The organism is Faecalicatena contorta, assembly GCF_022835095.1.
Taxonomy (GTDB): domain Bacteria; phylum Bacillota; class Clostridia; order Lachnospirales; family Lachnospiraceae; genus Faecalicatena; species Faecalicatena contorta.
The window spans coordinates 4,611,324-4,726,666 of the sequence record NZ_BQNQ01000001.1; the positions used below are offsets into that span (position 1 = coordinate 4,611,324).

General features: G+C 47.1%; 113 protein-coding genes, 3 tRNA genes and 1 riboswitch (2 of these 117 cut by a window edge). Of the genes, 31 read left to right on the forward strand and 85 right to left on the reverse strand.

Annotation, left to right across the window (positions count from 1 at the left end; translation table 11 throughout):
• The 4 genes from MWG26_RS20575 to MWG26_RS20590 all read right to left on the reverse strand — a co-directional run.
• Positions 1–398, reverse strand: the start of a protein-coding gene (locus MWG26_RS20575; RefSeq protein ID WP_240285555.1) for a uroporphyrinogen decarboxylase family protein. Its footprint begins 859 nt before the window's first position; the window shows 398 of its 1,257 coding nt (coding positions 1–398); it begins with the start codon at positions 396–398; its stop codon lies off the left edge, out of view.
• 74 nt (positions 399–472) lie between these two features.
• Entirely contained in the window at positions 473–1,414 is a 942-nt protein-coding gene (locus MWG26_RS20580; protein ID WP_244062772.1) for an ABC transporter permease, read from the reverse strand.
• Positions 1,415–1,452: 38 nt separating this feature from the next.
• Positions 1,453–2,976, reverse strand: a complete 1,524-nt coding sequence (locus MWG26_RS20585) for a sugar ABC transporter ATP-binding protein (protein ID WP_025655765.1) — start codon at positions 2,974–2,976, stop codon at positions 1,453–1,455.
• Positions 2,977–3,111: 135 nt separating this feature from the next.
• Complete coding sequence (locus MWG26_RS20590) at positions 3,112–4,146, reverse strand: substrate-binding domain-containing protein (RefSeq protein ID WP_025655764.1); 1,035 nt, start codon at positions 4,144–4,146, stop codon at positions 3,112–3,114.
• Between the two features lie 284 nt (positions 4,147–4,430).
• On the opposite strand from MWG26_RS20590, the gene MWG26_RS20595 reads away from it, so the two are divergent.
• Genes MWG26_RS20595 through MWG26_RS20605 form a run of 3 tightly spaced genes read left to right on the forward strand, consistent with a single transcriptional unit; the run spans position 4,431 to position 7,997 of the window.
• Positions 4,431–4,892: a hypothetical protein gene (locus MWG26_RS20595; protein WP_244062773.1), complete on the forward strand. Its 462-nt coding sequence runs from the start codon at positions 4,431–4,433 to the stop codon at positions 4,890–4,892.
• An 8-nt stretch (positions 4,893–4,900) separates the two neighbouring features.
• Positions 4,901–6,490, forward strand: a complete 1,590-nt coding sequence (locus tag MWG26_RS20600; protein WP_117440815.1) for a response regulator — start codon at positions 4,901–4,903, stop codon at positions 6,488–6,490.
• The gene (locus tag MWG26_RS20605; protein ID WP_025655761.1) at positions 6,474–7,997 is read left to right on the forward strand and encodes a sensor histidine kinase; all 1,524 of its coding nucleotides are present in this window, start codon (positions 6,474–6,476) and stop codon (positions 7,995–7,997) included. Before MWG26_RS20600 ends, MWG26_RS20605 begins: the two co-directional genes overlap by 17 nt.
• Before the next feature lie 44 nt (positions 7,998–8,041).
• On the opposite strand, the gene rpsR is transcribed toward MWG26_RS20605, so the two are convergent.
• The 5 genes from rpsR to srtB form a co-directional block, all read right to left on the reverse strand.
• Positions 8,042–8,308 carry a 30S ribosomal protein S18 gene (rpsR, locus tag MWG26_RS20610; protein ID WP_025655760.1) on the reverse strand — a complete coding sequence of 89 codons (267 nt, stop codon included), beginning with the start codon at positions 8,306–8,308 and terminating at the stop codon, positions 8,042–8,044.
• Between the two features lie 45 nt (positions 8,309–8,353).
• Entirely contained in the window at positions 8,354–8,800 is a 447-nt protein-coding gene (locus tag MWG26_RS20615) for a single-stranded DNA-binding protein (RefSeq protein WP_025655759.1), read from the reverse strand.
• Between the two features lie 14 nt (positions 8,801–8,814).
• The gene (gene rpsF / locus MWG26_RS20620) at positions 8,815–9,102 is read right to left on the reverse strand and encodes a 30S ribosomal protein S6 (RefSeq protein ID WP_025655758.1); all 288 of its coding nucleotides are present in this window, start codon (positions 9,100–9,102) and stop codon (positions 8,815–8,817) included.
• Positions 9,103–9,229: 127 nt separating this feature from the next.
• Entirely contained in the window at positions 9,230–9,418 is a 189-nt protein-coding gene (locus tag MWG26_RS20625) for a DUF951 domain-containing protein (RefSeq protein ID WP_025655757.1), read from the reverse strand.
• Between the two features lie 68 nt (positions 9,419–9,486).
• On the reverse strand, positions 9,487–10,263 hold the full coding sequence (gene srtB / locus MWG26_RS20630) for a class B sortase (protein ID WP_025655756.1): 777 nt from the start codon (positions 10,261–10,263) through the stop codon (positions 9,487–9,489).
• Positions 10,264–10,456: 193 nt separating this feature from the next.
• On the opposite strand from srtB, the gene MWG26_RS20635 reads away from it, so the two are divergent.
• Entirely contained in the window at positions 10,457–11,173 is a 717-nt protein-coding gene (locus tag MWG26_RS20635) for a LytR/AlgR family response regulator transcription factor (RefSeq protein ID WP_025655755.1), read from the forward strand.
• A gap of 28 nt (positions 11,174–11,201) precedes the next feature.
• Positions 11,202–12,830: an ATP-binding protein gene (locus MWG26_RS20640; protein ID WP_025655754.1), complete on the forward strand. Its 1,629-nt coding sequence runs from the start codon at positions 11,202–11,204 to the stop codon at positions 12,828–12,830.
• Between the two features lie 4 nt (positions 12,831–12,834).
• Here the strand turns inward: MWG26_RS20640 and MWG26_RS20645 are convergent, their stop codons facing one another.
• The 4 genes from MWG26_RS20645 to MWG26_RS20660 form a co-directional block, all read right to left on the reverse strand.
• Entirely contained in the window at positions 12,835–13,719 is an 885-nt protein-coding gene (locus MWG26_RS20645) for a Cof-type HAD-IIB family hydrolase (RefSeq protein WP_025655753.1), read from the reverse strand.
• Between the two features lie 64 nt (positions 13,720–13,783).
• Positions 13,784–15,280, reverse strand: coding sequence for an AAA family ATPase (locus MWG26_RS20650; protein ID WP_025655752.1), 1,497 nt, complete (start codon positions 15,278–15,280; stop codon positions 13,784–13,786).
• A gap of 20 nt (positions 15,281–15,300) precedes the next feature.
• Complete coding sequence (locus MWG26_RS20655) at positions 15,301–16,623, reverse strand: vWA domain-containing protein (protein ID WP_025655751.1); 1,323 nt, start codon at positions 16,621–16,623, stop codon at positions 15,301–15,303.
• Positions 16,624–16,685: 62 nt separating this feature from the next.
• A complete protein-coding gene (locus tag MWG26_RS20660; protein WP_025655750.1) occupies positions 16,686–17,645 on the reverse strand; it encodes a leucine-rich repeat protein in 960 nt (319 codons plus the stop codon).
• Between the two features lie 366 nt (positions 17,646–18,011).
• Here MWG26_RS20660 and MWG26_RS20665 point away from each other — a divergent pair, with 366 nt between their 5' ends.
• Positions 18,012–19,001 (forward strand): glycosyltransferase family 2 protein, encoded by a 990-nt coding sequence (locus MWG26_RS20665; protein ID WP_117440816.1) that lies wholly within the window; start codon positions 18,012–18,014, stop codon positions 18,999–19,001.
• Between the two features lie 82 nt (positions 19,002–19,083).
• On the opposite strand, the gene MWG26_RS20670 is transcribed toward MWG26_RS20665, so the two are convergent.
• Positions 19,084–21,051, reverse strand: a complete 1,968-nt coding sequence (locus MWG26_RS20670) for a DUF7657 domain-containing protein (RefSeq protein WP_025655749.1) — start codon at positions 21,049–21,051, stop codon at positions 19,084–19,086.
• A gap of 186 nt (positions 21,052–21,237) precedes the next feature.
• On the opposite strand from MWG26_RS20670, the gene MWG26_RS20675 reads away from it, so the two are divergent.
• The 6 genes from MWG26_RS20675 (at position 21,238) to MWG26_RS20700 (ending at position 26,900) form a co-directional block, all read left to right on the forward strand.
• Complete coding sequence (locus MWG26_RS20675; RefSeq protein WP_025655748.1) at positions 21,238–21,708, forward strand: YbaK/EbsC family protein; 471 nt, start codon at positions 21,238–21,240, stop codon at positions 21,706–21,708.
• Between the two features lie 31 nt (positions 21,709–21,739).
• Complete coding sequence (locus MWG26_RS20680) at positions 21,740–22,414, forward strand: response regulator transcription factor (protein ID WP_025655747.1); 675 nt, start codon at positions 21,740–21,742, stop codon at positions 22,412–22,414.
• Positions 22,411–23,445 carry a sensor histidine kinase gene (locus MWG26_RS20685; protein ID WP_025655746.1) on the forward strand — a complete coding sequence of 345 codons (1,035 nt, stop codon included), beginning with the start codon at positions 22,411–22,413 and terminating at the stop codon, positions 23,443–23,445. Before MWG26_RS20680 ends, MWG26_RS20685 begins: the two co-directional genes overlap by 4 nt.
• Before the next feature lie 326 nt (positions 23,446–23,771).
• Entirely contained in the window at positions 23,772–24,536 is a 765-nt protein-coding gene (locus tag MWG26_RS20690) for an ABC transporter ATP-binding protein (protein ID WP_025655745.1), read from the forward strand.
• A complete protein-coding gene (locus MWG26_RS20695) occupies positions 24,526–26,544 on the forward strand; it encodes an FtsX-like permease family protein (RefSeq protein WP_025655744.1) in 2,019 nt (672 codons plus the stop codon). The genes MWG26_RS20690 and MWG26_RS20695 overlap by 11 nt, the downstream gene beginning before the upstream one ends.
• 285 nt (positions 26,545–26,829) lie before the next feature.
• A tRNA-Cys gene (locus MWG26_RS20700) sits at positions 26,830–26,900 on the forward strand.
• A 44-nt stretch (positions 26,901–26,944) separates the two neighbouring features.
• On the opposite strand, the gene MWG26_RS20705 is transcribed toward MWG26_RS20700, so the two are convergent.
• Positions 26,945–27,295, reverse strand: coding sequence for a helix-turn-helix domain-containing protein (locus MWG26_RS20705; protein ID WP_025655743.1), 351 nt, complete (start codon positions 27,293–27,295; stop codon positions 26,945–26,947).
• Positions 27,296–27,628: 333 nt separating this feature from the next.
• Here MWG26_RS20705 and MWG26_RS20710 point away from each other — a divergent pair, with 333 nt between their 5' ends.
• From MWG26_RS20710 to MWG26_RS20730, 5 genes are read left to right on the forward strand one after another with little or no spacing between them, the layout of a single operon-like run.
• Positions 27,629–28,330 (forward strand): lantibiotic protection ABC transporter ATP-binding protein, encoded by a 702-nt coding sequence (locus MWG26_RS20710; protein WP_025655742.1) that lies wholly within the window; start codon positions 27,629–27,631, stop codon positions 28,328–28,330.
• On the forward strand, positions 28,330–29,103 hold the full coding sequence (locus MWG26_RS20715) for a lantibiotic immunity ABC transporter MutE/EpiE family permease subunit (RefSeq protein WP_025655741.1): 774 nt from the start codon (positions 28,330–28,332) through the stop codon (positions 29,101–29,103). The genes MWG26_RS20710 and MWG26_RS20715 overlap by 1 nt, the downstream gene beginning before the upstream one ends.
• Positions 29,097–29,870, forward strand: a complete 774-nt coding sequence (locus MWG26_RS20720) for a lantibiotic immunity ABC transporter MutG family permease subunit (protein ID WP_044926790.1) — start codon at positions 29,097–29,099, stop codon at positions 29,868–29,870. Before MWG26_RS20715 ends, MWG26_RS20720 begins: the two co-directional genes overlap by 7 nt.
• A 53-nt stretch (positions 29,871–29,923) precedes the next feature.
• Positions 29,924–30,613 carry a response regulator transcription factor gene (locus MWG26_RS20725; RefSeq protein ID WP_025655740.1) on the forward strand — a complete coding sequence of 230 codons (690 nt, stop codon included), beginning with the start codon at positions 29,924–29,926 and terminating at the stop codon, positions 30,611–30,613.
• A gap of 18 nt (positions 30,614–30,631) precedes the next feature.
• Complete coding sequence (locus tag MWG26_RS20730; protein WP_117440817.1) at positions 30,632–32,062, forward strand: HAMP domain-containing sensor histidine kinase; 1,431 nt, start codon at positions 30,632–30,634, stop codon at positions 32,060–32,062.
• Between the two features lie 72 nt (positions 32,063–32,134).
• On the opposite strand, the gene MWG26_RS20735 is transcribed toward MWG26_RS20730, so the two are convergent.
• The 6 genes from MWG26_RS20735 to MWG26_RS20760 form a co-directional block, all read right to left on the reverse strand.
• Positions 32,135–32,773, reverse strand: a complete 639-nt coding sequence (locus tag MWG26_RS20735; RefSeq protein ID WP_025655739.1) for a lactate utilization protein — start codon at positions 32,771–32,773, stop codon at positions 32,135–32,137.
• A gap of 329 nt (positions 32,774–33,102) precedes the next feature.
• Positions 33,103–34,575: a xylulokinase gene (gene xylB / locus MWG26_RS20740; protein ID WP_025655738.1), complete on the reverse strand. Its 1,473-nt coding sequence runs from the start codon at positions 34,573–34,575 to the stop codon at positions 33,103–33,105.
• Positions 34,576–34,672: 97 nt separating this feature from the next.
• On the reverse strand, positions 34,673–36,157 hold the full coding sequence (locus tag MWG26_RS20745) for an L-fucose/L-arabinose isomerase family protein (protein WP_025655737.1): 1,485 nt from the start codon (positions 36,155–36,157) through the stop codon (positions 34,673–34,675).
• 65 nt (positions 36,158–36,222) lie between these two features.
• Entirely contained in the window at positions 36,223–36,840 is a 618-nt protein-coding gene (locus tag MWG26_RS20750; RefSeq protein WP_025655736.1) for a DUF4867 family protein, read from the reverse strand.
• Between the two features lie 96 nt (positions 36,841–36,936).
• The gene (locus MWG26_RS20755) at positions 36,937–37,767 is read right to left on the reverse strand and encodes an AraC family transcriptional regulator (RefSeq protein ID WP_025655735.1); all 831 of its coding nucleotides are present in this window, start codon (positions 37,765–37,767) and stop codon (positions 36,937–36,939) included.
• A 185-nt stretch (positions 37,768–37,952) separates the two neighbouring features.
• Positions 37,953–38,105: a hypothetical protein gene (locus MWG26_RS20760; protein WP_153919934.1), complete on the reverse strand. Its 153-nt coding sequence runs from the start codon at positions 38,103–38,105 to the stop codon at positions 37,953–37,955.
• A 326-nt stretch (positions 38,106–38,431) separates the two neighbouring features.
• Between MWG26_RS20760 and MWG26_RS20765 the strand changes: the two genes are divergently transcribed.
• Both MWG26_RS20765 and MWG26_RS20770 read left to right on the forward strand, forming a co-directional pair.
• Positions 38,432–38,818, forward strand: coding sequence for a BlaI/MecI/CopY family transcriptional regulator (locus MWG26_RS20765; RefSeq protein WP_025655733.1), 387 nt, complete (start codon positions 38,432–38,434; stop codon positions 38,816–38,818).
• Position 38,819: 1 nt separating this feature from the next.
• Positions 38,820–40,625: a BlaR1 family beta-lactam sensor/signal transducer gene (locus MWG26_RS20770; RefSeq protein WP_025655732.1), complete on the forward strand. Its 1,806-nt coding sequence runs from the start codon at positions 38,820–38,822 to the stop codon at positions 40,623–40,625.
• A 168-nt stretch (positions 40,626–40,793) separates the two neighbouring features.
• On the opposite strand, the gene MWG26_RS20775 is transcribed toward MWG26_RS20770, so the two are convergent.
• Positions 40,794–41,354, reverse strand: a complete 561-nt coding sequence (locus MWG26_RS20775) for a YdeI/OmpD-associated family protein (protein WP_117440818.1) — start codon at positions 41,352–41,354, stop codon at positions 40,794–40,796.
• 267 nt (positions 41,355–41,621) lie between these two features.
• Between MWG26_RS20775 and MWG26_RS20780 the strand changes: the two genes are divergently transcribed.
• A complete protein-coding gene (locus MWG26_RS20780; RefSeq protein ID WP_153919936.1) occupies positions 41,622–41,783 on the forward strand; it encodes a hypothetical protein in 162 nt (53 codons plus the stop codon).
• An 86-nt stretch (positions 41,784–41,869) separates the two neighbouring features.
• On the opposite strand, the gene MWG26_RS20785 is transcribed toward MWG26_RS20780, so the two are convergent.
• The 6 genes from MWG26_RS20785 to MWG26_RS20810 form a co-directional block, all read right to left on the reverse strand.
• A complete protein-coding gene (locus tag MWG26_RS20785; protein ID WP_025655730.1) occupies positions 41,870–42,580 on the reverse strand; it encodes an HAD family hydrolase in 711 nt (236 codons plus the stop codon).
• Between the two features lie 276 nt (positions 42,581–42,856).
• Complete coding sequence (locus tag MWG26_RS20790; RefSeq protein WP_025655729.1) at positions 42,857–44,149, reverse strand: amidohydrolase; 1,293 nt, start codon at positions 44,147–44,149, stop codon at positions 42,857–42,859.
• Between the two features lie 170 nt (positions 44,150–44,319).
• Positions 44,320–44,679, reverse strand: coding sequence for a prenylated flavin chaperone LpdD (gene lpdD / locus MWG26_RS20795; RefSeq protein WP_025655728.1), 360 nt, complete (start codon positions 44,677–44,679; stop codon positions 44,320–44,322).
• Positions 44,680–44,783: 104 nt separating this feature from the next.
• On the reverse strand, positions 44,784–45,515 hold the full coding sequence (locus tag MWG26_RS20800; protein WP_025655727.1) for a DUF554 domain-containing protein: 732 nt from the start codon (positions 45,513–45,515) through the stop codon (positions 44,784–44,786).
• A gap of 89 nt (positions 45,516–45,604) precedes the next feature.
• Positions 45,605–46,177: a UbiX family flavin prenyltransferase gene (locus MWG26_RS20805; protein ID WP_025655726.1), complete on the reverse strand. Its 573-nt coding sequence runs from the start codon at positions 46,175–46,177 to the stop codon at positions 45,605–45,607.
• A gap of 11 nt (positions 46,178–46,188) precedes the next feature.
• Entirely contained in the window at positions 46,189–47,655 is a 1,467-nt protein-coding gene (locus MWG26_RS20810; protein WP_025655725.1) for a UbiD family decarboxylase, read from the reverse strand.
• Between the two features lie 126 nt (positions 47,656–47,781).
• Between MWG26_RS20810 and MWG26_RS20815 the strand changes: the two genes are divergently transcribed.
• Positions 47,782–48,657, forward strand: coding sequence for a LysR family transcriptional regulator (locus tag MWG26_RS20815; protein ID WP_025655724.1), 876 nt, complete (start codon positions 47,782–47,784; stop codon positions 48,655–48,657).
• Between the two features lie 135 nt (positions 48,658–48,792).
• Here MWG26_RS20815 and MWG26_RS20820 read toward each other — a convergent pair whose 3' ends face one another.
• The 4 genes from MWG26_RS20820 to MWG26_RS20835 form a co-directional block, all read right to left on the reverse strand.
• A complete protein-coding gene (locus tag MWG26_RS20820; protein ID WP_025655723.1) occupies positions 48,793–49,095 on the reverse strand; it encodes a DUF6506 family protein in 303 nt (100 codons plus the stop codon).
• A 284-nt stretch (positions 49,096–49,379) separates the two neighbouring features.
• Positions 49,380–49,450: transfer RNA gene (locus tag MWG26_RS20825), tRNA-Cys, on the reverse strand.
• A 6-nt stretch (positions 49,451–49,456) separates the two neighbouring features.
• Positions 49,457–49,528, reverse strand: a tRNA-Glu gene (locus MWG26_RS20830).
• Positions 49,529–49,712: 184 nt separating this feature from the next.
• Positions 49,713–50,813 carry a DUF3810 domain-containing protein gene (locus MWG26_RS20835; protein WP_025655722.1) on the reverse strand — a complete coding sequence of 367 codons (1,101 nt, stop codon included), beginning with the start codon at positions 50,811–50,813 and terminating at the stop codon, positions 49,713–49,715.
• A 293-nt stretch (positions 50,814–51,106) separates the two neighbouring features.
• Between MWG26_RS20835 and MWG26_RS20840 the strand changes: the two genes are divergently transcribed.
• On the forward strand, positions 51,107–51,736 hold the full coding sequence (locus MWG26_RS20840; protein WP_025655721.1) for a cytidylate kinase-like family protein: 630 nt from the start codon (positions 51,107–51,109) through the stop codon (positions 51,734–51,736).
• A gap of 102 nt (positions 51,737–51,838) precedes the next feature.
• Positions 51,839–52,387: a DUF2284 domain-containing protein gene (locus MWG26_RS20845; protein ID WP_025655720.1), complete on the forward strand. Its 549-nt coding sequence runs from the start codon at positions 51,839–51,841 to the stop codon at positions 52,385–52,387.
• A gap of 416 nt (positions 52,388–52,803) precedes the next feature.
• On the opposite strand, the gene MWG26_RS20850 is transcribed toward MWG26_RS20845, so the two are convergent.
• The 3 genes from MWG26_RS20850 to MWG26_RS20860 form a co-directional block, all read right to left on the reverse strand.
• On the reverse strand, positions 52,804–53,847 hold the full coding sequence (locus tag MWG26_RS20850) for a ribonucleotide-diphosphate reductase subunit beta (protein WP_025655719.1): 1,044 nt from the start codon (positions 53,845–53,847) through the stop codon (positions 52,804–52,806).
• Between the two features lie 26 nt (positions 53,848–53,873).
• Complete coding sequence (locus MWG26_RS20855; protein WP_117440819.1) at positions 53,874–56,408, reverse strand: ribonucleoside-diphosphate reductase subunit alpha; 2,535 nt, start codon at positions 56,406–56,408, stop codon at positions 53,874–53,876.
• A gap of 414 nt (positions 56,409–56,822) precedes the next feature.
• A complete protein-coding gene (locus MWG26_RS20860) occupies positions 56,823–59,024 on the reverse strand; it encodes an NlpC/P60 family protein (RefSeq protein ID WP_025655718.1) in 2,202 nt (733 codons plus the stop codon).
• Positions 59,025–59,417: 393 nt separating this feature from the next.
• A riboswitch (FMN riboswitch) is annotated at positions 59,418–59,532 on the forward strand.
• 134 nt (positions 59,533–59,666) lie between these two features.
• Between MWG26_RS20860 and ribD the strand changes: the two genes are divergently transcribed.
• Genes ribD through ribH form a run of 4 tightly spaced genes read left to right on the forward strand, consistent with a single transcriptional unit; the run spans position 59,667 to position 63,090 of the window.
• Positions 59,667–60,770 (forward strand): bifunctional diaminohydroxyphosphoribosylaminopyrimidine deaminase/5-amino-6-(5-phosphoribosylamino)uracil reductase RibD, encoded by a 1,104-nt coding sequence (gene ribD / locus MWG26_RS20865; protein ID WP_055152666.1) that lies wholly within the window; start codon positions 59,667–59,669, stop codon positions 60,768–60,770.
• Positions 60,752–61,387, forward strand: a complete 636-nt coding sequence (locus tag MWG26_RS20870) for a riboflavin synthase (protein WP_025655717.1) — start codon at positions 60,752–60,754, stop codon at positions 61,385–61,387. The genes ribD and MWG26_RS20870 overlap by 19 nt, the downstream gene beginning before the upstream one ends.
• A gap of 13 nt (positions 61,388–61,400) precedes the next feature.
• Positions 61,401–62,624 (forward strand): bifunctional 3,4-dihydroxy-2-butanone-4-phosphate synthase/GTP cyclohydrolase II, encoded by a 1,224-nt coding sequence (locus MWG26_RS20875; RefSeq protein WP_025655716.1) that lies wholly within the window; start codon positions 61,401–61,403, stop codon positions 62,622–62,624.
• A 1-nt stretch (position 62,625) separates the two neighbouring features.
• A complete protein-coding gene (gene ribH / locus MWG26_RS20880; RefSeq protein WP_055152712.1) occupies positions 62,626–63,090 on the forward strand; it encodes a 6,7-dimethyl-8-ribityllumazine synthase in 465 nt (154 codons plus the stop codon).
• Positions 63,091–63,197: 107 nt separating this feature from the next.
• Here the strand turns inward: ribH and MWG26_RS20885 are convergent, their stop codons facing one another.
• The 34 genes from MWG26_RS20885 to MWG26_RS21050 all read right to left on the reverse strand — a co-directional run bounded on the left by MWG26_RS20885 (position 63,198) and on the right by MWG26_RS21050 (position 95,734).
• Positions 63,198–63,857: a Crp/Fnr family transcriptional regulator gene (locus tag MWG26_RS20885; RefSeq protein ID WP_025655715.1), complete on the reverse strand. Its 660-nt coding sequence runs from the start codon at positions 63,855–63,857 to the stop codon at positions 63,198–63,200.
• A 32-nt stretch (positions 63,858–63,889) separates the two neighbouring features.
• Positions 63,890–64,540, reverse strand: a complete 651-nt coding sequence (locus MWG26_RS20890) for a Crp/Fnr family transcriptional regulator (protein ID WP_025655714.1) — start codon at positions 64,538–64,540, stop codon at positions 63,890–63,892.
• A 93-nt stretch (positions 64,541–64,633) separates the two neighbouring features.
• The gene (locus MWG26_RS20895) at positions 64,634–65,281 is read right to left on the reverse strand and encodes a DUF4125 family protein (protein ID WP_025655713.1); all 648 of its coding nucleotides are present in this window, start codon (positions 65,279–65,281) and stop codon (positions 64,634–64,636) included.
• 14 nt (positions 65,282–65,295) lie between these two features.
• On the reverse strand, positions 65,296–66,306 hold the full coding sequence (locus MWG26_RS20900; RefSeq protein WP_025655712.1) for a DUF4037 domain-containing protein: 1,011 nt from the start codon (positions 66,304–66,306) through the stop codon (positions 65,296–65,298).
• Positions 66,293–67,105, reverse strand: coding sequence for a tetratricopeptide repeat protein (locus tag MWG26_RS20905; protein WP_162149262.1), 813 nt, complete (start codon positions 67,103–67,105; stop codon positions 66,293–66,295). Before MWG26_RS20905 ends, MWG26_RS20900 begins: the two co-directional genes overlap by 14 nt.
• An 87-nt stretch (positions 67,106–67,192) precedes the next feature.
• The gene (locus MWG26_RS20910; RefSeq protein WP_025655710.1) at positions 67,193–67,615 is read right to left on the reverse strand and encodes a bacteriohemerythrin; all 423 of its coding nucleotides are present in this window, start codon (positions 67,613–67,615) and stop codon (positions 67,193–67,195) included.
• Positions 67,616–67,659: 44 nt separating this feature from the next.
• Entirely contained in the window at positions 67,660–68,376 is a 717-nt protein-coding gene (locus tag MWG26_RS20915) for a YczE/YyaS/YitT family protein (protein ID WP_117440820.1), read from the reverse strand.
• Positions 68,377–68,414: 38 nt separating this feature from the next.
• Positions 68,415–69,353, reverse strand: coding sequence for a 4-hydroxyphenylacetate decarboxylase activase (hpdA, locus tag MWG26_RS20920; protein ID WP_117440821.1), 939 nt, complete (start codon positions 69,351–69,353; stop codon positions 68,415–68,417).
• A 26-nt stretch (positions 69,354–69,379) separates the two neighbouring features.
• Positions 69,380–69,637, reverse strand: coding sequence for a 4-hydroxyphenylacetate decarboxylase small subunit (hpdC, locus tag MWG26_RS20925; RefSeq protein WP_117440822.1), 258 nt, complete (start codon positions 69,635–69,637; stop codon positions 69,380–69,382).
• Between the two features lie 27 nt (positions 69,638–69,664).
• Positions 69,665–72,361: a 4-hydroxyphenylacetate decarboxylase large subunit gene (gene hpdB, locus MWG26_RS20930; protein ID WP_025655707.1), complete on the reverse strand. Its 2,697-nt coding sequence runs from the start codon at positions 72,359–72,361 to the stop codon at positions 69,665–69,667.
• Positions 72,362–72,744: 383 nt separating this feature from the next.
• Positions 72,745–75,168: an ATP-dependent Clp protease ATP-binding subunit gene (locus MWG26_RS20935; RefSeq protein ID WP_153919948.1), complete on the reverse strand. Its 2,424-nt coding sequence runs from the start codon at positions 75,166–75,168 to the stop codon at positions 72,745–72,747.
• Positions 75,169–75,192: 24 nt separating this feature from the next.
• The gene (locus tag MWG26_RS20940; RefSeq protein WP_025655706.1) at positions 75,193–75,696 is read right to left on the reverse strand and encodes a trigger factor; all 504 of its coding nucleotides are present in this window, start codon (positions 75,694–75,696) and stop codon (positions 75,193–75,195) included.
• 6 nt (positions 75,697–75,702) lie between these two features.
• On the reverse strand, positions 75,703–76,095 hold the full coding sequence (locus MWG26_RS20945; protein WP_025655705.1) for a hypothetical protein: 393 nt from the start codon (positions 76,093–76,095) through the stop codon (positions 75,703–75,705).
• A gap of 235 nt (positions 76,096–76,330) precedes the next feature.
• The gene (locus tag MWG26_RS20950; RefSeq protein ID WP_240285557.1) at positions 76,331–77,476 is read right to left on the reverse strand and encodes a DDE-type integrase/transposase/recombinase; all 1,146 of its coding nucleotides are present in this window, start codon (positions 77,474–77,476) and stop codon (positions 76,331–76,333) included.
• Positions 77,477–78,229: 753 nt separating this feature from the next.
• The gene (locus MWG26_RS20955; RefSeq protein WP_025657877.1) at positions 78,230–79,054 is read right to left on the reverse strand and encodes an arylamine N-acetyltransferase family protein; all 825 of its coding nucleotides are present in this window, start codon (positions 79,052–79,054) and stop codon (positions 78,230–78,232) included.
• A 460-nt stretch (positions 79,055–79,514) separates the two neighbouring features.
• Positions 79,515–81,545, reverse strand: a complete 2,031-nt coding sequence (locus tag MWG26_RS20960) for a complex I subunit 5 family protein (protein ID WP_240285558.1) — start codon at positions 81,543–81,545, stop codon at positions 79,515–79,517.
• Between the two features lie 129 nt (positions 81,546–81,674).
• Positions 81,675–83,147 (reverse strand): complex I subunit 5 family protein, encoded by a 1,473-nt coding sequence (locus tag MWG26_RS20965; protein WP_055152690.1) that lies wholly within the window; start codon positions 83,145–83,147, stop codon positions 81,675–81,677.
• 12 nt (positions 83,148–83,159) lie between these two features.
• Positions 83,160–84,653, reverse strand: coding sequence for a complex I subunit 5 family protein (locus MWG26_RS20970; protein ID WP_025657859.1), 1,494 nt, complete (start codon positions 84,651–84,653; stop codon positions 83,160–83,162).
• Positions 84,654–84,684: 31 nt separating this feature from the next.
• Positions 84,685–86,061 carry a complex I subunit 5 family protein gene (locus tag MWG26_RS20975; protein ID WP_081733221.1) on the reverse strand — a complete coding sequence of 459 codons (1,377 nt, stop codon included), beginning with the start codon at positions 86,059–86,061 and terminating at the stop codon, positions 84,685–84,687.
• 125 nt (positions 86,062–86,186) lie between these two features.
• Positions 86,187–86,561 carry a sodium:proton antiporter gene (locus tag MWG26_RS20980; RefSeq protein WP_025657861.1) on the reverse strand — a complete coding sequence of 125 codons (375 nt, stop codon included), beginning with the start codon at positions 86,559–86,561 and terminating at the stop codon, positions 86,187–86,189.
• Between the two features lies 1 nt (position 86,562).
• Entirely contained in the window at positions 86,563–87,519 is a 957-nt protein-coding gene (mbhE, locus tag MWG26_RS20985; RefSeq protein WP_025657862.1) for a hydrogen gas-evolving membrane-bound hydrogenase subunit E, read from the reverse strand.
• On the reverse strand, positions 87,516–87,785 hold the full coding sequence (locus MWG26_RS20990; protein WP_025657863.1) for a hydrogenase subunit MbhD domain-containing protein: 270 nt from the start codon (positions 87,783–87,785) through the stop codon (positions 87,516–87,518). Before MWG26_RS20990 ends, mbhE begins: the two co-directional genes overlap by 4 nt.
• Positions 87,782–88,171: a cation:proton antiporter gene (locus tag MWG26_RS20995; RefSeq protein ID WP_025657864.1), complete on the reverse strand. Its 390-nt coding sequence runs from the start codon at positions 88,169–88,171 to the stop codon at positions 87,782–87,784. The genes MWG26_RS20990 and MWG26_RS20995 overlap by 4 nt, the downstream gene beginning before the upstream one ends.
• Positions 88,158–88,505, reverse strand: a complete 348-nt coding sequence (locus tag MWG26_RS21000) for an MrpF/PhaF family protein (protein ID WP_049915940.1) — start codon at positions 88,503–88,505, stop codon at positions 88,158–88,160. The genes MWG26_RS20995 and MWG26_RS21000 overlap by 14 nt, the downstream gene beginning before the upstream one ends.
• The gene (locus MWG26_RS21005; protein ID WP_025657866.1) at positions 88,495–88,986 is read right to left on the reverse strand and encodes a Na+/H+ antiporter subunit E; all 492 of its coding nucleotides are present in this window, start codon (positions 88,984–88,986) and stop codon (positions 88,495–88,497) included. Before MWG26_RS21005 ends, MWG26_RS21000 begins: the two co-directional genes overlap by 11 nt.
• 163 nt (positions 88,987–89,149) lie before the next feature.
• Positions 89,150–89,425, reverse strand: coding sequence for a hypothetical protein (locus MWG26_RS21010; protein ID WP_025657867.1), 276 nt, complete (start codon positions 89,423–89,425; stop codon positions 89,150–89,152).
• A 45-nt stretch (positions 89,426–89,470) separates the two neighbouring features.
• Complete coding sequence (atpD, locus tag MWG26_RS21015; protein WP_275891930.1) at positions 89,471–90,865, reverse strand: F0F1 ATP synthase subunit beta; 1,395 nt, start codon at positions 90,863–90,865, stop codon at positions 89,471–89,473.
• Positions 90,858–91,745 (reverse strand): ATP synthase F1 subunit gamma, encoded by an 888-nt coding sequence (gene atpG, locus MWG26_RS21020; RefSeq protein WP_244062774.1) that lies wholly within the window; start codon positions 91,743–91,745, stop codon positions 90,858–90,860. The genes atpD and atpG overlap by 8 nt, the downstream gene beginning before the upstream one ends.
• Positions 91,738–93,252 (reverse strand): F0F1 ATP synthase subunit alpha, encoded by a 1,515-nt coding sequence (gene atpA / locus MWG26_RS21025; RefSeq protein ID WP_025657869.1) that lies wholly within the window; start codon positions 93,250–93,252, stop codon positions 91,738–91,740. Before atpA ends, atpG begins: the two co-directional genes overlap by 8 nt.
• A complete protein-coding gene (atpH, locus tag MWG26_RS21030; protein ID WP_117440579.1) occupies positions 93,249–93,788 on the reverse strand; it encodes an ATP synthase F1 subunit delta in 540 nt (179 codons plus the stop codon). Before atpH ends, atpA begins: the two co-directional genes overlap by 4 nt.
• Positions 93,776–94,294 carry a F0F1 ATP synthase subunit B gene (gene atpF / locus MWG26_RS21035; RefSeq protein WP_025657871.1) on the reverse strand — a complete coding sequence of 173 codons (519 nt, stop codon included), beginning with the start codon at positions 94,292–94,294 and terminating at the stop codon, positions 93,776–93,778. The genes atpH and atpF overlap by 13 nt, the downstream gene beginning before the upstream one ends.
• A 22-nt stretch (positions 94,295–94,316) precedes the next feature.
• Positions 94,317–94,538 (reverse strand): ATP synthase F0 subunit C, encoded by a 222-nt coding sequence (atpE, locus tag MWG26_RS21040; RefSeq protein ID WP_025657872.1) that lies wholly within the window; start codon positions 94,536–94,538, stop codon positions 94,317–94,319.
• 114 nt (positions 94,539–94,652) lie between these two features.
• Positions 94,653–95,381 (reverse strand): F0F1 ATP synthase subunit A, encoded by a 729-nt coding sequence (locus MWG26_RS21045; RefSeq protein WP_025657886.1) that lies wholly within the window; start codon positions 95,379–95,381, stop codon positions 94,653–94,655.
• Positions 95,378–95,734: a hypothetical protein gene (locus MWG26_RS21050; RefSeq protein ID WP_117440578.1), complete on the reverse strand. Its 357-nt coding sequence runs from the start codon at positions 95,732–95,734 to the stop codon at positions 95,378–95,380. The genes MWG26_RS21045 and MWG26_RS21050 overlap by 4 nt, the downstream gene beginning before the upstream one ends.
• Before the next feature lie 1,014 nt (positions 95,735–96,748).
• Between MWG26_RS21050 and MWG26_RS21055 the strand changes: the two genes are divergently transcribed.
• Positions 96,749–97,654 (forward strand): LysR family transcriptional regulator, encoded by a 906-nt coding sequence (locus MWG26_RS21055; protein ID WP_117440577.1) that lies wholly within the window; start codon positions 96,749–96,751, stop codon positions 97,652–97,654.
• Positions 97,655–97,898: 244 nt separating this feature from the next.
• Here the strand turns inward: MWG26_RS21055 and lpdD (MWG26_RS21060) are convergent, their stop codons facing one another.
• From lpdD (MWG26_RS21060) to MWG26_RS21075, 4 genes are all read right to left on the reverse strand, one after another.
• Complete coding sequence (gene lpdD / locus MWG26_RS21060) at positions 97,899–98,264, reverse strand: prenylated flavin chaperone LpdD (protein WP_044925896.1); 366 nt, start codon at positions 98,262–98,264, stop codon at positions 97,899–97,901.
• Complete coding sequence (locus MWG26_RS21065) at positions 98,258–98,830, reverse strand: UbiX family flavin prenyltransferase (protein WP_117440576.1); 573 nt, start codon at positions 98,828–98,830, stop codon at positions 98,258–98,260. Before MWG26_RS21065 ends, lpdD (MWG26_RS21060) begins: the two co-directional genes overlap by 7 nt.
• Complete coding sequence (locus tag MWG26_RS21070; RefSeq protein WP_025653600.1) at positions 98,827–100,056, reverse strand: benzoate/H(+) symporter BenE family transporter; 1,230 nt, start codon at positions 100,054–100,056, stop codon at positions 98,827–98,829. Before MWG26_RS21070 ends, MWG26_RS21065 begins: the two co-directional genes overlap by 4 nt.
• Before the next feature lie 124 nt (positions 100,057–100,180).
• Entirely contained in the window at positions 100,181–101,650 is a 1,470-nt protein-coding gene (locus MWG26_RS21075) for a UbiD family decarboxylase (protein ID WP_025653601.1), read from the reverse strand.
• Positions 101,651–102,087: 437 nt separating this feature from the next.
• Here MWG26_RS21075 and MWG26_RS21080 point away from each other — a divergent pair, with 437 nt between their 5' ends.
• Together MWG26_RS21080 and MWG26_RS21085 are read left to right on the forward strand one after the other, a co-directional pair.
• Positions 102,088–103,002: a LysR family transcriptional regulator gene (locus MWG26_RS21080; protein ID WP_025653602.1), complete on the forward strand. Its 915-nt coding sequence runs from the start codon at positions 102,088–102,090 to the stop codon at positions 103,000–103,002.
• 33 nt (positions 103,003–103,035) lie between these two features.
• Positions 103,036–104,586, forward strand: coding sequence for an acyl CoA:acetate/3-ketoacid CoA transferase (locus MWG26_RS21085; RefSeq protein ID WP_025653603.1), 1,551 nt, complete (start codon positions 103,036–103,038; stop codon positions 104,584–104,586).
• A 2-nt stretch (positions 104,587–104,588) separates the two neighbouring features.
• Here the strand turns inward: MWG26_RS21085 and MWG26_RS21090 are convergent, their stop codons facing one another.
• From MWG26_RS21090 to MWG26_RS21105, 4 genes are all read right to left on the reverse strand, one after another.
• Positions 104,589–105,203 carry a TetR/AcrR family transcriptional regulator gene (locus MWG26_RS21090; RefSeq protein WP_025653604.1) on the reverse strand — a complete coding sequence of 205 codons (615 nt, stop codon included), beginning with the start codon at positions 105,201–105,203 and terminating at the stop codon, positions 104,589–104,591.
• A 114-nt stretch (positions 105,204–105,317) separates the two neighbouring features.
• Entirely contained in the window at positions 105,318–106,307 is a 990-nt protein-coding gene (locus tag MWG26_RS21095; RefSeq protein WP_025653605.1) for a 2-keto-3-deoxygluconate permease, read from the reverse strand.
• Positions 106,308–106,404: 97 nt separating this feature from the next.
• The gene (locus tag MWG26_RS21100; RefSeq protein ID WP_240285560.1) at positions 106,405–107,457 is read right to left on the reverse strand and encodes an amidohydrolase family protein; all 1,053 of its coding nucleotides are present in this window, start codon (positions 107,455–107,457) and stop codon (positions 106,405–106,407) included.
• A gap of 340 nt (positions 107,458–107,797) precedes the next feature.
• Complete coding sequence (locus MWG26_RS21105) at positions 107,798–107,950, reverse strand: hypothetical protein (protein WP_153920760.1); 153 nt, start codon at positions 107,948–107,950, stop codon at positions 107,798–107,800.
• A 187-nt stretch (positions 107,951–108,137) separates the two neighbouring features.
• On the opposite strand from MWG26_RS21105, the gene MWG26_RS21110 reads away from it, so the two are divergent.
• The gene (locus MWG26_RS21110; protein ID WP_025653607.1) at positions 108,138–109,028 is read left to right on the forward strand and encodes an AraC family transcriptional regulator; all 891 of its coding nucleotides are present in this window, start codon (positions 108,138–108,140) and stop codon (positions 109,026–109,028) included.
• 63 nt (positions 109,029–109,091) lie between these two features.
• On the opposite strand, the gene MWG26_RS21115 is transcribed toward MWG26_RS21110, so the two are convergent.
• The 8 genes from MWG26_RS21115 to MWG26_RS21150 all read right to left on the reverse strand — a co-directional run.
• On the reverse strand, positions 109,092–110,225 hold the full coding sequence (locus tag MWG26_RS21115) for a glycerol dehydrogenase (protein ID WP_025653608.1): 1,134 nt from the start codon (positions 110,223–110,225) through the stop codon (positions 109,092–109,094).
• 35 nt (positions 110,226–110,260) lie between these two features.
• Positions 110,261–110,956, reverse strand: a complete 696-nt coding sequence (locus tag MWG26_RS21120; protein ID WP_025653609.1) for a transaldolase family protein — start codon at positions 110,954–110,956, stop codon at positions 110,261–110,263.
• Positions 110,957–110,980: 24 nt separating this feature from the next.
• On the reverse strand, positions 110,981–111,802 hold the full coding sequence (locus tag MWG26_RS21125; RefSeq protein ID WP_081732957.1) for a PTS system mannose/fructose/sorbose family transporter subunit IID: 822 nt from the start codon (positions 111,800–111,802) through the stop codon (positions 110,981–110,983).
• Complete coding sequence (locus MWG26_RS21130; RefSeq protein ID WP_025653611.1) at positions 111,783–112,559, reverse strand: PTS mannose/fructose/sorbose/N-acetylgalactosamine transporter subunit IIC; 777 nt, start codon at positions 112,557–112,559, stop codon at positions 111,783–111,785. The genes MWG26_RS21125 and MWG26_RS21130 overlap by 20 nt, the downstream gene beginning before the upstream one ends.
• Before the next feature lie 18 nt (positions 112,560–112,577).
• Entirely contained in the window at positions 112,578–113,054 is a 477-nt protein-coding gene (locus MWG26_RS21135; protein ID WP_025653612.1) for a PTS sugar transporter subunit IIB, read from the reverse strand.
• Positions 113,047–113,901, reverse strand: coding sequence for a sugar phosphate isomerase/epimerase family protein (locus MWG26_RS21140; protein WP_025653613.1), 855 nt, complete (start codon positions 113,899–113,901; stop codon positions 113,047–113,049). The genes MWG26_RS21135 and MWG26_RS21140 overlap by 8 nt, the downstream gene beginning before the upstream one ends.
• Before the next feature lie 4 nt (positions 113,902–113,905).
• A complete protein-coding gene (locus MWG26_RS21145; protein ID WP_025653614.1) occupies positions 113,906–114,325 on the reverse strand; it encodes a PTS sugar transporter subunit IIA in 420 nt (139 codons plus the stop codon).
• 83 nt (positions 114,326–114,408) lie between these two features.
• Positions 114,409–115,343, reverse strand: the 3' end of a protein-coding gene (locus MWG26_RS21150) for a sigma 54-interacting transcriptional regulator (RefSeq protein WP_025653615.1). Its footprint extends 1,804 nt past the window's final position; the window shows 935 of its 2,739 coding nt (coding positions 1,805–2,739); the start codon falls outside the window, past its right edge — the gene reads right to left on this strand; the stop codon is at positions 114,409–114,411.

Below are 115,343 nucleotides of genomic sequence, written 5' to 3' on the forward strand. Positions count from 1 at the left end.
ATTTTTGCAGTTGGAGGAAGGCTGCGGTCCCCCGCCACATATAGGAACACATCTCCTCTTGCATCCATAGACGTTTCAAAGTTATCTGGTACTAGGATATCCTGCCCCCAGGGAGTCCGCCACTCTTTACTGCCCTCATCCCGGAACCCAAAGATCGTGTTTGGATTCCAAATCTGCGTAGTGTCTATCCCCATCGCCTGCTTCAGATCCTCATCCACAGTCCCCAGCATCTGGAGCGGCTCCATCAGACGCACCGGACGTTTTTCCAGGCCATAATATTCTCTTAGCTTTTCTACAATTGATATATGAACCCCTGTCACCGAGGTCGCCCCGATATCCAAGGGTACCGGGCCGCTGCGATGTGCCAGGGCCCTGCTGATTTTTTCCCTGCTATCCATATAAGCTTCTCCTTTCGCAAAGGGGTCTGACCCCTTTGCTCACCGTTTTCAGAATATTCTCATCTTTTCATGAATTACATTTTCTTTCTTTTCTTCCCCAGCTGGTCAATCAAAACTGCCGTCAGCAGTGTTGCACCTGTTACGAAGGTCTGCCAGTAGATATCCACGCCCAGAAGTGTGAGGGAATTGGTGATTAACGCCATCAGAAGTGACCCGAGAAATGCGCCGAAAACACTTCCTTCCCCGCCTTGCAGGCTTGCCCCGCCGATGATAACGGCTGTGATCACGCGAAGTTCCAAGCCTGTGCCCTGCTGCACGGATGCGGTTCCCATACGGGCTGTTGCCACGATTCCTGCAAAACCAGCCAGCAGGCCGACGGTTACATAGTTCAGTATCTTGATCTTGATTACTTTGATTCCGGAAAGTTTTGCGGATTTTTCGTTTCCGCCTATGTAGTAGTTCTGCCGGAAAAACCTGGAATGCCGCATCAGAATGTCGCCTATGATTACGAGTATTATGGCATACCAGATCGGCGCCTGCACACCCAGTACCACTTTCTGCCCTATGGCGTTGAATGCATCCCCCAGCCCGGTTACATTCTGTCCTCTAGTTACGATCAGAGTCAGGCCGCGGAACAGGCTGAGTGACGCCAGCGTTGTTACAAATGCATTGATTTCCAGTTTCGCTATAATAAAACCATTGAACAGTCCTACCAGCCCGCCGATTACTACTCCTACCACAACCGCCACAATAGGCGGCATTCCTGCTTTGAGCACCAGCCCCGCACAGACTCCTGAAAATGCCAGTATGGAACCCACAGACATGTCGAATCCACCGCTGGCCATAAGATTCGCCATTCCCACCGCAATGATTACCTCAATGGACATGCCCAGAAGCAATGCCACAATATTCTGATATGTCAGGAAAACAGAGGATGCAATCGTCATAATGATGGACAGGCCCAACACAATCAGCACAATTGCCGCCTCCCTCTGTTTTAATAATTTCTTAATCATATTCATATCTGCCTCCGCTCTGCCGCCAAGCGGCACCTCTACTCTGTACTAACACAGTCACCCTTTGTTACTCCGGATGCCAGGGCGATTACTTTCTCTTCTGTCGCTTCCGAAGCCGGGATGATTCCCACATTTCTGCCTTCTCTGATCACCATAATCCGGTCGCTGACTCCCAGAATTTCAGGCAGGTCGGACGAGATCATGATAATACCCACGCCGGTTTCCGCCAGATTTCTCAGAAGATTGTATATTTCACTTTTTGCCCCCACATCCACGCCTCTCGTGGGCTCATCAACAATCAGCACCCGCGGACGGATCCCGAACCAAGCAGCAAGAAGCACCTTCTGTTGATTCCCACCCGAGAGCTTATTCACCAACTGCCGGATTCCGGGCGTAGAAATGCGGAAATCCTTTACAGCATCCTGCACCATCTGATCGACCTGCTTTTCCCTCAGGAAGCCTCTCTTTGAAAAATGGCGCAACTGGTTAGCTATCAGGTTCTGCCGGATATCAAATTTTACATACAGCCCCTGCTCTTTCCGGTCCTCGCTCATATAACCGATGCCCTGCCGGATCGCATCCTGCGGGCAGTGGATCTGCAGTGTTTCCCCTTCCAGCACTACTTTTCCGGCTTCCAGAGGCTCCGCTCCGAAGATTCCTCTTCCGATTTCTGTCCTCCCCGCTCCAACCAGACCCGATACGCCGAGAATCTCTCCTCTCCTTACCTGAAAAGAAATATCCCGGAATGCTTTCCCCCTGGAAATCCCTTCAACCTCGAAAAGCACCTCCCCAATTTTCTGTTCCGGCCTCCGGCGTCCGTAAATATTTTCAATTTTCCGGCCTACCATGTTCGTTATCAGAAAATCCTCGTCAATATCCGCGACCCTCGCCTCCGCGATGTATGCCCCGTCCCGCAGAATCGTTACACTGTCTGCAATCTCAAAAATCTCCTGCAGGTGATGTGATATATAAATAAAGCTGATTCCCTGTTCTTTCAGGATGCGGATATTCTGGAACAGCTTCTGCTTCTCCACCTCTGTGAGAGAAGATGTGGGCTCATCCAGCACAAGCACTTTCGGCCTGAAAGACATTGCTTTCAGGATTTCCACAACCTGCTGGTTGGCAATCGCCAGTTCCTTTACAGGCGTGGCGGGATCGATATTTTCAATCTCGAACAGTCTCAGCATTTCCTTCGTTTTGCTATACAGTTCTTCTCTTTTAATCAGATTTAACTTATTGACCGGCTGACGGTTGGCAAATATATTCTCTGCCACACTTAGACACGGAACCAGGCTCAATTCCTGGTGTACGATACTGATTCCCTTTTGCAGTGCATCATGGGCGGAAGTAAATACCACTTTTTCTCCTTCAATCCAGATCTCCCCCTCGTCCGGCTTATGGATCCCGCCGAGTGTCAGCATCAGGGTACTCTTACCCGCACCGTTTTCTCCCACAAGGGCATGTACTTCTCCCTTTTTCACTTTCAGGTCTACCCCGTCCAGGGCACGGACCCCCGGGAAAATCTTGACGATTCCTTTTGCCTCCAGTATGTATTCAGACACAGGCGCCCTCCTTCCTTTTTACGAATTCATTGATACGAATTCTTTTTATGAATTTATTTCAAAATTCCTTTATGAATCCCCTTATAATTCCTTTAAAATAGTATGGACGGTGTAATCCCGCCCATACCCTTGTCATTATCTCTTGAAATACTCGTAATTTGATTCATCCACAATAATAGCGCCTGTGTCGATATAGCCGGGTACCCCTAGTACGCCTGCCGCTGCATTATCCGATGTGATCTCCACCTTGGAGTTATTCAGATTAATCAGAAGCTGTGTAGCATAATATGGCATTAACGCCGTCTGCTGAGCAACGGATGCGGAAATAATGCCATCCTCAATAGCCTCCAGAATCTCATTGGAACGGTCCATTGCGATGATCTTCACATCCCCTGTACGCCCTGCTTCTCTGACTGCTGTAGCCGCTGCCGTGCCGCCAGTCGCATCCACACAGACGATTCCGTTCAGATCCGGGTGTTTCTGAAGAACTGCTGCGATATTTTGTGCCGCAATTACACTGTCCTGTTTGGTATCCACTTCCTCAATAATCTCAATCCCCGTTCCCTCAAATGCCTGCTTATAGCCTGCCACACGTTCCTCCAGATTCGTCTGGCCCGGATTATACATAATCGCTACTTTTCCACTGTCGCCCAGAAGCTCTTTCATCTTCTCTCCGCCTGTAATTCCCGCTTCCACATTTCCGGTTCCAACAAATGCAATTCTGCCTGAATCCGGAAGATCGGCATCCACCGTAACAACCGGAATTCCTGCGTCCATGGCTTTCTTAATTGTGGGAGTCAGCTGCTCGTTGAAACCTACCACCACGATTCCGTTAGGTTTCTTTGCAATTGCCTGCTCAAATGCTGTAACCATAGCATTCATGTCCAGCTCCGCAGGCCCCACAAATTCTGTGCGCACGCCCAGCTCTTCGCCCGCCATCTCCATTCCCATTTTGTGATCATAGAAATAGGGGTCTGACCCTAGTGCGGATACTTGAATATAAAGCTGATCCGACAGATTACTCTGTGAATCCCCGTCTGTTCCCTGCGCATCACTCTTCGTGTCTTCCGTCTTTGCCGTGGTTTCCGCCTCCTTGCCGCCTCCCTGACAGGCAGTAAGGCCTATTGCCATCGCCAGAACCAAAACAACCGCAACCATTTTCTTTTTCATAACATTACCTTCCTTTCCTTTTTCACTTCGTTCATGATAATTTCATTTTACATAAACATTTCGGTTCTGTAATCAACAATAGCTTACTAAATTAGCATATTTTTATAATATTTTCATTGCATTATTGGACGCATTGTGCAAACTGCCTTTCTCCAAGTTTAAAATAATGCTAATTTCTTACATCTTTCTTGTTTTTGTACTGGTGCAAATGTAATATATACTTATAGTATAGAAGAAACGATTTATTATAACAGGCAGCGCGGTCTGCCTCGACACTCATTCTTATGAAATGTATTTGGGTAAAAGGAGGTTTTTACATGTCCGCAGAGACGATTTCCGTCCGGAATTTTCTGGTTACGGTTTCCCAGGCAGCCTATCTCGAACAGGCTCCTATGACGCTGCACTTTATCAACTGTTTCAGCAGCTACTGGAGGTATATCAGCCGCCCGGATAAAGAGGCGCCTTTAAAACAAGAACTGGACATGCTGATGCTGATCCGTGAAATTTTTATCTCGATTCCCTTCTTCCAGATACTGGACGAGAATCTCCCGGAAATTCCGGAAGAGCTGCTGATTCCAAGAAACTGCATTCTGGCACAGGTCTGGGAAAACCTGGAGCAGCTCTCCAATGCCTCGCAGACCTATACCGCCCTTTATTTTACCTGGAACAGCCCGCACAGTTCACTCGAACTCACCGGCATGCTTCCCGGCGGAAGCATTTCTGCCCTGTACGAAATTACGATTTAGGAGGCCCTATGTATTCTGTAATCATAGTAGACGATGAAGCTTTATCCAGGTATGCGCTGCACGTAATGCTCAGCAAAAATATGCCTGATCTGAACGTGGCTGCTGAATGTGAGGACGGAGCCTCTGCGGTTCAGGCCGCCCTGAGATACAAGCCCGATATTGTAATCATTGATATCAAAATGCCCGGCATGAACGGACTCACTGCATCCAAAACAATTCTGGAGAATCTGCCGGGTACCACGATCCTGATCCTGACGGCATACGACAGCTTTGAATATGCAAGAGAAGCGCTCACAATAGGCGTCAAAGGATATCTGTTAAAACCGCTGATAGAAAAGGAGGTAACGGAAACACTTCAAAAAATCACAGACAGCCTTTCCCAAAACAGAGCAATAAAAGATAAAGATGTGGAGGAGAAGGAGATTGTCTCCCTGGCAATCCCGGTTATAAAAAGGAATCTGGTGGCCAGTTATATCAATGGTACGGCTGCGCCGGCTCTGCTGGCGGAATACAGTCCCCTGCTGCCCGGGCTGACCGACTCCGGCTTTTTTATGCTGTTCCCGCTTACCCCGTCCCCGGACAGCACCCTGCCTTTTTCGCTCCAGCCCCCGGCAGATACATACAAACAGATCACCGAAAGCATTTCCCAGATGATAAACTTTCATAAGAACGTACTGATCGGTGAGGTCTCTTTTCATGTTCTCCCCCTGTTCTTCCATATTTCACCGTCCGATCCGTCCTGGCACGAGACAGCCTGCATGCTGGCGCGCAAGATTATCACTCTTTTAAACCAGCGTTTTAAGCTGAAAAGCGGAGCGGCCTTTGGCGGTGTCTATCATACCTGCCAGTTATTTAAATCATCCTATCAGGAGGCATTGGAGGTGCTCCCTGCGCTTCTGCCCGGCACCGTCATAGAGTACACCCCGGTTTCCAATTCCACCCATACCGTCTACCCATACTCTTTGGAGGAACAGTTTATGGACTCCCTTCGCAGCAGAAATACGGAAAGGGCCCATGGCTATGCACAGCAGCTTTTGAATGAGATCTTTACGGCCCGGAATTCTCTGCAGATTTCAAAAGAATATTCCATCCAGTTTTTGTCTGCACTAAAAAGCCTGCTCCACCAGCTTGGTTTCAGGCAGACCAGCTTTGACCTGTATCCATTCCTATGTCAGATCCAGTCCAGTGTGTCCGAACACCAGTTAAAAGAATACGTTAATTATGCACTGCATTCCTTTTTAGAGTTCCTCCAGAATGAATCTCAGGAAAAAAACTATGCACTTATGAAAAAGATCAATTACTATATAGAGCGCGAACCGATACAGATGGTATCCCTGGAGGGCCTGTCCAGTTATCTGAATCTGACCCCGCAGTACGTAAGCAAAGTATTTAAGGAAGAATACCATCTTAATTTTACAGACTATATCACGCAGAAAAAGAGCAGCCTTGCCAAACCGCTCTTGGAAAAGGGTATGCTTTCCGTCCAGGATGTCAGTATTCAGGTGGGCTACAGCGACCAAAACTATTTCTGCAGAATATTTAAGAAAATAACAGGGCTTACCCCAAAGGAGTACCAGAAATATGCGAAAACTCTTTAACTCCGCCTCCCGGCTGTCCACTAGGCTTTTACGGTATTTTTTAATCATTATTCTGATCATGTCCGGGATTTCTTTCTATTCCATACAGTCCAGCCGCAGCCTGAACCGGGCAAACAACGAGACGCTGGAGCATATCCAGAGCCTCCAGCTTCTGCTTGTTTCCCTGGAAGAATCCGCTACCACCGCGTCCAATTACTATGCACATCCGTCCCCCGACTACCGCAGAAAGTTCCAGGACCAGTGTTTAGACGCAATAGCCTGCAGCGCATCTATGCGGCTTCTTTACCCGGGCTCTTATCTCTACCGCGATATCCAGGTCATGACCGAGTCCTATATGGATGCCACAACCAGACTATTTGACAACTATAACCCGGATGCGGCCTCCTACCTGTATACACGGGAGCGTGTCAGTTTGGACTACATAAGAAATAACATTTACAATTATATTTATAAGGGAATGTCCTCGGAACTGGAACTGGCGGATGCGCGGATCCGCCAGAATACAAACGGCCTGAATACCAGCCAGAGCAGTATCTATATTTTGCTGGTATTTTTCACCATGTTCTGCCTGTTTATTTCCTATCAGATATCCGCATATCTTGCAAAGCCAATCGTGGAGCTGAGCAAAAAATTCCGGCTGGTCGCGCAGGGAGACCTGACGGTCAGTTATACGCCGCCCTCCCGGCAGAATGATGAGATTTGCCTGCTCGCCTGCTCTTTTAACAAGATGGTACTGCAGCTGCAGGAAAACCAGGAGCGCCTGCTGGAAAAACAGCGCGTAGAAGCCCGGCTGCAGAATGAAATGCTGAAAAATATTGAGATGCAGAATTCCCTGAACCGTTCAGAGCTGGAGTATCTTCTGATGCAGATCAATCCGCATTTTCTGTATAATACGCTGAATACAATTTCTGCCATGGCGATTATCGAGTCTGCCACCCTTACAAAAGACATGCTGGACTGCCTCTCCGGGCTGCTTCGCAACAGCCTCACCGTTATGTCGGAGACCATTCCTCTTGCAACCGAAATCCAGACTCTCACCTACTACCTGCAGATCCAGAAAGTGCGCTTCCAGTCCCGGCTTCAATACAGGCTGGATGTTTCTGCGGACTGTCTTGATGAGAGCATTCCGGCCATGATTTTGCAGCCTCTTGTGGAAAATGCGATTATCCACGGGCTGGAGGACCGGCCGGAGGAAGGGAATATTTTGATTACTGCAGAGAAGACCGAGGATACTCTTATACTTTCCGTGGCGGACAACGGGATCGGCATTGCGCCTGAACTGTTGGAAGAGCTGCAGACAGATAAACAGTCTGCTAAGAAGGAGCAGAAACGCAGCATAGGTATTTACAATGTGAAGAAACGGCTTCATCTGATTTACAGCCATAACGTCATGGAAATCACAAGTACCCAGGGGGAGGGTACTTGTATTACGCTGCGGCTGCCGCTTTCGGAGCCGTCTCTCCCGCAGCAGCCGAGTCAAAACCTGACGGATAAAAGAAGGATTTAAAAAAGACCGCCCCTGCTCTCGCAGTGACGGTCTGTCAGCTTTGATTAATCCTGTACGTATGGCATTAAAGCAATGTGTCTTGCTCTCTTGATTGCTACGGTAAGAGCTCTCTGATGCTTTGCACAGTTTCCTGTGATTCTTCTCGGAAGAATCTTGCCTCTCTCAGAGATGTATTTCTTTAACTTTGCTACGTCTTTATAATCGATTTCGTTATTCTCTTTACCACAGAATACGCATACTTTTTTTCTTCTGCGGGCCGGTCCTCTTCTTTTGAAGCCGCCTTCTGGTCTGCCGCCTTTTTCGTAAGCCATTTCTTTTTACCTCCTATATTAATAGAAAGATTTCACAACCGTGTCTTAATTAAACGGTAATTCTTCGTCGATCCCATCCGGGATATTCATGAATCCGTCGCCTGCATCAACACTTGGTGAAGGGCTTGGAGCTGCCTGCTGGAAAGAAGAGCCTCTGTTGGCTTCGCTCTCCGCTCTGCTCTCAGCAAATTCCTGGTCCTCTACAATTACCTCTGTTGTGTATACTTTCACGCCGTCCTTGTTCGTGTAGCTTCCGGTCTGAATACGTCCGGAAATGGAAACACGCATTCCCTGGCGGAAATACTTCTCCGCGAACTCTCCGGAACGCCCGAATACAACACACGGAATAAAATCCGCTGTTGGTTCGTTGTCCCTCTTGAATCTGCGGTCAACAGCCAATGTATATCTTGCAACTGCAGTTGCACTATCACCCTGTGAATATCTAACTTCCGGGTCTCTTGTGAGACGTCCTACTAAAACTACTTTATTCATATATACCTCTTTCTCTATGCTTCCTGTCTAACGCATAAATATCTGAGCACATTGTCCATGATGCGGATACGTTGTTCCACTTCGCCTGGGACAGTACTGTCAGATTCGAAGTGGATGAAGTAGTAATATCCTTCTTTCATCTTCTGAATTTCGTAAGCAAATCTTCTCTTACCCCATTCATCAACGTCAGTCACATTGCCGCCGAAACGTGAAACTAATGCTTTCACTTTTTCAACAACTTCTGCTCTAGCGTCGTCTTCGATTTTTGCACTGACAACAACAGCTAACTCATACTTGTTCATGTCTCTTGCACCTCCTTATGGTCTCTGGCCCCCGGATCACCCGGGAACAAGGAAATTTGATGTCCGTGGATATAGAATCCTACGGGTACGTCACGAGTAATTATCATACCATAATAACTTGTCCGGTTCAAGACTTTTTGCGAATTTCTTTTGTATTTTTTTCCACCAGCTTACGTGGAACCATGATCTGATGGCCGCATCCCACACATTTCAGCCGGAAGTCCGCGCCCACCCGCAGCACCTCCCACTCATGGCTTCCGCAGGGATGGGGCTTTTTCATTCGGATTATATCACCGATATCGAATCTTTCTGCCACATTCATCCTCCTTACCCATCATATATTCTGAATATTCTGAAAACGAGCCGCATAGGGGTCAGACCCCTTTACTCTTCCACAAGAACTCCCTGGAGCAGGAAGCGCTCGTCATCGTTTACATTGGTGCATGTTGACAAGCTAACAATCCTGGACTGGCCATTCACCTCTACATCCACCTGATAGTTTGAAGACTCTTTGCAAAGCTGGAGATAGCTGGAGAATTCCTCATCATTCAGATAAGTTAGTTTGTAATTGTCGGCCGTATCTTTCACGGTTCCTGCGGAGAATACCTGATACTTGGACTCTCCTTCCGGGGTATAAATGTAGAAGTACGGATGTGCCTTGCAGAATTCCTCACTGGCGTACTCGCTCAGCTGGGAAAACATCTCTCCGCCCACTTTCAGATTGTGTCCGTATATGAATGTGTTTCTGTCGCTGAGGTTCGTGGCGTTTCGCATATCCATAAATATTGCACCCAGCTTGTTGTCATTGGCTGTAAATGTTTTTGTCAGATACTCTTTGTTATCTGCACTTTTTACAACAGGATAGCTGATTACTGAGGGCTCATCAAACCTAATCCATGCTACGGTATCCGGATTTTCTTTCAACAGTGCATCAAAATCCACAGTATACCCCGGTTCCCCGTCCTCCTCCTCGTTCTTTTCAACCGAAAGCGCCAATTTCTTCACATCGTCATATTCTTTTCCGCCTGAATAATAAGGTACCAGCATTATGGTAAGCTGATACGCGCAAAACACAAATACGCATATTGCAATAATCAATATGGCGGTAGATATGACTTCTCCAACAGAGCTTTCCTTTTTATGCCTTTTTTTCTTACTCATCGCGTGTTTCTCCTCTTCCCAGTCTCTTCATCCGTTCTAACAGCGTTCCAATCCTGATTATTGTACCATATCTCTGCCTTAAAAACATTCTAAATATAGGAATTTGCAAAAATCACAAAAATAGCTTTTATCCATTCCTTCTATCTGCGCGGTATGGTAAAATAAGTATATTGAGACAGAGGAGGTGATGCTATTGAAAACACTGCTGATCTGCGACGACGATAAGAGCATCCTGGAGGATCTCAGCTTGCGTCTGTCCCATATTCTTCCTGAAAACTGGGATATCAAAACGTTTCTTGCCCCCGGTGACCTGCGTTTATATTTAGAAACTTCCGCTTCTCTGCCGGATATTCTATTTATGGATATTCAATTTGGAACTGAAAATGGCATCTGTCTGGCTTCTGACATTCAGACCCGTTATCCCTGGATTGCGATTGTATTGATCACCGGATATCTGGACTATGCCCGAGATATCTTTACCATACACCCCGCCTATTTTCTTGTGAAACCTGTCGATACGGACAAGCTTACGGCGGCAATAGAACGGGCCCTTGAGTATATGGACTGCTGCCAGGATAAGCCAGTTGCCCTGCAGAGCAACGGCAGGATCTTCACATTAAAAAGCAGCGAGATCTGTTACATAGAAAGTGAAAAGCGCCGGCTGCATGTATATACATCGGAAGAAAAATTTACGGTTTATATGAAACTGATTGAGCTGAAGGAAAAACTTCCCGGCTGTTTTTTATCCTGCCATAAAAGCTATGTGGTCAATATGAATTATATCCAGAATTTTACGGCGCAGAAGATTATTCTGCTGAATCAGGCCGAGATACCGGTAAGCCGCTCCAGATATAAGAAGTCAAGAGAAGAATTTCTACGCTTTTTTAGTACGGAAGATTATAATACATAAAACGAATACCTCGTAAAAGGAAAATGTTATGGTTCTATATAATATCATCAGGCTAACCCTGATAACTTCCCTGATAATCTATTTAATAAGCCCGGATGTCGAACAGCGTCTTTCGTTTGTACTTGCGTTTACAACTGCATTTTTCCTGCCCGCAAGTATTTCTATTACAACCACTTACCATGGTGACTGGCAGATTGCCGCTGTCAGCGAGCTTTTCCGTTTCCTGATCCAGCTGGCAGTCTGCTATCTCTTCACCGGACGGGGAATGTATTATTTCGTAAAATATATGGTACATTTCATCCTGTTCAACTGCATTTTTTCCGGTTTCACAACCATCGAGGGACTTGTGCTCGGCAATTGGCGGTATTTCCTCCAGGGTATGGCATTCCTGGAGAATACTTTGTTTCCAACATTGCTGTCTTGTATTGCATTCTTTTGCGTATTGGGGATCCTGCAGCTGAAGCTTTTCGACCGCGTCCCCTACACTGTCATGAAGTTCCTGTTCGCGGCGGTATTGCTGCTCGATCTGGCGATGGGGCTGTTTATGCGTCTTACCAATGGAAGCTTAACCGTACTGGCCAGTACGATCGCTTCCGGAACGATACTATTTATTTTTCTGGTTGTTTTTGTCTGGTACCGGCAAAAGCAGGCTTACCAGCTGCGGAAGCATTATGAGCGGATACTGCAGGAGGAATATTCTTTTTATCAGAATATTCAAATCCAGAAGGATGCCGTCCATCAGCTCCGCCACGATCTTGCCAATCATCTGCAGGTGTTGGGGAATTTGTCCCAAAGCCATCTGGAACAGGAAGAGCAACAGTACAAGCAGTCTCTTCTGCAGTTATTTGACTGTATCCTGACCTCGTTTGGGAAGGATACCACTTCTGGGGATGCAAAAAGCGGGATTTTCCGAAAACTCATCCCGCTTCTTATTCTTTCCTTCCTTGGAGTCTTTATATTGTGGGAAATATTCTTTCCTTTTATGGATCATCGGTACACCGTGTACGAATGGACGGCTTTTTACTGGTTTTTCATCCTATTCGCGATTGCCTGTGTCGTAGTCTGTTTTGGCGCATATCTGGAATACAAAAGGCACAGAGCCCTTCAGACGCTGGAAGGCGCCCAAACATTCAGAAAACAGTGGGAAGATATGATGGGTATGGTCGAAAATCTACCATTAGAAGGTAGTATACCGCCTGCTCAAGAACTAAAATCCTTCACACCACAGCCCGTGGTCAATACGATGCTGAATGCCAAATACCAGTATTGTATCCAGAATCATATTTCCACAAACTGGCATATTTATATTCCGCCAGAGTGTTCGCTGCAGTCCGTAGAAATCACCGGTCTGCTGGTGAATCTCATAGACAACGGAATCGAAGCATGTCTCCGGGTACCGCAGGACAAACGCCTGTTGAATATCTGTATGCAGGAACGGGCAAATTTTTGGATTGTGGATGTTAAGAATTCTAAATCACCTTTGGAGCACCCGGAGAAATTAGATTTTATTTCTGCAAAAGGGGACGGGCATGGGCTTGGACTCCAGATTATCAGAACCATTGTGAATAAATACAACGGAGATATTCAAAGTATGGATAAGGGAGACTGTTTTCTTGTCACCATCATGTTAGATATACAGAAACTGGGAACTGTATAATGTTTCAGTTACCTGCCCCATACTGTTCCAGAATTTTATAGATAGCATGCGCAGCTCCCAGGTCTTCATTCGATTTTGTCACATATCCGGCCGCGGCCTTTACCTCAGGCACGGCATTTTCCATAGCCACAGTAGCCCCAAAATCCATGGACAACATGGAATAATCATTCATGCTGTCTCCCAGCACCATCACTTCATCCATCTTATATCCCAGTGACTCAATATACTGTTTGAGCACGGGGCCTTTCTGCGCCTTCACATCCGTAATCTCCAAATTTGTTTCGAAAGAAGACGCCACTGCGATATCTTTGTTCTGTTCCAGTTCCGCCCATATCCTTTTCAACATAGGAATATCACCGGAAAACAGGAAGATCTTATATACCGGCACTCCTGCTGCCCTTAGTTCTTCAAAATCAGAAATCTTCTTTGTCATTTTTTTAATCTGCTCATATAAAGGCTCCTTTTTAGCCTGTACTTCATTGATGTCTTTATCCAGATGAAACACCTTAAGCTGCCGGATAAAACTCTCCTCAATTTCCGCTTCAGTTCCAATCCTGTAATCATAATCATCCGTAGAGAAAACAAGAGATACCGGATATTTTTGCAGTGTTTCATAGATTTCCGCACACAAATCCAGATCAATCGGCGCCGTAAATACGACCTGTTTTTCCGGATTGCGCACCTCAGCTCCACTTCCCACTATGTAATCACAGTACAGGTCTGCGTCTTTAATAACTTCCATGGCTCCCCGGAAGTTTCTCCCCGTTGCAAGCATAAAACGTATGCCCGCAGCACACGCCCGGCGTACCGCCTCCAGTGTCTCCGGCGCCAGCCGGTGGTCATCATTCAACAGCGTGCCGTCCATATCCGATGCAATAACTTTAATCATACTTCATCTCCTTCTCAAATTGTTAAACTATTCTGAAAATGGCACGCAAAGGGGTCAGACCCCTTTACAGCATTCCTTCCACGCCGTCCATCTGGCGTACAATATCATGATGCCTTTCGTCAAACAGCAGCCCCTTATTATACCGGTAGTAACTGTCGCTTCCATTCTCTTTGATAAACCAGACACTATAATAGTTTGCATTCAGTTCTGTTATAAACGCGACCATCTCCTGGCTTTGTCCAAATGCATCTTCCAAAAAATCGAATACATATTGCAGTGTCCGGGCTGTATGGTCTATTTCGTCTTCCCGCTTATCCACTTCTTTTTCAAAAAGTGCCTTGACCTCATCGAACACACCGTCCCCGATAAATAATTCGCCTTTGATACTTATGGCAAATCTCTCAAGCGCCGCAATGACTCGTTTTAAAACCAATTCATCCCGTCGGGTCAGCAGTTCTGAACGCATCTGTTCTTCCAGATCTTTTTCCGCCAAATGCCAGATATCCTCTACCATGGAAGTGACCTGGTTCTCCCTGTAGTAGATCAGATACTCGTAAAGTTTTGTCACGTAGGCATCTGTCATATAACATTCGGTAAATAACTCGCAGAGTTTACCATTCAACAGGCTGACGATACTCAGATGCTCATCAAACGGGGCCGCCTTTACCTTCTGCAGGGTTGCCGTACTCCACTTTCCTACCAGAATATCCTCCACGCCATAATCCTGTTTGTATTTGTAATAGAGCTCTAGATAATTTGCGAAATCTTTGGAAATTGTGCGGTGCTGGATATACTGGTACACCACATCCCTGTCCACCGTTTTGTGCAGGCTTTCATAAACCTGAATCAGCTGGGAAAGATCTTCCCACCCCCGGGCCGTTGCAAAGTATCTGCCATCCACCGTTGTTTCAATCCGGTAAAAGTTCTCTTTTCTGAGTTCCAGATAGGATATCACAGCCGGGTGGATCCCCTGCCTGTATGCATATTCCTTCCAGACATCGAAGTTTTCTTCCACATCAATCTTCTTGATCCGGTCCAGCGTCACGACATCAAACTCCCGGACAGACTTGTTATACTCCGGCGGGTTTCCCGCAGCCACGATAATCCAGCCCTCCGGCACCTTCTGATTTCCAAAGGTCTTGCCCTGCAAAAACTGAAGCATCGTCGGCGCCAGTGTTTCTGATACACAATTGATCTCATCAATAAAAAGAATTCCCTCTGCAATCCCGGTCTGCTCAATTTTCTCATATACCGACGCGATAATCTCGCTCATCGTATACTCGGTTACCGAGTAATTCCTCCCTCCATACACCTTCTCCTTAATAAACGGCAGCCCAACCGCACTCTGCCTCGTATGATGGGTGATGGTATAGGCCACCAGCCCAATCTGACATTCCTTCGCAATCTGCTCCATAATCTGCGTCTTCCCGATTCCGGGCGGCCCCATCAGCAGAACCGGCCTCTGGCGGATGGCGGGTATCCTGTATTCACCGAACTCATCTTTCGCCAGATATGCTTCTATGGAATCTTTAATTTCCTGTTTTGCCCTTTTTATATCCATGCTTTTCCCTGTCCTCCAGCTTACATTTTTTGTTCCAGATCTTCCTGGCCCAATGTCAGTTTGATCGCCCACGGCGGTACATCCGTATCACAGTAATCATCCTGCATAAAAACAAATGCCGTCTTATAAGCAGGCATTTTCCGGGGATATATGCCATACCCATCCGTAAAATACAGAATCCCCCGCAGATCTTCAAAGCTCCCTTTCTCTACCAGCGCATCCACATAGGCAAAAGCCGGCCGGTAATCCGTCCCGCCTTCCCCATACAGAGTCAGATGTTCCATATATTTTGCCAACTCTTCGGCATTGGTAATACATTGGTCCGAATGCACTTTCTCATCACATTGTATCATATGAATATTTACCTTTTTAAAGAAACTCTCCTCTTCGCTCAATACCGAATACGTCTCTTCCAAAAACCTTCTTACCAGGCTGCCTGAACAGGACATCGAAGTATCGATCACCACTGCAAATTCCGAAATCTTCTTTACTTCCTTTGTCTCCTGCGGCTCAATCAAAGGCATATTCCCATAAAGCCGCAGCCCGTAACTGTAAAAAGAATAATCAAAACTGTCCGCATCCACACCGATTTCTTCCCGCAGTACCGCAAACTTTCTCAAAAACTCTTTATAATTATACCGGTCTCTGTTCTCAATTTTTATCTGATCCAGCAGATCCCCCGCCTGTTGGGATGACTCTTTTGAAAATGTCTCCAAATCCGTTTCCATGCGCTCATTCATATCCTGCCACTTCCGCTGCAGGTTTGGATCCGGCTTCTGCTGTGGGTATTTATTTTCCCAATACTTGTGGTCATCCACATAAAATTCCTGCTCCAGGCGCGCCAGTTCCTTCTCTTCCAAATTCCAGCCCATAAGCAGTGCATAGACCCGCTCTGCATTGAGCACTTTCCTCTCCGCCTCCAGCCTGCGGTAAGTCTCTCTTCTAAGAAGGCTCCTCGAAAACCGGACGGAACGGTGCTGATTCCCATCTATCATATGTTCAACCGCAATGTCACAGCTCAGGTCCCAGTACCTGTCATCCAGTTCCCGTTTGACCATATGCCGGAAAATGCAATGGAATACCATGTGCAGATAACCTCTATTTACGAGAATCCTGTTTTCCCTGTACATCCCACCCAGATACTGGGGATGGAAATAAATGGAGTTCCCGTCTGTCCCAAAAGGATTTACAGTAATGTCCATCTGATATAAGAAACTGCTCAGCGCCACATCCAGAAAACGCATTCCCAGATAAAGTTCATCCCGCGCCGCAAAAAGGATCTTATTCCCCACCGTCTCCAGGCGCACTGCTATCTCCTTTTTCTGCTCACTGTCTAATTCAATCACCGCCGGTTCCCTCCTCTCTCCTGTGCACTGCAAACTCTTATTATATCGTACCTCTCCCGTCAAAGCCTAAACTCTTTTCTAACCGTCGGGAAAGATTTCTGTTTCTCATTCATCAGATAACTAAGGATCTCTGTCCCGCCCATTTCTGCGGCTGTTTCCAGCGCAAACTCCAAGATATCTGCATTCCACAGCGCATGCGCCGTAAATAATTTGATTTGATCAAAGCGTTCTTTTTTTATTAGATACGGCACAACTTCCTGATACCTGTCTCTTAACATATTTTCATAGGAACGCTTATGATTGTCAGACAAATCATATGGACAGGCCAGCCGCCACAATGCCATATCTGCCAGAACATCTGCTTTATCCCATGCCGCGGCAACCGAAAAAAGACTGTCATATTTGCGGTAATCCACTACTTTATTATAAAAACACTGTCTGTAATTATTTCCGGAACCATGATGCTGTGTAAATAAGATCCGTGCCGGCGTATTTTCCACCGCTTCCTCATAATGTTCCGGGAACACAAGAACCGCTTTTCTGCCTTCCTGCTCATAGCAGAACGTAACATCAATCCGCTGCCACAGTTCCCCTAAGATTTCCTTCACGCAGGACTGCCTGCCGGACTTCATATGCACCTTTAAGAAGGCCAGTCCCCCGCAGCCGGTAAAAGCACCGCCGCCGATCTGTACCAGCGCATCGGAGAATACCAGCTTTCGCAATTTTTTGCAGCCATAAAATATATAATTACCGATTTCCCGCACCGTATCCGGAAAAATGATTTCTTCCACATTCAACCCGGCAAGAAGCTCTTCTTCGCCCTTAAAAAGGGCATGATCTTCCGTCTCATAGACCAGGAATTCCTGTTCTTTATTGTCCCTGCGGTCAGAAAATGTATAAGCAGCCACCTTTTCCACAGGCAAACCGTCAATATACTCCGGCAGGATTACTTTCCCGTCGCATCCAAAACATCTGATAATTTCAATAGACTGATTCTGTTCCCGGTAATAAAACTTCATAAATTTCTACTGACCTCTTTTTACTCCATTTGCCACCTATTCATTATAAAAGTGCGGGGCATTTTTTTCAACTGCTCTATTTATTTTATCTTTTACTCATGTTTCACTTCATTATATTAAATGATAACAGATGGGGCCGGCCTGAACTGTTATACATCCAGCCCATTGTAATTCGCCTGGGGTGAAGTGCTGGATGCCTGCAGCCACCTTGCTTTAGTAAGATTCTGCAGTAATTGCACAGCTCCGTCTGCACTGTTATATCAAATGATACAGAATTAAGTTTAAGATTTATCCTTGCATATGATAAATCAATAGTGTAGTATAAAATCAGTGATTTTACAAATGAATTAGGGGGATTAACTTATTATGGATAAAATCGCAGTATTAATTCCGTGCTATAATGAAGGTAAGACCGTCACCAAGGTAGTTACCGACTGGAAAGAAGCCCTTCCCGAGGCAACGATATACGTATATGATAACAATTCTTCAGATGACACTGCCATACTGGCTAAAAAAGCCGGCGCCGTTGTCCGCCATGAGTACCAGCAGGGGAAAGGAAATGTTATCCGCCGCATGTTTCGTGAAATTGACGCAGAAGCATATTTAATGGTTGACGGTGACGACACATATCCAGCAGAATTCGGACGTGACATGGTGGACAAGGTTCTTAACCGCAATGCTGATATGGTGGTTGGTGACAGACTCTCCTCCACCTATTTCACAGAAAACAAACGACCGTTTCATAATTTCGGCAATTCTCTTGTCCGAAAAGCAATCAATTTGCTCTTTAAAAATGATATCAAGGATATTATGACCGGATACCGCGCTTTCAGCTACAATTTTGTAAAGACATTTCCGGTACTCTCAAAAGGATTCGAGATCGAAACCGAGATGAGCATCCACGCCGTCGATAAAAATATGCGCGTAGAAAATGTCGTGATCGAATACAGGGACAGGCCCGAAGGCAGCGAGTCTAAACTGAACACTTACAGTGACGGGATGAAGGTGCTCCGCACAATCGCAAGACTTTACAGAAGCTACAAACCGCTGGGATTCTTCTCCGCCTTTGCACTTCTTCTGGCGGTTATCAGCACTATTTTCATTATTCCGGTCATCGTAACCTATGCGCGCACCGGCCTGGTGCCCAACTTCCCGACACTAATCGTCTGCGGGTTTGTTTACCTGACCGCAATCATAGCATTCTTTGCCGGACTGATCCTATCCTCGATCGTGCATCAGGAACGGCAGAACTTCGAAATACGTCTGATCGCATGCCAGCATCGGTATGACCTTACGTTAAATAACAGCGGGGACGGTGACGGGATAAAACAAGAAAACCCCGCTGAATGGGTTTAAACAAATTGATAAACAATTCTGAAAAAGAGCCGCAAAGGGGTCAGACCCCTTTGCGGCTGCTTTCTTTCCATATCAGCCAATGTCAATACTCTACCTGATACAGATAATACCTTCCGATTTTTTCCGTCTCATTAAATTGGATTTCTTCTGAACTAAACCCACTTAGATCTTTATCCGTCATAATGTGCTTTACTTGAAGTACCTCCAGTTGATCAGGTTGTAGATTCACAACCAACTGATCATCATACGGATTGAAAAATACCGGCTCCTGAGAGGTCTCGTCCACAATATTAATGATAATATGTGCGTAACGGTTATACTTACTGAAATCTTTTTTCCCTGGGTCAAACTGCTCCCAGCGCTCCAGATCCGGATATACATTTGTGGTATTGATCGTTGGCGCACCCACAGTAATGGGCAGGTTCAGATATGGGAAGCCCAGGCCTTCCACCATCCACAAACCATCTCCCTGATCCGCTTCTGTTTCTTCCTTTATGGCCATGGTCAGTTTACTGGAATAGATAGAATCTGCCCCCCGATGTACTGGATTTACCGTCATCCCACAGACAAAAGAGATAATCAGTACATAGCAGGCCAGGCCTGCATATCTTTTGCACTTCATCGCCGCAAAAATGAGGACTGCCCCAGCAGCGATGACTGCGAGCAGTACCAGTGCCTTCTTCTTTCCCATAAACTGCGTGTAATATATAAAACAGGTTCCCGCAAGTCCTGCTCCAATTACAGAAGAGATAATAACAGCAGTTTTGCTTTTATAATTTACAATACTTTCCGAGATAAGATAGACGAGCAGCACAATACTGAGAAATCCAACTCCGACCAGCACCCTTCTCCCCTGGCACATACTCAGAAGTGTGGCTTTCGCAAGCAGAGAAGGCCATGGAAACGCGCAGTACAAAGCAAGAAAACAAGTTCCTGCCGTCATCGTGATTAACAGCGCATCCTTCTGTTTGCTCCTAAAAATCTGGATTATCCCTAAAATTATACCTAAGGGGAAGAAAGAGAAAAACTGCGCTTCTTCACAAACATTAGAAATCCCAAGACCGGGATCAATATACGGAAAAAACAAACCGCCCGCCCAGCTGAACATTCTTAGAAGTGAAGCTCCCCCCACAAACGATCTGCCGCCAGGATAAGATGTGTTTAATACCAGCTCAATGGTGTCTGCGGACTTCAGGAAAATGGCCCCCAGCGCTCCGACCATCGATATAAGAAGAACTACCGCACTCAAAATAATAGAGCCCTTTTTCCATGTTACGTTCTTCCGCTCCCGCAGAATAATGCCTATCAGCAGAAAAAGGTAAACATATCCAAGCGGAATCTGCCAGGAGGGATAAAATACCAGAATATATGCTATCCCACACCATGCAATCCCTGCCGACAGCAACAGTTTCTTCCACAGAAATTCTGTATGCATCCACCGGACAAACATAAGAACGGCCAGCTGGCCGAACACCAGCATCTCCACCAGACCGTTAATTGCAAACCACCAGGCAACAACCGGTGAACAGCACACTAACAGTGCATATGTCAGAGACAGTAGTTTTTTCTTTTTTGTCAAATACATTCCAAATTCCAGTGATACCAAAAACAACGCCAGCATCCGGGCACACCAGAAAAATGCCAGCCCCCGCGAAGGCCCCAGAAAAAGATAACCGATTTGGAACGGGCGGAAAATGACCTCCCATGACTTTACCGGCTGCCCGTATACAATAAATGCATCCGTACTGTCCCCCCTGATTGTTTCTGAAAAATACGGGTATTTTCCCGTATAATTATATTCCTGTGAAAAAGCCATGGGCGTACTCACCGCCCATTCATCCGTTCTGATGCTCCTACTGCTTCCCAGCAGATCACCACTGTTATCCTGGGCACTGCTTTCGTATGTGCCGTCGAGAAGTACGGACCAGAACCCAATGGAAGACCCGCTAATTTCAAACAAGACACAGAATAACAGAATAACGACCGCCACAAGATAACGCAGCTGATACAGCCTTTCCGCTAATTGTCCTTTTTCCTTCAAATTCTTCACGCTCACTTATTCTCCTTTATACAAGATTTTCCCTCTTTGCACATGTCTATTGACATAATAGCTTATACCCAATATTTCGTCAATTATGAACTTTCAGTCCACAGCCTAAATCCTCAAATTGACATTCTATTAAATAAGTTATACTCTATATTACAGAAGTATTTTTTAGAAAAGAGGGAGATAATCATGTCAATTGAAAAGGTCAAAGCATATTTTGCCGGGTACGGCCTGGAGGACAGAATCCTGGAGCCGGAGGCATCCAGCGCTACTGTGGAGGAGGCTGCCCGTGCCGTTGGCTGCGAGCCTGCACGCATCGCTAAAACCATGTCTTTTCTGACGGCAGACGGTCCTATTCTAATAGTAATGGCCGGAGATGCTCGGACGGACAACAAGAAGTTTAAAGCAGAGTTCCACGAAAAGGCCCGGATGATCCAGCCTGATCAGGTGGAAGCGCTGACAGGCCATGCACCGGGCGGTGTCTGTCCTTTTGTTGTGAATGAAGGTGTGGAGGTCTATCTGGACGAATCCTTAAAACGTTTCTCAACTGTATACCCCGCAGCTGGAAGCGGAAACAGTGCAATCAAACTGACACTTGAAGAGCTCGAGAAACATTCCCATTCCAAGAAATGGATTTGTATCTCAAAGGATTGGAATTAGATTCTGAAAATACTTTCGGGAGGGCTGCTATTTGTACCGCATTTTAATAGTGGAAGATGAAAAAGAGATTCGTCTAGAACTGAAACTTATGCTGGAAAATGCTTTGTACGAGGCAGAAGCTGCTGAGGATTTTTCTGCAATCCCCCGCCTTGTGGAAGAAGCTGCCCCGGATCTGATCCTTCTGGACATCCAGCTGCCGGGAACCGATGGCCTGAAGGTCTGCCGGGATATTCGAAAAAAGGCGGATGTGCCCATCATTTTCGTAACCAGCCGCAGCAATTCAATGGACGAGCTTAACGGCATGATGATGGGCGGTGACGATTATATAACAAAGCCTTACCAGGCGCCCATTCTGCTCGCCCGTATCGCGGCGGTCCTGAAGCGGACGGGGCACAATAAAGCACCGGAGAATCCCTTAAGGTTTACCTGGAAAGGCTGCGAACTGGATATGCTGAAGGGCGTCCTTACTTATGAAGGCAGATCCGAACAGCTGACCCGGAACGAACTGCGCATCTGCTACAACCTGTTTTCACGGGCAGGGCAAATCATTTCCCGGGAGGAATTGATCGACGATCTCTGGGATAATCAGATTTTTATTGATGACAATACTTTAAGCGTTAATATCACCCGCATACGCGGTAAAATGAAAGAAATCGGCCTGGAAAATATGATTGTAACCAGGAGAGGGCAGGGATATCAGCTATGACATTTTTAGAATTCATTAAGGACAAGATCCTGCTTCTGCTCTTTCAATTACTTTGTATGCTGTTGAGTTATGTATATTTGGGAATCTGCGGCCTGAAGAACAATCAGATGATTTTACTTTATCTCCTCTGGTTCTTCCTGCTGGCAGTCTGGTTTTTTGTGTCCTGGTACAGAAGAAACCGTTATTTCCGTGAAATATTCCATATACTCAATGGACTGGACAAGCCCTATCTGATCTCAGAGATCATGCCGGAATCCTGGCGCCTGGAAGACAGGCTCTATCGAAGACTGCTGAAACAATCCAATAAATCCATCATCGACGCCATACACCATCTGGAAAATGAGCGGACCGAATATAAAGAATTCATAGAAAACTGGATTCATGAAGTCAAACTTCCTCTCACAGCCATGAATCTGATCTGTGATAACCGCAGGGAACCAGATTCCTGGAGCCCCGAGGATACCCGACGCCTGAAATCCCATCTGGGCGAGCTGGAAAACGATGTGGACAAGGCCCTTTACTATGCCCGGTCAGACACAGTCTGCCAGGATTACATGATACGGGAAATTCCACTGAAGAACCCCGTTTATGCCGCAATCCACCGCTTCCAGTCATATCTGATCCAGAACGGCGTTTCCATAAATATGCAGGCCGGTACTGAAAATGTATACTGCGACGATAAGTGGCTGGAGTTCATCATCGGCCAGATCATTATCAATGCCGTCAAGTATAAAAAAGAAGGCGACTGCCTTATCACTATCCGTACACAAAAAGAGGAGCTGAAAACAATTCTATCCATTGAAGACAACGGAATCGGCATACGCCCAGAAGAACTGGGACGTATCTTCGACAAAGGATTTACCGGCAGCAATGGACGGCAAAACCGACAGTCTACAGGAATCGGTCTCTATCTCTGCAGGAAGTTAAGCCGGAAACTTGGAATCACCCTAGATGCACAGTCAGAATACGGAACCTATACCCGTATCCTGCTGACATTTCCCGATGGCGGCAGCCACTTTGGAAGAGATTAAAAGAGAACTTTTTCGCTGCCATTCACGGGGCCGCGCACCTTGCTGCAAGACATCCGATCCAATAAAGTGATGGGGTCGGGCATTAAGTTCCTCGCCACAGGCGACTTTAAGTGAACCAGATGCCGTTACTATGCGCGGCCCGCAGACCGCGCTTAGTAACAATCTTTCGATTTTGTAAGGTTACTGAAAGCTGATTTGATACAACCTGATCACATTTTCCGTTACAATATTTATATCCGGGGGCGGTCCGCAATCCACAACCCGCGGAATAATAGGTTTAAAAAGCCGCTCATCAATAAGTAACGGGAAAGGAAGGTATTGATTTCATGAAGGAACTGCTCCATATAGAAGATGTAGAAAAATATTATGGAAACAAAAACAATCTGACCAAAGCGATTGACCGCATAAGCTTTATCATTGACCAGGGGGAATTTACCGCAATCATGGGGGCCAGCGGCAGCGGAAAGACAACGCTCTTAAACCTGCTCGCAACAGTAGACACCGTCACCTCCGGACATATCTGGTATGGCCGGGACGACATTACAAAGATGAACGAGGATCAGATGGCGGACTTCCGCAAAAACAATCTCGGCTTTGTCTTCCAGGACTACAACCTCTTGGATACGCTTACTCTGAAAGAAAATATCGCTCTTGCCATGTCGCTCACCAAAAAAGGAAAACGTGAGATTGATCAGCAGACAAAAGATATCATGGAGAGACTGGATATCTGGTCTATCCGCAACAAATTTCCTTATCAGGTCTCCGGTGGCCAAAAACAGCGCTGCGCCTGTGCAAGGGCTCTGATTAACCATCCCAAAATCGTATTTGCCGACGAGCCGACCGGGGCCCTGGATTCCAAATCCTCCCGGATGCTGCTCGAAACATTTTCCTATATGAACAGCGAGCTCAATGCAACCATCCTCATGGTAACACATGACGCTTTCTCCGCGAGTTACTGCAGCCGTATCCTTTTTCTAAAGGACGGTCAGATCTTCCATGAACTGCGCCGGGGCCCGGGAACAAGGAAAGAATTTCTAAATGAAATCCTGGATGTGCTCTCCCTGACTGGAGGTGATGGGTATGCTGACTAAGCTGGCCCTGCGAAATGCCCGGCGCTCTCTCAGAGACTATCTCATTTATCTCATGACAATGGTGTTGATCACTGCCATGATGTTCGCCTTCAATTCCATGATCTTCTCCGATGCTGTCCGGGAAATCTGCACGGAAGCAGGAATGCTGGCGGCCATGCTTGGAATGGCAACTTTCTTCATCGTACTGATCATTATCTGGCTTGTGCACTATATGGTAAAATTCATGGCGGAAAAACGAAGCCGGGAGTTTGCTACCTATCTCCTTCTGGGTTTCCGTAAAAAACAGATTGCCAACCTTTTCTTAAAAGAAACGATCCTGCTTGGACTGGCGGCATTTGTCATCGGCCTGCTCCCCGGTTTGTTTCTGCAGCAGCTCCTCACCACCTTGATCTACGCCATGGTAAATGCAGACTACAGCATCCGGCTTGAATGGAAAATGGCTACCCTGCTGATGACGGCGGGAATCTACTGCGGCTCCTATCTGCTGGCCCTTTTCAGAAACAAACGCAGATTTAAGAAAATGAACATCCGGGATATGATGTATATGGAACATCAGAACGAAGAATTAAAGAACGGCAACAACTCCGGCAAACAGTGGATGTTCTTCGCCGCTGTGGCTTTCATGATCTTTTTCGGCTGTATGCTGATCTTCGGCCACTTTAACGATTGGAACGTGTATCCCATGATTCTAGGTCTGGTGGTATCCGTTTACCTGCTCTATATGGGTCTCTCCGCTTTCCTCACCGGCTACATCAAAAAAGGCCGGGCCGGCGTCTGGAAGCATGCCAATATTTTCGTGCTGCGCCAGCTTTCCTCCAAGATCCGGACCATGCAGTTCACGCTGGGCACACTGACGATCCTATTTATGGTCGCTTTAATAGGAGCCTCCTGCGCCCTCATGCTGAACCAGTTCCAGAACACACAGTCCGACGAAAAATGGCCCTTCGACATTGCCGTATACCATCAGAACCCGGACTACGATTTCGCAGGAGAAAAGGAAGCCATACAAAAAGAGGCAAAAATAAAAGACGCTTATATTTACCAGATATTCGAAAATGAATCCGATGACATGAACAATTTCCTGATTCATAACTATTCCCTGGCCGACAAAAGCTCGTACTACAAATATGACACCTATATGATGCTATCCGATTACAATTATCTGCGCAGAATGCTGGGGTACCCGGAAGTATCGCTGGGGGAAAATGAATATCTGCTCCACATCAAGTCCCGCCTGGCCAAGACGGCCGCCCCCTTCACGGAGCAACCGCTCGATATAGGCGGCACCTCGTACACCTGCGCAGGCATATACACGGAAGGCTTCGAGCAGAGCGGGCATAACGGGGCTGACTACATCCTCATCGTCCCCGATCAGGCCGCCAAATCCATGAAGCCGTATTATTCCCTTCTGATGGTCCAGATTAACGGCACCATTCCCAAGGATTTTGGAGACACCCTCCTGAACATCCAGGGGATCACATGGAATGATGAAGAATACGGGTATGAAGGATACGGCGATGCCGATGCACACAGAGGATACGGAACCGACAACATCTATGTCTCCGACAGCTACACCTTTGTACGGCAGAACGAAATGCGGGAAATGAAATTCCTCATGTCCACCCTCATTTTCCCGCTCTTTTATATAGGACTCGTCTTCCTGTGCGTAGCACTCACTGTACTGGCCGTGCAGCAGCTAAGCGATTCAAGCAAATACCGGTACCGTTATAACCTGCTGCGTAAACTGGGCCTGCAGGAAAAAGAACTGAACAGGCTTATCCTGAAACAGCTGTTCCTGTATTACCTCTGCCCCTTTATCGGTGCACTTCTGATCAGCGGAGGAATCGCAGGCTATATCAGCCATGCATTCGTCACATATTCAGGAGTGGTGGCGCCGGTGTGGTCTTACTTCGGATTATCACTGCTGCTGTTCGGGGGGATGTATATGATCTACTTCATAGCAACTTATATTGAATTCAAGAGGAATATTCTTGGGGGTGAAAGGTAGACGTATTCGTGAAGAGGGCGCCGTGAGAACCGGCTGGGCTTCCAAACACCCCCATATCCGGTTCTTACGGCTGGGCGCTTCATGTAGGTACGTTCACTAAAGCGTACAGAAAGCACACTGAAAGTTCCCCTGCTCCGGTAGCAGTCCCGTTCCACAAAAACGACCTCCCTATTTCCCCGCTCCCCAACCGCTCACAAAGTTCGCTTCATCTCTTGACGGTTTGAGATTTTTTTGGTATAATTTAAAAGCTGATTGAGTAGTATATAAAGTACAGCAATTAGCTAAGGCGCAGTAGCCAAGCGGTAAGGCGTGGGTCTGCAACACCCTGATCACCGGTTCAAATCCGGTCTGTGCCTCTCTCAAACTTAAGAGTTTAAGGTTCACAATGATGAGTTCATGATTAAGAACTTGTTATAATTGCTGAAAGACTTTGATGCAGTACGGACGTATCGCCAACAGACGGTATGTCCGTTTTTTCTTCGTTGCTATAATCAGCTACTTTTAAAACAGTTTCTTTCATTTCCTTATTCATCATTTCACTTTTCCTTTCTACGTCAATTAATTCGCGGATGACTACTTCATAAAAGTCTGCCATCTCAATTAGAATATCAAAGTCTGGCATATTAGTTCCGGTTTCCCTTCTTGATATAGTTCTTCCTGAGACATTTATCTGTTCGGCTATTTTCTCTTGTGTCAATCCCTTTTCTTTGCGCAGCTTCTTAAAGAAGCAGCCTGCCTTTTTCTGATCCATTTTCTTCTAATAGTTACCTAAAACAGTGTCAAACAGTAACAAGACAGGCTTGTCCCAACTGTTTCGTCAAACGGTTCATTTGGGACATAATTTCACATTTTCGTGTGTACCATTTTATTTAAATTTCAACAGAAAATCTTTTTTGGGAATACCGTTTGTTATAGAAATGTTATTTTTCAGTGTTAGAGTGTATCTGATAAGACATATAGCGTGTTGACCGGGCCCACTTATCAGGATTCAGAGGCAAGGCAGGTACAACATTTTTCACGTCACTATGAGCTCTTTCCCGTGGGAATTTTGGCTCGCTTAATTTTATGGAAAGGAACGATTAATATGAATGATTTTATTCTAAAAACGGATGATTTGTCTAAACGTTACGGAGAACAATTAGCTGTTGGCGGGGTCTGCCTGAAGATCAGGCGGAATTGTGTGTACGGGCTGCTGGGACCGAACGGGGCTGGCAAGTCTACTACGCTGAAGATGATTACCGGACTGCTGAGGCCCACGGAGGGGCAGATTTATTTTAACGGTAAGCCCTGGAAACGGGATGCCCTGGAAAAAATCGGAGCTTTGATTGAGGCACCCGCTTTGTACGGCAACCTTACGGCGGAAGAAAATCTGCTGGTGCATACCAGGCTCTTGGGGATCCCCGGCGAAAAGATTCATGAGGTGCTGGATACTGTTAACTTGAGGAATACCGGTAAGAAACGGGCTTCACAGTTTTCTATGGGGATGAAACAACGGCTGGGGATTGCCGTGGCGCTTCTGAATAATCCGGCCCTGCTGGTGTTGGATGAACCTGCCAATGGACTTGATCCCTTCGGAATTCAGGAATTGCGGGAACTGATTTCTTCTTTTCCTGAAAAAGGCATTACTGTCCTGCTCTCCAGCCATATTCTCTCTGAGGCCGCCCAGGTTGTGGATCAGATCGGAATTATCAGTAACGGACGGCTGCTGTTTCAGGGTGACCCTGATCCCGGCGCAGATCTGGAGGACTTTTTTACAGATATTATAATAAATGGAGGGTATAAATGATGAATGGGCTGCGATCTGAACTCCTTAAATATAAAAGAACGTTTATGGGAAAACTAATTGTTTTGGTTCCGGTGTTTTTCGCAGGATATGCGCTGATTATGCAGGCAACTCTTATGAAACATCCCTTGTCACAGAACAGATCCTGGATGTGGGACAACCTTTTAGCCCTGATTTTTAACTGGTGGACTTTTGTATTCCTTCCTCTTGGTTTTGCACTTTTTGCTGCATTAGCGGCCGGGCAGGAAAAGAAGTCCGGAAATTATCGCGCCTTACGTTCACGCAATGTTTCACCCATGCTGCTTTGGATATATAAGGTGGCGGCTATGGCGGTCTACAGCCTGCTTTCTGCGATGGTTCTGACCATTGCCGCAATTCTAGCAGGGGTACTCGCAAAATCCGGCGCTATCCCCTTCCGGCAGATTGCAGCAGCAAGTATTGTCTGCTGGGCGGCTTCCCTTGCCCTGATTCCTATTCAGTTGTGGGCGGCTACGTGGAAGGGACTGTTTCTGAGCATGGGGCTCGGATTTGCAGGCATGGCAGCCGGGGTTCTTGCCGCGCCTGAGGCTTTCTGGTTTACTGTACCCTGGAGCTGGGCAATACGGCTAATGTGCCCTATCGCGGAAGTACATCCAAATGGTTCTGTATTAGAAAGCGGAAATCCGCTCATGGACACTTCCGTGATCCCAACCGGAATCGCGGTGTCAATAGCTGTATTTCTGGCCGTCACGCTGCTTACCGCTGTATGGTTTAACAGGAGGGAAGAAAAATGCTGAAGCTCTTATTATCCGAATGGCTCCGGACAAAGCGGACGGCTGTCCGGTGGCTTACTTTTTGTATGCCTATTATATTCTCTCTATGCACGGCTGCCTATCTGGCAGCCCGGGAAGGAAGTACGCAGGCGTTTGCTTTTGAAGGATTTTTCACAATCTGGACAGTGTTTATAATCCCGGCAGGCATAGGTATTCTGGCTGGATTTATTGTACAGGAGGAAGAGCTTGCCGGAAACTTTTCCGGCTATTTAGGAACTGGGCTTTCCCGTGTCAGGCTATATGCCGGTAAGTTTTTACTACTGTTTTTTTGTGTGGCCGTGTGTACATTTATCGCAGTATTGATCCTCTGCGCGGGAATGAAGGCCGCGGTGCCGGCAGGAGTTACCGTCTGGGTGTTTGTGGCAGGCGCCGCTCTTGCAGTCATTGGAGCCCTTCCGCTGCTTGCACTTCACCTGTGGATCAGCTTCGCCTGGGGGATGGGAGCCTCTGTCGGCATCAGTTTTGGCGGTCTTTTAATGGCGGCAATACTTGGCCTGACAGGCCTTGGTTCAGGGCTGTGGCCGTTCATTCCATGGACCTGGCCGGTCAAGCTGGGGATGCTCGCGGGCACTTATTTCCTGAAAGATGCCGGCTCCCTTTCGCAGACAGAAATTACATCCGGCTTGATAAAAACGGCATCCACAGGACTCGGCGCTGCAGCAGCTGGTCTGATTCTGTTCTTGATCGGAGGGATGATATGGTTTAACATATGGGATGGGAGAAAAAGCTAGTATAAGCCATACTAGTAAAAGAGTTTGTTCTTTAAGTAGAAGGGAGTGCCATATTGAGTAAAATATTGATAATTGATGACGAAACGGACCTTGTCATGCTGCTCGAGGATGAACTAAAAGCAAAGGGACATGAAGTGCTCACAGCTTATGACGGGCAAAAAGGTATTGAGCTGTCACGAAAGCAGCCGGATCTGATCATTCTGGATATTATGATGCCCGGTATGGATGGGTTTGAAGTGTGCCGGGCGATCCGGGATGATGTCCTGTGCCCTGTTATTTTCCTGAGTGCACGGCAGTCGGAAACCGATAAAATCAGAGGATTAACCCTTGGCGGCGATGACTATATAACCAAGCCCTTTGGACTGCAGGAGCTGATGGCGAAAATCGAAGCAGATCTGCGGCGTGAGAGACGGTCACAGTATATGAATGCGGAGAACAAACGATCTAAGCTGTACTTTGAAAAACTGTGCCTGGATATGAGAGAACGCACTGTCAGGGTTGATGGAAAAGACATAGATTTGACCAAACGCGAGTATGACATTGTAGAATTACTGGCACTCCATGCGGGTCAGGTTTTTTCGAGAGAACAGATCTATGAAAAGGTATGGGGCTACGATTCCGAGGGAAATTCCTCCACTGTTGTTGAGCGTATCAAGAAAATCCGGGCAAAATTTTCAGCAGCGGCTGACAAAGAGTACATCTCCACCGTCTGGGGAATCGGATATAAGTGGAATAAAACGTAAGAAAGCGGGGTACATCCTATGAAGAATCAATCACTTGCATCCCAGTTCAGGCGTACTTTTGTAAGGATTCTGACAGCCAGCGCAATCGGGACGGTGCTTACCTATGCGATTGTCTTTTATTTATTTACCAAATCCCTGGATCGTGACATTTATACTCCAGATTATTACGAGCGTCAGGTTCCCGGTATTGAGGCTTATATTCGTGAAACAAACCTGGATCTGCTGTCGCAGTCCGAAGAAGCCGGCTTAAAGAGTACCATTCCGGACGGCGGGATGCTTTATCTGGTTGTAGATGAAAATGGCAGCATTCTCTATGGTTCGAATCCGCGAAAACCGTTTGAGACAAAGGAAGAATTATTTCACAGCTTTGCAGGGACAACTGTCTTTCGGCATGGACATTACATCTATACGGTTCCTCTCCTGGATAACAACGGAAATACAGCGGGGGCCGTCCTTCTCTCCTACCAGATTAAAACAACTTTTGCAAATAACAGGGGAAAGCTGGTATTCGCAGCTCTCATCCTGGCTCTGTGCTCTCCGTTTCTCTACATCATCGGTTTTACGCTCCTGTATTCCAGAGTATTTGCCCGCAAGATCAATCAGCCGCTCCAACTGTTAATTGATGCGTCAAAAAAGATACAGGAAAAAGATCTCGACTTTGAAATTGACTATCATTCAGACAATGAACTGGGCAGGCTTTGCCTCGCTTTTTCCGAAATGAAAGAGGAACTTCAGAATTCTCTGTCTGCTCAATGGAAAATGGAACAAGAACGTGTGGAAATAGTGGCGGCTCTGTCCCACGATTTGAAGTCCCCTCTTTCTATTATTCTGGGATATACTGACGCGCTGCTTAAAAACAATTCTACGGGAGACGAAAAGTTATGCCGGTATCTCAGCGTTATCCGGGAAAACGCGAAAAAAAGCGCAGCACTTGTCCAAGAGATACAATATTCGTCCGGCCTGGAGACATCAGACATACAGCCACATCTTGTGCCTGTATCTTTACCTGATTTTTTGACGCAGAAAGTACATGAATTTGAACTGCAGGCAGGGCAAAAGGATATTAAAATGGTTTTAGAAATGCAGGGTTACATGGAGAATACCATATGGACCGATTCAGAATGGCTGTCGCGGATTTTTGATAATATTATTTCTAACAGTCTGCGGTATACCCCGGCGGGAGGGTCGGTTCACATTACCATAAAAGCCGAAAAAGAACGGATTACGTATAAAATTTGTGATTCTGGAAGTGGATTTAGTCCGAAGGATTTAAATAAAGCTCTTAATAAATTCTATCGCGGCGATGAATCCCGGCAGTCGGGCGGCGGGCATTCCGGTCTTGGACTCTATATCGTCAGACAATTAGTGGAACAGCTTGGCGGTACCGTCAGGATAGAAAACACAAAAACAGGCGGAGCATGTGTGATGTTTTGGCATAAGGTTTCATAAATCAAATTATTATAACCGGCTGAAAAATATACCGCCGGTGAACATCCTCTTTGTCCCGGCGGTATGCTACCTCTAAAATCCCAAATTGTCATTAACCAATATGACTTTTATTCTTTCCTTCACTCCCGAATTACGCGTCACAAGCACCTGGCAGCACATGGAATTTGCACCTTTGCAGTCATAGCAGAATCCGTCGTTCCTGCAAGGTGTGTCTATGCCCAAACGGACAGCATTTATCGGGGTAGCCTCATTGTGCACACGACTCAGTGCTTCTTCCACATTTTTAACCGCTTTATTCATTCCAACGATTAGAATTACATTTTTCGCCCCAAAAGCAATGGCAGCGATCCGATTCCCAAACTTATCTATATTAACCAGTATTCCATCATATGTAATGGCATTGGAACTGGCAAGGAAGTAATCACTGTCAAGACATGCCAGTTCTGCCTGACGCTTTTCCTCCGGAGTCTTACAGACATCCCGGTTAATCACCTGATAATTGCCTTCACAGACCGCCTGCTTCAGCCCGGTCTCCGTCACAGAGGCTGAACCGCCCCAGCCTACACTGCTTCCTTCCGGCATCATATCAAGCGCCATTTTCAGTGCTTCCTCTTTTGTCTTCGCATAATAACCAGCCATATTACGGCTTTTTAGATTCTTAATCATGTGTTCTGCAAGTAATTGATTGCGTTCTGCACGGTAATTATCCATACTTTCATCCTCCTGTCATTTATACGGTTTACATGTTCTTCACATATTCATTATAAGCATTGCCAGTGGAAAAATCTACCTGGCAGAAACATTTTGATGTCGTTAGTTTCAAAGGGGTTACTGTTCACACCCTGCGGGTGCGCACAGTAACAGCATCTGCCCATTAAAAGCCGCCTGCGGCGAGGCACAGATGCCCCGAGGCCATCACCTCATTGGCTCCGATGCCGTGCAGCGGGGTGCACGACACGGTCTGAACAGTAACTCAAAGGGGTCAGACCCCTCCGCTAAGAGGACACTCCCCTTTGCAGAGGGATCTGACCCCTTTGCACTTATTCAGCCAGCACCTGAAACAATTCCTTCATTGCCGGGTATATTTTCCTAAATTTCCGGTAACGTTCTTCATATTTTTCTACCAGCTGTGCATCTGGTTCTACGGTCTCGATTACCTTTACCAGCTTACCTGCCGCATCTTCTACGGATGCATATTCCCCGCATCCTACTGCCGCCAGGATGGCGCCTCCGTATCCGGGGCCTTCTTCGCTTTCTATGACATCTACTTTCAGGTTCATGACATTCGCAATGATTTTTTTCCAGAGCGGGCTCTTTGCCCCACCACCGCATATTTTTGTTCTTTCGATCCGGATACCAAGGCTTCTGGCCACTTCCAGAGAGTCTCTCAGTCCGAATGCCACGCCTTCCAGTACGGCCTGGGTCATTTCCTCTCTTGTGGTATCCATCGTCATTCCCGTAAACGTTGCCCTTGCTTTCGGATCATTGTGCGGGGAGCGCTCTCCCATCAGATATGGCAGATAGAACACCTGATTTTCTCCCAGTTTGACAATGTCCTCCTGCTCTGCGGCGTATTCTTTTGTCTTCAGAATCTCATCCATCCACCACTTATTACAGGATGCAGCGCTTAACATACAGCCCATGAGATGATAATGGCCGTCCGCATGAGCGAAGGAATGCAGCGCATTGTTGTCATCCACGCCAAAGGAACTGCTTGAGATAAAGATTGTGCCTGATGTTCCAAGAGAGATATTGCACATCCCATCTCCCACCGTTCCTGTACCTACCGCTGCGGCCGCATTATCCCCGGCTCCTGCGATCACCTTTACGCCACTGCCAAAACCAAGCTCTTCCGCCACATCTGCTTTCATATGTCCAACAACATCATAGCTCTCATAGATCGTGGGAAGCTGCTGCTCTGTAACGCCACAGACCTCCATCATTTCCTTAGACCAGCGTTTATTCTTTACATCCATAAGAAGCATACCGGATGCATCGGAATAATCTGTGCAGAACACGCCGCTCAGCTTATATGCCAGATAGTCCTTTGGAAGCATAATCTTACTGATTCTTGCAAAATTCTCCGGCTCATTTTCCTTCAGCCAAAGGATCTTGGGCGCTGTAAATCCGGCAAAAGCGATATTGGCCGTGTATTCAGACAATTTGTCTTTTCCAATCACCTCATTAAGATAAACCGTCTCTTTTTCTGTCCTTCCGTCATTCCAGAGAATTGCAGGCCGTATAACTTCGTCCTTTTCGTCCAGTACCACAAGTCCATGCATCTGTCCGCCAAAACTGATACCAGCAATCTGCTGCTTGTCACAATCGGCAGTCAATTCCCTGATTCCCTCAACAGTCTGCGCATACCAATCCTGCGGATTCTGCTCTGACCAGCCGGGGTGTGGAAAAAACAGGGGATATTCTTTAGAAACGATATTCTGGATCTTACCGTTTTCATCCATCAGCAGAAGCTTTACTGCTGAAGTACCTAAATCTACACCTATATATAACATAATAACCTCCGCATCATTCCAAAAAGTCGGGCAAGGGGGTCAGACCCCTCTGCAGAGGGGTCTGACCCCCTTGCCCACCGTTTTCAGAATATTCTGTTTATTTCCAGGGATTTTCCGTCGGATACCGTACGCCGGCCGGCTGGTTATACCCAATTTCTTCCACCGGCACTCCTATGTATTTGAATACCTCAAAAAGCGCCTTTCCATAATTGCCAAATGCCACTGCGCCATGATGCGGGTAGTTGCCCTCAATTAATACATGGCGGTAGAACCTTCCCATCTCCGGAATTGCGAAGATGCCAATTGCTCCAAAGGAGCGGGTTGCAACAGGGAGTACTTCTCCCTGGGCTATGTATGCGCGCAGCTTACAATCCGCTGTGCTCTGCAGTCTAAAGAATGTAATGTCTCCCGGTACAATATCGCCTTCGAGCGTTCCCTGTGTCACTTCTTCCGGCAGCGCTCTAGCCATGATCATCTGGTATTTCATCTCACAGAAGGAAAGCTTGCTGGATGCGGTGTTTCCACAGTGGAAGCCCATAAATGTATCTTTGTGCGTGTAGTTGTATTTGCCCTCAATCTCCTCTTTGTACATATCTGCCGGTACTGTATTGTTGATATCCAGCAGGGTAACGGCATCTTCGCTTACTACGGTTCCGATAAATTCACTCAAAGCCCCATAAATGTCAACTTCGCAGGACACCGGAATTCCCTGTCCGGTCAAACGGCTGTTTACATAACATGGAACAAAGCCAAACTGGGTTTGGAACGCCGGCCAGCATTTTCCTGCAATTGCCACATATTTTCTGTAACCTTTGTGCTCCTCCACCCAATCCTTCAGGGTGATCTCATACTGCGCTAACTTTGCAAGGATCTCCGGCTTTTTGTTCCCTGCACCGAGTTCTTCTTCCATCTCTTTTACAATAGCCGGAATTCTCTCGTCCCCTGCATGTTTGTTATATGCTTCAAATAAGTCCAGTTCAGAATTTTCTTCTATCTCAACACCCAGATTGTAAAGCTGCTTAATGGGTGCGTTGCACGCAAGGAAATTAAGCGGACGAGGCCCAAAGCTGATAATCTTTAAATCATTGAGCGCTGTAACAGCCCTTGCGATTGGCCTGAATTCATAGATCATATCTGCACATTCTTCTGCCGTGCCAACCGGGTATTCCGGAATATAGGCTTTAATATTGCGCAGTTTCAGGTTGTAACTGGCATTGAGCATGCCGCAGTAGGCATCCCCGCGCCCCTGCACAAGGTTGTCTCCACGCTCCTCTGCCGCTGCAATAAACATCTTCGGCCCGTCAAAGTGCTTTGCAAGCAATGTCTCTGCAATCTCCGGTCCAAAGTTACCAAGATAAACAACAAGCGCATTACATCCGGCTTTCTTCACATCTTCCAGCGCCTGCACCATATGGAGTTCGCTCTCTACGATACAGACCGGGCACTCATAGATTCCCTCTTCACCGTATTTCTCATGATAAGCCTTCATCAGCGCTTCGCGCCTGCTTACCGACAAACTCTCCGGGAAACAGTCCCTGCTGACAGCTACAACTCCAATTTTCAGTTCCGGCATGTTATTCATTGTATGTACCTTCCTTTCTTAATAAATATATTAGTTTCCTATTACCGCTCAAACTCAGATTCCATTTATTCCAATGTAATATTTTCACCCTTCAGCCCGCAGAAAGCACCCTCGATCTTTGCCTCCTCATGGGCAATCAGCCACTTATTTCTTGCGGTGATCAGACAGTCCTCGCCCTCCGTGCCCGGAGTAAATGTCAGATCCGTATTGGTGCCCTCCGGCAGAATTACAACACATCTGAATCCTCCCGGCTGTGCGGTGCAAGGCGCATAGTGCAGCGTGGTCGCATACATCTCCACAACCGTTCCCGCAGGCACATAAAACGCCTCCACCTTCGAAGTATCATACGTAAAATCCGTCCCCACGTCCTGCTGGGAACCGAGCAGCAGAATCATATCGGTCACCGCAATATTAATCTCAGATGAACGGTGGTACTCCAGTCCGTTCAGCTTATGATTATCTCCATTACAGTATCCGATTTCGATCGGAAGTCCCCCAAATGCCCGGTTTTTAAAGGCTTCCGCTTCCGGCAGGGCCTCCATCTCTTCTACAGATGCTACGTAAATCACTTCTTTCGGCAGAGGCGTGTGCTCCATCTCCTTCAGAATTCTGCAGATAGAATAGCCCTGCAGCACTCTTCCGTATTTGCCAAACGAAGAATCCGTTACTTTTTGAATATCCATTAATATCCCTCCTAAGAATGAAAATTTATTCATATTTATCCTTATGAGGTAATTTTATCAGCTTATTCTGTACTTTTCGACCAAATATTTATCTAATCAATGGCACTTTTTTGTCTTTTTTCTAAATTCACTTGGCAGCATCCCGTACTTTTTGCGAAATGCCTTGGCCAAAGCCTTGCTGTTCGGAAATCCATGATCCAGTGCGATCTCACTGATCGTCCGTTCCGTATTTGCCAGTTCCTGGTATGCGTACTCCACCCGTATACTCTGCAGATAAGTCAGATAATTAATTCCGGCATACTTCTGAAACATCCTGGAGAGATAAGCAGGAGAATAGCCAAAGATCTCCGCCAGCCGGTCCAGCGAAATCTCTTCCGTATAATGCTCCTTCACATAGGACGTAATGACAGACAGCCTGTTCAGTTTACGATTTTTCCTTACCATCTCCCGGCTCACTTCCATCTCCCGGTACCTGGTTACCAGCAGGTACAAAAGCTCATAAAACAGCCCCTGTACCTTCAGGTCATATCCACACTTTTTCTCGGTATAAGCCCGATAAATGGAAGAAATCAGGATCATCACCTTCTCATCCTGGGATTTTGAATCATGGGTAAAACGAATGAACTGCTCTCCTGTATAGTATTTCTCAAAAACCTTCAGCGGAATCTGTACGACAACCGTCATATTTTGCTCCGGAGAATCCACGGAATGGATCTCATTGGAATTTACCAGCATAAATTCACCCGGTCTGAGAGGATACTTTTCCTCATTTATATAAAAAGAGAGCTCTCCCTCAAATACTGCAAATATTTCCACCGAGCGGTGCCAATGCTTATCACGGAAATAATTGCCTTCCCTGCCCTCAAAGACAAACACCTTAAAAGGTAAATCTTCATTCGGCACAATCAACTCATGGCTGAATTCCATATCGCCGCCTCCTTTACTGATTCCTTTCCGGATTAACATTCCACGTCTCTCATATTCCGTTTGCGTAAGGGGTAATGATAATCGTCCAAAGGGAAATGTAGCGCTGCCCTGATTATAGTATGTTTCGGGTGATTTTGTAAACACCGGCAGAAAGGCTTACCAATATTTATTATTTATAAAACGGTTTATTTTTTCAAACTGCATTTATCAAATTTTCGCAGTAAACTGTCTGCAAATCCCAAGAAGACTCCCACCACCACAAACAGAGTCCCAAGGAATAATAATATGATCCCTGTCACTAACTTCCCCAATATCTCCACTGCCTTTTGTTTTATCATAGACGGCCTCCTGTCTGATAAAAAAACTCTTTGCACCTAATTACACTTTTATTCTATCACAGAGAATTTGTGAAAGCCTTGCATAAGTCTTTCAATCAGACGGCTTAACCTTACGTTTTTGCAAGATATAGCTCCCGGTCTAAACTCAAACATACAAGCGCGCTGCCTCACCGGGGACGGTCCCTTTTGCAGAGGGGTCTGACCCCTTTGCTTCACCCCTGGCCTCCGCAAGCATACACCCTGCTGTTGCTGCATTGTTTGACAGACTCCCCCCGGAAGATTATAATGTTTGTATTACACACGTAAGAATTAAGGGAGGAACGAACATGACGGTACTGCCTCAGATTTCAGAAGCAGAATTTGAAGTAATGAAGGTCGTATGGAAGCGTGCACCGGTCAGTACAAATGAAGTGACCGACTATTTAACAGCCCATACCACCTGGAGCCCCAAAACAATACAGACTCTGCTGAAACGCCTGGTGAATAAAGGTGCACTCACTTTTGAGAAAAGGGGCAGGGTATTTATCTATACCCCGCTTGTAATGGAAGAAGAGTATATCGGCCAGAAAAGTTCTTCTTTTTTAGAGCGTTACTTTCATGGGGATATTACCGCCATGGTATCTTCTTATCTGGAGCACGATAAATTAACCGAATCCGATATCGAAGCCCTGCGCAGCCTGCTTGCAGGCCAATGCAAAGAGGGAGGAAAGTAGTGTGACCGGTTTTGGCATCCGATTTTTTATCTGTAACTCTTTTATTGCTTTCTTTATATGTATCATGCTCGCCGCGAAGCGGCTTCTCAAAAATCATATTTCTGCCCGCATGCAGTACAACCTCTGGTTTCTTCTGCAGGCATTGTTTGCCGTACCCTTTCTGCCCCCGATTCCCTTTGGGTTTAAGCAGATCCTTTCCCTGCTGGGATCTGGCTCCCCCTCTATACTTTCCGGGGGCCGCATTGATGCTGCTGATGCAGAAAATGCAGTGTCCACAGCAACCGGTTGGATGAATGATTTCGCCATGTCTGTTTCCCACAAAAGGGGGGCTGTTATTGCCGGAACTCTCTCCGCCGTCTGGTTTGCCGGAATGCTGGCTATGGCTCTATATTTTATTCACTCCCGATTACTTCTCCGCCGTTTGGAACGTTCTGCACTTTTGCTCCAAAATAAAAATGTCCTCACACTCTATCACGGCTGCGTAAACGAAATGCATTTGAAAAAGGCTCTCCCGATCTACAGCACCCCATACCTGAGTTCCCCGATTACCACAGGTCTGATCCACCCCCGCATATATCTTCCCCTTTATCTGATCTCAGATTTTCGCAGCGGCACGATAAGCGGGAAAGAACTGCGCTTTATGCTTCTGCATGAGTTACAGCACCACCGGCACAGAGATGCCCTGGCAAATCATTTTATGAATCTTTCAAAACTCGTATACTGGTTTAACCCCCTGGTCTGGTATGCAATGAAAAAAATGCAGTGTGACCGGGAGATCGCCTGCGACGCCGCTGTTCTGCAGATGCTCGCTAAGGAGGAGTATACAGAATATGGAATCACCCTCATCAACCTCGCCGCAAGACTTTCTTGTGCTCCGCCTTCTTATTCCGCCCCCATGGCAGAAAACAAAAGACAAATTACAAGAAGAATTCTGCACATCGCTGATTACCGCCCTCAGTCCAGGTCCGCTAAAATCAAAGGGATTTTGCTATGCCTGCTTCCGACCGTCGTTTTACTGGGCCTCTCTCCCATCTTATCTATCAGGGCGGACGTACAGGATTATGATTCCTTCCAGAATACCAGAGAAACCACAGAATATATAGATCTCGAATCCTATTTTCAGGGATATGATGGCAGTTTTGTATTGTTTGACACCGGAACAAATATCTGGCAGGTCTACAATCAGGAAATGGCTTCGCGCAGAGTCTCTCCCAACTCTACGTATAAAATATTCGATGCACTCCTTGGACTGGAAACCGGGATCATCACGCCCGGGCATACGCATATGGGCTGGGACGGAACCAAATGGCCTTTTGACGCATGGAATGCAGACCAGAACCTGAATTCTGCTATGCAGAACTCCGTTAACTGGTATTTTCAATCGATCGACCGACAGGCCGGTCAGTCTGCGGTCAAAGACTTTTTTCGGCGAATCGGATATGGCAATCAGGATGTGAGCGGAGGGACGGACTCTTACTGGATGGAATCGTCACTCAAAATATCGCCCGTTGAGCAAGTATCTCTTTTGAAAAAATTATATTACAATGACTTTGGATTCCATTCAGAAAATATACAGGCGGTGAAAAATGCGATGTTTCTTGCATCCAAAGGCAGCACCTCACTTTATGGAAAAACCGGGACCGGAGCTGTGGACGGTTGGGAAATAAACGGATGGTTTACAGGATTTGTCAGCCAAGATGCCCATGTGTTTTTCTTCGCCGTTCAGATTCAAAATGAAAAAAATGCATCCGGCAGTAAGGCGGCCGAAATCGCTTTGGATGTGCTGGAGGAAATGGGAAAGTATTAAGAAAAAGAGACCCTTTGGCACACCACTTTGCGTAGCTAAGTGGTGTGTGTTATACGCTCTGTCGGCGCTGTAAGCACCGTTTGTCTTGATCGTTGACTGGCTCGGCTGGTTTTGCTGTTTCCCCAGTTATGCAAGTGCGGATTATCCCCAAGAAGGCATACATAACATTTACATCGGTTTTAGATTTCTATTGAGCCGATCCACCATCCAGACAACTCGCTTTTCCCGTCCGGCATCTGTCTTTGCGTCAAAATATGCCCGCGTGTAGGTTTTCTTAACTGATAAGGACATCGCCTGAAAATTTGCATAGGCGGGCTCGTACACTTTTAGCAAATCAGATAAAAAGGCGATCTGTTCCTCTGTCACCGTCGGGGATTTGGGGGCATCCCATTGTCCGTTCTCTTTAGCTTCCTCTATTTTCTTCCTGCCCCAGCCGGTCATAAGTCCTTGTTCTTCAAGGCCTTTAACCAACGCCTTATTCTTCTCCGACCATTTACTGTCCTTCCTGCGTAAAGAAAAATATTTCTTGTATGTTTTGTCATCAATGCTTTGCATCTGTCCGTCTATCCATCCAAAGCAAAGGGCTTCTTCAAGCGCTTCGCTTGCCTTTATTGTTTTCGGCCCTCCCGCTTTTCCAAATAGAAGCCAAACGCCAGCATTTGACAGGCAATGGTCAGAAAGCCATTGCCTGAATTCTTCTCTGTCTGCAAATTCCATTACGTCACTCATTATGTGCTCCTCCTTTCGTACGCCTTCTATGGCCTCCTTGTCAGTTTACTGTTTCTTTCATTCTACCACAAATCCGAGAGACTGGATATCTTATGTTTTTCAGCGGGATATCCAACCTTTTGGATATGCGGAACGGGCGGGGCTGGAGAACAGTCCAAGGCTGTGAGGCTGGGGATATTGATTTGTCTGACATATAATGGAAGTGGTTTTCTTTCTTTGAATTGTTTATAATAAGAATGGTACGTAATACGTGTGGGAGGATAAGTGATGTTGAAATTTATGGTATTGATCGCCGCTTTGATTTGCTCGGTTGTTTATATGACACTTTTTTGGATTTCTAATCCGAGGGCGAATAGAATTGCTCAGAAAATTCAAAAGCCTTTTGTGATTACCAGTGCACTGCTTCTTGTGCTGTATATTTTACTCTAATGGCTTTCGCAGCTGAGCCTTTTGTTCCTGCACAGGATATGCAGGGACGGAAGGCTTTTTTTGCACGCTAACAGAATGCGTGGGGGTTAATTTTCTGCAGTGAGGAGCTTCTGCAATAACATGTAGAGTTCCTCTTCGGTCTTTACGCTGTAGTCAGGGCTCACACTTCCGGTCTGCTGATTGTGGCTTCTGCGCCTGATCCAGATGGTATGAAGGCCGGCGTTTTGGGCGCCTTCTATGTCGTTTATATAGGAGTCCCCTACAAACCACACATTTTCCCGGGCGATACCCATTCGTTCACAGGCTTTACAGAAAATGCGCTTGTCCGGTTTGTCCATTCCCATTTCTTCCGATATAAAGATGTACTGATCGGGAATCCATTGCCTGATAGCAAGCTGCTCTATTTTGGGCCTCTGATGGTCGACTGTACCATTTGTTATAATTCCCAGCGGAACTTTTTCTCTACAAAAAGACAGAATTTCCTTCATCTTGTCGGATATACGGACTTTCATCTGATACCCTGCATACCGGCGCTGGAACTCCCGGGCCTGCTCTGCCGGGATCTCTATTTGAAGCTCCTGGAAGGCCTTCTGTATTCTATAAATGCATAATTCATCCATGGTAATCCCGCCGCACTGCAGACGTTCAAAGGCTTTATCGCTGTATTTTCGGCTTAAAGAAAATAAATGATCCACGGAAATCGTGTATGTCCCTGCAAACATATCCTTATATGCCAGAGCAAAGGGATCCAGATGATCGTACAGCGTGTCATCCATATCAAACAAAAGCGCATCCATATTCTTTTTCCTCCATAATCTATATGATGTAAATCACATTATAACCTGTAAAAGCTGTTTCGTCTATGTAGTAATCCGTGTTAAGGATCAACTGTACCGGGATGTGTATTTTTTTATAAGTATCAAATATATACAGAAATTTCTGAGCAGATAAAAGGACTGACTCCCTTTATACCTAAACGGAATTCAGCCCTATAAAATTATGATAAATTACTTTGTGTAACCAGGCCGGCGTCTCTGCCGAAAGCACTGCTGCTCCCCGAATCATCCGGATTATCACTGACAGGAACTGCTCTCCTTGTCAAATACAACCTCCCCATCCACGATGGTATATAAAGTCTGCGTAAATACCTCCATAGGATTTCCGTCAAATACCGCAATATCCGCATCCTTTCCTGGCTCAAGACTGCCTACCCGGTCATCTGTACGGCAGATTTGCGCCGGATTTATGGTCAGCGCTTTCAGCCCTTCTTCCATGGGCAGCCCGTATTTTACAGAATACCCCGCACAAATAGGAAGATATTGGATCAAAGCAACCGGGTGATCAGTTGTCACCGCAATCTTCACACCTGCGTCAGCAAGAACCCCGGCTGTTTTAAAGCTCATATACTCTACTTCTACCTTGGACCGTGAAGTCAGATCCGTCCCTACAATCGCCGGATAGCCCGACGCTGCGATCTCTTCCGCGATCAGATGGCCGTCGGTACAATGATCTATAGTGATATCCACATCAAACTCCTTCGCAATCCGTATTGCGGTAAAGATGTCGTCTGCCCTGTGTGCGTGGGCCTTTAGGGGGATTTCCTTCTTCAACACGGGAATCCACGGCTCTAGATCGAAATCCTGTTCCTCCAGATTTCCGCTCTCCCGTTTTTCCAGATACTTCCTGGCATCAAACAGCGCCTTCCTCAGCATATAGGCTGTTCCCATCCTTGTAGATGGACACGTATTCTGTTCCCCGTAAGTTGTCTTTGGGTTTTCCCCGAATGCTACCTTCATAGCTGCCGGGCTTTTGACAATCATATCATCCACACAGCGCCCATGTGTCTTCATAAATACAAACTGACCGCCCACAACATTCGCGCTGCCCGGCCCAGCCATAACTGAGGTAATTCCCGCCTGAATCGCATCGTGAAATGCCGGATCCATGGGATTCACCGCATCCAGCCCGCGGATTGCCGGGAGGACAGGATTCGTCATCTCATTGCAGTCATCCCCGATGGTCCCGCTCTTCTCTTCCGTGAGGCCTATATGCGCGTGTGCTTCGATCAGACCGGGAAGTACCCATGCGCCATGTACATCCAGTACCGCTTCCTCATATTCCTCCTCTGCAGTATTCCCTCCCTCTTTATCCGAAATTGTCCGTCGCGTCCCGCCGGATAAAGAAGACAGGCTTCTCTTACCGGAAGAAGTTTCTTCCTCCCTCAGGCCTCCCAGATCCGGCAGCCCTAGTTCAGCCGCCTGCTCCATGGGCCCCACTGCATCGATGATTTTCCCCTTGATTCTTACATATCCATTTTCATACACCTTCCCTGCCATGGTATAGATTTTTCCGTTAATGATCCACATAAAAAAGCCCCCTTCTCCAAATACGATTTCAGATACGTTTCGCTTTAAAAACATATTCCTATAAAGTATTTCCGAAGAGAGCTTATTTATTCTGTATCTATAACTATATGACCGATCCGGTATACGCAGGTATCAGACACTTGTTACCGAAATATTAATACACTGATGTACTAGGGAATTTCCAGGTCTGCTGCAAATTGTTTCACGGTCTGCTGTACTTCTATGATCTCTTTTTCTGTGATTCCGTCCGTGTGAAAACCACCGCTGCACACCGTTACTGCATTCTTTTTCCGGCATACCTCTTCCGCCACATAGCGGCAGATAATGTCGTCTTTATGCCCCGTCACATTCAGTGTGGAGGATGTAACGCTGATGCTCCCATCTCCGCTCAGAGAGGGTCTGGGTATGGAGAGAACCGTACATCCGATATGCGGCTTGTCACCGCCCTGCATGATGATATAATAATCCTCTCCCAGTCGTTTCACTTGAATTTTTAACGTTGCAAATGACAGTATAATTGTCCATTCCATCTTACATACTCCTATGTATCTATTTTATTTCCCACGGTACAGTCCAGGCCGGTCTTAACTGTTACGTTCCCATACCATATCTGCGTGTTTAAATAGTCCGTAATTTAAGAAACAAGCGGCATTATATACGTCACCCATAGATAGGACAACGGCATTACAATAATCATCGCGGGTATCATATCTGCTGTTGGGAACTTCTTTATATTTACCATGCGGAAACCGGTTGCCAGCATCAGAAATCCGCCGCAAGCCTTGAAGTCATTAATCATCGCCGGTGTAGTCAGCGGGAAGATGATGGTTGCTCCGAAAAACAGTAAAGCGAAGATTATAAACTGCGGCACTGCGATCAGGGATACTACCGCCCCCAGATTGCATGCAAAAATAGCTGCTGTAAATAAGTCCAGAATTGATTTGGAGATCAAAATGGAGTGGTCTCCGCTCATTCCTGCCACGATAGATCCATAGATACCTGTACCACTTGCACAAAACAGTACAATAATTGTAATGAGGGTACTCATGAATTCTTCTTCCGGCAATGAGCTGTTGGAACCTTTTACGAATTTACTGATCACCTTCTGCATACCAGCTGCACCTTTATTGATGCCGGCGCCAAGATGGATGACAAGTCCAAGCCCTGTCCCGATTACAATCGCAAAGATTACAGCGGGCATATTTTCCATTAATCCGATAGTGCTGATTCCCATTCCCATGGAACACACTCCGAATACCATCGTAATCTGTGCTTTAAATTCTGCTGACAGTTTTTTGCTCAGTACCGTTCCTAATACTCCGCCGATTACGACGGACAATGCATTTATAATTACTCCTATTGGCATGTCACTTACTCCTCTTCCTCTCAAATTTGCAGGACTGCACCGATTTTATTACAGCCTGTTGTCTTTCTGTAAAGGTTAATGTTATAATGTTATAGTCCATTCCATCTTCGAAATTTCCTGGCATCTATTCCAAATGGCTCTACCAGTTTTGCTGCAGTGTGATAGATCATCTCGTCTATATTTTCCGGCCTGTGATAGAAGGTCATCATTGGCGGGATAATCCGAACTCCCTGCATCATAGAAAGTTCGTAAAGATTTCTCAGATGGATCGGGCTTAAGGGGGTCTCTCTTGCCGCCAGCACCAGAGGCCTCTGCTCCTTTATTGTTACGTCTGCTGCCCGAAGAATCAGATTATCTGCATACCCGCCGTGAATTCCGGCTATTGTCTTCATACTGCAGGGTACAATGAGCATCCCCTCTGTACGGAAGGACCCACTCGCAGGAGCGGCTCCGATCTCGGTCATGTTCAGGACATGATCCGCACTTTGGCATATTTCTTCCACCGTATAAGAAGTCTCCTGCTTCAGCGTTATTTTTGCCGAATCACTCATGATCAGATAAGATTCGTAATCTTCGGCTTCCCGAATTAATTCCAGGCAAGTATGCAGTATAGGAAGTCCGCTTGCCCCTGTGGCTCCTATTATAATCCTCTTCTTTTCCATAGCTTATATCCTCAGTCTTTCACCCAATGTGTTGGATCAACATCCATAAACTGTGCTCTCTTAAATCTTTCTTTTTGGTCAAACGGCACGGTGCAGTCAAAGATTGTCTTGCAGGCGATTCCGCGGTTTTTGATACTCGGTGAGCATGCAGGATCATTTGATGGATCCAGCGGATGGCATCTTACGCCCGGGATGGTAATAATATCTACATCTCCCTGGAATCTGGTGTTCATGGCCCAGAGCACATCATTGATATCAAAGCAGTCCACATCCTCATCTACGAGGAAGATATGCTTCAATTCACTAAATGCAGTAAATGCAACCAATGCTGCCTGTCTCTGTCTTCCTTCATCACTTGCAACAGTCTTTTTAAACTGCATTACCGCCATATATTTTCCACCGCCTGCAGATGCACAGTACACGTTCTGGAGTTTGCCAGGCATTGCTTTTTCTACCATTCCGTAAATACTTGCTTCTGTTGGAATGCCGGCCATAGATACGTGCTCTTCGCTTGGTCCGATACAGGTCTGCATGATTGGCTTCTCTCTGTGAGTCACTGCTGTTACCTTGATTGTCCAGCACTGATCACATGCCGGTCCTGTATATCCCGGGAACTCAGGCATTGCATAGCCTGTATGGCTGTTCTGGTCTTCCTTTACACGTACATTCGGAAGGATCTCGCCTTCAATTACGTACTCTGCATTAGCGATTGCTTTCTCATTTACAGTCAGGCACTGGCACAGTTCTACAGGTTCTCCTCTCAGTGCTCCGGCTACTGCCAGTTCGTCATATCCCATTGGTGTTGTAGGCGCCTCGAAGCAGGAACCAATTTCAATGGCCGGATCTACACCTATGCTGATGGAGATAGGAAGTTTCTGTCCCAGTTCCTCTGCGCGCTCTGCCATAGCCCCGATGTGACGCGCACCAGGTGTAAAGAAAATAGAGAGTTCATCTTTTCCCTGAATGCAGAGGCGGTGAATGGTAACATCACTCAGTCCTGTCTCCGGATGAGTTGCATAGCACATACCAAGTGTGATGTAAGGACCCGCATCTACAGGTGTGTTTGTTGGAGCCGGAACAAGTTTAAAAAGATCAAAATCAGGATCTTCTGCTTTATGTACTACCTGCTGGCATAACGGTGCATCTTTTACAAGAACCGGCGGAATCGGATTGTCTACGCTTTTGTATAACATCTTGCCAACCTCTTCCGGTTTGCATCCGAACAGTGCTGCCACTCTCTTACGGCTTGCCATAACTCCGATTGCCACCCGTGCATCAGGATGGCCTTTGATGTTGTTAAAGATCATCGCAGGACCTTCTTTTGTCGGACGCATTACCGTACCGCCTGCTCCTACATGACGGTATACTCCTGACAATTCTGCCATCGGCTCAACAGGTACATCCGTCTCAATCAACTGTCCGGGCATTTCCCTCAACAATTCCAACGCGCTTCTGAGATCCACTACTTTTTTCTCCATTTCATTCTCTCCTTTGCTTTTATATTGCTTTTAGATTGATTTTATTTTAATGCTATTTATCTGGTGGATCAATTCAACTTGTGTTATAATTCATTCCAGAATGGAATGAATCAAAGGAGAGATCATATGACATTTGAACAATTGGATTATTTTATTGAGATTGTAAAACACAAAACTTTCTTTGATGCGGCCGAATCCTTACATATCTCTCAATCTTCACTTTCCAAACAGATTATAAAGCTTGAAAAAGAATTGGACGTGCAGCTTTTTGACCGAAGTAAAAGAACTGCACATCTGACGGATGCGGGCCAGTTTTTCTATAAAAACTCACTGCCGCTCGCCTCCCAGTACCACCAACTGATGAAACAGCTGAAAACCTATCAGCAATCTAAGCAGCTCAAACTCCACATAGGGATACTGCCGATTCTGAACCAGTACCAGTTTATCCCCCGATTTCGGGAATTTTCCAAGCTCCATCCGGATATTATGATCAATCTTAGCGAGCTGGAGGAAAACGAGCTTTTGGAAGGCCTTGCCATGGGGAAATACGATGTGATTATTGCAAGAGAAGGCCTTGCCGATACAAAGCTGCACCGCACCTGGGAGGTTGCACAGGATGAGCTTGTCGTTGTATTGCCTTCCGGCCACCCGCTTGCCAATAAACAGGAGCTTACCATCCAGGAATGCAGCCAGGAGTCCTTTATCCTGATGAACCCCTACACTACCGTTCACCAACTCTGTCTCCGGCTGTTCCATAAAAACAAAATCAATCCTGAAATACTGCGCACCGGGAGGGTTGAATCCATCATCAGCTCAATCTCAATCGGTGATGGTATCAGCCTGCTGCCAAAGAAAAACTTTCAGACCTTCCACAGTGAGAATATAGCAGTGATCCCTTTGGTCCCAAAAGTGAACCTTCCCGTCTGCTGCATAAAAAATAAAGCCGAAGAGATCACTCCGGCTTTAAAAGAGTTTATTTTATATTTGCGGCTCATGCATTAAAATGATATTATCTTTAAAATATTGAGTAACCAGGAAAGCGTTTAACCCATGCCGCCTCACTCTTACGCACAAAGCGCCTTCAGCACACTGCTGAAAGCGCTTTTTCTTTTACCTTGGAGTTTTGTATTGTCAAAACTACTGAAACATTTCGTCACCGCTTTTATATCCGAAAGCCGGATGGCAGTCAAATTTTACTGCTCCCACCGCAATATCCGGGCCAACCGCTTTTTTAACTCTGGCAACGCCTTCGTAGCCAAACCCTGCACATAATTCAATTGCTTTACAGCCCTTGTCCACCATTTCTTTGGCCGCGATTTCTGCTTCATCATAGTTTTCAACACCCACCACATTCAAATTGAGCTCCGCACATGGGATAACTACCTTTTTCATCTCTTCATTCACGCCATCGGCTACATAGATAAATGCACATTCAAACATTGGAAATCTCCTTTCTTAATGTATATGCTGAAGTATGTACAAACGCACACTGTAAAGCATGCTCTGTGGGCAGGTTTTCAGCAAAGCGGAAAAATAAGGGGTCAAAACACTTCAGCATATGGTTGATTTGTTTCACTGATTTATAAAACTATCATAGTCTTTTACCTGCCGGATGTCAATCAGCCTTACATTCGATTTTATCTATGATGTTACTGTCTGGTAAGTCTTTCTTTACCGGAAAGCAAAAAAGCCTCGGAAATCTTGAATTTCCGGGCTTTTTCCAGAGGCACAGACCGGATTTGAACCGGTGATCAGGGTGTTGCAGACCCACGCCTTACCGCTTGGCTACTGCGCCTTAGTATGACTCCTACGGGAATCGAACCCGTGTTACCGCCGTGAAAGGGCGATGTCTTAACCGCTTGACCAAGGAGCCATAATATAATCTATAAGTGCCACCGCTTTTGCAGTGACCGTTGTCTATATTACCATAACTCGCCTCAAAAATCAAGCCTTTTACTAATTTTTATTTATAAACTGCAGCCAAACTGTATCCCTTCAGACGGGTCTGCGCATTTGCTGCGCAGACCTGCAAAACACCTTCACCGCCAGTAGAAATTCTACTTCATCCAGTACCCCACAATTAAGTCCACCATCCGGTCATAGCTTTCTACTCCGTCTTCCTGTCCGTTTGCCTTGAGATATGTATCGTTTACTTTATTCGACACTTCTGCCACTGCCCCGTCATACTTTGCCCAGAACCGGCTGTTGGCCTGGAGATCGGCCTCCACTCTCTCATCGAGCGCCGCCCTTACCTCCTGCCATGCTTCTGCATCCGCACGTCGCAGGGCATTCATACTATAGATCCAGCCCATCAGGTATCCGCTGTACTGAAAGTCTCCGCGTTCTGCATCCTTGCACGCAAGAAATGCGATAAAGTTGGCTTCTTCCTCCTGCATAAATCCACGCAGATGTGACAGTTCATGGCAGGCCGTAAACGGAATATTGTAGGCAGTCATGTCTTTGTTATAATTCGCCTCCACAGTAAATGGAACATAAACACCGGTCAGACCCTGATAGGAAAGGATCTCTGATACAAGAAGCCCTTTCGGTCTTGGATAATATCCCTCAAGCGCGGGATACTGTCTGCCCAGCGCCTGCATGGCATTCACCGCGTCTTTTTCCTCCGCGCACTCCAGCATCATCACCCCGTTCTCATCCCGTTTCACCTGACCGGCCCTTGTATTTACTTCCTCTGTCAGCCACAGGCAGGCCTGTTTGAGGTCTTCCACCGTATATGCAGTCGTCTCAATGCCCGATTTTTCAGAGAATGAAACCCGTCTGTAATTAATACCGCAGTTTACCACGTATAACACCATTAGAATAGAGAACGTCAAAAACAGTCCGGAAGCCCACCTTAGCATGACAGCGCCCCCGCTTCCTCTTCTGGCCGCTTCCACAACCGCGTGGATCAGGGAGCCCACTGTCAAAAGCACCAGAACATACAAGCACAATTCAGCCAATGAGCAGGAAAATAAACCGGAAAACCGTCCCACCGCAGACACAATCACCGAATAGATATGGGTGGAATACCATTCAGCCATCCTCAGTGACTGCCCTGAAAGCACAGTAAGAAGCGCGCTCACTACCAGCATAAAGCAGCCTGTAAGCATCCTTTTTTCAGTTGTACCAAACTTTCGTTTTCTCCGCGTTCTTCCCATGCCTGCTGCTCCTCTGCAATTATGCTTAATGTACGATTGATGGAAAAATATCTGCTATATAAATCATACTGTATTCGGAAGCAAAAGACAAGTTTAGACTTGTGAAAGGAGGTGGATACGAAATGAAAAGGTAGGTGCAGGCGTCCCGCAGTTACGGCACACGCCCCAAAGGTGTGAAAAGCAGCAGCCTGTCCCGCAGTTATGAGATTCATCTTGTCGTTATCTAATAAATTAAGTATAATAAAAGTAGATAGAGAGCATAAACCTAAAATAATAGAAAGGAGCTGTAAATTATGTCAAAGAATGTAATGATCACGATAGGCAGGGAATTCGGAAGCGGTGGGCGTGAAATAGGAGCGCGGCTTGCAGAGCGGTTGAATCTACCATTATACGATAAAAACCTTGTTGAACTTGCAGCTGAAAAAATAGGTATCAGCGAAGAGAGGGCTAATACCGTTGATGAAACTGCATTGAACGGTTTTTTAACAACATACGCATATCCGCCGGGAACTATGATGGACTATGTTGGACGAGTAGATTACCAACAGCCTTTGACTGACAAGATGTTCTACGTACAGTGTAATTTGATTCGCGGTCTGGCTCAGAAGGGACCGGCTGTATTTATTGGAAGATGTGCGGATTATGTGCTGCGGGAACAGGAGGAATGCCTGAATGTTTTCATCTGTGCAGACAAGGCAGACAGGGTAAAGAGAACGATGGAACTCTACGGACTGACTGAACGGAAGGCCGCCGATAAGATGAAAAAGATCGACAGAGAACGCCGTTATTACTATGAGACATATACCGGAAATGAATGGGATGCTGTAAGTACTCATGATATGATCCTGAACATAAGCAAACTAGGAATGGACCGGGCAGTCAGGTATCTGGAACTGATTTACAAGGGAATGGCCGAAGAATAGGAAGCTATTAAAAACACATATGACGGCCCAAAGATGTAACATCCGGCCATATTCACATACTCCCGGGTCACTATAAAAATTCATGGAAAGGAATTATCAATCATGTCTGAAGAAAAAACATTTCCCTGCATACCGGACGAATCCCAGCTAAAAGAAATTGGTATCTACGAGTATGGTTTTATATCAACCGCCGACATCCTGTTTCAGGATGAAGTCCGCCGGATCTGCCAGTCAAACGGCTGCGGCCAATACGGAAAATCCTGGGCCTGTCCCCCTGCCGTAGGCACCGTCAGCGAATGCAAAGCCCGATGTCTGGCATTCGAAAACGGCATGGTATTCACCGGAAAATACGACCTGGAAGATTCCTTCGATGTAGAAGGAATGCAGGAAGGCCACAAAGAATTCCAACAAGTATCCGCGAGACTGCGCGGACTCCTTGGCAGCAGATTCCCCTACCTCCTGCTCTCCAACGAGGGCTGTATCCACTGCGAGACCTGCACATACCCCGACGCCCCCTGCCGCATGCCCGGAACCCTCACACCTGCCGTAGAAGGCTTCGGAATCAATGTCCAGCGCCTCTCCAAAACAGCCAAAGTCCGCTACATAAACGGCCCCAACACAGTAACCTACTTCGGCCTCCTGCTATTTTAACCCCCCTGCGCCCACCCAAAACACATCTCATCCCTCATCCGCTGCCCCCGGAAGCGCCCACCACATGGTTATCTTCCGCCTGGATGCACCAAGCCTGTATGGAATGTGCCTCCTGCCGCAGCCCGGGAAACTTCCATGCCGCTTTCTGGGAGCATAGAGAGCGTCATACTCTCACTTGATAAAAACCGCACCCGATTGAGAGGCTAAACTCTGCTTTACCAAGCAGAGTTTAAGCCGGCCTGAGCCGCGCAATTCATCAGAATTGCGGGGTGAATGCCGGTGGTGCCTCCCAATCGGGTGCGGTTTTTATCTAGTGAGAGTAGGCAAACGGCCCGCCCCCAGAAAGCGGCATGGAAGTTTTCCGGGCTGCGGCAGGAGGCACATTCCATACAGGCGCCCTCCCTCCGCCCAAACACCTAAAGGTCGTCCACAAGCGCGCTGCTCTTAGCATAAGCCGTGCTCCGAGCCTCGAAGAAGTCTGTCTTTATCATATTAGCATTCGAAAACTGGCTGACCCAGGACATGCTTTCCGGTTCTTTCTCATGCCCTTCGTAAATGGGATCCAGCTCCAGACCTCTACATCTCAGGTTCCCAAGATACTGGATATAATCCGTGATCATATCCTGGTTCAGCCCCTGTATATCATCCCCGATCACATAATGCCCCCAGCGGATCTCCTGCTCGCAGCCCTCCCGGATCATACTACGGTAGATTTTTGCTTTCTCCGGTGTAAACAGCCATGCCTCCTCTTTTTTCAGCTCCATTAAAATATTACGGAACAGCCACAGATGGGTGTTCTCATCCCTGTTAATATATCGGATCTCCTGCACAGATCCCGGCATCCTCCTGTTCCTTCCAAGATTATAGAAAAACATAAATCCGCTGTAAAAATACACACCCTCCAGAATATAATTGGCAATCAGCGTACGTGCCAGCATGTCCGGGCTTTTTTCCTCCTGGAATGCATTATAAAGGTTCCCGATGAACTCATTTCTTTCCAATAGATGCCGGTCCTCTTTCCACTGATAGAGTACGGCATTGCGTTCCTGCGGTTCACAAATCGTGTCCAGCATATAACTATAGCTCTGGCTGTGCACCGCCTCCTGAAATGTCTGGATAGACAGACACAGGTTTACCTCATTTGCGGTAATGTATTCCCCGATATTCGGCAGATTCGCAGTCTGGATACTGTCTAGAAATATCAGGAATGACAGGATCTTATCATAAGCCCTGCGCTCTGCAGCAGGAAGCATTTTATAATCCTTGATGTCAACGCTCAGATTGATTTCCTCCGGCACCCAGAAATTATTCATAGCCTGACGGTACCAGTCGCTGACCCATTTATACTTCATATGATTAAAATCATTCAGATTGGTCGTGTTCCCCCCAATCATTTTTCGTTTTGTAACTTCAATATCCCCCTCCGGATTAAAGAGTGGTTTCTTAACTAGTTCTGACATGTCAGCCTCCTGTTTTCAACATTGTCTTAAGAAGAGCATACCTCACATTCCTCAACTTCAAGGCTTCTGGAGCGAATATAGTAAATCGTCTTCACCCCTTCTTCCCATGCCTGCAGATACAGATTCAAAACTCCGCGGAAGGTGTACTCATTCGTAATATAAAGGTTCATACTCTGTGCCTGGTCAATATGCCTCTGCCGGATGCCGCAGGCCCGCACAGACCATGACTGGTCAATTAAATGTGCATTTTTATAATACCAGAATGTCTCCATCGAGAGTTCCGGTGCGACTCTCGGCATCAGCCCATTTTTCTTCTCCTCCATAAAATACCTGTTCATCACAGGATCCAGACCCGCCGTCGTCCCGGCTATAATGCTGGTGCTGCTGGTTGGTGCCGCCGCCAGAAGATAGCCGTTTCTCAGTCCCTGTGCAGCCACCCTGTCTGCAAGCTTCTTCCACCTTTCATCCATCAGATTTCTCTGCCGGAAATACGCCCCTGTCTGCCACTCACTTCCCTCAAAGTAGGCGTAACTGCCTTTTTCCTTTGCAATATTGCTGCTGGCGTCTAATGCAGCATAGTGGATATCCGCAAAAACCTTCTCTGCAAAGTCCAGATGTTCCTGGCTTTCCCAGCGAATCCCATGCTTTGCAAGCATATGCTGGTATCCGCTTACGCCCAGACCAATCGGACGATATCTGTGGTTATTAATCCTGGCATAAGGCACAGGAAAGAAATTCAGGTCAATCACGTTATCCAAAGCACGTACGGCGCTCTCGGTAATGTAAGACAATTCCTTGTAGTCCTCCACCTGTATATGTCCCAATGACAGGCTGGCAAGATTGCACACTACAAACTCGCCTGGTTTTGTCACCGTCACGACAACGGTCTCCCCGTCTACCTCCTCGGTCCTCTGCTCTTCCAACTCTATCGCGCTCATATTCTGGGCGATCTCTGTACATAGGTTGCTGCAGTAAATCATACCTTTATGCCGGTTAGGATTGGCCCTGTTCACCGTATCCCGGTTAAAAGCAAAGGGCGTCCCGGTCTCCACCGCACTGCGGATAATCAGCCGAAGCACATCTTTCATCGGTATGACCCGCTTGCGGATCCGTTCATCCCGCACACAGTCCAGGTACTTTTCCTCCCACTCCTCCCCAAAAGCATCTTCCAGGGCATATCCTTTAATCGTCAGTATCTCATGGGGGCACATAAGATACCAGTCGCTGTCTATATGATCCCGTGCCTGCTTCCAAAAATAATCCGGATAGCAGACTGCGGGAAATACATCGTGAGCCTTCATCCGCTCATCGCCGTTATTCGTCCTTAAATTCAAAAATTCCGGCAGGTCTCTGTGCCACACATCCAGATAAACCGCCACGGCCCCCTGCCGGACCCCGAGCTGGTCCACCGCCACAGCCGTGTCATTGGCGAGCCGTATCCAGCGGATCACACCGCCTGCAGCGCCCTCAAATCCACGGATAGAGCTGCCGCTTGCCCGGACCTTGCCAAAATACATGCCCATCCCACCGCCGTATTTACTGACCTTAGCAAAGTTATCAATGCTGCGGTAGATTCCATCCAGACTGTCCGGCACTGTGTCGATAAAACAGGAGGACAATTGGTGGTACGGCTTTCTCGCATTAGAAAGCGTCGGCGTTGCCATAGTCACTTTCAGCGTGCTGAGCATATCGTAGAAACGTCTGACCCAGATGCTTCTGTCTTTTTTCTCCTGCATCGCCAGATGCATTGCAATTCCCATGAACATTTCCTGGGGCGCCTCCAGCGGTTCCCCCGTCCTGCTGCAGATCGTATATCTCCCAAGCAGCAGCTCCAGACTGGAAAATGTAAACAGATCATTCCTTTTCTTACAAAGCCATGTCTCAAACTCCCCGATCTCTTCCTGGGAATAGTTCTCTAATATATATTTTCCATAAAGCCCCTGTTCCGTAAGCCAGCATATTTTTTCATAAAAGCTGTGGATATGAAATGCCTGCATCTGCCTGTCCAGCTGAAGATCAAAACTGAGCATTCTGATCCTGGCAGCAATCATCTCCCACTTTGGCGCCTCCTGTGTCGTCAGCTCCGCACATGCTTTTACGAGTACAGCCAGTTTTTCCAGATCCGTCAGCCCAGGGCTTAAAAGCGCCTGAAATCTGGCATTCAGCTGCTCCAGCTCGTATTCCTCCTGGATAAATTCCTTCTGAATGCCGGCCAATACGCCTGAAACCCCGGGTATACTTTCTAATTCTGCTGCAATCCGCTGGCGGGATATCCTTCGTCTTGCCCTTCCCTCCCGGTACAGGATATAGCTCTTCAGCTCCTTATAATAATTCTCCTCCATCAGAGTCCGTTCAACAAAATCCTGGATTTCCTCCACAGATATGGCCCGTTCTCCTGCATTTACATCGTCCGGAAACTTCGACTCAATTCTGTCCAGAAGCCTGTTGCTTTCTGATTCCGCAATAGAACTGCCCACACTGGAAAAGGCACGCCCTATCGCATTTTTAATTTTCTCCGGGTCATACACAGCCAGAGCTGCATCTCTCTTATAAATCTTCATAGAATTCTCAAGCCTTTCACACCATATATTTTCACATACTTGCACAATCTATTGTGCCATGTAGAACATATTACCACAACATATCGTTGTTATCAATATACAGATTCTTACATTGTGAGACGAATAGTAGCAGTTCAGGCAAGCCTGAACTGTTACGGCGAATGTTTTAATCCACGTTCGGTTATTTCACAGAGTACCACATATCTTGAAATTAGTCTTCTTGCTGAAGGTAAATTCTATTCGGAATACATAAGATTTTACTTTGATATCATCTATAAACCAAAAATACTCCCAGTCAGGAAGACAGATCAATTAATATTCTGATCCGTCTGCCCGGCCGGGAGCAGTTTTTTATCTCTCACCCTCGCAGAACATGAATTACAAGATGCCCTGGAGCGTGTCTGAAGCATCCTTTTATTTCACCAGATACACATCCGCCTGATTCACGCCCATACTGAGAGCTCTGTCATGATCATTTACATAGATATCAATATGATTCCCTTTCACTGCACCTCCGCAGTCCTCCGCTGTGAATACATGTCCCCCAATAATAACCTGCGTCCCATAAGGAATCACACTCGGATCCACCGCAATCGTCTGTCCTTCCACAACCGGAGTTCCTGTTGCTGTAATGCCTGTCTCCACGTCACAGCATACCTCACAGGAACAGTAATAAGTCAGCTGGTAATCTCCCAGATACTCTCCGTACATATCATCTGTGGCATTCACTTCCCCAATGCTGCTGGCAAAACCGCCGCCCACACTGTCATCCAGGACTTTCACCGCCCACACTGCCTCGGATGTATCCACATTCCCCTGGACGATTCCATAATCTGATCCCATGGCCTCAACGGTCTTTCCGTCTCCCGCATAGATCACAACATGGTGAATATAACCGTCCTTTGCGTAGAATATCAGATCTCCCGGCTGTGCATCCTCCACGGCAATCTTTGTGCCATACTGTGCCTGATCCTCCGCCACTCTCGGCAGATTGTATCCATACTCTTTAAAAATACTCTGTACGAACCCGGAGCAGTCTGCACCTTCTGTAAGGCTGGTTCCGCCCCAGACATAAGGATTGCCGATAAACTGTGAGGCAAACTCTAAAACAGACTGTCTGACACTGCTGCCTGGTACCCCTGATTTTACGGAAGTCAATGTGTAATAGCAGGCCTTGTTCTTTTCCGGTTCTATGATCTCGCTGGCAGTCGGGAAGTTTTCTTCTCCCTTCTCCTCCACAGTCTTATTCACTTCATTCCCTGTCTTAAGATACTTTTTATTTACAAATCCTCTCACATCGCCTGATTCAATATAAACCCACTCTTCATTCTCGTCGGCAAGTACATAGCACAGGCTGTCTGCCTTCAACGTTCCTACAATCCTGGTATTCGTGTCTTTGCCTTCTCTGACGTTGAGCAGTCCGATGGTTGTCAGTGCATATTTCTTGTCAATAACGGTCCTGTTCACCGTTGAATGTGTATGTAAAAACGCGTTATTCTCATTCTGGGGAATTAACTCCTTCGCAACAGAAACCACGCTTTCTATTCCAGTATACTTTGTCTTTGTTCTCTCGGCCTTTTTCTTCGCCCTGTCCTGATACTTTGTTAAAAGCTTCTGTGCATCGTCTCCCCGCAGAACCTCATCCGCTTTCACGAAACCGCGGACCGTGCCTGATTCCACATACAGCCAGCCGTCCTCCTCTTCCTGAAGTACATACAGAAGTCCGTTTGTATTCAAAGAACCAACTGCTCTCGCATTCTCTGTCATCTCTTCACGCACGGATAATTTTGCTTTCGCAAAAGCATACCTTCTTGCCACCGTCCAGAACCGGAAGTCCTTCTTAATTTCGGGAAGCTTAAAAATCTGCTGACCGGCAATCAAGGCCTGATTGTTAGAATGGTCCTGCGCAGCAGGTGCCTCCTGGGCATCTCCGGAATTATTGCCCTCATTCTCCCCATCACTGCCGCTTTCACCGGAATCCGATGGTTTCTGTGTATCTCCGCTCTCCTGGTCTGAACCGTCCTGGCTGCCTCCGGTATTTCCATTGTCGGAGGTGCCGCCATTCTCTTCTTTATCCCCGTCGTCTTTTCCATCTTCGTCATCGCTGCCAGGCTTGTCCGTTGTATTACCGCCCGGTTTATCAGTTGTATTATCTCCCGGTTTATCCGGTGTATTGTCACCTGGCTTATCCGGTGTATTATCCCCTGGCCGGTCACTCCCGTCACCGCCCGGTTTCTCCTCAGGCTTTTCTTCCACCCGCTCTCCTGTAACCGGGTCTACCTTCTGATTTGTCTTACTGTCATGTAAAAACTTGGTCTCCTCATCCTGATAAACGGTGCCGTCCTCCAGCATCTTGAGCACCTCTTCCGAGATATCCACCATTGTTCCGCTTCCGTCAACCGCCGCTGCCTGACGGGCCTCTTCGGGCTGTTCAGTGTCATTTGGCTGCTCTGTATCTTCCGACTGCGCACCGTCCTGTCCCTCTCCGCCTTCCTGTTCCTGCTGTAACGGATCATTCATGCCTGTATCGGCTGCCATAACGGATGCCGGCTGTACAGCCATCATTCCTGCCGACAAGACAACTGCCAGCATTCTTTTGTACTCTTTTGCTTTCATTCTAATTATTCCTCCCGCAAATTCACTGCAATTCTCTATAGGTCTCATACCTCTGCGTAATCATCATTCTCCCGGCTATGGCAGCCCCCCTAAAACTTCCAACGCCGTCCGCCTGTTAAGGCAGAAACTCGCAAAAAAGAGCTTTGCTCTGTATCTTCCTTGTATCTATCTCCTATGAGATCATTATTCTTATATTGTACTCCCTGGCGGGAATGAATGCAATCATATTTTCCCCTCATTACTGTGCAATTTTTTTATTTCTTCTCGGCATTACTGCTTATTCAATTTTGGAATCATCATACGATAAATTGGAATACCCTATTTCCTCTAAATTCCATAAACTATATTGACAGTTCGTACCTGCCCCACTATAATAAATTTAATTGAATAACAAACTATCTTCAGGGCAGGGTGCAATTCCCTACCGGTGGTACAGCCCACGAGCCGCAAGGTATGATTCGGTGCAACTCCGAAGCCGACAGTAAAGTCTGGATAAAAGAAGATGAAAAGTAAACATGCTTTTTATATACTCTGAGATGATTCTATCATTTCAGAGTTTTTTGTTTAGATCGCATAAATTACCTTTTTAAATGTCTTGGATAGATTTTATTCAAGGCATTTATTTTTTTCGGAGGTGATGATATGGATAATTTAAAACACATGCAATCCGCATTGGCGCTTGCAAAAAAGGGCTGTGGGTTTGTGAATCCGAATCCAATGGTCGGGGCTGTTATTGTAAAGAACGGCAAGGTGATCGGGCAGGGCTGGCATGAATACTTCGGGGGGCCGCATGCTGAAAGAAATGCCCTTCGTAACTGTACGGATTCCCCGGAAGGGGCCGTCCTGTACGTAACCCTGGAGCCCTGCTGCCACTACGGGAAAACTCCCCCCTGCACCGAGGCCATAATCCGCAGTGGAATAGCAAAAGTGGTGATCGGCACGCTGGATCCCAATCCGGTCATGGCAGGAAAAAGTGTTGAGATCTTACAAAACAATCAGATCCAGGTTGAGGTTGGCGTTCTGGAAGAGGACTGCAGAAAACTGATAAAGGTATTCCGCAAATTCATAACAACAAAAAATCCCTTTGTCCTAATGAAATACGCTATGACAATGGATGGAAAAATCGCCACTTACACCAAACGCTCAAAATGGATAACCGGCAAGGAGGCCAGACAGCGGGTGCATCAGACAAGGCATGCTTTTTCAGCAATTATGGTGGGCGTGAATACGGTCATATATGATAATCCATCGTTAACCTGCCGTCTGGAAAATGGCAGGAGTCCGGCCCGGATCATTTGTGACACACACCTGCGGACTCCCCTGGAATCAAATGTTGTCCAGACAGCCGGTTCCGTCACAACCTTTCTGGCTACCAGCAGCAAAGATGAAGGGAAACGGAGACAATACCTGGAAAAAAACTGCGCACTGATAGACGTGAAGGAAATAGACGGCCATATAGACCTTACAGACCTTATGGCTGACCTGGGCAGCCGGAATATTGACAGTGTTCTCTTAGAGGGCGGCAGTACTTTAAACTGGAGTGCCTTAGACCAAAAGATCGTGGATGAGACAGAGATTTATATCGCCCCCAAACTTTTCGGCGGTGCAGCCAGCACTCCTGTGGGTGGAAACGGCGTTGCTTTTCCGAACGAAGCTTTTCAGCTAAAAACGTCTTCTGTTTCTCAGATCGGGGATGATTTTCTTATCGAAAGTGAGGTGATATATCCATGTTCACTGGAATCATAGAGGAAGTTGGAAATATTTCCGGTATACATAAAAAGGGGAATTCTGTTCGATTGATTATCTATGCAAAAACAATCCTGGAAGATATCAAAACCGGAGACAGTATCGCTGTGAACGGCATCTGCCTGACTGCCGCTGCTCATGGGGCATCCTCGTTTACCGCAGATGTCATGCACGAAACGCTAAGCAGGACGGCCCTCTCCGGCCTGAAGCAGGGAAGTCCCGTTAATCTGGAAAGAGCAATGCCGGCAGGCGGGCGGTTTGGCGGACATATCGTTACAGGCCATATTGACGGCACAGGGACTATTTCTAAAATTCAAAAGGATACGATTGCTGTATGGTACACAATTCAGACAACCGATAAAATCGCGCGGTACATTATTGAAAAAGGTTCTATTGCGATAGACGGGATCAGTCTTACGGTTGCAGCGGTATCCGGAAACAGTTTTCGTGTCTCTGTGATCCCCCATACTCTGGCACATACAGCACTAATCACAAAAAGGAACGGCGATACCGTCAATCTTGAGAATGACTGTATCGGTAAATATGTGGAGAAGCTTCTGGGCAAAGAAGATACATCTATGATAACAAAAGAGTTTCTACTTAAAAATGGATATTAGGAGGGCATTCAAAATGAAGCTGGATTCAATAAAAAAAGCGGTCGAAACATTACAGGCAGGAAAATTAATTCTCGTCATGGACGATGAAGACAGAGAAAATGAGGGCGATCTTATATGTGCAGCCGAGTACGCAACAACAGAAAATGTTAACTTTATGGCGAGCTTTGCAAAGGGATTAATTTGCATGCCAATGAGCAGAGAAATTGCAGAGCGGCTTATGCTGCCCCCTATGGTTGAGAAAAATTCAGATAACCACGATACTGCTTTCACAGTATCCATTGACCACAAAGATACCACCACCGGCATTTCCGCCGGGGAAAGAGGTTTTACTGCCCGCATGTGTGTATCAGAGCATGCCTCTGCAGCAGATTTCCGCCGTCCCGGCCATATGTTTCCTCTAATAGCAAAAGAGGGCGGAATTTTAGCGAGAAACGGACACACAGAGGCAACTGTTGACCTTATGCGTCTGGCTGGTTTGAAAGAATGCGGGCTTTGCTGCGAAATCATGAGAGACAACGGGGAGATGATGAGAACTTCTGAGTTGAAAAAGTTCGCGGAAAAATACAGTCTGCCATACATTACAATTAAAGAATTACAGGAGTATAGAAAAACAAAAGAAGTTTTGGTAGAATGTGTCTCCGTTACAAGTATGCCCACAAAATATGGGGATTTCACCGCTTACTGTTATGTCAACAAGTTAACCAGGGAACACCATATGGCCCTGGTAATGGGCGATATATCAAGCGGAAATGACATATTATGCCGTGTTCATTCAGAGTGCCTGACTGGTGATGTATTTGGCTCGCTGCGCTGCGACTGCGGGCAGCAATTGGATCAGGCAATGAGAATGATTGCGGAAAAAGGAACCGGCGTGCTACTGTATATGCGGCAGGAAGGACGGGGAATCGGCCTAGTTAATAAAATGAAGGCATATCAATTACAGGAGAATGGATTAGATACCATAGATGCCAACCTTGCATTAGGATTCCAGGGAGATCTTAGAGAATATTATACCGGGGCACAGATTCTGCGCGATTTAGGTATTAAATCCCTAAATCTGCTGACAAACAATCCGGATAAAGTATATCAGCTTGAGGATTACGGAATATCCATTACGAAGCAGCTTCCGATAGAAATCGAGGCAACCGAATATGACCGGTTCTATTTAAAGACAAAGCAAACACGTATGGGACACACATTAAACATCGAGGAGGGAAAATCATATGGGCATAAATAACATAAAAACATATGAAGGAAAGTTAGTTTCTGAAAATATTAAAGTAGGCATTGTAGCGGCAAGATTCAACGAGTTTATTACATCCAGGCTGCTGGCCGGAGCAATCGATGGATTAAGACGCGAAAATGTAAAAGAAAACGATATAGAAATTGCATGGGTGCCTGGCGCTTTTGAGATTCCCCTGATCGCCTCAAAAATGGCCAAAAGTAAACGGTATGACGCCATAATTTGTTTAGGGGCAGTCATCCGGGGAAGCACCAGCCATTATGATTATGTATGCAGCGAGGTTTCAAAGGGCATCGCACATGCAAGCCTGGCCAGCGATATTCCCGTCATGTTTGGTGTTCTTACAACTGATACAATCGAACAGGCGATAGAACGTGCAGGTACAAAGGCTGGCAATAAGGGATTCGAATGTGCGCAGGGAGCAATCGAAATGGTGAATTTGATCCGCTCTATGGATTAGAATTGTGCAAAAATGTCCGTACAGCAAAAGTTTATAGCTGTACGGACATTTAACCGCAAAATTTATCGTATATCTTTCCTTTTTATTATTTTGAAATAATCTCTCAGCTACGCCTCATCCTCACTGTTCTTCATATATTTTATCATCTGATCGGCCACATTTTCCAGATATGCCCTGTCCATGATCCGATATCCTGAGTCTAGTTTTTCTATACATCCACTCTCTTCAAAACGGTATAGAATATTATATATTCCTCTTCTGCTAATCCCCAGATTTTCACAGATATTATAGATACTTTTATACTTAAAAATATCGCCGCTGGAATGCTTCAATATATAATGTGCCAGGATTTCATTCTCGCCGAAAAGGCTTCTCGCGAGAATATTTTTATACATCACATAGACACGCTTACTTGTTTTCTGGTAAAACATCACTAAAAACTCATCATTCTGCATCAACTCATCCATAAGAGACTTTTTCAATACCAACACTTTTGCATTTGTCTCCGCCACACCGGAGCATTGAAAATCCGCATTATGAATACTGCTGATGGGTCCCACAAAGTTGTCCGCATCCAATATATCAACAATCAGCTTTTTGCCATTATATGAGATGTTTTCTACTTTAATAAGCCCGTCAAAAATATAGAACAAATTGCCAGTTTTTCGTTCAGCCCTGAATAAATATTCCCCCTTCTTTAACTCTAATATTGGAATTACCGGTAAATAATCTTTAATATGTTCATAGATCATAGTATTCTTGATCATGCTGTGATTATCCAAGTTTTTAATCCCCTCTTCTAAAGCATGTACTCTATGACGTGTTTCCCCTGATCCTCCAATGCTTCCCTGTCCTTAATATATATGTAATTATCATCTTTCTCTAAAGTTCCGTCTTTTATCAGATCATTCAATGTGTTATACAGGCTCCTCCTGCTAAAGCCTAAAAACTCGCACAGCGCGTTCATATTTGGACAGACCATTCTGTCTTTTTTAGAATTTGAAAGAATGTAGCTTGCTAATATCTCTTTCTGGCTGTACATGCTGTTCATAAGCATACGTTTGTACATATGATAAACCCTTTGGCTCATCTTATAATAGAATGCCTTGGCAAATCGGACGTCATTTAACAACTTTTCAAATATCTCATCGTTAAATTCCAGTAACATCGTATCTTTTACAGCCCATGACTCACAATTCAAATATTCTTCATATACGTCGCTCAAATCGCCGGCAAACCAATCCTCACCGATTTCATCCACCCAGATTTTCCTGCTGCCTACATTGTTCCAGACTCTTATTTGACCGTTTAATATGTAATATTTGTTCGGTGTCCCATCCCGGGATGAACGTCGTTTCGTAATATACTCACCTTTTTTTACCTTAATAACCGGAATCTGCTCCATGTAACCTTCAATAGAATCATAAATGGCGATTTGTTCCAACTTCATAAGCTCACTCTCCTTTCACTGTAGTTTTACATTATTTCACATAAACAGAGGTAGTAAACTTTTCACACTTTTTATCAATTTGTACATTTTTTGCTAATTAACTGTTAATTTTTCATTAATTTTCACAATTTTTTTCTCAATAGTTAATGCTTTTTCCACTTCATCTATAGAACCATATCCCTGCAGGACTGCCATATTCTTCCTGACAACATTTGTCAGATTCAGTCCCTTCTGCACACATTCTTCCAGAAATGCTGCGTATAATATAATAGTATTCTCACCATAGGTAGATAATTCACCTTTGAGATAAGTTTCTATAGAAGTTGTATACCCATTTTCTTCTGAAGTGTATGTAGGCCGCCCCTGTCCCGCATATGCAGGATATCTGCGCTTAAAATCTTCCGCCCATTGGAGCTGTATATCCGCAATGCGATCGATCAGGCGCCGCTTTTTCTCCGAAATCTTTGGAAGCACGCTTTTTAGCTCTTCAAACCGCTCCGGCATAGTGTCCTTCATCATAAACGCATATTTTTCAAACAGCAGATTACGCCCATTCGCTTTTGCCTTCATCAAATCCATATAATAGCTGTCTGTAATCTCTTTTGGCCAGGCCATAAACTGGCTTTTCCGCATAATATAAAACTCCTGCCAGTTATCCTGGCAGTCCGCACGGCCTCCCTCATTTTTCACAAGCTGAAACTGACGCCATTCCTCTTTGATAATATCGTCTATGCTTACCATAATATCATCCTCTCTTATGATGCCATTACAGGAAGGGAACGTATCGTATCGTCCTTAATACGATGCCTTGCTGCATAGGCATGTTCTTCCAGGTAATCGGATGAGCTGTTGCTGATTCCCTGATTCTTCATTTCCTCGATAACAAGAGCGCAGATGTCTTCTATCATAACGATCACTTTGTCGTTCCTGTTCAGCTCAATCTGGTAGGTATTCCATTCGTTTGTATACCAGCTGCCTCTGTTCGGCCCCACATCCACAAGCTTTTTCAGGATTGTCCTGACTTCAGTCAGCTTATCCATTCCTTTCATCCCCTTCCACATCCATTTATAGTAAGGGGTATATTTTTTGTTCAACAGATACACCATGGATATGGCTGCACGAATAAATTCAGACAAGGCAAGAACTGCCGCTACGGTGTCGTGCCTTCTCATCATCCTGCTGTAATTGCACTGGCCTGAGTGCGCCATGGTAATCGCGCGGGCCGCTATCTTCTTCAGACGGATATCTTCCGGATAATATCCCAGCAGCTGTTCGCGTATACCCGTAAATTCTCCCAGATTATCCTCAAACACCTTACCGTTGGTTGCCACTGCCAGATAATGTTCCGGTATGATCAGCCAGTCCGGCAGTTTTTCTGGAACTCCTCTTGCCCCAAGGAATTTCCGGTAGAATTTATCAATCTCTAAAACGCCTCTGCGCCCTTCCGCCTCGGTCCGGTGAGTCTTGGCGGAGATCCCGCCGTACTCCTTGGGAAGCGCGTCGTATATTTCGCTCATCTCCTCTCCAATTACTTCATAATCCTTCTTGGTCAGCCAAATACAGAAGCTAGGTCCGTAATCATGATCCATGGAAATCATATCGTCATATCCAAAGCACTCGGAACCTTCGCCCACCAGGCCCACGGCGATCTTATCCATATAAGCAGGAAATAATTCCTCTAATACAGGCCTTCCGATCGTTTCATAATATTCCTGGGAGAGCTCCAGCCCCTTCTTCTCAAGCTGCAGACCATTACTTTGTACCATTTTCCAATTTCCTCCTGATCGCATTGTAGTTTTCTACAAGACGTTTATAATCGGAATTTTCCCCATAATGCTTCTTTGTCTCTTTCATAGCTTTTTCATACATTGCAAGAGAGCCTTCCAGATCTTTGCTTAAATACGCCGTATATGCCTTCATGGCAAGCACGCCGCAGTAGTGCGGACTATTATCGCATTCCTTTTCAAAAAGCTCTACAGCCTGATCCAGATAGGACTGCACACGCTCAAAATCCGGCTGTTCCACCCTGAGAAATGCACCTGCCAAATTCCCATATACTGTTGCCCGTTCGTCTGCTGAATTCGGTACCTGTTCCAGTACTTTTACGGCTTGTTCACCATACTTCACAGCGTCCTGAAGTCTGCCTGCCTCCAATGATGCTACTGACATATTATTATAAAGACCGCCAAGACGATAGTCAACTTCTAAATTTTCCCGCTTATATACTTTTTCTACCTGAAGATAAAGTTCCATGGCCTTGTCTACCTGCCCGGACGCACGGTAGATATTTGCTATATTCAGATAAGTCGTCATTCCTGCCAGTGTCTCATCTAGTTTATGCTGCATAACAATCTCTAATGCCTCATAAGCATATTCCCATGCCTGATCCAAATGGCTGATACTTCTGTAATATCCCATCAGCTCGTTTAGTATGGTAAGCTGTGATGCCCAATCGCTCTCCGAACGGGCCGTCTTCAGGGAGTTTTCCAGATAATCACAGGCCTCTTTAGATTTTCCTTTTGCAAAAAGCTCGTCTGATTTTTCAAGTATCTTTTTTATCTCCATATTTCCCCTTCTTTCTAAAAAAGCGATGAAATCCGGATTCCTCCCAATCTCACCGCTTTTACTCTCCATTAACGAGTTTGTCAGATATTACCCCAAATTGTCCATCTGACTTCTAACGTTCTTATACTCTGCCAGTTCCTGATCATTTACTTTAATATGAGTATATAACCATTCAATGACTTTCTTATTAACCTGCTCTTCAAATTCCTTTGTCGGGCCTTCTGCTGCAAGCTTAACTGCAAGATTCTTTACATCTTCTACAAGTGCTGCATGCATCTCTTTGTGAGCATCGGTTTTTGGATACTGTACTTCGTCCATCAGTTTTTCTTCTTCACTGAAATGGTAGGTTGTATAATCTGCCAGGAATCCCAAAGTCTCCTGCACTTTCTCCGTACTATCTCCATTTTCAATGCTTTCAAATAAATCGTTGGCACGTTTGAACAATTCTTTATGATGAGCATCAATCATCTCATCGCCAGTCAAAAGACTTGGCGTAAATAATGCTTTCATTCCCATTTCCTCCTAAATATAATTTCATACCGTAAATATATGTTTTAAGCCTTTTCTTCACCTGCATGAAGCCATCCTTCGATAGACTTAGCAAAACGTTTGGACAGGAATTTTACAACCTGGCCTACGAAGATCGCTGCAATAATTGTACCCTCTCTTACTACAACGCCTTCTCCAACGAAAGACTGCAGTCCTCCAAGGAAAATTAACTGAAGAATCAATGCGATAACGATCATACTTGTATCAACGATTGTCTTACAATCTCCAAATGTCTTTCCTGTAGCCTGTGCAATAGCTCCTGCAAGGCCTTCTGCAGGCATCGGCACCCAGTTTGGACGCAGATAAAGGAATACTCCGATACCAATAATAATTACGCTGACCACCATATAAATAAACTGCATAATATAATTAGACGGCCTTGGGAAGTTAAGCATAAGGTGCCCTATGGCCTTCGGATCTGTTCCGGTTAAATCTATCATCCAGCTGAATACAAATGTCAGCAGGATTCCCAGAGCATTTCTAAGTTTAAAATCCTTCCGTAGAATAACAAGCTGTGCTACTACCAAAAAGATGTAAATAATAAATGTAGTTACACCCAGAGTAAATCCCCAAATCTGTTCTGTTGCTCTTGGAATAGAACTTACCGGAGAGATACCCAGATTGGACATCTTGGATATATTGATACCAATCGTAATAATAAGTAATCCACCTATATAACATATAATTTGTTTTACGATATTTCCTGGTTTAGAATTAGACATTCCTGCCCCTCCATTTCCCTTATGTGAATTCGTGTCCTTTAGAAAGGTGTATCGTCACCAATATAACATGCAATTCCATTATCCAGATATAAAGTCTGCAGTTCTTTCATTCTCTCATCTGTCATATCCCCGTGGTCTACGTATTCATACTGTTTTCCCAGCTGTTCCCATTTCGAGGTTCCCATACGATGGAATTTCAGAAGGTTGATTTCAAAAAGATCCAGCCTCTTCATAAACTCGATCAATTTCATTGCATTTTCATCACTATCATTATAACCATGGATCGTCGGCTGACGAAGTACCAGACGTCCATTCCATGGGAATTTTACCAAAGCCTCTATGTTCGAAAGAATCAATTCATTTCCGACGCCCGTCCCCCACTTATGAGCCTCCGTATCCATATTCTTCACATCAATAAAAGCGAAGTTAATATTTGTTAAAATCTTTAAAAAGTTTTCTTCCGTTGCAAAACCGCTCGTCTCAATTGCCGTATGTATGTGTGACTTCTTACATTCCATCAGCACATCATACAGAAAATCGTGATGCATAAGCGGATCGCCGCCTGTAAACGTAACCCCGCCTTCGGAACCCCAGTTACTGAAATCCCGTTTTAATATTTTCATCAGGCCGTCTACTGTGTACTCTTTCACACACTGTTTCAAGGCATTGTTCGGACAAATGCTTATACACTCAAAGCTCTCGCAGTCTTCACAAATGGACCATGTTATGCTAGGTTTCCCATTCTCATCGAATTTGATAGAGTCCTTGGGGCATGTATTTCTACATGCCCTGCAACCCTTATCATACTTACATACTTTCTCTGCAAACATTATATGTTTTTTTCTTTTCCAGCTTTCCGGATTGGCACACCATCTGCACTCAAGCGGACAGCCTATGAAAAATACATTCGTCCTGCAGCCCGGTCCATCATGCACGGAATAGCTTTGAATATCGAAAATTAATCCATTCTTTTCCATATATGACTTCCTTAATTAATTATTTTTTATTTTTTGTAGTTTTCGCAGCTAAATGCTCCGCATGTTGAATAAGCCCAGTTCTCTTTGCAGAATCCTTTGCAGGTTCCGATTCCGTATTTATCCGGATTTTCGAAATTCTGGCAGTTTCCGCAAGCCGGAGCTGCTTCATACTTCGGGCAGGCATCGCTTCCCTCGCCATCGATCGGAACGATCACTTTTGAAAGTGCACACATACCTTTTTCGCAGTCAAGATTTATATAATTTACACAGTTGTTATGTTTCATGATTCTACCTCCATCTCTCTCTTTTTTTTACGCTTCGTCGTATTCTGTTCTAAAGATAACCTCATCCTGAATTGCCTTACCGATTTCACACCAGTACTGTGTAAATCCAGCAACACGAACCATCAGGTCACGGTAAGATTCTGGTTTCTTCTGAGCAGCTCTCAGAGTATCGGAACCTACGATGTTGAACTGTACGTGGAATCCACCCTTACGCATGTAAGCACGGATAACATCCAGAAGCTTTCTTGTTCCGGTCAGTCCCTTAACAGCCGTCGGATGAATCTTTAAGTTCATCTGTGAGTTCTGGCACATAGAATGATCATATACTGTAGCTGATTCAAATACTGCGTACATACCATTCTTATCTGTTCCTGGTGCTGCAGATGCAGATGCGTCTGAATAAGTTGTTCCTGCAAGTCTTCCGTCTGCTGTTGCCAGTGTAATGAATCCCTGAGGACCATGTGTGGATACAGAAATTTGGCACATATACAACGGTTTGCCGTAGTAAGATCTGATTGTAGGTATGTATTCTTTCATACGCATTTCGTAATCTACTAAGAGGTCATCTACATATCTTTCTGCATTGCCGTACTTCGGTGCATTTACACATGCTGCGAAAATCTTTTCATATTTCTCAGCCTGATCTGTGCTCTCTCTGAAGTCAGGTGAGAATACGCCTGTCTCATAAGCTGTCTTGAAGCCGAAGTTGTTAATCATTGCGTCTGTCATTTCTTCCAGTGTGAATGCTTTGTCATCAAATACATTCTTCTTAATAGAAGCAAGCGCATTGATAAATGTAATAGTTCCGCAAGACTCAAAGTTAATTGTTGCGTTGTATTTTGCTCCACAGTTTCCAATATGCTGTCCGTTTGTGAAGAAGCCGCCCTTAAGCAGAGAAGCTACTGCCGGCATATTGTATTTTCTCCAGATATCCATCTGCAGGTTGTTAATCTTGTTAACGATCTGATTGCTGAGATCCAGATATTTATACCACAGATCTACCATCTTCTCGTAGGAATCAATCTTTTCGTTGTGAGGCGGGAATACCTCTTTGCCTGTTCTTGCATCAACACCGTTTGTCAGCACGAGCTCGAGAATCTTAGGAAGTGCTGTAAAGTGGATACCTGTTCCACATGTCGGAGAAGCTCCGCCAGGAACCATCGTAACTTTACCATTGTAGTTCAATGGTGAGAATGTTCCAGGAGATGACTCAAGACATCCGCCAAGGCACCATGCCCTTGCTTCAACAACGCCCATTCCCTCTGGTCCATACTGTCTCATCATGAAGTTCATACCTGTCTGGTTGTTCATCCATGCCGGATATCCCATACCAAGTTTTGTACAGCGAGCACACTTCATCAGGAAGTCTTCAGGAGTTTTCTCATCATACAGTACACTCAGTGTAGGCTGTGGAGTCTGTGCTCTCATACCAGCTTCAACGATCAGGTACTCTAACGGAGTAACTGCTGTAAGACCATCGTATCCCAGGCCGCCCATTGACAGGTTGTTGAATGTATTTCCGGAAAGAACACCACCGGATACACCAGCTGATGCGAAACATTCGATACATGTAATCTTAATTCTGTATAATTCAAGAAGTTCGATGATATCTTCATCTGTTGCAACTCCATCCTGGATGTCTTTCTCATAGAATGGCTGCAGAACCTGTCCGAGACGTCCGATAGACTGTCCTGACTGAGGATCTTCGTTTACAACGCCATAGTGTAAGCAAAGTGTCATCTGAAGAGCTTCACGGAATGTAGCTGGAGCCTTATGAGCGATATTTCCCATAACCTCTGCGATTTCTTCGTAATTCTTCTTGAATTCCGGATCCGGCTCACGTGCTGCAAGATCTTTTGCTTTGTCAGCATAGTTCTGGCACCATTTGCTTAAACCTTTACATACTTCTTTCATTGCTGCGTAATAGTATCCACGGCTCATGCCAAGAACACCGTCATCGCCTGCTTCACCCATGAACTCTGCGATCTTCTCATCACACAGTTCCATGATTCCATCGAAACCATACTGTAATGGCAGGTAGTAGTTCATAACTTCACGTCCCTGAGGAATTGCGAAGGAATCGAACATAACAACTACTGAATCCATAACTTTCTCGAACTGATCATATCCAGGAAGCATCTTTCCGTATTTTGTACTGATATCTTCTACTGAAATTCCATCCCAGTATTTTGATACTTTTACAAGTACAGGAATATCTTCTTTTCTCATACCAAACTTCTTAGCAAGAGAAACGATCTCGCCGTAACTTTCTGTTACGTTACCGCCGCCGGCGCCAACCTGAGAAACAGCATCTGCTGAACTCTCTGCTGGAGCATCAACTTCGTTCATAAGAGCTTCAGCCTGAGCATTGAAGAAACTTGCTGTAACCCATGGGAACGGGAATGCACCACGAACGTTTTTACATTTGTTCATTACGAGTTTTTCCCAAGGAAGGATAGTCGGTGTTGTATGAGCATATCCGCCTGCAACCGCTTTAGCTCTTCTAACCTCAATAAGGTCACCATCGTTCTCCCACCAGATTCTGTTGTACCAGTATGGAGTTTCCATATCTGCTGATACCTTTAATGTGTAATAAACTTCCATTAATTGTTTAAAACGTTCACATGGTTCCGGAATATCGGCTTCTGTAGCATCATCAACTGCCGCCGTATCAATACCCCGCTGTTTTAAGATTTCCTGTACTTTACTTTCGTTTGAATTCATGTTTTTTCCTCCTTTTCAATCTTGAATTCGTTGTTATAGCCATCTTAACTCTCTTTTAGGGTTAATCGTTAGTGCACATTGCACACCTTTGAAAAATTCTAATTTTCTTTTTGCATTTCTCTCAACCCCTCTGATTTAGCGCGTTGCAAGGGTAAAGCAGTGAATTTCGAAGGCATTTTACGATATCGGTCATTTCAGCACTTTAACCTATAAAAGGAAGGAAATCTACCTGGGACACCAGCAAAGTTTACAAGTCCTGTATCATGAAGAAAAAGGAAAGGAATGCCACAATACATGTGGGATTCCTTCCCCTTTTAACCTGAGCGCAGAAACCGGGACCTCATTCCCTTTGGTATGCTTACGTTCTCACTTTTTTAATATACCTATTTTTCTTCTGCCATTTCTGCCTTTTCACTGGAATCAGCAGCTAATACTGCAGGTATTTCTTCCGCTTTCTGGTTTCTTACCGTTTTACCGGCTTTTTCACTCTCAATGTTAGGATTCACATTCAAATTTACTTTTCCTTCCTCCATACAGATGTATACATCATCTCCCGGAAGGATATCGCCTGAAAGCATTCTTTCTGCCACTACATCTTCTACTTCTGACTGGACAGCTCTCTTCAGAGGTCTTGCACCGTACTGCAGATTTACATACTTCTCTACCAGGTACTGTTTCACATCCTCGCCAACATGAACTGTAATTCCCATGCCATCACACCGAGCCGTCAGATCCTGGATCAGCAGACTGACAATTGCGTTCATATCCTCATCGTTCAGCTTTCTGAAGACGATGATATCATCTATACGGTTCAGGAATTCCGGACGGAATACATGCTTGATCTCGGACAGAATCTCGTTCTTAATCTCTTCATTGCTTCCCTGGTCACTCTCATTTCCAGTCTTAAAGCCAAGTTTGCGGTGTATATCGTGGTTCTGGACGCCGGCATTAGAGGTCATAATTAAAACCGTATTCTTAAAACTTACCCTTCTGCCCTTCGCATCCGTCATATGACCATCTTCCAAAACCTGAAGCAGCATATTAAATACGTCCGGATGGGCCTTCTCAATCTCATCAAATAAGACGACAGAGTAAGGATTTCTACGTACCTTCTCGCTCAGCTGGCCGCCGTCTTCAAATCCTACATATCCCGGAGGGGAACCAATCATCTTGGCTACGGAATGCGGTTCCATATACTCGGACATATCAAGGCGGATAAATGCATCCGGCTTATCAAACATAAACTCTGCCAGTACCTTACTCAGTTCTGTCTTGCCAACTCCTGTCGGTCCTAGGAACAGGAAAGAACCTATCGGCCTGTTCGGGTTCTGTATACCAGCGCGTCCTCTGCGCATTGCTTTAGCAATAGCCTTAACGGCCTGCTGCTGTCCAACGATCCTCTCTCCGATCATCTCTTCCAGCTTCAGCAGGCGGGTGCCTTCATCGGCATTTACCTGCATAATCGGGATTCCGGTCCATTGTGAAACTGTACGAGCAATCTCATTGGCACCAATCTCAGTCACTGCCTCTTCTGCCGGACTATCTTCCCCCGCTTCCAGTTCCGTACCGTCGGATCTGTCCAGACATACAGCTGCGGCAGTTTCATCGATTAAATCCAGCGCCTTATCCGGAAGATAACGGTCATTGATATAGCGTTTGGATAATTCTACAGCGGCTTCTAATGCCTCAGGCAGGAACTTCACCGAATGGTGCTTCTCATACCTGTCGATTACGCCATTCAGAATTGCCAGGCTTTCCACCTCGGACGGCTCTTCCACCTGAATCGGCTGGAAGCGCCGTTCAAGCGCAGCATCCTTTTCAATATACCTGCGGTATTCCTCTGTGGTCGTCGCACCAATGACCTGTATCTCTCCCCGTGCCAGACACGGCTTCAGAATATTCGCAGCGTCAATTCCGCCCTCTGTTCCCCCGGCTCCTACAATCGTATGAATCTCATCTATGAACAAGATTACATTTCCTGATTCGGTAATTTCCTGAATAATATGCTTTAAGCGTTCCTCAAAGTCTCCCCTGTATTTGCTTCCTGCAACAACGCTTGCCAGGTCAACTGCAACAACTCTTTTATGCTTCATAATCCCCGGAACTCTTCCCTCAGAGATAGCAAGAGCAAAGCCCTCTACAATTGCTGTCTTCCCAACTCCAGGTGCCCCAATCAGACAGGGGTTGTTCTTTCCCCAGCGGCAGAGCGACTGAAGAAGCCTGCGGCTCTCGTTCTCCCTGCCAATCAATGGGCTTAACTTTCCTTCCCTCGCCATCTCTGTCAGATCACGTCCAAACTGATCCAGAAGCTCCGTACGCTTGTGGATGGAGTTTGTCTTGGACTCATCCAATTTTGCCAGGCCGATTTTCTTCCGCTTCATCTCTGCGATCATATCTACATATATGGCTGAAGTATTCACCTGTGCGGCTTTAAAAAACCGCGTAACGGAAATAGTCTCATCCTGTAATATTGCCAGTAAAATATGCTCTGCCCCGGTCAGCTCTGCCTGGAACCACGCGGCCTGCTTATGGCTTTTATCCAGGATCTTGGTGCATTCCGGAGAATAACTCCAGGCCGTCTGCAGAATCGTAAGCCCGGTTGACGGTACCCACTCTTCAATCATCGCTGTTACCAGTTGTTCATCTAATCCGTTCCGCTTTAATACTGTCTGTGTAATACCGCTTTTCACCTTGGTCAGCCCCAACAGAATGTGTTCTGTTCCTACAGTGACCTGCCCCATGTTCTTTGCTGCTTCTGCCGCAATTGCAAGGACTTCTCTGGCGGTATTATCATAATAGGGACGCATATCTATCACCTCACTTTACTTTTTTCAAACAGTCGCAGCCTCCACAGCATGTTCTGATACAAAGTCCATTGCTTTTCTTGTTAAAATGTCCTTTTTCAAACGCCGTTCCTCTGCTCCCTGCATGATTTCCCTAATCTTCTTCTCATCCAAAGGATATCTCATGGTTAACTTCTTGATCTCGGTGTCTACATCCTGTTGTGTCACGGTAATATTCTCTTTTTCCGCGATCGCCTCCAGGATCATTTTCCCTTTCAGCTGGCTCTTAGCTATCCCCTGCATCTTCTTTACCAAGGCTTTCTCATCTGTTTTGGAAGCCTCATAATACTGTTCGATAGACAGGCCCTGCTGGGTTAAACGAAGCGCATACTCCTCGGTCATTCTTTTCGCTCTTTCATTCACACTGCTTTCAGATACCTTTGCCTTCGAGCTTTCAACCAATATTTTCATGAGGTAATCTTCTTTTTCTCTTCCCTTCAGCTGCGCAGGAAACTCTATTCCCTTATACTGACCAAGAACTACATCTTTCATATGCACCTACTCCTTCTCTTCCTCAATTGACCTGATGCTGTCAACCGCTGGTTCATAAATACTTAAATTCGTCATCTTGCACCGCTCCATCATCTGTACGGCTTCTTTATATTTAGCCAGGCATTCTTCCCACTTTTCAAGCTTTTCTAAAAGCCTTGCCTTCTCATAAATGATGACTGCAATTGCATGATTCCGCTCCTGGATCCAATTCCTTGTAACCGCCGCAATCCCGTCTTCATCCACATCACCGCCGCCGCACATAACACATCCCGGATCCGGCATAGCTGACTGTTTCACTTCCTGTTCCTTATGATCTAAATATACCTGTAAATCTTCGTAGTTGTCAAGTTCATAATAGCTGGCAATGTCCTGATAAAACTTCTTCTGATCTAATAACATGGCACTTTCCGCTCCTTTCTATACTTATTTTCAGTATAGCCACAATATTTAAAATTACTTAGTGAATATTGCACACTTGGCGGGCGGGGTGGGGGGGGACGCCCGCCAGGGAGGGAGACGGGGGCGGAGGGAGGCGTACTTGACCAGTCTGACCAGTCAGGAGATAGGTAAGTCTTTTGTTTCAGGAGATAGGTAAGTCGATTCAACAGGTGGTAAGTCGAATTGTTAATTAGTATCAGTTTAAAACATCCATTGCCGTTATACAAGCGGTTTTTGTATCAAGCATTCCAAGTGGAAAGTCGTGAAGCCAAATGATATATGTTTTATCACCGTTTGGCTGCACTCCTACCTGTAAGCCTCGAAGTGATGAACTTACAGAATACAGTGTTTTGTTGATTTTTACTTCTCCATGTTTGTTAATCTTTCTTGGCAGGTAACCAATCGGATATTCCAGTTCTGCTAACGCTTCTTCGTATAGCAGGGTAGATTTTTTATAAAAATCGGAGGGGGTACTTATTTGTAAGGCTTCATGTGGGCGGATGTTGTTGTATTCTTCCACCCACAAATCAATGGCGGCTTGATTGGCCTCTCTGCCACCAGGTATTTTTCCTTGAATCTCCCTGCTTATATCTGCATGCATGCGTTCGTGGGCACCATTTTGCGTTGGACAGCCTGGATCGGTACGATCCGGAAGAATGCCAAGAGACATCCACCATGCGCTTAAGGTTGTCAAACCAAGGAAGCCATTTGAGGAAGCAAAAGGAGTACCATTATCACTGCGAATGATTTTGGGAAGTCCGTAGTGATAGAATAATTCTTCAAATACAGCTTTGACAGCATCCGCAGTTGTTCTCTCCATCAGGCGGATGGTAAGAATGTATCGGCTGTGCAGATCACGGACGGTCAGTGGAACACAGCGTTCCCCCTGGGACATCCACCAGCCTTTAAAATCAACGGTCCAGACATCATTGGGTTGAAGAGCTTCCAACTTATTACGCAGTTTGGAAACAGTTGGATCGGGATGCCGAAAGCGTCGTTTGGGAATCAACCCAGCTTTTCCCAAAATGCGATAAATACTACTCTCAGATGGTGTTGGCGACTCTGGATAAGCGCTCTTGTAAAGAACGGCCAGTTTCTTAGGCCCCCAGGCCGGATGAGCGGAACGCATTTTAATTAAACGAATGACGGTATCTTCATCCAGCTGATTCGGAGAATTAGAAGGGGCCTTGCTCTGATCCGCGAGGCCGGAGAAGCCAAATTCCAGAAAGCGGTTTTTCCACTTATGTCCAGTTTTTTCTGAGATTCCAAACTTTTGACAGAGAGCCTTAAAGCTATCAGTTCCACATAGATATTCTGTAATAAATTGTTTACTTTGTTCCATAACAGAGGTCTCCTTCCATGGCATACAGAAACACCTTCTTTCGTTGGTTATTTCTGTATAGTTTAACATTTGGACTTACCTATGTCCTGAAACTTTTTACTTACCTATGTCCTGAAACTGGACACCGGACGGCAGGTATGGTGCAATCCCTGCGGGATGCATAATCGGGGGCAGCGGATGGCGAATGGCTATGCAGTGCTTTATCCGGGATTTAGAGCGGGGCTTTGAATTGTCCGTTGTGTGGTTTGTTCGAGCCTTACAGTTGAGGGGTTTCTTCCATATATGATGTATGTATACATAGTAAATATTATGTCATAATTAAATAGCTAAGAATAGGATAAAACCATAGATAATCCCCAATACACATCTTACTTTTATACCCTTTATTATAGTAAATACACATCCGCCACTCCCGCCCAGATCCCTTAAAAATGTAGCCGTCTTACCGCGTTGATGCGCCAGACCTGGAAAACGGACATGGGGGTGTACGGATGCGTCTTTTGGCTGTTAGTCAGAGTTAAGAAAAAAGGAAGAAAAAATGGGGCAAAAACGGTGATCCCGAATCACCGTTTTTCCTGGCCCCAGCGCGCAAAGCCATCAAGGCTTTGGGCGATGTGGCCACGGTCGCCGCATTTTTTCTTCCTTTTTTCTTTACTCTGGCTTAGGCTTACAGCCAAAACCCGTATCCGCACACCCCTATGTCCGTTTTCCAGGTCGTCCCTCACCCGCCATAAAACTCCCTACATCCTACATCTACAACTCAATCTCAATATCAAACTTTTCTTTTAGCACTTCTTTTAAGCGTCCGCCAACCGGTTCTATTATAACGTTATCTTCTGACACTTCTTTATACTCATCATTGATAAGCGTGCGGTACCCATCCTCGGTACGTATGTTAATAACTCTTAGCATACAGAAACGCGCATCTTTACATGTCGACTGAAAATAATTCAAGAAGGCAAAATCAGAACTAAAGCATGCTACATCGGAAAACAGTATTTCTATTCTCTCCGCTGCATCTTCCCTTCCTACTTGCTGGCTGATACGGGTTTTCCGATGCACTTCATACCATCCCTTTATACTGGGCAGAACTCGGAATGACTCTTTTTTATAGGTCTGCCACTCGTCGGTGTCAATCTTTAATGCACCTGCAGGCATTGGACCTCCGAGGCCGCCGTCGCAGAAATATTCTGCTCCATCAAGAGTTACGATTATCGCTCTGTGATCCGCCCAAGTCGTAAAGTCATCCGATCCCAGTAAAACCCTTACAAAACATAATCTTGCATCGTACCCGAGACTAATGAGCAGACGATATAATAACCCATTCAGTTCCAGGCAGTATCCGCCTCTTTTTCCCTGAATAATTTTCTGAAATACGTAGTCAGGGTCAAGGCACACTTCCTTATGTAAATCAAAACTGTCTAAATTTTCAAATGGAAGTGAACATTGTTGGCGATAGATTATTTCATCCAGCGCTTCTTTGGTAGGTTCTTCCACCGGAGACATGCCTATACGGTCCAGATATTCTTTAATTTCTTCCGGAGTAAACTTCTTAACAACTTCTTTTACTTCTCTCATCTTCTGCTACCATTCCTTTCTCTGACAGAGTATGTTTGATAATTCATGTGCCCGGGTGAGCAGGGCGGTCAGATAGGCGCTATGAATTATCAAGGACGCTCTAATCTTGTTTCATTGTTTCCCTTTATAATAAATGGCCTTCACCCATTTATTCCTGCCGGCTGCCTTGCTGCATCAGGTATACTATTATAAAAAAGTACTCCTGCCACCATCAGCTTCTCATCAATTTACACTTGCTTTTAATGTAAATAAAATATCAATAATTGCCTAGTGAATATTGCACACAAACAGCGGAAGCAGCATCGCTTGTGTGACTGTAAGGAATACGTATCGAAATATGGAATGGCCTTTTAACAAAGGATGTAGATACCCTCCTGACGAAACAAACCGGGAAAACAGACACTCTCCAGCCTGTTCTCCCGGTTTGCTCTCCTATAACACCATAACTTTTCACACTGCCCTACAGCAGCAGATACACCAGGATCAGGATCATCCCAATCCCCGCCAGCTGCAGCCCATATGAAAGGCTGTAACGGATCATATCCCGGCTTTCCTTCCTCTCCAGCGCACGGATCCCCAGCTTCCTACGGTATGACACATTCTCCTCCTGCTTCTTTAAGTACGCCGCGCCTTGATCCAGCAGCTTCCCGATGGCCGTGTCCACTTTCGGCAGCGACCCCGTACGGTAAGGAATCTTCCGGTCCCTATACAGCGTCTTCCTAAGCGCCACCACCAGGCCGTCTACCAGCGAATCCCCGATCCGGCACACAAAGATCCCGATAAACGGCAGCACCCCCTGGATCAGCGGACGGTACACCAGGTTCTCCAGGTCCAGCCATTTCGGCCACGCATCCACATAGGTGCTGGCGCCCCCTTCCTTCTTGCGCAGGAACACCCTCCGGATCACCAGCAGATACACCAGGGCCCCGATGGCGATTGAGATCAGCCCCCCTTTTAAGCACTCCATGCTGAAGAAGTGGGGGATATGTGCCTCCCCTTCCATCCGCATAAAGCCCTGGGCCGCACCTGCCAGCGCTTCCATCGTTTTCACCGGCGTCATCCCCAGCACCGGCAGGACTGCCGCGCTCACGCCAATCGCCGCCATGCTCTGCTTATTGATGTAGTGCTTTCCCATGCCGTCAAATTCCGCCTGCCTTGCCGGATCCGCATTCTTCTCCCAGAACACCGACACATACAGCTTCAGCATATACGCCACCGTCAGCCCCCCGCTGATCAGGAACATCCATTCCACAAACACAAACACCGGGGCCTTGGAATACTCGATGATACTCTCATGGAGCAGGGTCTTGCTGATATACCCGTTCCAGAACGGGATGCCCCCGATCCCTAAGGCCCCCATCAGAAAGGCCAGGTTTAAGAACGGTTTCTTTCGCCCAAACCCACGGATCTCATTCAGGTTCAGCTGGTGCGTGTTCATAAACACTACGCCCGCCGCCATGAATAACACCAGCTTGATCAGGGAGTGGTTCATCATGTGCAGGAAGGTCCCGTGCACTGCCAGCCCGTTTTCCTCCCCCAGCAGGCACTGCATCCCCGTCCCCACCAGGATAAACCCGATCTGGGACATGGACGAGCACGCCAGGGTGCGCTTTAAATCCACGGAAAAGACTGCCAGCACCGCGCCCCCAAACATGGTCACCACGCCCAGGGCCAGGATCAGGCTGCCCCACTTTTCGTCCCCGTAGAACATGTAGCAGCTGACCACCAGGATCCCGTATACCCCCGCCTTAGTCAGGATACCGGACAGCAGGGCGGAAGCCGGCGCCGGCGCTACCGGATGGGCCTTGGGCAGCCAGATATGGAGCGGGAAGGCGCCCGCCTTCGCCCCGAACCCGAACAGCAGGCAGCCCCCGGCTATATAAAGCAGCCTTTTATCCGGATAACTTTGGCAGGCCTCATAGAGCGCCCCGGTCTCCAGCGTGCCCACGGACGTGTAGAGCAGAAACAGCCCCATCAGCAGCACCATGCCCCCGATCACCGCCACTGCCAGGTAAGTCTGGGCGGCCCTTAAGGATTCCTTCCTCTCATCCTGTGCAACCCACACGTAGGACGTAAAGGACATGATCTCAAAAAACAGAAACGTGGTATATAAATCCGCGGACAGGAAAACTCCCACGGTAGCCCCCAGGGTCACCAGCTGGAACAAGTAATACCGGTTCCGGTTCCGGTAATGCCTGAAATACTCCCGCGAAAATACAATGGTCATCATCCACATGAACCCGGCCACCACCGCGTAGATCCCCCGGAAGCCGTCCATACTGAAATGCAGGCCCATCCCGCAGATCCCCTCCAGGATGCCCTCGCTCCCCTGCAGGCGCAATGCCCCATAGAGCAGCAGCAGGAATTCCGTAATGACGATGAAATCCGCAAAGTAATTCCGTCCCTCCTTGGATTTCCTCCCGATCAGATAGGTCAGCAGCGCCCCGGCCATGGGATAAAACACCGGGACTGCCAGTTGGATTCCATTCATGCGTGCCACCTCCTAAAATACCTCATTCTCAACCTCCTGTAATCCACCGGTTACTGCTTCCTCAAATTCACCGGTTACCGTCTTCAAAAACACACCGGCCTTTTCACAAAAGCCTTCCGGTTATCCACTCTAATACACGCCCGTCACAACCTTCGCCAGGAAATCCGTAAGCGGCGTGCTGTACAGCCCGAACCCGATGATCGCCAGGGAAAACAGCAGCAGGGGCAGGACCATCTGCCAGCTGGGGTCCTTCACCCCCGCCAGGGCCTTCTCATCAAACCCTTTCTCCGGGAAGAAGCCCCTTACCACGATGGTCATCATATAGATGGCCGTCAAAAGCGCCGACACCAGCAGGCACCCCACCCCGATCCAGGCCAGGTGGTTCCCGCTTTCTAAGGCCCCCTTTGCCAGGTACCATTTACTGATGAACCCGCACCCCCCGGGCACCCCCATCATCCCGATGGCCGACACCGTAAAGGCCCCGTACACCCAGGGCATTTTCCGCCCAAAACCGTCCATCTCATAGATATAGTGCTTGTGGGTCTGGTGCATGATGGATCCGGCGCAGAAAAAAGCGCTGATCTTCATGACCGCATGGAACACCATATGGCACAGCGCGCCTAAAAGGCCCGCCGGCGTCATGATCGTGGCCCCAAAGATGATGTAGGACAGGTTGCTCACCGTAGAGAAGGCCAGCCGCCGCTTCATGTGCGTCTCCTTCACGCCCATGCTGCAGCCGAACACCACCGTGAACATGGCCAGGGCCATTACCACGTTCTGTGCCCAGGTCCCCCGCAGAAGCTCCGTGCCAAAACAGTAATAGGTCAGCCGGATCACGGCAAATGCCCCCGCCTTTACCACCGCCACCGCATGCAGCAGCGCGGTCACCGGCGTAGGCGCCACGCCCGCATCCGGAAGCCAGGAATAAAAAGGGAACATGGCCGCCTTGATGCTGAAGCCTAAAAACGCCACCACATAGAGCAGCAGCACCAGGTCCATCCCAAGGCCTGCCGTATGCCCCTGGAGGATCCCCCCCAGGGTGAACCCGCCGGGGCCCCCGCAGCGGACCAAAAAGACCAGCCCCATGAAGCCCAGGGCCGCCCCGCCGATGGAGAAATAAATATATTTCCTGGTCGCAAGGACCGCTTCCCGGGTAAAGGTATGGAGCACCAGCGGGATGGTCACCAGGGTCAGCATCTCGTAGAAGAAATACATGCTCACGATGTTGGCTGAAAAAGCAATGCCCAGGGTCACCCCATAGGTCATGGTATAAAACATGAAGAACGGCTGCTCCCGCTCTTCCGTAGACATATACTCAAAGGAATACAAGGTGGCAATGGGCCACAGGACCGAGACCAGCCCCGCAAACACCATGCTCATCCCGTCGATTTTCAAAGCAAAGGACACCTTCTCTGAAAACTGCAGCAGCACCAGTTCCCCCGGCCGGTTAAACAAAAGCAGGAGGACAAGGGCCGAAGTCAGCAGGACCACGGCTTCGATATAGACTTCCATGTGCGCGCGTTTCCGAAACGGAATGAGCGGAATAAAGACCGCTGTCACGATCGGAAAAACCACGGCTATGATTAAAAACGTTTCGTTCATGTCCCCACCTCCTTATACGACCGCTGCCGCTATGTTTCCAAGAAATGTAATCAGGCTGCCCGGGAACACGCCCATGAGCAGCGCCCCTGCGGCCAGGATGAAAAGGGGCAGCACCATCTTAAGCGAAGGCTCCCGTTTCTTCCCTGCCTGGCAGTTATAATCTTTGCCGGGCAAAAACCCGTCGATGGTAACCGGAAGCAGGTACCCCGCCGTGAGCAGCGCGCTCACAAGCAGCACCACCGGCCCCAGCCAGGAGAAGGTCCTGACCCCGCTCTCCAAAAGCCCTTCCGCCAGATACCATTTGCTGATGAATCCGCTGGCCGGAGGGATCCCGATTAAGGCCAGGGACACAAAGGTATAGCACCACAGCGTCACCGGCATCTCTTTCCCGATCCCCCGGAGCTGGTCCACCCTGGTATATCCGGTCTGGTAAATGACCGCCCCTGCGCTTAAGAAAAGAGCCGTCTTAATCAATGCATGGAATAACACATGCAGCAGGGACCCGGTCAGGGCCACGGGATTTAAGATGGCCATGCCCAGCATAATATAAGAAGCCTGGCTCACAGACGAGTAGGCCAGCCGCTTCTTAAACACCGGCTCTTTAAAGGCCAGCATGGAGCCCAGGAAGATGGTAATGAGCGCCAGCACCAGCCAGGCATACTGCACCCAGCTCCCCCGCAGAAACTCCGCCCCCGCAATGTAATACACCGAGCGCAGCACTGCCAGGATCCCGCCCTTTACAATGATCGCCGAGAGCACGGCCGAAGCCGGGGCCGGCGCCACCGGATGGGCCGTGGGCAGCCACGCCTGCATGGGGAACATACCGGCCTTCACGCCGAATCCCAGGATCATGAAGAACAGCCCCAGGTGCAGGATGGTCCCGTTCTGGGCCAGCACCGCCGGGTCCATCACGCCCCCGGGCAGGAAATCCATGCTGCTCCCAAAGTGGTAAAACACAAAGACCCCGAACAGCGCCATGTAAGCCCCGCACATGGAGTAAAAGAGATACTTCAGCCCCGCCATGACCGCCTCGTGGCTCTGGGCATGCAAAACCAGGGGCATGGACACCAGGGTCATCATTTCAAAAAACAGATAGATGGTCACCAGGTTCCCCGCAAGGCTTAGGCCCTGCAGCGCACACAATGTCAGCAGGTAAAAGCCCCAGAACCGCCGCCTATGGTGTTCATGGTGCAGGTATTCTACCGAAAAGATGCCCCCCAGCAGCCAGACCAAGGCAATGAACCCCAGGAAAAAAGCCCCCAGGTGATCCAGCCGGAAGGTGATGTCCAGGCCCTCTGTCAGGGTCAGCAGCGTAAGCTCTGCCCCGCTCCCCCGGCCGTAGGAAACCAGCAGCAGGGCCACAGACACTGCAGTAAGGGCCAGGGCTGCCACCGCCGCCCAGGACATCTTTTTCTCCTCCATTTTTTTGGCAGGGAGCACCAGAAAAAGAAGCCCTGCCGCTGCCGGTATAAAGATTGAACATAGAATCCACGCCTGTGTGTACATATTTCCTCCTAATCTGCCTTAGAGTGCTCCCTTATCCAAAGATCTCCAGCCCCTGTCTGACCACCTGCATCACGGGCGCCGCACCAATGCCCAAAAACAGCGTCAGGGCCACGCCGCCCCCAATGGCAGCCTTGAACTGCCAGGGATTGCACGCTGTCTGCTCTTTCATCCCCGCCGCTTTTTCCTCCGCAGTCAGCGGAGTATACAGGATCAGGACCACTCTCATAAAATAAATCGCATTGAGCACCGTGCTCACCGCCAGCGCCGCCAGCACCACCACCGCATAGGCCGGCCGTTCCAGGGATGCCTCCGCAAACATCAGCTTGCTGACAAACCCGCCGAACCCCGGGATGCCCACCATGGACAGCGAACCGGCCACGAAGCCCACACCCGCTGCTTTATTGCGGAACCCGGCTCCACGAAGCCCCTGGATATCCGCGTTCCCCGCAGACACCTTGATCAGGCCGAAGGCCGCCACAAACACCAGGGATTTTGCCGCTGCATGGGCGAAGATATGGTAGAGCCCCGCCCCGGCCCCCGCCGCTGAGCCCAGGCCGATGCCCATGAAAATATAACCGATCTGTGCCACGGAGGAATAGGCAACCATCCTCCGCAGGTTCTTCTGCCGCACCGCATCCAGGGACCCCAGCACCATGCCGATGATCCCGAATACAAACAGCACATTGATGATCCCGCTTCCCGCAAACACTTCCGCCCCCGTCACCCGGTAGATGATCTTCACCAGCAGGAAGATATAGCCTTTGGATACGATACTGGAAAGCATGGCCGATGAGGACGCCGTGGCATTCCCATAGGCATTGGGCAGCCACGCATGGAAGGGCCACAGGGCGCTCTTAATGGCAAGCCCCACGCTCACCAGCCCGATGGTCACGATCAGCGGCACCCGGTACTCCCCGGTCTGCCACAGCAGCAGGATGCTCTCCTTGATGTTGCTCAGGAGCAGGTGCCCGGTCATATCGTAGAAAAAACTGATGCCAAGCAGCAAAAGCCCCGAGCCCATCAGGCTCATGATCATGTAGCGCACCCCCGCCGCAATGGTCAGGTCATTGAATTTCCCCAGGATCAGCCCGCAGGCTGCAATGGTATTGATCTCCACAAACACATAGGCGGTAAAAAGGTCATTGGTGTATACCAGCGCCAGGTTGGACGCCAGCATCAGGTCCGCCATGATATAGTAAAAATTCGCCTTATCCGCTTCCAGGTCCCTGCGCGCCTCTTCCATGCCGCCCCACAAAGCCAGCAGCATGATCACGCAGAATAAAAGCGCCATGGCCGCCTCCAGCATGCCCGCACGCAGTTCGTTTCCCCAGGGCGCCGGGAAGTGGCCCATCACATACACATAGCTCTCCCCCGTCCCCATCAAAAACGCCAGCAGGAAGGCGGACATCACCCCCACCGCCCCCGTCATGCACAGGCTGAGCCGCCGGGCCGCTTTCCCTTTCAGCGCGGACGTGATGATCGCCGCAAACATGGCGGCTAAAATCGAAAAACAGGGCACATTCTGTACAAAACTCATTCTTCCTTCTCCCTTATCTTGAGCGATATCTTATCCAGGTCCAGCGTGTGGTATCTCTGATACAGGCAGATAGTCAGCGCCAGCATCAGCGCCGTCACCGACACCGACACCACGATCCCCGTCAGCACAAGCCCGCTGGGCACCGGGTTGATGTAGGCCTCCACGCTTTGCACCCCGTCCACGATGATGGGCGCTTTGAGCCCCTTGATGTACCCCTTTACCGCAAGGAAAAGGTACACCGCCGTATCCATGATATTCAGGCCGATGATCTTTTTGATCAGGTTCTTATGCAGGAACAGGTCCGTAAACCCGATCCCAAACAAAATGACCGCCACCACCTCTATGAAATTTGCCGTTAAATGGCTTCCCATCTTACAGCCCCCCTCTCCGGAACAATGCATAAAATGCATAGATTGTACATGCCACCTCTGTCCCCACGCAGATATTGATGGGCAGGATGATCCCCCCGCTTAAAATAGCCCCGGGCTCCCCCAGCGGGAAAAGGTGTTCCAGCCCGTTGGCCCCCGTGTAGAAAAAGTGCAGGGCGATCAGGCCGTAGAGCAGCAGGGCTGTCACCTTCACGATCACATAGATCTTTTCATTGAAGAACCGCTGGGTCCTGGGAAACCCGAAAGACGCCGCGTAAAGGATCATCCCCGCGCCGATCACCGCGCCCCCCGAGAACCCGCCCCCCGGTGACAGATGCCCGTTTAAGATGATATAGATCCCAAATAAAAAAATCACCGGGCATACCACCTTCGCCACCTTCTTCAGCACCGTGTCCTCCAGAGGCTCCAGGCCGTAGTCATCCAGCTTCAGTTTCCTGCGCTTCTCCTCATTCTCCACCATCAAAAGGATCATGACGCAGCAGGTCGCGATAAACAGCACCGTGGTCTCCCCAAAGGTATCAAAGGCACGGTACGTCAGGATCATCCCCGTCACCAGGTTCACGGAACCCGTCTCCTCCAGCCCCTGGGTAATATAACGCGCAGGCACTTCATTATTGGCTGGGTTGGACTCTGCCCCCACGGAGGGGAGGAAGGACACCGCATACACCAGGATCCCAATCAGCAGCAGGCACACTGCCACGCTCACCGTGCGGTACACATGCCCATACCCTTTCAGCCTTTTATTCCGGGGATAGTCCCGGCTCTTTTTTCTGATCGCTTCATAGTCGGAGGGACCATACGGCTCCTCTGGCTCCTGCACCGGGGCCGGGGGCTTCATCTCCAGGGTCCCCACAAAGGGGTCCTTTTCCCCGTCCAGCCACCGCTTGAACCGGCCGGACAGGCTTTCATTGTACTCCTCCTGCGGACGTTTTCTGCTCATTCTTCCTTCTCCTTTTCGTCATCCTTCTCAGCTGAGATCCCTTTGATCTTCTTCAAAGTTACAAAAAATAAAAGGGACGTCACTCCCGCGCCTACCGCCGCCTCTGTAATCGCCAGGTCCGGCGACTCCATGATCATCCACAGGATCGACATGATCAGGCTGTAGGCCATAAAAATCAGGATGGAATTCAACAGGTTCTTATGGAAGCTGACCGCTGCTGCGCACAGCACCAGAAACACCAATAAGATCCAGGTAATGACTGTCATGCTTCCCCCTCCTTTATCTCTTCTGCCTGTTCTGACGGGCAGCACGCCTTCACCTCTTCCGCTGCCTCAACCGGACAGCAGTCCTCCATCTTTTCCCGGGACAGCACTTCCAGCTTCACCACCATATGGGCCGCAACCGGGGAGGTCATCCAGAGGAATACGATCAGAAACAGGATCTTAACACTCGGGAAGGTGAACCCATTGAAAACCACCGCACCCAGCAGCATCAGCCCGCAGCCCAGGGTATCCCCGATGGCCGCTGCGTGCATCCGGTTCAGCACATATTTGAACCGGAAAACACCGATAAACTGTATGATATAAAAGACAAGCCCCGCTGCCATGCATACGGCGCCTGCCAGAAAGCGGATCCATTCAAGAACCATCATCCAGCGCTCCCTCCTCCCTCTTTTTTCGTTTCTCATTGCGTGCACGGCAGGCCCCGATATAGATCTGCGACAGGATCACCACCCCCAGGAAACTGATCAGGCCGTAAATCAGGCTGATGTCCAGCAGGTAGGATTCCTCCAGCAGCAGGCCCAGCAGCGCGATGGCCGCAGTCACGATCCCGCCCAGCATGTTCACCGCCAGCAGGCGGTCTGCCACCGACGGCCCCAGCACCAGGCGCAGCAGGCACAGGAGGAACATCACGCAGAGCACTGCCAGCACCACGATTAAAAACTTCTCACTCAATGCCCCCAATACGGGGATGTCATGAAACATCACCTTTTCCTCCTCCCTCTGCCGCAGCCTCCAGCTCCACAAGCTTTTCCACAAAGCCCGATTCGTGGATCCCCACCGCGTATTCCCGGTCCAGGCTGTGCACGATGTAGTTCCCCTCCTCCAGGTCTGCGGTGATCGTCCCCGGGGTCAGGGTGATGGAATTGGCCAGCACCGTCTGCCCCGTCTGGGTCCGGATCCCGGTTTTAAAACGGACAAGCACCGGCTCCGGCTCCCGGTCAAACTCCAGGACCAGCTTCGACACCGCCAGGGCCGCCTTGATCACTTCCACCACCAGGAACACCACATACTTTAAGATCTTCCCGGTGCACCTTACAATCACCAGCTCCCGCTTCGGGGAGTACTCCATAAATTTATATAAGAACAAATATAAGGCGCCGCAGATCACCGCGCCAAATATTGCAATTTCCAATGTAATCCTGCCGTTTAATATAATCCACAGTACAAACAAAACAATGAACATCCCATCACCTCATCGGTTTCCTACGAATTTTCCGCAGCCGTTCAGGCAGACCTGTCTAAATGGTTGCGGTTCCCCTGCTTTTTGCTTCTAAAATGGCGCGCAGGATACATACTGTATAATATCTGCGCGCCTCTTTTTTATTTCACAGGCATGAACTCTGCTTTTATTCCCCCGCCTTCCAGCCGGCATATCTGGTATAGACTGCCATGGTCTTTCCCACGTGGATATGGCCCCCCGGGATCTGCACGATGCGGGGCTCTTTCCCCTCTGCCTCCCGGATCTTTACCTCGCCCTTTTCCAGGCGCTTCAGGGCCGGGCTGTGCCCTGCCATGTAGCCCTCCTGCCCCGAGGCTTGCTCTACCACGACCATCTCCACTTCCCCGGAATAGAATAACTGCTGCGGGGTTACAATCTTTAATAAAAAACTTTTTGCTGCCATCCGCCCTAAGCCTCCTTCTGCACACGGTCCGCTTCCGGGCCTCCCTTATGCGGTCTGCCCCTGGGCGTACTTCTCCGTTACGTCGTCAATCCCTCCTGCAAACAGGAACATGGATTCCGGAATCTCATCGTGCCTGCCTTCCAGGATCTCTTTAAAGCCCCGGATGGTTTCTTTCAGCGGCACGTACTTCCCGGCCATCCCCGTAAACTGCTCCGCCACATAGAACGGCTGGGACAGGAACCGCTGCAGCTTCCTTGCGCGGGCTACCGTCAGCTTATCTTCCTCCGACAGCTCCTCCATCCCCAGGATCGCGATGATGTCCTGCAGGTCCTTATATTTCTGCAGCACCTCCTGCACTCCACGGGCGGTCTGGTAATGCTCCTCCCCCAGGATTAACGGGTCCATGATCCGGGACGTGGACTCCAGCGGGTCTACCGCCGGGTAAATCCCCAGCTCCGTGATCGCACGGCTGAGCACCGTGGTCGCATCCAGATGCGCAAAGGTCGTCGCAGGCGCCGGGTCTGTCAGGTCATCCGCCGGCACGTATACGGCCTGCACCGAGGTGATGGAACCGTCCCTCGTGGACGTGATCCGCTCCTGCAGCGCCCCCATCTCCGTTGCCAGGGTGGGCTGGTAGCCTACCGCAGAGGGCACGCGCCCCAAAAGCGCCGATACTTCCGACCCCGCCTGGGTGAAACGGAAAATGTTGTCAATGAACAGCAGCACGTCCTGGTGCTCCCTGTCCCGGAAATGCTCCGCCATGGTCAGCCCCGTCAGCGCCACGCGCATCCTGGCTCCCGGCGGCTCATTCATCTGCCCGAATACCATGGCCGTCTTATCGATAACCCCGGATTCCTGCATCTCATAATACAGGTCGTTCCCTTCCCTGGTACGCTCGCCTACCCCTGCAAACACAGAGATCCCGCCGTGTTCCTTGGCGATGTTGTTGATCAGCTCCTGGATCAGCACGGTCTTTCCTACCCCCGCTCCCCCGAACAGGCCGACCTTCCCCCCTTTTGTGTAAGGGGCCAGCAGGTCAATGACCTTGATCCCGGTCTCAAAGATCACAGAAGACGTGTCCTGGTCCTTATAGTCCGGCGCCGGGCGGTGGATCGCATCGTAACGCTCCGCCTCTACGGCGCCCTTCTCGTCAATCGTCTCGCCCAGCACATTGAACAGGCGCCCTAATACTTCTTTCCCGACCGGGACCTTGATCGGCTCCCCCGTGTCGGTCGCTTCCATCCCCCGGTACATCCCATCCGTGGATGAAAGGGCAATACACCGGGCCTGATCCGCACCAATGTGCTGTTCCACCTCTGCTACAATGGTCTTTCCGTTTTGCTCGATATGTATTGCATTAAGAAGATTCGGCATCTGTTCCTCATCAAACTTAATATCAATAACCGGTCCGATAATCTGTTGAATGATTCCTTTATTCAATTGCCTCACCTCTTAATTTCTGAGCCTCCGAGCCGGCGATGATCTCAATGATCTCACTGGTAATCGCCGCCTGTCTCGCTCTGTTATAGTAAATAGATAATTCTGTCAGCATCTCGTTGGCACTGTCGCTGGCATTCTTCATCGCAATCCTGCGCGCCGAATGCTCGCACAAGGTCGCCTCCGCGATTGCACTGTACAGGTACAAAGCCAGGTACTCCTGCGCCAGGCTGTCAAACAGCTCCCGCCCGGCCGGTTCGTATTCCATCAGGGTCAGGTCACAGTCCCCTGCCTGCCCCCCTGCCTGCCCCCCTGCCTCCAGCGGGAACACCGGGGCCGCCTTCACCTCATGGGAAATCGAGTTCAGGTAGGAAGCATACAGCACCCGGATGCTTGTAAAACGGCCTTCCCGGTACAGCTCCAGCACTTCCCCTGAGAGCCGGTACGCTTCCTCGTACCCCATCTCATCCATCTGCTCCCGCTCCGTCTCCAGCATCTCCAGGCCTTCCCGGATGCAGAACTCTTTTCCCTTTGTCCCAAGGGCCGCGAAACAGCAGCTGCCTTTTTCTTCCTCTGCGATCTGCCCCGCCGCCTTCGTGATGGAGGTATTGTAGCTCCCGCACAGCCCTTTGCTGCTGGTGAGCAGGATGTACAGCGTTTCCCCGTCCCTTGGTTCCAGGTACACTTCCGGCACCCCCTCCTCGGTACGCAGGACCTGCCCGTAAAGCCGCTTTTCCTCCTCCAGGTGTTTCCGGATATAGTCGAACCGGTTCGTTGCCTGCTTCAGTTTCGCTGCGGAAACCAGTTTCATGGCATTGGTGATCCTCTCCGTGCTGCTGACGCTTTTCATCCTGCGCTTAATCGCCTGCATCTGGTCAGCCATCGAATCTACCCGCCTTCCTGCATTCTTCTATGCCCTTCAAAAGCTGTTCCTCTGTCTCCGCTTCCAGTTTCCCTGTATCCGCAATGGCTTTCCCCACATGGGGGTAATTCGTATCCATGTACTGGTACAGTTCCTTTTCAAACCGCTTCACCTGGCTTGGCGCAATGCCCGCCAGATGCCCTTTTACTGCCGCATAAATGATCATGACCTGGTGTTCCACCGCAACCGGCTGGTACTGCCCCTGCTTCAGGATCTCCATCAGGAGCATGCCGTTCTCCAGCCGCTCTTTGGTATCCTTGTCAATGTCTGACCCAAACTGCGAGAACCCTTTCAGCTCCCGGTACTGCGCCAGCATCAGCTTGATCGTTCCCGCCACCTTCTTCATGGCCTTGATCTGGGCGCTGCCCCCTACCCGTGACACCGAGATCCCGGCGTTTACCGCGGGTCTCTGGCCCGAGAAGAACAGTTCCGACTCCAGGAAGATCTGGCCGTCCGTGATGGAGATGACGTTGGTCGGGATATACGCCGACACGTCCCCTGCCTGGGTCTCGATGATCGGCAGCGCCGTAATGGAACCCCCGCCCAGCTCATCGGAGAGCTTCGCGGAGCGCTCCAGCAGACGGCTGTGCAGGTAAAAGACATCCCCCGGGTACGCCTCTCGTCCTGGCGGACGCCTCAGCAGCAGGGACATGGCACGGTATGCCACCGCGTGTTTGGACAGGTCGTCATATACGATCAGGACATCTTTCCCTTCATACATGAATTCCTCCCCCATCGCACACCCTGCATAGGGCGCTATGTACTGCAGCGGCGCCACGTCGCTGGCCGTCGCCGACACGATGATGGTATAGCGCATCGCATCCCGGTCTTCCAGCGTCTTCACCAGCTGCGCGATGGTCGACTTTCTCTGGCCGATGGCCACATAGATGCAGATCACGTCCTTGCCCTTCTGATTAATGATGGTATCAATGGCGATGGCCGTCTTTCCCGTCTGGCGGTCCCCGATGATCAGTTCCCGCTGCCCCTTTCCGATGGGGATCATGGCGTCAATCGCCTTGATGCCCGTCTGCAGCGGCTGGTGCACTGACTTCCTCTGCAGCACCCCCGGCGCCGGGCTCTCGATGGGCCGCGTCTTATCCGTCTCTACCGGGCCCTTCCCGTCAATGGGCTCACCCAGCGGGTTCACGACACGGCCAAGGAGCTCTTCCCCCACAGGCACTTCCGCTACCCGGCCTGTCGGGCGGACAATGTCCCCCTCCTTGATGCCCCGGTCTGCTCCGATGATAACCGCCCCTACATTCTTTTCCTCCAGGTTCATGGCCATCCCGTAGATCCCGCCGGAAAACTCCAGCAGTTCCCCCGCCACACAGTGGCGCAGGCCTGTCACACGGGCTACCCCGTCCCCCACTTCCTGCACGGTGCCAAAATCCGTGATCTCCATCTGGCTTGTATAGGTTTCTATCTGCTTTTTGATCTGGCTGCTGATCTCCTCTGTATTCCACATCATAGAGAACTCCCCCCTTCCGGCCTGCTTCGAAGCCTCAAGCTTAAATCTTCCATTCTCTTCTTCAGGGAAGCATCAATGAGTTTCCCGTCTGCGGAGATCAATACCCCGCCGATGAGGCCTTCATCGATCATGTTTACCAGGGTCACCGGCTTGCCGATCAGTTCCGCCGTCTGCTCTTCCAGGCGCTTCACCATTTCCTTCTCCAGCGGCACCACCGAATATACCGTCCCACGGATCCCCTGTCTTTCTTCTCCCAGAAGCTCCAGCCCTTCGGCCAGCACCTGGCTGAAATGGTACAGGCCCTGGCGGTCTAACAGGATGCAGAAGAACGCCAGCGTCTCATCGCTGATATGGCTCCCAAATATGTCCCGCATCCACCCAAGCCTTGTTTCCTTCCCGATTTCACCCAGCGTCAGCATCTGGAAAAAGTTCTCTTCCTCCATAAGGAGTCTTTTCAGCACAGCCAGTTCTTCAGTCACTGTATCTATTTGCCCGCACAGTTTCTTTACCTCAGTCTGTTCTGTTATTCTTTCCATGATGAATCCTCAGCTTCTTCTATAATCTTTTCTACTACTTCTGCCTGTCTTTTCGGGTTCAGTTCTTCTCCTATGATTTTCCCTGCTGCAAGGACAGCCATGTCTCCAATCTCTCTTTGTAGCTCTTTCTTCGCAATCATCTTGTCCCGCTCGATTTCACGGCGCGTCTGCTCCCGCACCTGCCCCGCTTCTTTGCTTGCGGTCTCAAGCACCGCCCCTGCCTGGGCCTGGGCCTCCTGCATTGCCTTCTTTATGATCTCCCGTTTCTCGGACTCTGCAAACGCCATCTGCGCCTCATACTCTTCCAGCTTCTGCTGTGCCTCTTCGCGCGTCGTCTGGGCTTCCTGCAGCGTGTTCACCACCTGCTGCTGCCTTGCCTCCATAAACTGGTGTACTTTCTCAAAAAAGAATTTTTTTAAGATTAACACTAACACAACCACGGTGATCAGCGAAAAAAGCAGGTTCCAGTTGATTGTAAGCAGATCCTGATATAATTGTACTTTCAAATCCGGCTGCCTCCCTTCTCTCTTATACCTTTCCCGACAGCATAATGGCGATAACGAAGGTCAGGACACCGATGGTCTCCATAATTGCCATACCTACAATCATACCTGTCTGGATCTTGCCTGCTACTTCCGGCTGCCTTGACATGCCTTCCAGCCCCTTGCTCAGTGCCAGCCCCTGCCCCAGGCCGATGCCCAGTGCTGCTAATCCCATACACATCCCGATTCCCAGTGCAACCATTCCCATATCTATTTCCTCCTGTAATCAATTCCTATTATTTTTTTCTTTCTCTGCTCCCTGCCCTTTTCTTCCGCAGGTGCCCTGTATGCCCTTCTATGCCGCACTCTGCAGCCGGGCCTGTTACTCGCTGTGTCCCACAGACATTATTTTGACTGCTGCACCGAGGTTTATCACGGTCAGCGTGGTAAATATGTACGTTTGGATTAACGGTTCCGCTATGTCAAAGATCGCATTCAGCGGCAGTACCGTAACCGCACGCAGAAACGGGACCGTCGTAATCATGTTGCTTAGGTGCGTCATCAGATGCAGCCACAGTTCGATTACGATGAACCCTCCCAGGATATTCCCGAAAAGCCGGAGCCCCAGGGAGATCGGTAATGTACACTCCTCCAGGATCTTCAGCGGGAACATGAACGGGTACGGGTCGCACATCTCTTTGAGTTTCCCCTTTACCCCGTGCACTCTCAGTGAGTTGGCCAGGATCATCAGGAACGTCAGCCCTGACAGGGCAAACGCCACATTTAAGTCCGCCGTAATCGGACGGATCCCAAACAGCCCCAGGCAGCTCGCACAGAATACGAACCCAAGGATGCTCCCTACATAGGGCGCATAGGACTTGTTCTCCTTCCCCATGTTGTTCTCCGTAAACTTATACACCCAGCCCACGATAAATTCCGCCACCACCTGTTTTCCTTTCGGCACCGTCTTCAGCCCGCTTCCGAGCCAGATCCCCAGCACCGCCAGTATCACGGCAATCACGAGTCCAAACAATGTACTCTCTGTGATAAACAGCTTTCCCTCTCCGAAGCCCAATATAATCCGGGCGCCGAGTTCTTCCACGTTTATCATTGTTTTTTTACTCCTCCTATTCCATATACGATGAAAATAGCCAGCGATAAGCCTAAGATTCCTGCTGCATACATCAGCACTGCCGCCCTCCCGGCCCTCATGGACACGTACGCGGCTGCGATATAAAGCAGGTAACGGAAAAGAAATATCTGGACAACAAAAATATTCCTGACACCCAGCAGCCGGCCTACCGCCAATTTTAATAAGAAGTAATTAGCGAAGGCGGCTGCGGATCCCAGAAGCAGCCCAATCATGGCCTTGTATCCGGTTCCACATAGGATACCGATCATTCCGGCCACTATAATATAAAGAATATAGATAGCTGCTAACTTCCCGCTCTTATTGTCTTTCATTTTTCTCGTCCCTTTCTAAAGCCTATATGCAGTTATCTTTCAAATATAAGATTCCTCACCCTCTCCCATTTTATACTTTTTAGACGTCTATATTAATATGATCATATTCTAACATTTTCAATATGCAGTAAATAGTAAATTATGCTCACTTCATATCGAAGAAATTTGTTTAAAATTAGGACATCACGCCTTTTCGAGTGTGATATTCTTGTTAAAATGTAACAACGCTCGCAAAGTATAACTTCTTATTATATAGTAAACATTATATAATACTCTGCTTACTTCGGTCACCTTGTTGGTAATTTTATTTTAGTACATTTTATCTGATAGATCAATTCAATTTATAATAAAAATCATTCCATAATAGAATGATTGTTACTGTTCAGACCGTGCCATGCACCCCGCTGCACGACATCGGAGCCGATGATGTGATGGTCTCAGGGTAGGTGCCGTTACTGTGCAAGCCCACAGGGTGTGAACAGTAACGTATGATTTATAAGGAGTATTCCATACCACGCCCTATCTGATCCACAGGCAAAACAGCCCAATCCTCACTCACTGCTTAGGCAGGCATGTTTCATACTTCCAAGTTAAATATATGGCTTGATAGAAATAGGTCGGAGACTTTACTTTAAGTTCCGGCCTATTACATATTCTATAATAATCTATCCTGTATGAACCTGCCGGTTTATCTAAAAATAGGCACGGTTCAAGACCCTGCGCATATATAACGGCCCGTCCACATTTCATTGTGCATTTTGTTTAATAAACAGCAAGAGCTCTATTAATTATTATATATTTTTCCATGCATTCGGCGCAATTCTCATTTGTACATAGTATTATTCCATAATCGAATTGCATGCATAATGGCACTTTTATATAATACTTAATATATGAAGAACTTTCTACTGTCTGATTTTATTCTATTTGCTTAAGTATTATTTAGGAATATCACATCATATAATTTAGTATACACAGGAAACTTATCACGCATGAATCACGGAGGTACGGTCTATGACCCTTTCGCAGATAATGTATTTTTTAGCGGTTGTAAAATACAAAACCTTTACACAGGCAAGTGATGAACTGTACATATCTCAATCTTCTTTATCCAAACAAATTAAAGCACTAGAACTTGAACTTGGACATACTCTTTTTAACAGAGAAGCGAAAGAAAATACTTTAACTGCTGAAGGTGAGCGTTTTTTAGTCTATGCAAACAAGTTTTCCAAAGATTATGCCGCTATGATGTCCGACTTAAACCAAATGAATGGTGATTCCTACAAAAGCCCATTGGTTTTAGGTGTGCTGCCCATTATCAATGAGTATAATCTAAACGATGATATTGTTTTATTTCAAAAGTTAATTGCTTCTTCCAACAGCTATGTGAACCTGCTCGAAAGAGAGCAGGAAGAACTGGTAAATATGCTCCAGTTCAGACAGATCGATGCCGCTATCATCCGCATGGATTCACTGGATTTGTCCAAATATGAATATATTACATACATGGAGGAACCGTTGGTGATTATATATCCCGACCAGATGGAAGAACTGAATAAAGAATATGTCACGCTGGAGGAACTCGCCGATTATCCAATTATATGCTTTGACAAATCCTCCTCACTTCACAGAACCATTAAACATCTTTTCCACGAAAGAGGACTGTATCCAAAGTTCTCTTATATTTTTAAACATCATGAGCAGATTCTGTCCATGGTAAATGCAAATTTTGGCGTTGCTGTTATTCCCGGCAATTTAGTATCCACCTCAATGTTTCCCAATATCAGGGTTACACACTTTAAGAAGCCTGTCACATCAAAGGTCTGTCTGGTGCGACCCAAAAATGTACCTATTACAGAGCCTTTGAATCTGCTCTTTCAGTATTTCGAGTCAACTTATCATGAGGCGAACAAAGAATAATGCCGTGGTTCTTATGATCACATTATAGCAGAGGATTTCTAGGATTTCCAACATTAAAATCTGCAAATTTGTATGAAATCCTGCACTTTCGGGAGATTTGTCTGGGAGTGTCGGGAAAACATACAGAATTAAAATATTTGATTGGAGCTTTTTCCCCATTTTTTATGATTCTCTATAACAGGGTGTGACCTGCATTACTTTCACACCCTTCCGCCTTTCTCTCCCGGTACTTAGCTAAAGATATCTATTCGCTTTCCTCCCCGAGCAGCCTCTGCAGTAGATCTCCGCACTTCTCAAGGACGATCTCGAGCTGCTCTGGCCTAAGCTTTTCCACATGGATTCCGCACGAACATACTACCGTACAATTTTGGGCCTTCGCCAACGCTTCCGAAAACAGCCGGGCGATGATATCATCTTTATGTCCTGCCCCAGTAAGTACTGAGGTAGTAACCCCGATGCCTTCACCTGTAAGGCTCGGCCTGGCAACCGTCATCACAACACTGCCTGCGTGCGGTGTGTCCCCGCCATATACAGCCAAAGTATAATCTTTGCCCATCCGTATGGCTTCACAAATAATAGAAAGGCCGTCAAATAATTCTTCTTTTAACACTCTTCTCCCGCCCCCATCCACGGCACGAATTTGTCATAGGTGATCCCGAACTGCATCAGCACTTTTCCAACAATATGGTTTATCTGATCCGCAATCGTCCCAGGCCGGTTATAAAATGTCAGCAGCGGCGGAACAATCACACACCCCATGTCTGCCGCCTCCTTTAGATTTCTGATATGGATCTTGCCCAATGGCATCTCTCTGGGAACAAGAACGACTTTGCGCCCCTCCTTCATACAGACATCAGCTGCGCGGAGAATCAGATTCTCCGCATATCCCGCCGCAATTCCGGCAAGCGTCTTCATACTGCACGGCATGATAATCATGCCGTCAGTCACAAAAGAGCCGCTGGATATACAGGCCGCCATATTATGCTCATCATGAATATGATCTGCTATTTTCACTAACTCTTCTATCGGAATGCTGCTCTCCAGTTCCCAGGTAATCCTTGCCGCCTCACTCAAAATTAAGTGCACTTCACAGTCTTCTATACTTTTCAACGCCTTTAACAGGTAGCAGCTCATCTCCACACCTGTGGCCCCGCATACTCCTACTGTTATTCTCATGCTGCCACCACTGCCTTTTTAAAGTCTTTACGGTCGCAAATCAATGAAACAAGCACGCCGAACACCAGCGCCCAGAATGCGCTTCCGATATTTAAAATGCTTACGCCGGACACACCAATGATCAGGGAAAAGAAGGCGCCGGTTTTGTACCGCCCGCTTTTAAAGCCATCCCGGAATGCACCGATCAGGACATTAATCATGGCAAGGCCTGCAACCGTATACACAAGGCTTAACGGAATCAGATTGATAAATGCCATGGCAAAAGAACTAAGTACGCCAAACACGATAAAGATTGCGCCATTGACAACCGACGCCGCATATCTGCCCTCCTTTGGACCGGATTCTTCCGAAGCACAGATTGCCGTCATGGGCCCTGCAATATTGGCATTATGTCCACCAAACAGACCTGTGCAGATTCCTCCGATACCACTTAAAATTGTCATACTGTTGGCTGGCACCTTATAGCCCTTTGCCTCCATAACGCCCATTGCCTGTGCCCCTTCCGCACCGATTACCAAAGCTGCAATCGGAACCGCACATGACAGGATCAGAGATGGCTCGAAGGAAGGTTTTACAATGTGGGGGGCAATATATGTGATTTCATTCATAGAGCCGCTGAATCCGCCAGTTACAACCACTGTAACAATACCGACAATCAATGCTGCCAGTACACCCGGAAACTTCTTAATAAAACATGGTACAATAAAAAATGCCAGCACTGCCAGACCGCATATTAACGTATCTGACTGTGTATATGTAACGATATTCACGCCAAACTTCAGCATACACCCTGCCACCATCGCCATTACGATTTCCATCGGCAATATTTTAATAATCTTCCCGACCAGGCCAGTCAGACCCAATATTAAAACGATGATACCAGCCAGAATGAACGCCCCTGCAGCCTGCGGGAACGTATATCCTGCAAGAGCCGTAGCCATCAATGTCGCCGCCGAAATTGCATAGGCGCCGCAGATCGGCATTTTATAATACAGCGACAAAAAACAGCCGATCAATCCGCCGAACACATAGATGCCAAACAGCCAGCTTGCCGTGTCCCTGGCAGAGAAGCCAACAGTAGTTGCTGCGCTGATAACAACCATTGCAGGTCCTGTACACCCGAAAATGGACGCAATCAGTCCGCTGCCAATTGTGCCCGCATTTAAACTTTTCGGCAAATCTTTAAGGCCCGCCCTTAGTCCAGGCCCTTCTTCTATAAATTTCATGATTACCCTCCTAAATAAGTATTGATTTCTTTCCTCTTTTTTCTGCGGAGTATACGGCAGGCTTTTATAACCTAAGCCTGCAATATTCCCCGCGGTCTCTTAAAATTTTTATCCCTTTATAATCTTAAAATCCATATTTTTTCCAGTTCTCAAGTACATGCTTCTGCAGTTCCTCTGGATATCCTCTGAAGGATGCTTCTACAGGCTGCTGCTCTTTCGGCCACTTGTGGAAAGGTGTCAGGCAGTTATAAATAACCCGGGTAGAAACGGATTTGCTCTTCTCATCCGCACTTAAATATGCAACAAGCGGGAAGATGTACTGATCCGGTATCACAATCCTTCTGTCCGGATGATGTCTGGTAGCTATTGCCCATACAAGCTGTTTCAGATCACTTGGATCAATGTCGTCATCCACAACCACGACCTTTGGCATATAGGACCCACCTTTTGATGCAAATACAGCCTTTCCGATCTCCAGAGCCAGCTGCTCATCGTCTTCTGTCTGTCGGTTTCTGTCTACGGAAACAACGAACCAGTGGGTTGCGGTCTCCATAGGAATGAAGCATTCCTTTATCGGGAATCCCTGTTTCTGCAGTACATTCTGAATGCTTGCCGCAATACTGATTCCCCAGTTGGTGTGATTTTCTTCAGTAGGAACGCCTGCCACACACAGCGGCATAATCGGATTATCCCGGTATGTCATAGCGGACGCCTTAAAGCACGGAACTGTCTTGCTGCGGCCTGACCATACATATCCGCCATACTCACCCATCGGGCCTTCCGGAACCATCTCATCCAGAGATGCAAAGCCTTCAATTATAATCTCAGAAGAAGCAGGTACAAGTAAATCATTTGTCTCACACTTGACCACATCAACAGCTTCACCATACCAGCCGCCGATCATTTCACCCTCATTCACTCCGGAAGGAAGCGGATATCCTGCGATCATAGCAATGGCAGGATCTACGCCCAGACAAAGTGCATATGGCATTTCCTTGCCAATCTTTTTCCACTCGGCATAAATCTTACCAAAATCCTGTGTCGGAATTACCACACCGGCAATGGTCTGCGGTCCGTCAAGCATTGCACGTGATATAGCCCAGTTAACCCATGAGCCATCTGGTGTCTGAGCAATGAAAATTCCATAAGTATTGATGTAACGCCCTCCGTCTCCATAATGAATGTGAGGCACCGGAAGCTTTGTCAGGTCAATCTCTTCGCCAAACAGCTTGTTTTGCTTACATGCGCCTGTTTCAACAAGACGCGGGGCAATGGGCTCTACATCCGGAAGGCGTGACCATTTTTCAACAAGTGCAGGGCCAGAAGTATCAGCAGGCAATCCAAGAGAAAGTGCCACACGTTTAAATGGATGTTCCTTATCAGGGCTCAACCCCACCGGCGCTCCCAGTACCTCAAATCCTGGTGTGCATTCCTTAATATTCTTAAAAAGAGGAGCCGGTGACGGCAGGTCATAGGCATGTCTGGTAATAGCGCTCATTTCCATATTCCAGTCCACTTCCTGCTCTACTGTAACAATTTCCCCACACTCCCTCAGCTTTTCCACATATTCCCGGAAACTTTTAATTGGCTGCATAAAATTTGTCCTCCTTTAAAATTGAATTTGTTTGTTGATTAAATAGTATCATCCACACAGACAAATGAACACTTTACATATTTTATCGTTTCATAACCAAAATCAATAGTTCATAAATTTTATGGAAGCATAACTAAAATTTATACCTTTTCAGCGTATCTGCAGTTCTGCCCGCAAAGCGCCAGTCTATGAGGAATTGCTGGGAATCTCCTATTCTGACCGCTGCTGCCGGGCCGTCCCCTGAACACTGATCTGGGAACGTTCCCCATCTGCACCGCAATGATCACTCTGGAAAAAACAGTTCTGGTATGCTATCCTAAATTCGTAAGAAATAGCAGCAGTATACGATTCTAAGTTCTTAAGAAACACACACCATGTACGATATTTAATTCGCAGGGAACAAAATCACCAGATACAAAGGACGAGGGGGAAATAGAATGAACAGCAACCAATTGTACCATTTTAAGACGATTGCGGAATGCGGCAACATCACCAAAGCGGCTGAAGTGCTCTACATCACACAGCCAGCCTTAAGCACATCCTTAAGGAAGCTGGAGGAAGAGGTTGCAAGACCGCTGTTCATACGAGAGGGCCGGAATCTCAGATTAACAGAGAATGGCAAGGTTCTGCTAAACTATGCCCAGATCGTCACAGACGCCATTGAGCGTGCGGAGGAATACTTTAGTGTACACGAGGATTCCCAATCGGTGAACCTGTACCGCATAGGCGGTGTGGCGGGAAACCTGCTGACCGAAGAATGTTTTACCATGGAAGGTTTCCGTCTGAACTGTCTGCTTGTCTCCAACCAGGATCTCGTCAGAATTGCTTCGTCCGGTGTTGCAGATATTATAATCGCAGATGACAGGTACTTAAAAAATGCCGCACATAAGTATTCAGAAAAAGAACTGCTTTATCACCAGCACCTAATTCTTTCCGTATTGAAAGATGATCCGCTGGTAAGATTAAACGAGGTAAATGTAAAGGATCTGAACGGACTGTCGATGCTAGGACATGTGAATCCGCTGGGATTTGCAGCCTGGATAGATGAGATAAAGCGCGATAACCGCTGTGACTTTGTGAATGAAATTGCACTGGACAATATGACATATTTTGCAGAAAGGGATAAACTTCCCTGGCCTGTTTTTATAAGTTCTTTTGGAATCGGAACCGAAAGAGGCAAGGATTATTTTTCAAAAAGAAAGAGTATTAAAGTAACCGGCAGATATACAGAGCGGGATATTTTCATCTGGTATAACAAAAAAAGCCTGAAACGGCTGAAGCCGCTCATAGAAAAAATTAAGTCTAATGCTCAAAAAACGCTGGAACTGGATAACGCCTCAGGTTATTTATAGATTCAACCGGTAAATGGAATGCGGGGATAAGAGATGAGTATAAGAATCATGACTGCAAAAGAGGCTGTAAAGCTGGTGGAGTCTAATCGGACATTATGTACGGAAGGGTTTGTAGGCGCTGCCCTTGCGGAAGAGCTGCTTCTGGAACTGCAGAATCGTTACAGAGAAACGGGAAGCCCACGGGATCTGACTCTGATTTATGCCGCAGGTCAGGGAGACGGCGATGAGCGGGGGCTCAATCATCTAGGGGAAGAAGGGCTGCTCTCCAGAACCATCGGCGGTCACTGGAACCTGTCGGGCAGATTGCAGAAACTGGCTCTGGAAAATAAGATGGAGGCCTATAACCTGCCCCAGGGCGTCATATCCCAAATGTACAGGGATATTGCAGCGGGCAGGCCCACCATTTCTCATGTAGGTCTTGATACCTTTGTGGATCCAAGGCTGGACGGAGGAAAACTGAATACAGTCACCACAAAAGAAATGGTGAGCCTGATAGAAATTAACGGAAACGAATACTTAAACTATGACCAGCTTCCCCTGGACTACGCCTTTATCCGGGGAACCTTTGCAGATGAGCGCGGAAATATTTCTATGGAAAAAGAATGTACTAATCTGGGTGTTCTTGCAATTGCAGAAGCGGTGAAAAACTGCAGCGGAATGGTTATCGTCCAAGTGGAAAATGTAGTCAAAGCAGGGACACTGGATCCCCGTTATGTGAGAATTCCCGGCGCATTGGTCGATGTAGTGGTTCCGGTATCTGACAGGAAATACCATATGCAGACCTTTGGGACACAGTTTGATCCGGCTTTATCAGAAACTTCTGCGCTGTCCAGGAGATCCAAGCCGCTTAAAATGGACATCCGCAAACTGATCGGACGGCGGTGCGTCCTGGAGCTGACGGATGGAACCATTGTGAACCTGGGCATCGGCCTGTCGGAGATTGTAGCCGCGGTCGCTTATGAAGAAAGGATTGGAGAGACTGTGACTTTCACAATTGAGGGCGGGGTGACCGGCGGCATGGTCTTATCCGGCATGGACTTCGGCGCTGCGGCGGCCCCGGAATGTATAATGGATCAGGCCTCTATGTTTGATTTCTATGACGGCGGCGGGCTGGATGAAGCGTTTTTGGGGCTGGCCCAATGTGACAGACTGGGAAATATTAATGTCAGTAGATTTGGTTCCAGAATTGCGGGCTGCGGCGGCTTTATCGATATCAGCCAGAACGCGAAAAAAGTGGTGTTCTGCGGTACCTTTACAGCAAAAAATCTGGAGGTAAAGGCAGTAGACGGAAAGCTTGTTATAGTCAGGGAAGGCGAGATTAACAAATTTGTAAATGAACTAGTGCAGGTCACTTTCAGCAGTGGGCGGGCGCGCAGATCAGGGCAGGAGATTCTCTATATCACGGAGCGTGCCGTGTTTGAGATGACAGCAGACGGAATTATACTTACTGAAATCGCTCCCGGAATAGACTTACAAAAGGATGTGCTTGACCACATGGAATTCCAATGTGCCGTCAGCAAGGACTTAAAATGGATGGATGCGCGTATTTTCCGGGAAGGAAAAATGGGGCTTGCGCCCCATTAATCTCATTTAGGAAGTTCGATAATCTTATCCAGTTCCAGTCCATGGAACACTCCTTGAAATGTAAGATGTGTCAACAGCTCTGCAAGATAAGAGGGGCTGTACTTCATACCGTCTTCCAGCCATTTGCCTGTGATTCCGATATGGGCTGAAATAATGTACTGGATAAGGTATTCTTTAGGAATGGACAGACTATCGTCGCTGAACCTGCTCAGGATCTCAGTATAGGTAATCCGGGCGCTTTCCTCCATCTTCTGGCGGAAGGAAGAAAGACCGTTACTTCCAAGCATTACCCTAAAAAAGTCTGCGTTTTTTGCAATATATTCAAAGTGCTTTACATAGTATTTACAGCTTTTTTGGGAATTTAAGCCGGACTCCCTGGCATAGGAATCCGGCTTTGTTTCTTTCCGTAGCTGATAAAACATCTCCTCCACTATCGTGTCTAAAAAATCCTGTTTATCTTCAAATTGCGAATAAAATGTACTTCTGGCAACCTGTGCCTCTTCTACCAGGTCATGGACGGTAATCTCATCTATTGTTTTCTGGTTCATCAGATGAATTAGAGCCTCAACCAGATACTGGCGGCTGCGTCTTTTTCTGCGGTCTCCACACTCTTTCATTGATACCCCTCCTTGGCAGATTGATTTATATATATTATAAATCCAGTCAAGCCGTTTGTAAATGGGGCGCGTTTGTCACTGTTTACAGTCTCACCCGTAAACAGTGACGCGCGCTTAGGAAATTGAGGGTGCGTTCTTTACCGCACGGTGGGATTTTGCACCGGATGAGGCAGTGCCAAATCTGCCGGCGGCAAATCTGGTCAAGAAGGGTGTAATAACCGTAGTAAGTATCATAACCAGCGCAATCTGCGCGGTTGCCGTCTGCAGATAAGGCGCATGTTCGGGAACTGCCTGAGCGATCTGCGCAGGAGCACCGATTGCAAGCCCTGCTACGCAGCAGGTTGCTATAGAACCATACCCCGGACGGCGTAAAATCCACCGGTCTGTGAAAAATGACGGAATTACGCTTATGATGTAAAATATAAGAGTCAGAACCAGCCCCTGCAGGCCCGACCGGAATGCGGTTACAAGGTCTACAGATATTCCAAAGCAGAAGCCTAAAAATGGAAGCATAATCATGGATCCGGGCGCCATAAGTTTTCGGATATCTGCATCTAAATTCCCAAGCAGAATTCCCAGGAGAAACGGTACAAGAAGTGCTATGAGCGCCATATAATCAAAGGCTGCACCGCTGGCTGCTCCCAGAATCAGCAGGGGAATGGTGGGCATACAGGCCACATTCCAGAGTCCGAAGGCCGCATGATCAATTTCATCTCCATAAATTTTCGTGAGTGCAAGAAATACTCCGGGATTATTACTGGAAAGCACGGATACAAAGGCCATGGTTGATATGCCAAAAAATCCTTTAGCCCCAAAGTTGTGCATCAGCAGCATGCCCACGGCAAACGCAGCCGCCAGCTTTATAACCAGCAGAGTGCCATGGCGCTTTAAAACCGCTCCGACCTGCCGGACGGGAAGCTGGCTCCCTATGATAAAGAGCAGCAGCCCGGCAAGACACATGGTCCCGGCTGATGAGAAAAGCGCCGTGGTTGGCCCCCCGATTTCAACGATTCCCGGGGCCCATGTATGTATGACCGCTGCGATCAGCAGGGGACCGACCATGAGTCCCCCAGGAAACTTTTCCACCGTTTTTAAGATCTTCAAGATATCCCTCCTATCTTGAATTTTACACATCCACCCTGTGCCTCAGTTAGCCGGCTTTTTCTGCCGGATAACTGATTACAGGCGGACGGCACAACGATCAGATATCTAATTTAAGAAGTTCAGCGGCATTTGTCCTTCCAATCCGAATCCTGTCTGCATAGCTGAGCGGTACGTTGTCAAACCAGGTGGCAGCCTCATCAAGACTCTCATACGGAGTATCTGAGGAGAACATAACATGCGTGTTGTCGCATTCCATCAGGGTATCAATAAATGCTCGTGTGTGGAAATGGCCGCTTGTTGTCATATATACGTTCTTTTCCATGTATTCGGTTAACGGCTTTTTATGGGCGCCGCAGGCTTTCTGATTATTCAGGCGGTGCTGGAGACGCGGAAGCCCGAATGGAAGTCCCTCACCCAGATGTCCCAGAATCAGTTTTGCCGTCGGAAGCTCATCAAAGATACCGCTGCATAACAGGCGGATCGCGTGGAGGGCCGTCTCGGCGCCGAATCCCCATGCTGAGCCTAACAGTCCCTCATAGCCCTGGTATGCCCGCTGCTGGTTCGGTACCGGATCACGGGGATGCAGATAGAGCGGAACATCCAGTTCCACAAGTTTCTTCCAGAAAACAAAATTCTGTTTTTCATCCAGATATTCTACGTTATTCTTGTCATTCTTCATAGTATAGCCGTTAATCAGTGCCCCCACGAATCCCAGTTCTTTAACACAGAATTCCAGCTCTTTGCAGGCAGCTTCGGGATCCTGCATTGCTACTGCTGCAAAAGCGTTAAAACGTTTGGGATATTTCTGTATGTAATTTTCATAAATCCAGATATTCATCTCATGTGCGCGTTTTACCGCTTCTTTTGTATCCAGGACTTCCTGGATACCTGGCTGTGTCAGGGACATGATAAACATTTCAACTCCGTTACGGTCCATATCCGCAATACGGATATCTGCAGAGTGTAATCGTGCCTTAACGGCTTCGAAATAATCCTCTTTATTTCTGGCGGTCTCATTTTGCGGATCGCCTGTAGCTTCCCACTGAGGGGACTCGTAGTGTTCTTCCAGAGCAATCTTGCCATGCATGATTTCCTGCCCGTAAGGAGCAACATAGTCTTTTATATATTCTTTTCTGAATTCAAAACTCATATTAAATACCTCCTGAAAGTTTTTTGGGAAATCTTTTGCGCGCCAGATTTCTGTTGTTTATGGGTATATTATAGCAATGGATTTTTTGAATTGCCAGCCTCAGAAACCCCGTTTTTGTAGGGATTCCTCCATTTTCAGAAGGAATGTTCGGGAAGATTGTGATAACAAACATTTTTGATGAAATTGTCCGATGCCTGGGTGCTCTGCCGTATGTAATTAAAGCAAAAAAGGCCTTACACCACGTAGTTCATAAAAAACGCTGTAAGGCCCTGGAAATATTCCTGTCCAAAATTTACTTTTTCTCTTAATCGTCCCTGTATTCTTCCACAATTAACCTCTTCTAAGCCTTCTTCGGAAGGAAAATTCTCTGTTTAAAATCTTCCTCATATATTCTCACAGCCTCTTCTTCCGTCAGTTGAGGCAGCTGTTCGCAAAACTCATTTCCGCTGTTCTGCTCAATATACCTCAGCATTTCAAATATTGTATTCTGCATATCAGTACCTCCTCTCACATTCAGGTCCGGCTTTGCTCTGCTTCTATTATAATTTTACCGCACATAACGCGTAAAATATATTTCCTTAACGACTGTTTTATGGTAAAATATCGCCATAATGAAAGATGCACTCTTAAACCCGTCACTGTAAAGCGGCTGCCGGGATTAAACCATAAGGAGAAACCGGATGTTTCCTGAAGACTTAATGTTCGCTTCGAATAAACAAGAAAAGATATTTGAAATGAGGCCAGAATACCCTTTTATTATCAGACATGTCTATCCGCAGCGCGGAAAATCCATGATCGCTCCGTGGCACTGGCACGAGGAACTGGAGTTGATTTATGTCCAAAAGGGAGCCGTGACTTATCATACTCCGCAGGTGAGTCTGCGGATCGAAGAAAAAAACGGCCTTTTCACAAACAGCAACGTATTGCACCAGGTTCTTTCCTCTGAACCCGATTCAGAAATCTTTTATAAAGTATTTATGTTTCGCAAAAATTTTCTTGCAGAAGAAGGAAGTTATCTCGATAAAAAGTATGTTAGCCCTCTGCTCCAGGCGAATGCCGCATCTTCCCTTTTGTTGTCCCAGTCTGATCCTGCCCGGAAAAAGATTCTGGAACAGCTGCTCGAGCTATCCGAGTTGAATCAGATCAGGCCCTTTGGATATGATATGAAATCCAGAAATCTCATGTCCGACATCTGGCTGCACATAGCGGAGATTAGTAATATACCGCCCGATCCGGTTCCTGCATCCTCCTCACTCCGGGAAAACCGGCTGAAAAAAATGCTCCTGTATATACAGGAGCATTACATGCACGATCTTACATTAAAAGACATCGCTAATGCGGCGAACATTAGTGAGCGTGAGGCACTGCGCTGTTTTCAAGAAGGCCTCCATACATCCCCGTTTGTTTACTTGGGAGAATACAGAGTTCAAACAGCATGCGGCCTGCTGCGCAATACCTCAGACAATATAACAGATATTGCGCTCAGATGTGGCTTTGCTTCCAGCAGTTATTTTGGGAAAGTCTTCCGGAGACATATGGGCTGTACGCCTTATGAATACCGGAATCGTTAACCGCAGTGAGTTTTTAAAATACTGCATGCCAGGCAGACCTGCTGCTTATTGCTCTCTTCAATTTCATTTTACGGCGTGCTTCTTTTTATAATCGCACCCAAATGCATCCGCAATCTTCATTATTTGAACAATATCCTCTTTTTGGCATGTCCTGCTGCATGCCTGCCATGAGTCTGCTTCCAGAGACTCTTCTGCAATCTGCTGTAAATTTTCTTCCGTAAGTTCAATTGACATATCCTCAAAGCAGACTGGTATTCCAATCATAATGCAAAAGTTAAGAACTTCTTCCAGCGTTTTAGTGTCATAATGCTCGGCAGCCAACTGGCATATTACACCGAATCCTACACGTTCTCCATGCATCAGGTTTTCTCCCTCCGGAAGCACGGTGATGGCATTTCCTATCGCGTGGGCAATCGAACATCCTACATTCTCAAATCCCAGCCCGCTCATTAGAATATTACATTCGATGATATTTTCCAAGGCGGGAACGCACAAATGTCTTTCACATGCCAGTTTAGCCGCATATCCATCCTGAATCAGTGTTTCATAGCAGCATTTTGCAATGGCCCGGCCGCTTACTGTTGAAACAAACGGCTTTTTATCACACCATACATAATTTTCATGTCCGCTCTGTATATTTGACAAACCTTCAAAATAGGTTGACAGCGCATCGCCCATTCCCGCAGTCAGGAACCTTGCCGGAGCCTGTGCAATTATCCTGCTGTCTGCAAGCACCAGATCTGGATTCCTTTTATGAAGCATTATCTCATTCATTTTACCGTCTTCACTGTAAAGAATCGACATCGCACTGGTTGGCGCATCTGTGGATGCAATTGTCGGGCAGATCAGAAGCGCACAGTCCATCCGGGCCGCGGTCACCTTTGCAGCATCGATGGATTTACCGCCTCCGATTGCAATCACTGTATCAATTTCAGTTCCCACTGCCTGTTTCTGGAACTCTGCAATTTTGCGGTGTGTAATCTCTCCTTCATACGCCCCGCAGCTGAACGTACTTTTACTGTTCCGGTACAAAGCTTTCAGTTTTTCTTTCCACTCATCATAAAAAAATACATCAATAATATAAAAGTGTGCTTGTCCAAATTCACTCGCATAACTTTCAATCTCTTCTAAAAGGCCGGGCCCCTGTATGTAATGTCCTACGGACCCCCATGCCCGGTAATTTGTATTTCTTCTCATTCTTTTTTCATCCTGCCATTTCTACCGGCTGCGTCCTATTTCTCCATATTTGCTACCCGGATTCCTTTTCCAAATAACCCTTCCCAATCTTCTTTAAATGTATCAAGCGTCTTTTGTGTCATAGGATGAACCGCCATTGTGTCCAGCATTTCCAGAGTAACCGTAACATTATCTGCACCTGCCAAAGCTGCTTTTTCCAAATAAACTGCACTTTTTAGAGAGGCGGCCGACACCTTGCAGTCCATGCCTTCCAGCACGAAGGCATCTTTAATCTTTTTCACGACCCCGATTCCATCGCCTCCGGCATTATCAATACGGCTGACATATACTGCGACACAGTAAGCGCCCGCTTCTGCTGCCAGCATTGCCTGGTTAAAATCATAAATAGCAGTACAGGAACATAAGATCCCCTCTTCTTTTAACAATCGGATCGCCTTATACCCCTGTGGGCATGCCGGTATCTTTATGAACGTATTTCCCTTGATTTCTTCCCGGATTCTATGCGCATCCTCTATCATTTCCTCAGCCGTATCCCCCATAGCTTCCAGATAAAAGGGATATTCCTCTCCGATGACTTCGCGTATCATTCTGGCATTTTCCAGAAATGTTCTCCCCGTCCCTTTCAGGCAGCGGACAGCAATACTCGGGTTCATACTGAAGCACCGGACCGGGTATAAATCCACCACCTTTTTCACCATTTCCAAATCACCCGTATCTAAACAATATTCCATGTCTTGTCTCCCTTCACTATTATGTTATCCTAAGATTTTTAGAGCGCCTAATATAACTGCCAATATCATAATCCCAATCACCTGGACTAAAACATTCACATGTTTTCTATTCAGCTTGTATAAGCCAAGTGTGACGGCAAGCGGGAGCAAACTCGGGAAAATACTGTCCAAGGTCTCCTGCAGCGAAAAATTTGTATCGCTGATATTAAATGCAATGGGTGTTGTCACCGCCACTGTGGAAGCTACCATAGCCCCAATCACCATCAACCCTACAATGGACATTGACAGGGTCAGCTTATTCATTAAATCGGATTCTGACAATTTGCTGATAATCTTATTTCCAAGCCCATACCCAAACTTTATCCCAAAATAACGCAATGCAATTGTCGGAATATTATAGATAAGCAGGAACAAAATCGGTCCCAGAATACTCCCGCTCATACATAGCCCCGCCGCAATTCCCGTTGCAATAATACGCAGAGTCCCGGCGATCAGGGAGTCTCCGATACCTGCCAGCGGTCCCATCAGAGAAACTTTCATCGCACTGATGGAAGAGGTATCAAAATTTTCATTATTCGCATTCTCTTCTTCCATCGCCGCAGTGATCCCAAAGATAAAAGGCTGCATTGTGGTCTGGCAATTATAAAATTCCATATGCCTCTCATATGCCGCAATCCTGTCTTCTTCCTTGTCATACAATTTATTGATTACCGGAATCATGGCATATTCAAAGGCCATGTGCTGCTGCCTCTCATAATGCCATGCATGAGAAGTGGTAAATGTTCGAAAGAACCCCTTTTTCAGTTCTTTTTTCGTCAATGTTTTCCTAGAATTCGTTGTCATCATCTATACCTCCTTGTACTGCTGATTTCTGAGCCGGCATAAAATCTTTTGCAATCAATAAAATACCTACTATTACAACTGAAAAGCATACAATACCTACCGTAGACACACCAAGATATGCGCTTAACAAAAATCCGAACAGGAAGAATACCGCAACCTTTCTGGACATGATCATGCTGATCAGCTGTGCAAAACCAAGTGCAGGGAGAATTCCTGCTGCAATTGTAATTCCAGATGTCAGCCAGCCCGGAATTGCAGATACTACTGCCTGTACAGCATCCCCTCCAAACAAAAATGCAACAAACGCAATCACTGCAAATGTAAGGTCAAAGAGGAAACCATTTGACAGGAAAATTGCTTCTATTTTCTTATACTTTCCCTCTTCTGCAAACCGGTCTGCCGCCCTTGCCATAATCGGTGTAATGACTCCGTAAAACAGATTGACAACAAATGCGGATAAAATTGCTGCCGGCATGGCAATCGTAATCGCAGTCTCCATTCCATTCCCTGTTGTAATTGCAAAAGCAGTCCCCAGAACAGAACCAACGATCATATCCGGAGGAATGGAAGCCCCAATGGCATACATTCCCATAAACACCAGTTCCAGCTGGAAGCCGATCATGACTCCGGTTTTGACATCTCCCAAGATTATTCCAACCAGCGCCCCCAGTACCAGAGGCCTGCCAAGCATTGCGGTTCCCACAAAATAATCCGCTTTTCCAATAAATACTACAAGACCAACCAAAAGTGCCTGTAACATTTGTCTTTCCCTCCTTTATTAGCTCAACATTTCTTTTGTAACCATTTTCTTTTTATCTTCCGGCACCTGCCGGATTTCAAGCTCAACCGAATCATCCAGCATTTCTCTCAGCAGCGTGCATTCTTCGTTTGTTACATAAAAGGCAACATCTAATTTTTTCGAATCTTCTTTGATTTTACTACCGCCTAAATTGACTGATTTCACGACCTCACATTGTTTTGCCAGGCTGTGTGCATCCCGCACGCTTTCTACAACAACCAGCAGTTTATATTTATCTGTTACTCCACTGTTAATTGCTTTAATAGAATCTTCCACACTTTTAATTACAAGCTTTATTCCTGACGGCTTCGCAAGCCGCATTGTTGCCATCCGCATTTCATCCTTAGCGGCTGCGTCTGACACAATTAATATGGCATCTGCGTCCAGCGAACGGCACCAGACATAGGCTACCTGTCCATGCAGCAGACGATGGTCCACCCTGCATAATTTAATCATTTGCATAACCTCCCATTCCTTCTGTACACTCTTCAAACTTTTTCAGTGTCTGATCATCCCATTTTTCCGGCTCTCTAAAACTCCTGGAATCCACATATTCCATAGAAAAGCCTCCCTTATATTTATTTTTATCAAAGCTCTCCAGAACCGCCCTCATATCTCTTTGCCCCAGTCCCCATGGCATATGTCCGGTCGGGTTACCATCTGTAAAATGACAATGAATGATATCCTTTCCAAACAGATCAAACCACTCCTGCACAGATTCTCCCACATCTCCTAATGCGCCAAGATCAATTGTCAGCTTCAAATTGTTTCGATGTACCGCTTCCTTCAGTATCTGAATCTTCTCCTTTGTATTGGCAATTTCCGAAGACTTATTCCAGATACTTTCCAGCACCAGTTCTATCCCCTGATCCCCAGCGTAATCACATAGCCGCCGCAGCATTTTTGCAGACCTGTCCCTTGCTGTTTCTGCCTTTTCGTCATGATAATTCCACCCAGGCGTCACCAGCACTTTTTTGCAGCCGATTTCACCGGCCAGACTGATGACCCTTTTAAAATACATTTCCGTATTGCGAATCAAAAGCTCTGATCTTGCTGCGATATTGTTTGGTTTTGGATTATTCTGTTCCGGGCAGAGACAGGCAATTTTTACGCCGTACTTTTCCATCAGTTTTTTCAGTTTATCAGAACTCTCACTCCAAAAACTGTTTATGTAAAAATGTTGGGGGCACAGCCATAATTCTGCATTCACAAACTGCATTTTTTGGCATTTTTCAAAAAAGTACTCCAAATCATAATACCGGTAATGAATATTCATGGCGTATAGTTGTTCCCTGTATATCACCCTTTTAAAATTCCTCCTTTTCTTTAGACATATCCTCCACCATTGGATTACAGAAACAAGTCATTTCCTTTCCTCCTTCCACGGCCTCTTCTATTTTACTTTGGATATCATCCGTTTCTTTGATCATCGTCAGCTGTACAATCATTGGCAGGTTCATACCGGATACAAGCCAAAAATTTTGTTTCCGCATACGGGCAAGAAATTCATTATTAACGCTCCCCCCAAAAATATCTGTCGCTACGATGATTTCATCCGTATCAGCAAATCTGCCGAATAATTCATCTATCTGACTCTCTAAAGTTACTTTGTCTTCTAAATATGCACAGATTGTATATATCTCTGCCGTTTTACCGGCAATAAACTGTGCACTGTTTTTCATTCCCTCAGCAAGTCTGCCATGGGAAGCCAGCACCAATCTAAGCATGTGAGCTCCTTTCTTTTATATTCAACATCTCTGCGGACAGGAACTTCATGAATCCGGCCTTTTCCTGCCTTATAGAGTTGTTATCAAAAATTATTTTCGTTTTCTTCCACTTCCACATCATTTTTGATATATTCAAACAAATAGGCAATTTCACTGTCCGGCAATTTCACATTATACTGTTCCAGAAGTGTCCGAAAACTTTCATTTACAATCCGGATGAACTCTTGTTGTTCTCCTTTGAATCTTTCAATTTCTTTGTATTTTTCTATCGGTGTCTTTGTCACAAGCCGTTCAATCAAAAAACAGATATGCATATTGATCCCTACAACTGTCTTGCTTAGAAACTTTCGTTTCAGCATGTGTTGCAGCAGCATGGTAGCATCGCTGACATAATCCAGTAATTTCTGGGCATTTAAGATTGTCAGATTTTCCATTACGGATTGCAGCGAAAAGTTTTTCAGAAGCGCCTGGTCAAACTTTTCAATTTCCTCCTGATTCAAATAATATGAAAGTACATGATCCACGATATGGATTTTTTTAAAGTTAATGATCTCCTCCAAAGAAACGGAATTGACCTCTTCGATTTTTAAGCTTAGAGTTTTTACAAGCAGTACTACTTCGTATTTTTCGAAAAGCAAATCACTACTTCCATTTTGTTCCAATTTGTCAAAATCATATGCTATCATTTCCAAAGGAATAGACTTCGGCAGGCTTCCGCGAAACATTCGAGTTAACTTTTCCGCAATATTTTTTCCTACTTCGCTTGTAAAAACAATCGCCTTCTCCTTTTTTTCTCTGGAAATGATATTAAAGTGGCATTGATTTTCCCGGCAGGCTCTCTCCAAAATATCCTGCATATTATCCCCTGCCAGGATCATATTTCCGATATTCAGAGCCAGAATCGTAGACACATTATTAATGACTCCTAAATTAACCGTTCTGTCTATCATCTCGCCCAGCCCTTCCAGGGAACCGGTATCTACCATAAGGATAATATTTTTAAAATATTTATTTTCAT

Coding starts and splice junctions, on each gene's coding strand:
- MWG26_RS20580 (WP_244062772.1), bottom strand. CDS start 1,414: ATGATTAAGAAATTATTAAAACAGAGGGAGGCGGCAATTGTGCTGATT.
- MWG26_RS20590 (WP_025655764.1), bottom strand. CDS start 4,146: ATGAAAAAGAAAATGGTTGCGGTTGTTTTGGTTCTGGCGATGGCAATA.
- MWG26_RS20595 (WP_244062773.1), top strand. CDS start 4,431: ATGAAATGTATTTGGGTAAAAGGAGGTTTTTACATGTCCGCAGAGACG.
- MWG26_RS20600 (WP_117440815.1), top strand. CDS start 4,901: ATGTATTCTGTAATCATAGTAGACGATGAAGCTTTATCCAGGTATGCG.
- MWG26_RS20605 (WP_025655761.1), top strand. CDS start 6,474: ATGCGAAAACTCTTTAACTCCGCCTCCCGGCTGTCCACTAGGCTTTTA.
- rpsR (WP_025655760.1), bottom strand. CDS start 8,308: ATGGCTTACGAAAAAGGCGGCAGACCAGAAGGCGGCTTCAAAAGAAGA.
- MWG26_RS20615 (WP_025655759.1), bottom strand. CDS start 8,800: ATGAATAAAGTAGTTTTAGTAGGACGTCTCACAAGAGACCCGGAAGTT.
- rpsF (WP_025655758.1), bottom strand. CDS start 9,102: ATGAACAAGTATGAGTTAGCTGTTGTTGTCAGTGCAAAAATCGAAGAC.
- srtB (WP_025655756.1), bottom strand. CDS start 10,263: ATGAGTAAGAAAAAAAGGCATAAAAAGGAAAGCTCTGTTGGAGAAGTC.
- MWG26_RS20640 (WP_025655754.1), top strand. CDS start 11,202: ATGGTTCTATATAATATCATCAGGCTAACCCTGATAACTTCCCTGATA.
- MWG26_RS20645 (WP_025655753.1), bottom strand. CDS start 13,719: ATGATTAAAGTTATTGCATCGGATATGGACGGCACGCTGTTGAATGAT.
- MWG26_RS20650 (WP_025655752.1), bottom strand. CDS start 15,280: ATGGATATAAAAAGGGCAAAACAGGAAATTAAAGATTCCATAGAAGCA.
- MWG26_RS20660 (WP_025655750.1), bottom strand. CDS start 17,645: ATGAAGTTTTATTACCGGGAACAGAATCAGTCTATTGAAATTATCAGA.
- MWG26_RS20665 (WP_117440816.1), top strand. CDS start 18,012: ATGGATAAAATCGCAGTATTAATTCCGTGCTATAATGAAGGTAAGACC.
- MWG26_RS20675 (WP_025655748.1), top strand. CDS start 21,238: ATGTCAATTGAAAAGGTCAAAGCATATTTTGCCGGGTACGGCCTGGAG.
- MWG26_RS20685 (WP_025655746.1), top strand. CDS start 22,411: ATGACATTTTTAGAATTCATTAAGGACAAGATCCTGCTTCTGCTCTTT.
- MWG26_RS20690 (WP_025655745.1), top strand. CDS start 23,772: ATGAAGGAACTGCTCCATATAGAAGATGTAGAAAAATATTATGGAAAC.
- MWG26_RS20695 (WP_025655744.1), top strand. CDS start 24,526: ATGCTGACTAAGCTGGCCCTGCGAAATGCCCGGCGCTCTCTCAGAGAC.
- MWG26_RS20705 (WP_025655743.1), bottom strand. CDS start 27,295: ATGGATCAGAAAAAGGCAGGCTGCTTCTTTAAGAAGCTGCGCAAAGAA.
- MWG26_RS20710 (WP_025655742.1), top strand. CDS start 27,629: ATGAATGATTTTATTCTAAAAACGGATGATTTGTCTAAACGTTACGGA.
- MWG26_RS20715 (WP_025655741.1), top strand. CDS start 28,330: ATGAATGGGCTGCGATCTGAACTCCTTAAATATAAAAGAACGTTTATG.
- MWG26_RS20720 (WP_044926790.1), top strand. CDS start 29,097: ATGCTGAAGCTCTTATTATCCGAATGGCTCCGGACAAAGCGGACGGCT.
- MWG26_RS20730 (WP_117440817.1), top strand. CDS start 30,632: ATGAAGAATCAATCACTTGCATCCCAGTTCAGGCGTACTTTTGTAAGG.
- MWG26_RS20735 (WP_025655739.1), bottom strand. CDS start 32,773: ATGGATAATTACCGTGCAGAACGCAATCAATTACTTGCAGAACACATG.
- xylB (WP_025655738.1), bottom strand. CDS start 34,575: ATGTTATATATAGGTGTAGATTTAGGTACTTCAGCAGTAAAGCTTCTG.
- MWG26_RS20745 (WP_025655737.1), bottom strand. CDS start 36,157: ATGAATAACATGCCGGAACTGAAAATTGGAGTTGTAGCTGTCAGCAGG.
- MWG26_RS20750 (WP_025655736.1), bottom strand. CDS start 36,840: ATGGATATTCAAAAAGTAACGGATTCTTCGTTTGGCAAATACGGAAGA.
- MWG26_RS20755 (WP_025655735.1), bottom strand. CDS start 37,767: ATGGAATTCAGCCATGAGTTGATTGTGCCGAATGAAGATTTACCTTTT.
- MWG26_RS20760 (WP_153919934.1), bottom strand. CDS start 38,105: ATGATAAAACAAAAGGCAGTGGAGATATTGGGGAAGTTAGTGACAGGG.
- MWG26_RS20765 (WP_025655733.1), top strand. CDS start 38,432: ATGACGGTACTGCCTCAGATTTCAGAAGCAGAATTTGAAGTAATGAAG.
- MWG26_RS20775 (WP_117440818.1), bottom strand. CDS start 41,354: ATGAGTGACGTAATGGAATTTGCAGACAGAGAAGAATTCAGGCAATGG.
- MWG26_RS20780 (WP_153919936.1), top strand. CDS start 41,622: ATGTTGAAATTTATGGTATTGATCGCCGCTTTGATTTGCTCGGTTGTT.
- MWG26_RS20785 (WP_025655730.1), bottom strand. CDS start 42,580: ATGGATGCGCTTTTGTTTGATATGGATGACACGCTGTACGATCATCTG.
- MWG26_RS20790 (WP_025655729.1), bottom strand. CDS start 44,149: ATGTGGATCATTAACGGAAAAATCTATACCATGGCAGGGAAGGTGTAT.
- lpdD (WP_025655728.1), bottom strand. CDS start 44,679: ATGGAATGGACAATTATACTGTCATTTGCAACGTTAAAAATTCAAGTG.
- MWG26_RS20800 (WP_025655727.1), bottom strand. CDS start 45,515: ATGCCAATAGGAGTAATTATAAATGCATTGTCCGTCGTAATCGGCGGA.
- MWG26_RS20805 (WP_025655726.1), bottom strand. CDS start 46,177: ATGGAAAAGAAGAGGATTATAATAGGAGCCACAGGGGCAAGCGGACTT.
- MWG26_RS20810 (WP_025655725.1), bottom strand. CDS start 47,655: ATGGAGAAAAAAGTAGTGGATCTCAGAAGCGCGTTGGAATTGTTGAGG.
- MWG26_RS20815 (WP_025655724.1), top strand. CDS start 47,782: ATGACATTTGAACAATTGGATTATTTTATTGAGATTGTAAAACACAAA.
- MWG26_RS20820 (WP_025655723.1), bottom strand. CDS start 49,095: ATGTTTGAATGTGCATTTATCTATGTAGCCGATGGCGTGAATGAAGAG.
- MWG26_RS20835 (WP_025655722.1), bottom strand. CDS start 50,813: ATGGGAAGAACGCGGAGAAAACGAAAGTTTGGTACAACTGAAAAAAGG.
- MWG26_RS20840 (WP_025655721.1), top strand. CDS start 51,107: ATGTCAAAGAATGTAATGATCACGATAGGCAGGGAATTCGGAAGCGGT.
- MWG26_RS20845 (WP_025655720.1), top strand. CDS start 51,839: ATGTCTGAAGAAAAAACATTTCCCTGCATACCGGACGAATCCCAGCTA.
- MWG26_RS20850 (WP_025655719.1), bottom strand. CDS start 53,847: ATGTCAGAACTAGTTAAGAAACCACTCTTTAATCCGGAGGGGGATATT.
- MWG26_RS20855 (WP_117440819.1), bottom strand. CDS start 56,408: ATGAAGATTTATAAGAGAGATGCAGCTCTGGCTGTGTATGACCCGGAG.
- MWG26_RS20860 (WP_025655718.1), bottom strand. CDS start 59,024: ATGAAAGCAAAAGAGTACAAAAGAATGCTGGCAGTTGTCTTGTCGGCA.
- ribD (WP_055152666.1), top strand. CDS start 59,667: ATGGATAATTTAAAACACATGCAATCCGCATTGGCGCTTGCAAAAAAG.
- MWG26_RS20870 (WP_025655717.1), top strand. CDS start 60,752: ATGTTCACTGGAATCATAGAGGAAGTTGGAAATATTTCCGGTATACAT.
- MWG26_RS20875 (WP_025655716.1), top strand. CDS start 61,401: ATGAAGCTGGATTCAATAAAAAAAGCGGTCGAAACATTACAGGCAGGA.
- MWG26_RS20885 (WP_025655715.1), bottom strand. CDS start 63,857: ATGATCAAGAATACTATGATCTATGAACATATTAAAGATTATTTACCG.
- MWG26_RS20890 (WP_025655714.1), bottom strand. CDS start 64,540: ATGAAGTTGGAACAAATCGCCATTTATGATTCTATTGAAGGTTACATG.
- MWG26_RS20895 (WP_025655713.1), bottom strand. CDS start 65,281: ATGGTAAGCATAGACGATATTATCAAAGAGGAATGGCGTCAGTTTCAG.
- MWG26_RS20900 (WP_025655712.1), bottom strand. CDS start 66,306: ATGGTACAAAGTAATGGTCTGCAGCTTGAGAAGAAGGGGCTGGAGCTC.
- MWG26_RS20905 (WP_162149262.1), bottom strand. CDS start 67,105: ATGGAGATAAAAAAGATACTTGAAAAATCAGACGAGCTTTTTGCAAAA.
- MWG26_RS20910 (WP_025655710.1), bottom strand. CDS start 67,615: ATGAAAGCATTATTTACGCCAAGTCTTTTGACTGGCGATGAGATGATT.
- MWG26_RS20915 (WP_117440820.1), bottom strand. CDS start 68,376: ATGTCTAATTCTAAACCAGGAAATATCGTAAAACAAATTATATGTTAT.
- hpdA (WP_117440821.1), bottom strand. CDS start 69,353: ATGGAAAAGAATGGATTAATTTTCGATATTCAAAGCTATTCCGTGCAT.
- hpdC (WP_117440822.1), bottom strand. CDS start 69,637: ATGAAACATAACAACTGTGTAAATTATATAAATCTTGACTGCGAAAAA.
- hpdB (WP_025655707.1), bottom strand. CDS start 72,361: ATGAATTCAAACGAAAGTAAAGTACAGGAAATCTTAAAACAGCGGGGT.
- MWG26_RS20935 (WP_153919948.1), bottom strand. CDS start 75,168: ATGCGTCCCTATTATGATAATACCGCCAGAGAAGTCCTTGCAATTGCG.
- MWG26_RS20940 (WP_025655706.1), bottom strand. CDS start 75,696: ATGAAAGATGTAGTTCTTGGTCAGTATAAGGGAATAGAGTTTCCTGCG.
- MWG26_RS20945 (WP_025655705.1), bottom strand. CDS start 76,095: ATGTTATTAGATCAGAAGAAGTTTTATCAGGACATTGCCAGCTATTAT.
- MWG26_RS20950 (WP_240285557.1), bottom strand. CDS start 77,476: ATGGAACAAAGTAAACAATTTATTACAGAATATCTATGTGGAACTGAT.
- MWG26_RS20955 (WP_025657877.1), bottom strand. CDS start 79,054: ATGAGAGAAGTAAAAGAAGTTGTTAAGAAGTTTACTCCGGAAGAAATT.
- MWG26_RS20960 (WP_240285558.1), bottom strand. CDS start 81,545: ATGAATGGAATCCAACTGGCAGTCCCGGTGTTTTATCCCATGGCCGGG.
- MWG26_RS20965 (WP_055152690.1), bottom strand. CDS start 83,147: ATGAACGAAACGTTTTTAATCATAGCCGTGGTTTTTCCGATCGTGACA.
- MWG26_RS20970 (WP_025657859.1), bottom strand. CDS start 84,653: ATGTACACACAGGCGTGGATTCTATGTTCAATCTTTATACCGGCAGCG.
- MWG26_RS20975 (WP_081733221.1), bottom strand. CDS start 86,061: ATGTCCGCCTTCCTGCTGGCGTTTTTGATGGGGACGGGGGAGAGCTAT.
- MWG26_RS20980 (WP_025657861.1), bottom strand. CDS start 86,561: ATGGGAAGCCATTTAACGGCAAATTTCATAGAGGTGGTGGCGGTCATT.
- mbhE (WP_025657862.1), bottom strand. CDS start 87,519: ATGAGCAGAAAACGTCCGCAGGAGGAGTACAATGAAAGCCTGTCCGGC.
- MWG26_RS20990 (WP_025657863.1), bottom strand. CDS start 87,785: ATGACAGTCATTACCTGGATCTTATTGGTGTTTCTGGTGCTGTGCGCA.
- MWG26_RS20995 (WP_025657864.1), bottom strand. CDS start 88,171: ATGATGGTTCTTGAATGGATCCGCTTTCTGGCAGGCGCCGTATGCATG.
- MWG26_RS21000 (WP_049915940.1), bottom strand. CDS start 88,505: ATGTTTCATGACATCCCCGTATTGGGGGCATTGAGTGAGAAGTTTTTA.
- MWG26_RS21005 (WP_025657866.1), bottom strand. CDS start 88,986: ATGTTCATTGTTTTGTTTGTACTGTGGATTATATTAAACGGCAGGATT.
- MWG26_RS21010 (WP_025657867.1), bottom strand. CDS start 89,425: ATGGCAGCAAAAAGTTTTTTATTAAAGATTGTAACCCCGCAGCAGTTA.
- atpG (WP_244062774.1), bottom strand. CDS start 91,745: ATGGCTGACCAGATGCAGGCGATTAAGCGCAGGATGAAAAGCGTCAGC.
- atpA (WP_025657869.1), bottom strand. CDS start 93,252: ATGATGTGGAATACAGAGGAGATCAGCAGCCAGATCAAAAAGCAGATA.
- atpH (WP_117440579.1), bottom strand. CDS start 93,788: ATGGAAAGAATAACAGAACAGACTGAGGTAAAGAAACTGTGCGGGCAA.
- atpE (WP_025657872.1), bottom strand. CDS start 94,538: ATGGGAATGGTTGCACTGGGAATCGGGATGTGTATGGGATTAGCAGCA.
- MWG26_RS21045 (WP_025657886.1), bottom strand. CDS start 95,381: ATGATAAACGTGGAAGAACTCGGCGCCCGGATTATATTGGGCTTCGGA.
- MWG26_RS21050 (WP_117440578.1), bottom strand. CDS start 95,734: ATGAAAGACAATAAGAGCGGGAAGTTAGCAGCTATCTATATTCTTTAT.
- MWG26_RS21055 (WP_117440577.1), top strand. CDS start 96,749: ATGACCCTTTCGCAGATAATGTATTTTTTAGCGGTTGTAAAATACAAA.
- MWG26_RS21065 (WP_117440576.1), bottom strand. CDS start 98,830: ATGAGAATAACAGTAGGAGTATGCGGGGCCACAGGTGTGGAGATGAGC.
- MWG26_RS21070 (WP_025653600.1), bottom strand. CDS start 100,056: ATGAAATTTATAGAAGAAGGGCCTGGACTAAGGGCGGGCCTTAAAGAT.
- MWG26_RS21075 (WP_025653601.1), bottom strand. CDS start 101,650: ATGCAGCCAATTAAAAGTTTCCGGGAATATGTGGAAAAGCTGAGGGAG.
- MWG26_RS21080 (WP_025653602.1), top strand. CDS start 102,088: ATGAACAGCAACCAATTGTACCATTTTAAGACGATTGCGGAATGCGGC.
- MWG26_RS21085 (WP_025653603.1), top strand. CDS start 103,036: ATGAGTATAAGAATCATGACTGCAAAAGAGGCTGTAAAGCTGGTGGAG.
- MWG26_RS21090 (WP_025653604.1), bottom strand. CDS start 105,203: ATGAAAGAGTGTGGAGACCGCAGAAAAAGACGCAGCCGCCAGTATCTG.
- MWG26_RS21100 (WP_240285560.1), bottom strand. CDS start 107,457: ATGAGTTTTGAATTCAGAAAAGAATATATAAAAGACTATGTTGCTCCT.
- MWG26_RS21105 (WP_153920760.1), bottom strand. CDS start 107,950: ATGCAGAATACAATATTTGAAATGCTGAGGTATATTGAGCAGAACAGC.
- MWG26_RS21110 (WP_025653607.1), top strand. CDS start 108,138: ATGTTTCCTGAAGACTTAATGTTCGCTTCGAATAAACAAGAAAAGATA.
- MWG26_RS21115 (WP_025653608.1), bottom strand. CDS start 110,225: ATGAGAAGAAATACAAATTACCGGGCATGGGGGTCCGTAGGACATTAC.
- MWG26_RS21120 (WP_025653609.1), bottom strand. CDS start 110,956: ATGGAATATTGTTTAGATACGGGTGATTTGGAAATGGTGAAAAAGGTG.
- MWG26_RS21125 (WP_081732957.1), bottom strand. CDS start 111,802: ATGATGACAACGAATTCTAGGAAAACATTGACGAAAAAAGAACTGAAA.
- MWG26_RS21130 (WP_025653611.1), bottom strand. CDS start 112,559: ATGTTACAGGCACTTTTGGTTGGTCTTGTAGTATTTATTGGAAAAGCG.
- MWG26_RS21135 (WP_025653612.1), bottom strand. CDS start 113,054: ATGATTAAATTATGCAGGGTGGACCATCGTCTGCTGCATGGACAGGTA.
- MWG26_RS21145 (WP_025653614.1), bottom strand. CDS start 114,325: ATGCTTAGATTGGTGCTGGCTTCCCATGGCAGACTTGCTGAGGGAATG.